Genomic DNA, 112,096 nt, shown 5'->3' with positions numbered 1-112,096 from the left:
GTCGTAGAGCTGGCGCCCCTTGGGCGTCAGCGCCGCGCCGCGCTGTTCGATCTCGCCGAAGCGCGCCGTGTGGCTGCCCTGCGCATCGCTGAAGGCGACCTTTTCCTGCAGGGCCTTGAAGCTGGTCTGGCGCAACAGAATCGGATGACGCCGGGTGGGTGGGCCTTCGACCACGGCTTTTGGGGGAATACCCTTGGCCGGCATGCCGAGTTGGATCGCGTCGATGTCCAGGGTGCGTGGGGTCAGGTGGTTGATATGCGGGCCCTTGAACGCCACCACATCGGCGATCAGCCGGTGCTGGTCGTGCAGTTGCCGGTATTGTTCGGCGGTGACGGTGGCGTCCTGGTGCCAGCGGAAGGTATGCAGTGCTTCCTGGACGAAGGTCTCGGCGTCGCTCGCGTTCAGGCCGCCGTCGCGTTCGCATTGGGCGATCAGCTCGAGCACGCGGGGGGTGAAGATCTGCCGTTTCGCCAGGATATCCTGGGCCAGTTCGCGCAAGTGCGGGTTGTCGATCAGCTCCAGGCGCAGCAGCGAGGTGAACACGCGGAACGGGCTGATGTGCAGCGACTGTTCGTGCACGGCACGGAACGCGGTGGAGTGCACCGGCACGCCGGCCGAGCTCAGGTCGTAGTAGCCCACCGGCGCCATGCCCATCACCGCGAACAGGCGGGCGATGGTGGCCAGTTCCTCGGCGGTGCCCACGCGGATGGCGCCGTGACGTTCCTGGTCGAGGCGTTCGATCTCGCCGGTCCAGCGCAAGGCCTCGGTCATCTTGGGCTGTGCGGCCATGACCTGCTGGTTGATCTCGCTCACCAGCTCGAGCAGGGTGCCGTACAACGGGACCTCCTGCTTGTACATGAGCGACATGGCGGCAGAGAACTGCGCACGGATGCTGTCGGGGCTGACGAAATCATGGGCGGGCATCGCAAGCTTCCTGGGTGAGTGAAGGACACTTACATGAAAACTGGGAATGGAGCTGCCGAACAAGCGAAAAAAAGTGCGGCTTTCATTCCTTTTTTGATCGACCTTGACGACCCTATCGCGGGGCAAGCCCGCTCCCACGAACTGTGTGGGAGCGGGCTTGCCCCGCGATGGCGTCAGTGGTCGCGTCGCTGGATCTGCTCGGCAACCCACTCCACCAACGCCCGCACCTTCGGCACTTCCGCCGCATGCTCGGCATACGCCAGGTAATGCGCGCCATTGCTCTGCATCGCATGGTCCCAGGCCAGCACCAAGCTGCCCTCGGCCAGCTCCCGGGCCACCAGGTACCTGGGCACCAGCGCCACCCCGCACCCCGCCTGCGCCGCGCTCAAGGCCATGTAGAAGGTGTCGAAGCGCGGCCCGTGGTAGCTGTTGTCGGTGTGCAGCCCTTGCTCCAGGAACCACTCGTGCCAGGCTTCTGGTCGCGAGGTGCTCTGCAGCAATACCAGCTCCGCCACCGCGCCCGCGTCAGGCAGCGTGCGGCCTTGCAACAGCTCCGGCGCGCACACCGGCACCACCTCTTCGCCGAACAGCTCGACGCAGGTCGCCCCGGGCCAGGTGCCCTGGCCATAGAAGAACACCACGTCGGCCGACCCCTGCAGCAGGGAGAACGGCTCCATTTCGTTGCGGATATCCAGGTGGATGTTCGGGTGGCGCTTGCCGAAGCCCTTGAGGTGCGGAATCAGCCAGCGCACGCCGAAACTCGGTTGAGTGGCTACCTTCAATACTTCGGTCTGCGAGCCATAGCTCAGGACATAGCGGCTGGACATGTCCACCTGGGTGAGGATCTTGTTCACCTCGGCCAGGTACAGGCTGCCGGCGGGGGTCAGTTGCAGGCGTCGGCGGATGCGCAGGAACAGGTGGTGACGCAGCATCTCCTCGAGCTGCGCCACCTGCTTGCTCACCGCGCTCTGGGTCAGGTGCAGCTCCTCGGCGGCGCGGGTAAAGCTCAGGTGGCGGGCTGCGGCCTCGAAGCACTGCAGGGCGGTCATGGACGGAACCAGGCGTTTGGACATAAGCGGTCTCGGCGGCTGAAATCATTACCTGACGGAATGATATGCGGAATAAAGGTCGTTTGTTGCACCTGTGTAATCGGATTAATACTGACCCACATCATTTTTCACCCCTTCACCCGATGAAAGGAGAAGCACAATGGTTGCTGCATTGCTCGAGCGTCTTGGCGTTGCCGCCGCGGCTCACACCCAGGGCGACTACCCTGTTCACACCCCGATCGACGGCAGCCGCATCGCTTCGGTGAAACTGCTTGGCAAGGCCGATACCGTTGCCCGCATCGACCAGGCGCAAGAGGCCTTCGACGCCTGGCGCAGCGTGCCGGCCCCGCGTCGTGGCGAGCTGGTGCGCCTGTTCGGCGAAGTGCTGCGCGAGCACAAGGCCGACCTCGGCGAGTTGGTCTCCATCGAAGCCGGCAAGATCACCCAGGAAGGCCTGGGCGAAGTGCAGGAAATGATCGACATCTGCGACTTCGCCGTCGGCCTGTCGCGCCAGCTGTACGGCCTGACCATCGCCTCCGAGCGTCCGGGCCACCACATGCGTGAAACCTGGCACCCGCTGGGCGTGGTCGGGGTGATCAGCGCCTTCAACTTCCCGGTGGCGGTATGGGCGTGGAACACCGCGCTGGCGCTGGTGGCCGGTAACGCCGTGGTGTGGAAACCTTCCGAGAAGACCCCGCTGACCGCCCTGGCCTGCCAGGCACTGTTCGACAAGGCCGTGAAAGCCTTCGGCGATGCCCCGGCTGGCCTGGCGCAACTGGTGATCGGTGGCCGCGAGGCCGGCGAAGCCCTGGTCGACGACCCACGCGTGGCGCTGGTCAGCGCCACCGGCAGCACCCGCATGGGCCGTGAAGTCGGCCCGCGTGTCGCCGCGCGCTTTGGCCGCAGCATCCTCGAACTGGGTGGCAACAACGCCATGATCCTGGCCCCGAGCGCCGACCTCGACCTGGCCGTGCGCGGCATCCTGTTCTCCGCCGTCGGCACCGCCGGCCAGCGCTGCACCACCCTGCGCCGTCTTATCGTTCACCGTTCGATCAAGGACGAAGTGGTCGCCCGCGTCAAAGCCGCCTACGGCAAGGTACGCATCGGTGACCCGCGCAAGGACAACCTGGTCGGCCCGCTGATCGACAAGCAGTCGTTCGATGCCATGCAGGGCGCGCTGGCCAAGGCCCGCGACGAGGGTGGCCAGGTGTTCGGTGGCGAGCGCCAGCTGGCCGAGCAGTATCCGAACGCCTACTACGTGTCGCCGGCCATTGCCGAGATGCCGGCCCAGAGCGACGTGGTGCGCCACGAGACCTTCGCGCCGATCCTCTACGTGCTCGCCTACGACGACTTCGAAGAGGCCCTGCGCCTGAACAACGAGGTGCCGCAAGGCCTGTCGTCGTGCATCTTCACCACCGACATCCGCGAGGCCGAGCGCTTCCAGAGCGCCTCGGGCAGCGATTGCGGCATCGCCAACGTCAACATCGGCACCAGCGGCGCGGAGATCGGCGGGGCGTTCGGGGGCGAGAAGGAGACCGGGGGTGGGCGTGAGTCCGGGTCGGATGCGTGGAAGGGCTACATGCGTCGGCAGACCAATACCGTGAACTACTCGCGTGAGTTGCCGCTGGCGCAGGGTATCGTGTTCGACTGATGCAATGATGCTGCATGGCCGGGGGCCATAGCCCCTCGGTTCGCGGGTAAACCCGCTCCCACAGGAGCTCCACTGCCCTTGAGGCCTGTGTGATCCCTGTGGGAGCGGGTTTACCCGCGAATGGGCCGCATGGCGGCCCCAACAAGAACAACAGCTGGAGCCGGGCCATGTCCGAACTGCGTCAAGAATGTCTGTGGGAACACGTCACCCAGCCGACCGTCGCCGCCCAGGCCCTGGCCGGCGAGCACAAGGCCGACGTGTGCGTGATCGGCGGCGGCATCACCGGCCTGTCCGCGGCGATCCACCTGCTGGAGCAGGGCAAGTCGGTGATCCTGCTGGAAGCCTGGAAGATCGGCCACGGCGGCTCCGGGCGCAACGTCGGCCTGGTCAATGCCGGCACCTGGATCCGCCCCGACGACGTCGAAGCCACCCTCGGCCACAAGCAGGGCAGCCGCCTGAACAAGGTGCTCGGCGAGGCCCCGGGCGAAGTGTTCGCCATGATCGAGCGCCTGGGCATCGACTGCCAGGCCCGACACGAAGGCACTCTGCACATGGCGCACAACGCCACCGGCATCGCCGACCTCGAGGCCCGCCACCAGCAATGGACCCGGCGCGGCGCCGACGTCGAGCTGCTGACCGGCGCGCAATGCCAGGAATACTGCGGCACCGACAAGATTTCTGCCGCGCTGCTCGACCGCCGCGCCGGCACCATCAACCCCATGGGTTACACACAGGGCCTGGCCGCTGCCGTGACGCGGCTGGGCGGCAAGCTGTTCCAGCAGTCCTCGGTCGAGGGCCTGGAGCGTGATGGCGATGCCTGGCGGGTGCGGACCGCACGCGGCGCGGTGCGCGCCGACAAGGTGGTGATCTCCACCGGTGCGTACACCGAAGGCGACTGGAGCAACCTGCAGAAGCACTTCTTCCGTGGCTACTACTATCAGGTCGCCTCCAAGCCCCTGCACGGCGGCGCCGCCGACAAGGTCCTGCCCCATGGCCAGGGCTCGTGGGATACCCGCACCGTGCTCAGCAGCATCCGCCGCGACGACCAGGGCCGTCTGCTGCTCGGCAGCCTTGGCCGGGTCGACAACAAGCCGGTGTGGTTCGTGCGCAGTTGGGCCGACCGCATCCAGAGCCACTACTACCCGGAGCTGGGCAAGGTCGAGTGGGAAATGCACTGGACCGGCTGCATCGACTTTACCCCGGATCACCTGATGCGCCTGTTCGAACCGGCGCCGGGGCTGGTGGCGGTGACCGGCTACAACGGGCGCGGCAACACCACCGGCACGGTTATTGGCCGGGCGTTTGCCGAGTTCCTGCTCAAGGATGACCCGGACAGCCTGCCGATTCCGTTCTCGTCGATGAAGCCGGTGAGCGCGCCGTCGCTGCGCACGGCATTCTATGAATCGGGGTTCTCGCTGTATCACGCGGGGCAGTGTCTGCGGGTGGTGTTGTAGGCCCTGGCGCACCTGTAGGAGCGGCCTTGTGTCGCGAAAGGGCTGCGTAGCAGCCCCAGGGTTTCGGCGTTGAAGCAAAGATCGCCGGGGCCGCTTTGCGGCCCTTTCGCGACACAAGGCCGCTCCTACAGGGGGATGGCGGTGCTTGGCTACTTGTGCAACCAGCTCAGGAACCCACCTTTCTTCACCAGCGTCGGCTTCTGCAGCAACAGTGATTCACGCTTCATCCGCCGGAACCGCTGCAGCTTGGTCAGCGCCGACTTCACATCGCCGCTTTCGACCAGGCAACCACGTACTTGCTCCTTGTCGATGCGATAGAGCATGCAGCCGCTCAGGGCGCGGAACTCGACGGGCGAGGCTTCGTCGTCCACCAGCCCCTCGAGCCCCAGCACCTCCCCAGGGCCCATGCGCCCGCCCTCGATCATCCGCTCGCCATCGCGCACCGACGCCAGTATCACGCCCCGGCTGATCAGCAGCACATGCTCCGAACGTTCGCCGATGCCCAGGATGACCTGGTCGGCCAGGTATTCCACCGTGCTCATGCGCTGGCTGAGGGTGTCGCGCTCTTCATTGGTCAACGAACGGAACACCGTCACCTCGTCCAGCAGCTCGCGCTGGCGGCTGCGCACGGGGGCGCCAAGGTCGATGTTCCAGGTCACGCCGCTGGCCTCCAGGTGGCGGTGGGCCAGGTCGAACAGCTGATTGCGCGCCTCGGTCTTGCGCGACATGTCGGCGATGAAACCGCTGGCCTCGTACTCCACCGATTCCAGCGTCGAGGTCTTTACCGTGACCTTGGGCGCCGGCTTGTCCAGCAGCATGCTGGTGCCCTGCAGGGCCTTCTCCAGCGCGTCGAATACCCATTGCGGGCGCACCTTGGCCGGCACCACCACGCTGATCGACACCCCGTGCACCTCGGCCGGGCGGCTGAAATTGAGGATCTTGGCCTTGGCCGCCACCGAGTTGGGGATCACCGCCAGGCTGCTGTTGCCGGTGATCAGCCGGGTGGCTCGCCAGTCGATGTCCACGACCTTGCCCTCGGTGCCGTCGATGGAGATCGAGTCGCCGATCTGATAGGGCCGCGTGGTGTTCAGCACGATGCCCGAGAATACGTCGGCAAGCGTGCTCTGCAAGGCCAGGCCGATGACGATGGCCATCACCCCGGAGGTCGCCAGCAGCCCCTTGACCGGAAGCTGCATCACATAAGCCGCCGCGGCCACCACCGCCGCGAGGAAGATCAGCGCGCCGAGCACATCCTGCAGCAGGCGCCCGCCGTGGCTGCCGCGGGCTACCAGCAGCAGGCCGAACACCACCGTCACCGTGCGCGCGGCGAACAGCCACCAGCCGATCGCCAGTACCGTGGCCATCAGGTTGCGCGGGACATCGTCGGCCCAGGGCGGGGGCTGCAACGGGCTCATGCCCGCCGTCAGCAGCACCGTGCTGAACAGCAGGAAGCACAGCAGCCGCGTGGCGATGCGCCAGGCCCGGTGGTGCAGCGGGATCAGCTGCCAGAGCAGCAGGTCGAGCAGGATCAGCAAGGTGCCGAGCAACAGCGGGTATGACTGGATGAACGCCAGCATGGTGGTCTCGGTGCGGGGGAGGGCTGTGGGTAGTAATAGAGCAGGTTGGGGTGGCGGGCAATGACTGTCTGCGGGTATCGCAATCGCGGGGCAAGCCCGCTCCCACGCAAGCCATGTTGCCGACGTGGGAGCGGGCTTGCCCCGCGATAAGGCCAGAACAGGCAAGGCCAATTTATCGTTCGTAAAATAGAACGCTACAGCCAAATTTCACTATCTACCGCCGCAAAGGTCCAGGTTTTAATCTTCTCCCATCAACGCGAAACACCCACCCCACTGAAGATCGAAACCCAAGGAGCACCGGCAATGAACAACTTCAAATACAACCGCCTGAACAAAGACGACGCCGCCGTACTGCTGGTCGACCACCAGGCCGGACTGCTGTCCCTGGTCCGCGACATCGAGCCGGACCGCTTCAAGAACAACGTCCTGGCCCTGGCCGACCTTGCCAAGTACTTCAACCTGCCGACCATCCTCACCACCAGCTTCGAGCAAGGCCCCAACGGCCCGCTGGTGCCGGAGCTGAAAGAACTGTTCCCGGACGCCCCGTACATCGCCCGCCCCGGCCAGATCAACGCCTGGGACAACGAAGATTTCGTCAAGGCGGTGAAGGCCACCGGCAAGAAGCAGCTGATCATCGCCGGCGTGGTGACCGAAGTGTGCGTGGCGTTCCCGGCGCTGGCGGCCCTTGAAGAGGAGTTCGAGGTGTTCGTGGTGACCGACGCCTCCGGTACTTTCAACGAAATGACCCGCGACGCGGCCCACAACCGCATGAGCCAGGCTGGCGCGCAACTGATGACCTGGTTTGGCGTGGCCTGTGAGCTGCACCGCGACTGGCGCAACGATGTCGAGGGGCTGGCGGCGCTGTTCTCCAACCACATCCCGGACTACCGCAACCTGATCACCAGTTACAACGCCCTGACTGCTGCCAAGTAAGCCGCCTGCCAGGCACCGGTTCGGTGCCTGGCCCACCCATTTTCAGGTGCGTCGCGCTGAGCGCCCGCCCTGTTCCATTGCTAGCCTTAACCGCCTGCCGATCACTCGTCCGAATGGAGAGCACCATGAGCCAGGATCCCACCGACCAGAGCCGCCGCAAGTTCCTCGCCACCGGCACCGTGCTCGGCGCCGCCGGCGCGCTGTGGAGCGCATTGCCGTTCACTGATTCCGCCCATGCCGGCATTTCAGGAGATCCCATGTCCGCCGACCTCATTCTGTTCAACGGCAAGTTGCACACCGTTGACCGCGAGAAGCCCACCGCCAGCGCCGTGGCCATCAAGGACGGCAAGTTCATCGCCGTGGGCAGCGATGCCGAAGCCATGGCCCACAAGGGGACCGCCACGCAGATCATCGATCTCAAGCAGCGCACGGTGATTCCGGGCCTGAACGACTCGCACCTGCACTTGATCCGTGGCGGCCTTAACTACAACCTCGAACTGCGCTGGGAAGGCGTGCCCTCGCTGGCCGACGCCCTGCGCATGCTCAAGGACCAGGCCGAGCGCACGCCGACCCCGCAGTGGGTGCGCGTGGTCGGTGGCTGGAACGAGTTCCAGTTCGCCGAGAAGCGCATGCCCACGCTGGAAGAGATCAACCAGGCCGCGCCGGACACCCCGGTGTTCCTGCTCCACCTCTACGATCGCGCGCTGCTCAACCGCGCCGCGCTCAAGGCGGTGGGCTACACCAAGGACACGCCCAACCCGCCGGGCGGCGAGATCCAGCGCGACAAGTTCGGCAATCCCACCGGCATGCTCATCGCCCGACCCAACGCCACTATTCTCTACGCCACCCTGGCCAAGGGGCCGAAGCTGCCGCTGGAGTACCAGGTCAACTCCACCCGCCAGTTCATGCGCGAGCTCAACCGCCTGGGCCTGACCAGCGCCATCGATGCCGGCGGCGGCTACCAGAACTACCCGGACGACTATCAGGTGATCCAGGAGCTGGCCGACAACGACCAGCTGACCGTGCGCATTGCCTACAACCTGTTCACCCAGAAGCCCAAGGAAGAACTGGCCGACTTCAAGAACTGGACGCAGAAGGTCAAGCCCGGCGACGGCAACGACTTCTTCCGTCACAACGGCGCCGGCGAGATGCTGGTGTTCTCCGCCGCCGACTTCGAGGACTTCCTCGAACCGCGCCCGGACCTGCCGCAGGCCATGGAACAGGAGCTGGAACCGGTGGTGCGTCACCTGGTCGAGCAGCGCTGGCCGTTTCGCCTGCACGCCACCTACGACGAGTCGATCTCGCGCATGCTCGATGTGTTCGAGAAGGTCAACCGTGAAATCCCGTTCAATGGCCTGCCGTGGTTCTTCGATCATTGCGAGACCATCACGCCGAAGAACATCGAGCGGGTGAGGGCGCTGGGCGGTGGCATCGCCATCCAGGACCGCATGGCCTTCCAGGGCGAGTACTTCGTCGACCGCTATGGCGCCAAGGCTGCCGAGAAGACCCCGCCGATCCAGCGCATGCTTGCCGAGGGCGTGCCGGTCGGCGCCGGCACCGACGCTACCCGGGTGTCCAGCTACAACCCGTGGACTTCGCTGTACTGGATGGTCAGCGGCAAGACCGTCGGCGGGCTGGAACTGTATCCGGAGGGTCTGAGCCGCGAGACCGCGCTGCAGCTGTTCACCCATGGCAGCGCCTGGTTCTCCAGCGAGCAGGGCAAGAAGGGGCAGATCAAGGTCGGTCAGCTGGCGGACCTGGCGGCGCTGTCGCTGGACTTCTTCAGCGTCGATGAAGAGGCGATCAAGGGCATCGAGTCGGTGCTGACCATCGTCGACGGCAAGGTGGTGTACGGCGCCGCCGAGTTCGACAAGCTGGGCCCCGCGCAGGTGCCGGTGTTGCCGGAGTGGTCGCCGGTGGCCAAGGTGCCGGGGCACTGGCGCGCCGGGGCGCCGATGGTGGCGGCGCTGCACCAGTGTGTCGGGCCGTGCGGGGTGCATGCCCACAGCCATGAGAAGGCGCGGCATTCCAGTGTGCCGGTGAGTGATTACCAGGGCTTCTGGGGGGCGTTGGGTTGTTCCTGCTTCGCCTTCTGATGGCCTGATCGCGGGGCAAGCCCGCTCCCACCGAGACTACAGGGCTTCGTGGGAGCGGCGATGCGGCGGCCCGACTTGCCCCGCGATGGCGTACTACGCCATGTCGCTGATGGCGAACTCCTCCGCCAGATGATCGATCAACGACCGCACCGACGGCAGCAACCCGCGCCGCGACGGGAAGATCGCATGCACGATACCGCAACGCGGATGCCAGCCTGGCAGCATCTCCACCAACCGCCCCGCCGCCAGGTCCTCGCGCACCGCCACCCTGGGCAGGTGCGCGATCCCCACGCCCGCCACCACGAAATGCCGCAGCGCGAACAGGTCGTCGGTGACCATCCGTGGTTTGTGCGGGATCACCAGGCTGTGGCTCATGTCCTCACCCTGGAACAGCTCCCACTGATATTCACGCTGGGCCCCGCCCCAATGGACGCTGGGTAGCTCGCTGAGCTGCTGCGGATCAAAGCCTTGCGCAAGCTGTTCGAGAAACGACGGGTGGCCGACCAGGCACTGGGTACTGTTGCTCAGCACCTTCATCACCATGTCGGTGTTCTCCAGCGGCGGGAAACGCACCCGCAGTGCCACGTCGAAGCCCTCATGCAACAGATCGACGCGCCGGTTGGTGCTCTCGATGAACAGCTCCACCTGCGGGTACTTGAGCATGTAGCGGGTCAGCATCGGCCCGACCCAGGAGTTGAGCAGGGTGGTCGGGCAGCTGATGCGCACCAGCCCGCGTGGCTCGCTGCGGTTGCGCTCGATGATCTCGGCGGCGCCCTCGGCTTCCACGCGCATGGCCAGACAGCGGTTGTAGTAGGCCTGGCCGATTTCGGTCAGCGAGCAGTGCCGGCTGGTGCGGTGCAGCAGGCGCACGCCGAGGCGCTCCTCCAGGTCGGCGATGCGCCGGCTGAGCTTGGACTTGGGCATGTCCAGCGCCCGCCCGGCCGGGGCGAAGCCACCGTGCTCGACCACCTGGGTGAAGTAGTAGAGGGAGTTGAGGTCTTCCAAGAGCGGTCTCCGCGACGGGGCAGGGGTGGTTCGCAGTCTACCGGGTGGTGGGGCTGAGGTGCAGGGCGATAGAGTTGTAGCGCCTATGAGATCGAGCGCCGCCCGCGCGGCGCATCGCGACGCAAGGCCGCTCCTACATTTGTTGCAACGTGCCGAACCTGTCAGGCCATGGTTGCCCGCCTTGGTGCATGTCTTGAGACAGGTGGAGCGGCAGTGGTGCCCACGCTGAGACCGCGTCGTACCCACAAGGCGGACCCGGTAATGGCACAGGATTGACTGGCCCGAAACAGATGTAGGAGCGGCCTTGTGTCGCGATGCGCCGCGCGGGCGGCGCTCGATCTCATAGGCGCTGCAAGGCCATCGGCAAGCACTTGGCGGCCCTCATGCGATCCGCTTCTCAGGACGACTCAATACCCTCCAGCATTGCCTCCGTCAGGCCTTCGGCCATCTCGATGCCATGCAGGCTGGCCCACAACAGGCTCCTGCCGGCTTCATCCATATGCTCCAGCGCCTTGTAGCCGACGTTGTAGGCACTGCGCAGGTACTCGGCGACATGCACCAGGGCGTCGTGGGCGTTGATATTGGGGTTGACCGCGAACAGCGGTGGGTGGCCGGCGTCGCATTTGCCGAAGGGGTGGTGGCGGGTGTCGGGGAGCGGTGGGTCGGGGACGATTTTTTTCATGGTCAAACTCCGATAGAAATTGACCGGCACCGTCCGTTTCCACGCGAAGGGTGGCGGCTGTACACGGGGTGGAAAACCAGGTTATCGGAGAACCCCGGCAGGCCTTACGGCCTCCCGCGTACAGCTGCCGTTACGACAGATAATCCGATAACCAACCAGCCGGGTTTCCACGCCCGATCGCTGAACCGACAGCGACCCGGTCAGCCTAGAGGGCATGATTTCCCCGGACAATCAGAAGGGTATCGACAGACTTTGTAGGGTATTTCCTTGGATGTAGGTTGCCTAGCGAGAAAAGTCTTCAGGAGTTGTGGGAGCTATCTGGCGATGTTGAATGTGCGCGGTTTTCCGGTGATCTTGAGTAATGGCCACCAGGCGCAAGCCTGTAGGGATATGGCGCCTATCAGACCGAGCGCCGCCCGCGCGGCGCATCGCGACACAAGGCCGCTCCTACATCTGTTTCGGGCCAGTCAATCCTGTGCCATTACCTGGTCCGCCTTGTTGGTACAACTCGGTTTCAATGTGGGCACCACTGGCGCCTCACCTGTCTCAAGACATGCACCAAGGCGGGCAACCATGGCCTGACAGGTTCGGCACGTTGCAACAAATGTAGGAGCGGCCTTGCGTCGCGATGCGCCGCGCGGGCGGCGCTCGATCTCATGGGCGAAATAACCCTCAAGACATGCACGGGAGGCCCTCAATCCTCATCCGACGCAAACAACCGCTCCAGCTCCACCCGCGCTTCCTTGGCCGTCTGCATCACCTTGGCCCGGTCATCGCGCACATGCCCCTGGGCCTCCAGCACCTGCTCGTCATGCTCGGTGAAGCGGGCGATGCGATCCGCCGCCTGGGCCTCCGTCAGCCCCAGCCCGACCAGCGCCCGCCGGCTCATCTCCAGGCTGGAATGGTAAGTCTCGCGAATCGGCTCGGCGCCCACGTCCACCAGCTTGTGCACATGCTGGCGGTTGCGTGCCCGGGCGATGACCTTCAGGTGCGGGTACAGGCGCTTGACCCGCTCCGCGGTGCGGGTCGCGGCCTCGGGGTCGTCGATGGTGATGATCACGTACTCCGCATCGCCGACCTTGGCCGCATGCAACACCTCGGTGCGCGACGGGTCGCCGTAGAACACCGGCACCTGCTCGAACATGCGGGTCATCTCGATGGTGTCCACCGAGGTTTCCAGGGCGACGAAGGGGATCTTCTGCGCCCGCAGGATGCGCGCGACGATCTGGCCCATGCGGCCCATGCCGACGATCACCACCCGTGGCGTGCCGGCGTCGATCTGCTTGTACTGCTCGGGCACTTCCCGGGCCGGTTGCGGGCGCTTGAGGGCGCGGGCGCAGCCGATCATCAGCAGCGGGGTGAGGGCCATCGACAGGGTGATGGTCATCAGCAGCAGGTCGTAGGTCAGGGTGTCGAACAGGCCCTGGTCCTTGCCCAGCTTGAACACCACGAAGGCAAATTCGCCACCGGCCGCCAGCACCATGCCCAGGCGCAGGGCGCTGGCGCTGTTGAGGCCCCCGGCGATGCGGCCGACGCCGATCAGCAGTACCAGTTTCACCGCGATCAACAGCACGGTCATGCCCAGCAGCACCAGCGGCATTTCCAGCAGCAGGCGCAGGTTGGCGCCCATGCCGACGCTGATGAAGAACAGCCCCAGCAGCAGGCCCTTGAACGGTTCGATCTGCGCTTCCAGTTCGTGGCGGTACTCGGAGTCGGCCAGCAGCAGGCCGGCGAGGAAGGCGCCCAGGGCCATGGAAATACCGGCTTCCTCCATCAGCCAGGCAGTGCCAATCACCACCAGCAACGCGGTGGCGGTGGACACCTCCGGCAGGCCGGTGCGGGCGACGGTGCGAAACAGCGGGCGCAGCAGGTAGCGGCCGCCGACGATGACGATGGCGATGCTGGCGAACACCTTCAGGCCATGTTCGAAGCTGTCGCCTTGGCTGGTGTCCGGGCCGCTGGCGGCCAGCAGCGGCACCAGGGCGATCAGCGGGATCGCGGCGATGTCCTGGAACAGCAGGATGGCGAAGGCCAGGCGGCCGTGGGGCGCGTTGAGCTGCTTGCTCTCGGCCAGGCTCTGCAGGCCCAGGGCGGTGGACGACAGCGCCAGGCCCAGGCCGAGCACGATGGCCGCCGGCAGGCTTTGGCTGAAGCCGAACAGGGCGATGGCGCCGAGCGCCGCGCCGGTCAGGACCACCTGCGCGGTGCCGACGCCGAACACCGACTTGCGCATCAGCCACAGGCGCCGGGGCGACAGCTCCAGGCCGATGATGAACAGCAGCAGGACAACGCCCAGCTCGGAGATGTGCGCGACGCTCTCGGTGTCGCGGATCAGTCCCAGGGCCTGCGGGCCGATGGCCACGCCGGCCAGCAGGTAGCCGAGCACGGCGCCCAGTTGCAGGCGCTTGGCCAGGGGCACGGCGACCACGGCGGCGAGGAGGAAGATGACGGCGGTTTGTAGAAGGCTGCCTTCGTGTGGCATTGCTCGGACTCCTTGAACTGCGTGCGGCAGCGATTGATGCAACAGCTTATGCCATCGATGAAAAAGGCGGGCATTTTCGGGTGGGGAAGGAAACAGGACAATCCCGGGGTTACAGGAAGCAGCGTTCTGAAAGTGGGACCTTTGCCGAATCCATCGCGGGGCAAGCCCGCTCCCACGCAGGTCTTAATCCTTGCGTGGGAGCGGGCTTGCCCCGCGATGGTTATCGGCTACTTATTGCAGATGGGTTTTCAAGGCCTGCGCTGCCTGGTCCATGGCACTGCGCACACTGGGCACGGTGCTCAGCACATTGAGCAGGCCGTAGTCATGGATCAGGCCGTTGTAGCGCACGGCGGTCACCGGTACCCCGGCGGCGTCCAGCTTGCGGGCATAGGCTTCGCCTTCGTCGCGCAGCACATCCATCTCGGCGGTCTGCACCAGGGCCGGCGGCAGGCCTTTCAACTGCTCGAGACTGGCGCGCAGCGGCGAGGCATGGATGTCGTCGCGCTGGCGCGGGTCGGTGGTGTAGTTGCTCCAGAACCACTGCATCATGTTGCGGGTCAGGAAGTGGCCTTCGGCGAACTGGTTATACGACGCGTTGTTGAAGTTGGCGTCGGTCACCGGCCACAGCAGGGCCTGGAAGCGCAGCTTCGGCGTGCCGGCCTCCTTGGCCTTGATCGCCACCACCGCAGCCATGTTGCCGCCGACGCTGTTGCCGGCCACCGCCAGGCGGCTGCCATCCACGCCGATCTCCTGGCCGTGCTCGGCGACCCAGCGGGTGGCGGCATAGGCCTGGTTGATCGCGGTGGGGAACCTGGCTTCCGGCGATGGCGTGTAGTCGACGTAGACCGCCGCAGCACCGGAGCCCACCACCAGGTCACGGATCAGGCGTTCGTGGGTGGGGTAGTCGCCCAGCACCCAGCCGCCGCCGTGGAAGAACATGAACACTGGCAGTTCACCCTTGGCGCCTTCGGGCCGCACCACGCGGATCTCCAGCGGCTGGCCGTCGGCCTGGATGGTCCGGCGTTCGACGCGGATCCCCGACAGGTCGACCTTCACCCCGGCCTGGGCCCCGCTCAGTACCGCGCGGGCATCCTTGGGCGAGAGGGTTTCCAGCGGCTTGCCGCCACCAGCGGCCAGGGCCTCGAGGAAGCCCTGGGTGGTGTGCTCGACGCCGGGGCTGCCGGCGGCGAAGGCGCTGTTCACGGCGAGGGCCAGCAGGCCTGCGGTCAGGGTGTGGGACAGTTTCATGTTCTAGCTCCTTTGGCGGGTGAGTCGCGGCTCAGTTCTGGTTGGCGAGGACGGTGGGTTGCACGTAGCTCACGGCGCGCAACTGGCCGCTGCTGTCGCGGTAGGTCAGGGTGGCGGTGCTGGCCTGGCCTTGAGCACTGGCGGGTGCATCGACGCTGACGACCTTGGCGATGTCCAGATCCATGCCGTAGCGGTACGGGGTGGCTTCGCTGGCGAAGCTGGCGGCGCTGGTGCCGAGGGCCAGGGTGGTGACGGTGAGGGCGAAGGCTTTGCGAAGGGTCATGATCGTTCTCCAGGTTCTGTTGAGTGGGATTGGCGACTGCTTGCTGCTTGAGTCGAATATTGCGCGCTAATATTTAGCGTGCAAAATAAATTTCCACTATGACGCTGATCGAGAGTGTCTTGGAGAGAGGTCTTGGCCGCGATGCAGCTGTGTATGAGTTGGTGGCTTAGTTTGGTTCTGTGGCGGCGGGTCTTGCGCGAGCACCCGCGTAGCTGGTGCCAAGCACCGCGGTGCCTGTTTCGCGGGTAAACCCGCTCCCACAGGGACCGCGCCGTGCTTTTGAGGCAGAACCAGGTGCTCTAGGGCGGCATTGCAATGCTTGCGCAATGACTGCGTCAGCCTATCGCCAAGCGTTGCCAGCGGCCCATGCGCTCACGGCTGGCCGTCGAAATGCGGAGCTCCGTGACATCACGAAGCCCGCATGCTCATCTTGTCAGGCTGGTGTAGGGCGCCAGCACAGAGTTACCGCGTGAACTGCAGTAACCCGCTGGCCGCTGAACGGGTCAGCTTGTCGCCATAGGGTTTGTCGCTCTCCTTCCATTTCAGGTTGCCGGCAGCATCAGGCATCCCTCAAGGGCTGACGCGTTCGGCGATGCGTTTGTCGCCGAGGTAGATGTACTCGGTAAGGGTCGCGCCATCGAGCTCGATGAGCTGCTTGCCGTCGCTATCATGCATTTCGTACACCTTGCGTCCGGCCTTGGTCACGCTGCTGCGCTGATTGGCGGCGTCGTACTGGTACTCGACCTTGCTGGCGGCCACGGCGCAATTGATGCACACCAGGTTGGGCACGTCGTCATAGGTGTAGGTGGTGCCTGCGCTGCTGGCGATGTTGCCGTAGGCGTCGTAGGTGAAGCCGCCGGCGCGCTGGCCACTGACCGAGGCCAGGCGGTTCTGGGCGTCATAGGCGTAATTGAGGCTGGTTGCGCCATAGGTCTGCTTGAGCAGGTTGCCGACGCCGTCATAGCTGATGCTGCCTGCCCCCCAGTAGCCCGCGGCACCGGTCAGGCGGTTGATGCCGTCGTAATCGAGCGTGCGGTTGAAGCTACTGTCGAGGGCGTCGTGGATGGTCGTCAGGTTGCCGGTACTGTCGTACGCGTAGGCGCTGCTGCCATAGGTGGCGCCGCCGGCCTTGGCGGTGGTGAAGGTCGCCGGCCACAGCCTTGGCGTCTGGGTGTAGGTGGTCGTGGTGCCGTTGGCATAGGTGATCTGGTTGATCATTCCAGAGGGCCAGTAGCTGACGTTGCTGACGTAGCCAGACACCATCGTCGGGCGGCCGAGGGCATCCGGGGCGTAATTGACCACCCTCGCGGACTGCGGGTAGGTGATGCTGGCGAGCTGGTTGTTGGCGTTGTAGCCGTAGCTGGCGGTGAAGGTCTTGCCGTCGAGGGTCAGGCTCTGCTGGAGCAGGTTACCCGCGGCGTCATAGGCCATGGTTCGATTGCCACCGCTGCTGGTGCTGGCCAGAAGCTTGCCGGTCTTGTCGTAGGTGTTGCTGACGGCGGGGGTCGTCCCAGGGTAGATCACGCTTTTGAGGCGGTTCTGGCCATCATGGCCATAACGGGTAATGCCGGAGGCTCCGACCTGCTTGCTGATCATGTTGCCGGCCGCGTCACGGCCATACACGGTCTGACCGGTTTCCGGGTTGGATGTGCTGGTCAGATAACCGTTGGCGTTGTAGCCGTAGGTGCGGGTGAGGCCCCCCTGCGTGACCGAGGTGACACGGTTTGCCGCATCACGGGTGAGGACGATGTTTGCGCTTGGCTCGGGGGCGCTGATGGCCATCAATTGCGATTGGTTCGGATTGCCGTAACCTCGATAGGTTTCGGTGGTGGTCTTGCCTCGCTCGTCGGTGATGGCGCGAGTCGCCGCGCCATAAGCGATGGTTTTGTAGCTGTTGTCGGCGTTGGTCACGCGGATGACACGACCAAGGGCGTCGTACTGGTAGTGCGTGCCCGTCGTGGCCCCAGGGTCGGAAACGAAGGTGCGACGGCCAAGGCCGTCATAGGCATAACGGGTGGTGATGCCGCCCAGGGTGACGCTGGCGACACGACCGAACGGGTCATACTGGACAACTTCGAGCAAATTGCCGCGCGCGATGGTTTTGCTGGTGGCTGCATAGGTGGTGATTTCAGCGTTGCCCAGCGGGGGTGTCTCTGCGGTTACGCGTCTCAAGCCATCGTAGGTAAAGCGGGTCGTCTTTCCTTCACCGTTGGTCAGGGCAGTGACGTTGCCGCCGTCATCGACGACGCGAGTGAGCGTGACACCTTCGGGCTGAACTTCGGTCTGGGAGATGCCGCGCTTGTAGTTGGAATAGCTATGCACGTGGTTGCCAGGCAGTGTTTTGCTGGCGAGGTTGCCGAGGCCATCGTAGGTGTACGAGGTGGTCACGCCGTCGCGTGTTTCACTGAGCATGCGTCCGGAGGCATCGTAGGACCAGCTCGAGGCCCCCGCTTGGGAGTTTTCGCTTTTGGGCTTGCCGATGATCCATTTGCTTGGATCGTTATGGTAGGTGTAGGTGGTCGTTCGAGTACCGCCGCCTGGCCCTGTTTCGACTTTTACACCCGGTTTTCCATACTCATCGTAGTTTGTATAACGGGTCGTGAATAAGGCGCCATCAGCATTGATGCTCCTGGATTCAATGTCGCCAGCCCAGACTTTCTCATCAAGGAAAAAGCCAAGCTCCATCATGTTCAACGTTTTGTCGAGAAAAACACGCTTCTGGTATGTGTACGTTTCGGAGTAGCGATCGCCGCGTGTGATGGAGACCGGCAGGCCCACTCGCCAGAGGTTGTTCTCGAACCCCGATGGCGCATCTGCAACGTAGCCAAACCCATAGAACTGATAGACCTCTGTTCCTGCTGGGCCTTTGATCGTGGTCGTGTCATAGGCGCCGACGCCACCGCGGGTATACGAGTACTGCCAGACCGACCCGTCGGAGAGTTCTTTCTTGGCTACGTATACGTTGGTTTTTGTATGACTGTTGGTTGAAAAATATTGATGGCCATAGGTGTATGAGGTAACACCGCCTAAAGGGTTTCTGACACTGGATAGTTTTCTGCGGCTGATGGTGTCGGTGTTGAGTGGGTTGATGGGGGTGACGGTATTTCTCTGGTCGGACAAGGCAAATTGGTAAGCGCCGCCGTAATAGGTATAGGACCAGCTGTACTCACCGCCTGGCAGCGTGACTTTTGAAAGCGCGGAACTGGCGCTCGCAGAGTCTGCAGAGTACGCGTAACTCCAGGTGTTGCCCTGCTGGTCGACCATGGACAAAAGCCGGCCGGTCGTGCTGTCGTAGCTCAATTCAAGCGATCTGCCATCGCTCGACTTAATACTTGTCAGCACGCTTGTGGGGAGTTCGAAGTAGGAAGGGCGCTCGCCAGATATTCCTTCAAAAGTGGGATATTTGCTAACGCCAGGTATGGGCCACTTGGGAATCGGTTTTCCAAGGTCTTTATAGGTGAACGTTAACGTGTTCCCGGAGGCATCCGTGGCAGACAAGGCATCCAGGTAGGTGATGGTCTTGACCGGCGGCTCGGTGGGCATACGGTCTGGACCGGTCAGGATCCGGTCCAGGTTGTTGTAGAAGACCCTGCCAATCTTCGAGTTGGAGAATGCGCCGAAACTATAGTGCCTGCCGTCGGGCGAGTACGCGCTGAGGTTGCCACCGGTGCAAGTGGCTTTCCAGTTCCCCTTGGAGTAGGCGGTATAGTTTCCCGCCAGGTAGAGGCGTTCAACATCCCCATTAGGGGTTTCGATGAAAATGGTGTTTTGCGTGCTGTTGGCATTACCTTCCGATGCGCCGCTAGGCACGGCTGCACCGCTGCATAACATATGCAGTCCTACATTATGGTAGTTCGCGCCTCTGTATTGATTGGTGGCAGGCTGCCACAGGATGCTGAAGTTGTTTTCAGAGTAAATGCGTGGGCTGGATGACAGTCGCCAGCCAGGTCCCAATGCGGCCCAGTTGAAGGACTGAAGATAGGTAGTGGTTGAGTTCGTCGAGAGCGAGTTGCTGTCATACGATCGAACGACTTCGATATCCATGCCCGCTGGGCCAGGAATTGAAACATCTACATATTTCAATCGCAACCCACCGGTCCAACGGTCTACATCGTTGGTGTCTAGTTTCGCCAGCGAGAAAAACTTGTCCAGCTTGGGTGCGGCAGCGGCGGCATTCCACTCGGCAGCCATGCCAGGTCCAACCTGGCAGGCTAGCAAAGTAGCAAAAAGCATACGAATGTTACGGCGTTTCATAGTAGATCCTAACTCCATGATCTAGGTCTTGCACGGGCTGATGCTTCATGTGCGCTGTTAGTGGCTATTTGTGACCTGTAACTCTTCTGGCTGAGGCTTCCCGGGATTATGAGCGGGTTTGGCGTGGCGTAGTGTGTAAGGAAGCGTGCTTGCCGGATTTAAAATATTAAATCGGCACCATGCCTAAGATTTATTTCGCATGCGTTCGTAATACAGGTGCCTAATTGGAACATGTGCCAAGTCAATACATCTTATTTGTATTGGTAGTTATTCGATTGTGCTTGCTTGGTGCCCAAGGCAGGTCTTCGGCATATTGGAAATAAGGCAGGGGCTCTCTCAGGCAGGCATGAGAGGAGAGGGGGTATTTGCGGCAAAATTCTTCGCTCCATGAAAACGCTGGATCAGGCTGCTCGCATCATGCGACTCGAAACCAGGGTGGGATCGCATGTTATGTGTAATGATACCTATTTGCAACTTCAGGGAGGGCACCAAACCGCGTGTTGCTGGTGACATCATGTTCAACTGCCAGATCAGCATTTCATGTCTGTGCCTATGACCTTTTGCATGCGGTGGGCATGACAGGCTCGACCTCGATCTCGGCACTCTGAAGCTGTGATTACCGACGCTGGCGCTTCTCGAACGTTGGCAAACAATGCATGCCGGCGAGTCAGGCACTGGGTCGGTACTGCAACGCCTCCGCCAGATGCCGCCTGGCAATGGCATGCGCCCCCTCGAGGTCCGCCAGTGTGCGGGCGACCTTCAGTAGCCGGTGCGCTGCCCGCAGCGACAGCGTCAGGCGTTCGCAGGCCTGCTCCAACCAGGCCTGGTCAACAGGTTCCAGCGGGCAGTGTCGGCGCAACCCCTTGAGGTCGAGAAACGCATTGGCGCAGCCCTGTCGGCGTTGTTGCAGCTGCCGTGCCTCGGCTACCTGCAGGCCAACGCTGGCGCTGGTCTCGCCGCTGGGCTGATGGGTCAGCACGGTACTTTCCCGGGCCACCGTCAGGTGCAGGTCGATGCGGTCGAGCAAGGGGCCGGAGAGCTTGTTGCGGTAGCGCTGGATTTGCTCGCTGCTGCAACGGCAGCGGCCGGTGGGGTCGCCCAGGTAGCCGCAGGGGCAGGGGTTCATCGCCGCCACCAGCTGAAAGCGCGCTGGAAAGCGCACCCGGTCCTTGGCCCTGGCCACCACGATCTCGCCGGACTCCAGCGGCTCGCGCAGCACCTCCAGCACGCGCCGTTCGAATTCGGGCAACTCGTCGAGAAACAAGACGCCATGGTGCGCCAGGGTGATCTCGCCGGGCTGCGGGCGGCTGCCACCGCCCACTAGTGCCGGGCCGGAGGCGGAGTGGTGCGGATGGCGAAATGGCCTCTGTGGCCAGCAGTCGAGCGGGGCATGGCCGCTGACCGAGCGAATCGCCGCCACCTCCAGCGCCTCGCGCTCGTCCAGCGGTGGCAGCAGCCCAGGCAGGCGGCTGGCGAGCAGGGTCTTGCCGGTGCCCGGCGGGCCGGTGAACAGCAGGTTGTGCGCGCCGGCCGCGGCCACCAGCAGGGCGCGCTTGGCCGCGAACTGGCCCTGGACTTCGCTGAGGTCGGGATAAGGGCGTTGCTCCAGCAACAGGCCGTTGGCCGCGTAGGGAGACAACGTCGGCTGCCCGTTGAGGTGGGCCACCAGCTCTTGCAGATGACCCACCGCATACACCACAAGGCCGCTGGCCAGGCAGGCCTCTTCGGCGTTCTCCCGGGGCACTACCAGGGCCCTGCCGGCGTCCCGAGCCGCCAGCGCGGCGGGCAGCACGCCGTTCACCGGGCGCAGCGCGCCGGACAGGGCCAGTTCGCCCAGGCATTCGATATCACCGAGCATGCCCACCGGCACCTGGCCATTGGCGGCGAGGATGCCCAAGGCGATGGCCAGGTCGTAGCGGCCACCGTCCTTGGGCAGGTCGGCGGGGGCGAGGTTCTGGGTGATGCGCCGGGCGGGGTAGTCCAGCCCGGAATTGACGATGGCGCTGCGCACCCGATCCTTGCTCTCCTTGACCGTGGCCTCCGGCAGGCCGACCAGGGTGAGGGTGGGCAGGCCGTTGGCCAGGTGGGTTTCGACGCTCACGGCGGGCGCCTGCACGCCGACCTGGGCGCGGCTGTGGACAAGGGCGAGGGACATGGAACACTCCGTGCTGACTGGCAAAGGCCGCGTCCTGCGGCCCGGCAAAGCTTAGTGGCGTGCGCCGGGCTGAGGCCGGAAAGAATGCATCGGGGTTTTTCGCAAGGCGCGGTCACGGCGCGGGCTGCTTGCTGTCGGCGGGGCTGCCGAGCATCATGCCTCGAAAATGTCGTGCCACCGCCAGCCGATCCCGGCGCTGGCACGCGTGCCAATAAAAGCCTGGATAGAGAAACGATGATCGACAAAACGGATGAGCAGATCCTTCAGATCCTGAAGCATAACGCCCGCACCAGCCTGGCCGAGATCGCTCGCCGGGTACACAAGTCGCGGACTGCCGTCGAATCGCGTATCAACCGGCTGCTGGAGAGCGGCAAGATCCTCAAGTTCACCATCGAACTGGCGCAGGACGTGCGATCCAGCAACCAGACGGCGTTTCTCCTGCTGACCTTCAGGGACAAGAAGTGCCATGAGGTCTTCCCCTTGCTGAAAGTGATGCCGGGCGTGGTGCGCGGCTACTCGATCTTCGGCGAGCTCGACATGATCCTGGAAGTGAACTACGTACGGTTCGAGGAACTGATGCAGCTGAAGGAGCGCATCACGGCGCTGGAGGCTGTCGCCGAGATCGTCGTCAACCCGGTTCTGAAGGTGTGGCAATAATGACTAACGGATAGTGAAAATTACTATCGACACCTGCGTTTTTGCACTTACTTGCTATTTGGACGCGTTGTTAGAATTGCCCAACTCTTGGTTCTTTGTTCTCAATGGACGGGTTGGGTAATGATAGGGACAATCAAAAATCAGCAGCATGATAGTGTCGGTAATCATCTGTTTCAGGCACTGAGTTTTTATGGCGGTTCTTCGCACTTCTCTTCCGCCACTCGCTTTTATAGTCATTCACCGTTCTTTCGCCCCAGTCGCCCGCAGGACATCAGCGAGTCGCTGTTGAATGATTCGGCGTCGGTCAATGACCTGGCGAGTAACAACTATCTGCTGGCGCAGCGCTTGTTGTTGAATATCTATGAGCAAGACCTGGTATTCCTGCCCCAGGCGCCGAACAAACTGGACCTGCAGGAGTTCAAGAGCTTCTACGATCCGGAGCTGGCGGCCTGCGGCAAGCTCATTCGCCCGGCACTGGAGCATTTCGTCTTCGATTGGCTGGAAAAGGAAGTCGACATCAGCGGCCCTTGGTGCCTGGACGCATTCCTGACCCACACCCAGCAGGTGCTCGACGACATCGCCAAGGGTGAATCCAGCCTGCACCGGGAACTGACCGGCAGCCGGAATCCGCAGCAGGCGGCCAGGTACTTCCTGGTGCAGTGCGCCGGGGACTTCCTGAGCGAGGCCTCGGCCATGGCGCGCAATGTATTGGGTAACTTCGGCAGCCACACCAGTGAACTGTTCAAGATACTCATCGATGAATATGGCTATGGCGTCGACGAGAAGAAACACAGTTCCATTTTCGAAGAAATGTTGAAGCAGGCCGGGTTGTCACACCATATTCATCACTATTGGCAGTTCTATAGCGCTTCTTCGCTCGCGCTGATCAATTACTTCCATTATGTGTCCGCCAACCATGGCTCGCTGTTCCGCTATATTGGCGCCATGTATTTCACCGAGGCGACACTGGCCTTCACCACGCGCCATCAGTCACGCGCGATCAAGGACGTATTCGCTGGCAGCGTGCCGACGCTTTATTTCGACGAGCACAATCATATCGATGTGCACCATGGCCGCATGGCGCTGCACAAGTTGATCATTCCGCTGGTGAAGCAATATGGCGACGCCATCATTCCCGACCTGCTGCGTGGCTTCGAGGAGTTCCGGCTGCTGCAGGACAAGGCGGATGCGGAAATGTACAGCCATATTCACTGGCATGACCGTCTGGCCGAATGCCAGGCCCAGGCCGCGGCGTTGCGCCCGCTGCGCACGCCCGACATGTTCTTCAAGGAGCTGCGTGGCGAGCTGTCGGTCACCCACGTCCACCCTGTCGACGAACTGTTCTGGGTCGAAGAGGGGCAGCTGGAGTTCGTCGCCGGTCCTGAACAGAAGATCGTGCTCAATGCCGGCGAAGGCATCGTGATCCCCAAGGGCATGCTGCATGGCACCTTGGTGCTCAGTGACAGCTGCGATTATTCGGTGACGGCCCTGGGAGCGCAGGCATGAAGGTTTTCCACAGCCCAGACGCGGCGATCAACCGGGTGCAGGTGGGCGAGACCCTGTACTTCCGCAACAGCGGGCCGAAAGGCGCGCAGTTCCTGCCCGCGACCTGCCCGCACCGGGGCGGCCCCCTGCACCTGGGCAAGGCCTCCGGCGATGGCCAGGACATCGTCTGCCCGTGGCATGACATCCCCTACAAGACTTGTCGGCTGGAGCGCAAGGCACTGGTCAGCGTGAGGGTCGGCAATCAGTTGTCGTTCATCGTGCCCCACGCCGTGCCAGTCGAAACCTGGCAAGTGCTGTGAGCCACCAAGGAGCAGGCCAATGAAGACCAAGACATCCCTCACGACCTTCTACGCGACGGTCACTTTGTTCACCGCCCTCGACATGGCCATGGTCATCGCCATGGTCTGGTACGGGCTGAAAGTTACCGGGTCGGCGGTGCTGCTGGGGACCACGCTGTGCGTGGCGACTCTGGTGCCCTATATCGTCGAGCGTGTCATGGCCCGTTTCGGGCGCGTGACCCTGAGCATGCGGCGGCTGGTACTCACCCGTCTGATCATCTTCGCCGCGGTGGGGCTGCTGAGCCTGACCTCGGTGATCCAGGTCCCGGTGGGCTTCCTGCTGATAGCCTTCCTGGTCGGCATGACCGACTACTTCACCATCAGCACCCTGGAAGCCAGCAACACCAAGCTGGTCCTGGCCGGAAAGCTGAGCAGCGACGCGTCGTCGCGGCTGATGCAGACGTCGATCCAGATCGGCGCGTTCGGCGGCGCCTTGCTAGGGGGCGTGGTGGTCGATGCCTTCAGCCTGACGGTCGTTCTGCAGGGCATCTCCCTGGTGGCCATCGGTTCGCTGGCGTTGGCTTTCGTGCTCGACGAGCATCAGCAGCCAGAGGAGGGCGACAGCGTGTCGGTCGAGTCGCGCCCTGCGCGCCAGGCGATACCCGGCAAGATCGTCATGCTCATCGTTGCGCTGGGCATGATCGGCTTCCATATCGGTGCCTTCAACAGCCTGGTGCCGATCGTGTTCCAGCAGCTCAACAGCTGGAGCGCCGCGCAGTTCGGCATCGCCAGCGGGCTCGCCGGGCTCGGCGCCTTCAGCGCCGCCGTGCTGACCCGGGTGCGTCTACCGTATCTGCTGTGCCTGGCGTTCATCGTCGCGGCCGACGCGTTGATCGTGTTCGCGCAGAGCACGGTGCTGATCGGCATCGCCACCTTTGGTCTGGGCTTCTCCATCAACTATCTGCGTATCGCGTTGCGCAAACACCTGATCGAGGCGGCCGCGGACAGTGCCACGGCGGACACCTTCGCGTCGCAGAGTGCGTTCGTCTACCTGATGCTCAGTGGCTCCGCGCCGATGTTGCTGACGTTGCTGGCCTCGGCCAGCGTGTTCGGCCTCGACGCGGCCCGCCCGCTGATGATTTGCGCCGCGTTGCTCCTGGGCCTGGCAGCGCTGGGTTGGCAGCTGGCGTCTTCTCGTTCACCTTCTGTGGCAACGGAGTAAAAAGTCATGGAAAAATTCGTGATCCTGGTGGATCCGTTGTCGACCGGGCGTCTTTATGCGCCCGTGTTCAAGGCCCGAGGCTTCAAGTGCATCGCAGTGATTTCCTCCCGGGAGCTGCCGGCGCATTTCATCAACGACCTGCAGAGCGACGACTTCGAAGAGACCTTCTATTGGGACGAGGCACTGTTGCCGACGTTCAGGGACTTGCCGGTCAGCGCGGTGGTCGCCGGTTGTGAGACAGCGGTCTACCTGGCGGACCACATCGCCGAGCAGCTTGGCGTGCGCGGTAACCGCGAGTCCAGCAGTGCGCGTCGTCGGCAAAAGTTCGTCATGCAGGCCGCCTTGAAGGACAGCAACCTGGCGCACATCGAGTCGCGGCTGGTCACTTCGGTCGACGCAATCAACGAATGCCTGCACGGGCTGGACGAGCATCGCGACTATGTGGTCAAGCCGATCAACTCGGCGGCCACCGATGGCGTGGTGTTCGCCCAGGGCCGCACCGGTGTGCAGCAGGCCCTGCTGGTGGCCGGCTGGGACCAGATCAACGACCTTGGCGAGGTCAACCAGGGCTTCATCGTCCAGCCTTTCGTCGCCGGCCCCGAGTATGTCGTGGACATGGTGGCGTTCGGCTCCAGCTACGTGATCGCCTCGGTCTGCAAGTACAAGAAGATCGCGCGCAATGGCGGGCAGTTCGTCTACGAGAGCCTGGATATCCTCGACCCCGCGTTGCCTGAGCTGCAGCCTTTGATCGACTACGCACGCCAGGCGGCAGCGGCGTTGGACATCGTGGTCGGACCGATCCACATGGAGATCATCTGGGCGGACGAGGGTCCGGTCATGATCGAGGCCGGGGCGCGCCTGCATGGTGGTGTCGCGCCTTCGCTGTTCACCAGTACCTACCATCCGGCCCTGGTCGATCTCGCGGTGCAAAGCTATCTGTGTGATGACGTACATGCACGGACCGACAAGGTCAGCCTGGTGGCGCACGGGCAAGTCGGATTTTTCTATGCCGATAGCCGACGCCCATTCTCGCTGCCTGGGGCTGCCGCGCTCGACGAGGCCAAGGCGGTCGCGGGCTACAAAGGCCACAAGTACTTCGTCGAGCCAGGGCAGGCCACGGCTCCGACGATCGATTTCGCCACCTGCCCAGGCCTGTTCTGGCTCAGCCATGCCCAGGCCGAAGGGGTGACGGCGGGGGCCGAGCGCCTGCGTGCCTTGCTGTGGAACGAACAGGAAACCGACCAGTGAGCGATGCCAGACTACGTGTTCGCCCATGCGCCGCGGCGGTGGGTGTCAGCAATCCCTGTGCGGCGGTCATCTCGAATATCCGGGTGACACAGGAGCCGACCTATCTTGCGGTGCTGCAGGAAAACCTCAACGCCATTGCCGAGCGGATGGGCACATTGGAGGACGATCCGGTGTTCACCGGGTTCGCCAGTCAGCTGGCGCGCCTGGGCTACCCAGGAACGATGAGCGCCAACGAGCGGCTGCTGAAGAATTTCGTCGCGCGTGGGGTCAAGTCGATCAACACGTTCGTCGATGCCTATAACGCGGTGGCCATTCGGCACGGTATCAGCATCGGAGCGCACCGCTTCGATGAGGACCTGGACATCGAAGTCTTTCGTGCCCGGGAACCGGTGCGCATCCACCCGATGTTTGCCCGCAAGGCTCATGACGTGCCGCCCGGCGACCTGCTCTATGCGGTGCAGGGGCAGCCCTTGGCAGTGCTGGGCAGTCTGGACGCCGACTCCCATGGGCACCGCATCACCGCGGATGTGGAGCGGGTGGTGGTGGTGATCCTGGGGCATGAGGACACCTCGGCGGCGTTCAACCGTGCGCGCATCGCCGAGGTGATCGAGTTGTTGGGCCAGAGCATGCCGAAGATGCAGGCGCATTTTCTGGAGACGGTGCTCGAGACGTAGCGCCAGGACCAACGCATCCACGGCGGGGCGCATCAGCGCCCCGCTTCGCTTCAATCGAATACGCCGCGCAAGGTCAGCACGAAGTTGCGCGGCTCACCGTAGTAGTTGCCGTACTCGGACGTACCGACGCTGGCGTAGTACTTGCGGTCGAACAGGTTGTTGCCGTTCAGGGCCAGGGTCCAGTGGTCGTCGACCTTGTACTCGAGCATGGCGTCGTAGACCGCGTAGCCGCTCTGGCTGAAGTCGAACGGGGCTTCGCCCACGGTGTTCCAGTTGGCGTCGAAGCGGTAGGCCTTGCCTTCCACGTAGCTGGCGCTCTGGGCGGTGACCCCGGCGCCGACGCGCCACGCCGACCAGTCGCCCGGCAGGGTGTAGACCGACCAGAGTTTGAACAGGTGCTTGGGTGTGACGGTGCTGTACAGCGTCTCCTCGCTCTGGTCGTCCATCAGGTTGAGGGTATAGCCGGCGATCACATCCCAGCCCGGGAGGATTTCGCCGGTGGCCTCCAGGTCGATACCCTTGCTGACCACCTTGCCCTGGCCGATGAAGCAGCAGGAGGCGCTGTAGCTGAACGGTGTGTCGGGATAGGCGGGGTCCTTGATCGCCTGGTGTTCACGCTTGGTGTAGAACAGCGCGGCGCTGAGGTTCAGCGCGCCGTCGAACAGCTCGCCCTTGATCCCGGTCTCGTAGGTCTTGCCGGTCATCGGGTCGAGGGAGGTGCCGGACTTTTCCGGGCCTTTGAGCTTCTGCGCCTGGGGCTTGTAGATCTCGGCGTAGCTGACGTAGGTCGACCACTGGTCGTCGAGCGCGTAGATCAGGCCACCGAATGGCACCAGGGTGGTCGGCTCGCTGTGCGAGACCTGGTCCTGGCGGGCCCAGTCCCCGGAGCCGTCGCGGTTGCGCGTGGCGTAGGCCTGCTCGAAGGTATAGCGCTGGGCGCGGGCGCCGATCACCAGCTTGAGCGGGTCGGCCAACTGCAGGCGCAGGGTGGAGTACAGGCCATACTGCTTGCGTTTGTTGGGGTAGTAGTCGCGGTAGAAGGCATGGTTGGTGGCCTCGGTCGGCAACGGTGTCGACTGCGGGTCCCACAGGTCGATCATGCCGCCCAGGCCGACCTTGCCCTGGGCCGCCCGCCAGCGGCTGGTGACCTCCTGGTAGTCGCCACCCACCAGCAGTTCGTGCTGGCGGCCGAGGGCGTCGAAGGTGCCGGAGAGGTTGACGTCGAACACCGACTGCTTGCTCCAGCTGGAGACATAGCTGCCCCACCAGTAGGGGCCGGTGTTGCTGTTCTCGTCAACGGAGCCGTAGGGGATCACGCCTTCGGTGGAGCCTTCGTTGTACGAATAGGTGTAGGAGGTGTTGAGCTTCCAGTCATCGGAGAAGCGATGGTCGAGCTTGGCGAACAGCTCGCGGGTGTAGCTGTCGTTCCAGGCGCTGTTGGTGGTGTACCAGGTATGCCGCGGCAGTTTCAGGTCGCCGCCGGTGCTGTAGCGCGGCAGGCCGTCGCCCACGCCGTTTTCATGGACCTTGTCGTAGCTGCCGCCGAAAGTGAGCATGGTGGCGTCGCTGACGTCGGCCTCGAGCACGCCATAGAAGAACGGCCGTTCGGTGCTGCGGTTGTCGAAGAAGTACTGGCGGTCCTGGTAGGCGGCCACCATCCGTCCGCGCAGCTTGCCGTCGAAGGCCAGGGGACCTGTGACATCCACTTCGCTGCGGTAGTTGTCCCAGGAACCCGCCGAGGCTTCGAGCTTGAGCTGGTAGTGATCGAGTGGGCGCTTGCGCACCAGGTTGACGATGCCGCCGGGGTTGCCGGTGCCACCGAGCAGGCCGCTGGCGCCGCGCAGCACTTCGACATGGTCGTAGGCGGCCAGGTCGTACTTGCGCTGGCTGTAGAAGGTGCCCAGGCCGTTGCCGATGTCCATCGGTGCCGTGCCGTCGATCTGCAGGTTGTCGATCGCAAAGCCGCGGGAGATGAATTCCTGGGTGTTGAAATTGACGTTGCGCAGGGTGATGCCGGGGGTGAACTTCATCGCGTCGTCGAGGCTGACCATGCGCCGGTCCTCGATCAGCTGGCGGCTGACCACCGATACCGACTGCGGGGTGTCCTTAAGGCTTGTCGGGGTCTTCGAACCCACGCTGACCAGCCCGGTGGTGTAGGAGCGCGTGCCCTCGGTGGCCTGGCCCATGCCCTGCCCCTGAACCTGCGTGCTGCCGAGTTCCAGGGCGCCGCCGCTGTCGGCGGCGGGCTGCAGCGCCCAGTTGCCGTCGGCGGCCTGCACGGCCTTGAGCCCGGTGCCTTCAAGCATCAGGTACAACGCCATGTCGGTGGGCAACTGGCCGCGCACCGGCCTGGCCTGCCTGCCCTGCACCAGCTGCGGGTCGTACGGCAGGCTGATGCCGGCCTGCTCGGCGAAGCGGTTGAGGGCTTCGGCCAGCGGCGCGGCGGGCAGGTCGTAACGGCGCAGCGGCTGTTCGGCCAGCACGGGGTGGGTCAGGCCGATGCCGGCGCCAAGCAGCAGGGCCTGGGCGAGCAAGGTGGGGCGGTAGCGGGACAGCAGATCCATCGGAAGCTCCTGGGAATTGGCAGGTGTTTTTCCTGTTTGTCGAAGGAGCGGTGAAAACCCGTAAACGAGAATCGATTTTCTTTACGCCGGGAGGATGCGCACCCACAACGCGGTGCGCCATTGCAGGCGCACCGGCCAGGTGTGGGCCAGGCTGCGCAGGGCATTGTCGGTGTCGTCGAGCTGGAACACCCCGGAAACGCGCAGGCCGGCCACCGCCGGGTCGCAGCCGACCCAGCCTTCGCGCTGGCGGGCCAGGGTCTCGGCCAGTTCGGCCAGGGGCATGTCGTTGGCGATCAGCAGGCCACGGGTCCAGGCCGAGCCCTGGGCCTGGGGAGTGGCCAAGGGCTGCGCGCCATGGCGATCGATGCGGTACTGCTCGCCGGCCTTGGCCAGTTGCTGGGCTCGCCCGGGCACCTGGATCGCGACCTGGCCCTGGTCGATGGCCAGGCGCGTGTTGCCGCGCGCCTGGCAGACATCGAATGCCGCGTCGAACGTCCACAGGCTGGCCTCGGCGCTGGTCACGCACAGGGGGCGTTGCCGGGTGTCGCCCTGCGCGCGGACATAGACCTGCCCTTCAAGCAGTTCGACCCGGCGTTCGGTCGCGCTGAAGCGCACGTTGACCGCGCTGCGGCTGTTGAGCTGCAGCTCGCTGCCATCGGCCAGCTGGACATGGCGGCGCTCTCCGGTGCGGGTGCTGTGGTCGGCCAGGCTCAGGCGCCAGGGTGAGTGTTGCAGTGCCGTGCCGCTCAGGCCCAGTCCCAGCAGGCCGAGGGTGAGCAGCTTGAGGGCGTGCCGGCGATCCGCCCGCTCGGGCGCCGTCAACGCACGCAGGGCAACGCCCCCGGGCAGCTCGCGGGCCTGGCTGAAGCAGGCCTGGGCTTCCTGCAGGGCCTGCCAGGTGGCTTCGTGGCGCGGGTCGCGCTGGCGCCAGGCCAGGCAGGCGGCACACAGCGCCGGCGCATGCTGCGCCGACTCGAGCCTGACCAGCCAGCCGATAGCCTGGTCGAGCACCTCGTCGCTCATGGTTCCAGCCTTGCCAGGTAGCAGTGGCGGATGGCCTTGACCATGTACTTCTCGACACTGCTCAGGCTGATCCCCAGGTGATGGGCGATTTCCTGGTAGCTCATGCCTTCCAGGCGCGACAGCAGGAAGGCCATGCGCACCTTCGCCGGCAGGCCATCGAGCATGGCGTCGATCTGCATCAGCGTTTGCAGCAAGATAAGCTGGCGCTCGGCCGAGGGCGCCTCGGGTTCCGGCAGGTTGGCCAGGGCCTGCAGGTAGGCGGTCTCCAGCTTGTGCCGGCGCTGGCGGTCGATCATCAATCCTTTGGCCACGCTGCTGAGCCAGGCTCGCGGCTGGCGCAACGTCGGGATCAGCTCCGGCCGGCCAAGCAGTTGCATGAAGGTGTCGTGGGCCAGGTCGGCGGCGTTGTCGGCATGTTGCAGGCGTCGCCGCAGCCAGCCCAGCAGCCAGGCGTGGTGGTCCTGATACAGCGCATCCATGGCCGGGCGTGGTGGCGGAAGTGAGGGTGAGGGCACGACGAGCCTCTCCTGCAAAAGGAATGAGAGAGATGCAGATGGGAATCGATCTCAATCCTACGGGGTTTGCGGTCGTGCGCTCAAGAGGGAGTCAGTCCTTTGTGGGAACCGGGCCTGTCCTGCGAAGCGGCATGCATCGACATGGCCGGCATTCGCGGGGCAAGCCCGCTCCCACGCACAGTCCTGGTCCCAGCGCGAAAGCATGCCGATGGTCAGGTCAATGTGACCGTGGCTGCCTGCCGCAGATCACCGGAATCCCCGATCCCCGCGCCCGCGCCAGCAGCTCCTCGGTATCGTCACCGCCCGGCAGCGCCAACACCAGGTCGGGCCGGCTGTCGCGCAGCATGAAGACGTTGCGCAGGCGTTCGGCCAGCTTGCCGTGCAGCTGCCAGTTGGGCGGGTAGCGCACGATGTCGGCGCCTTGTTCGCGGGCCCAGCCTTCGATCTCGCCGCCCAGGTGCTGGCTGCCGCCGTGGATCAGCACCCGGATCGGTTGCTGGCGCTGGAGGGCGTCCAGCGCCTGGCGGCAGCGTTGGCTGTCGGTGTAGTTGCGCCCCGCGCAGATCAGTACACGCATGGCCATCCCTCAGAACCACTGGCCGAAGCGGCGGATGTACAGGGTCTTCATGCCCTGGGCCACCAGGCAGTAGCCCAGCAGGGTGGCGACCAGCCACGGGAAGTATTCCCACGGCAGCGGCACCAGCCCGACCATCGCCCCCAGCGGCGAGAACGGGATGTAGATGCCCAGGCACATCACCAGGCCGGTGGCCAGGATCACCGGCAGCGCCGCGGTGCTCTGGAAGAACGGCACCTTGCGGGTGCGCAGCATGTGTACCACCAGCGTTTGCGAGAGCAGCCCCTCGATGAACCAGCCGGACTGGAACAGCGCCTGCATTTCCACGCTGTTGGCGGCGAACACGTACCACATCAGGGCGAAGGTGGTGATGTCGAAGATCGACGAGGTCGGACCGATCCACAGCATGAAACGGCCGATGTTGCGGGCATCCCATTTGCGCGGCTCGCGCAGGAACTCCTTGTCCATGCGATCCCACGGCAGCGACAGCTGGGAGAAGTCGTACATCAGGTTCTGCAGCAACAGGTGGATCGCCAGCATCGGCATGAACGGGATGAACGCGCTGGCCACCAGCACCGAGAATACGTTGCCGAAGTTGGAGCTGGCGGTCATGCACAGGTACTTCATGATGTTGCCGAAGGTTTCGCGGCCCTTGAGCACGCCTTCCTCCAGCACCATCAGGCTCTTTTCCAGGAGGATGATGTCGGCCGACTCCTTGGCGATGTCGGTGCCGCTGTCCACCGAGATGCCCACGTCGGCATCGCGCAGGGCCGGGGCGTCGTTGATGCCATCGCCAAGGAAGCCCACGGTGTGGCCGTTGGCCTGTAGCGCCTTGAGTACCCGCGACTTCTGCAGCGGGGCGAGCTTGGCGAACACCGTGCGTTCTTCGACCAGTGCCTTGAGCTGGGTGTCGTCCAGGCGTTCGATGTCCTGGCCGAGCAGTGGCTGGCCGGGTTCCAGCCCCACTTCGCGGCAGACCTTGCAGGTGACCACCGGATTGTCGCCGGTCAGTACCTTGACCTTCACCCCCATCTCGCGCAAGGCGGCGATGGCCGGGCCGGCGGTTTCCTTGGGCGGGTCGAGGAAGGTCAGGAAGCCACGGATCACCAATTCGCGCTCGTCCTCGGTGCGGTACTGAGCCTTGCCGTCGGCGGCGGGAATATCGCGGGTGCCGACCAGCAGCACGCGGAAACCATCCTGGTTGTAGGCGCTGGCGGTGGCCATCAGTTGCTGACGACGCCCGGCGTCCAGGACGACCCGCTGGCCGTGCTCTTCCACATGGGTGGCGATGGCCAGCATTTCCTCGACGGCGCCCTTGCTCACCAGCAGGTGCTCGCCCAGGGCGTCCTTGACGATCACCGACAGGCGCCGGCGAATGAAGTCGAAGGGCAGTTCGTCGACCTTGGCGTAGGCATAGGGTGGCTGGAAGCCTTGGTCTTCGCCGGCAAAGCGCAGCACGGCCTGGTCCATCAGGTTCTTCACGCCGCTCTGGTGGTGGCTGTTCAGCCAGGCCAGTTCCAGCAGGCGCGGGTCCTTGTGGCCGCTGGGGTCGACGTGGTGCTCGAGGATGATGCGGTCCTGGGTCAGGGTGCCGGTCTTGTCGGTGCACAGCACGTCCATCGAGCCGAAGTTCTGGATGGCATTCAGACGCTTGACCACCACCTTGCGCCGGGCCATGGCCATGGCGCCCTTGGCCAGGTTGGCACTGACGATCATCGGCAGCATTTCCGGGGTCAGGCCCACGGCCACGGCCAGGGCGAACAGGAAGGCGTCGCTCCAGTCACCCTTGACCACGCCGTTGAGCATGAACACCACCGGTACCATCACCAGCATGAAGCGGATCAGCAGGCGGCTGACGCTGTTCACGCCACGGTCGAAGGCGGTCTGGCTGCGCGAGCCGACGATGGCCTTGGCCAGCGAACCGAAGTAGGTGCGCTTGCCGGTGGCCACCACCACGGCGCGGGCGCGGCCGCTGACCACGTTGGTGCCCATGAAGCCGATGTTGGGCAGGTCGAGCAGGTTGCTTTCGCCGCTGGCGTGGTCGGCGGCGGATTTCTGCGCGACGTGGCCGAGGGTGTCGTACTTCTCTACCGGCAGTGCTTCACCGGTCAGCACGGCCTGACTGATGAACAGGTCGCGGGACTCGATCAGGCGGATATCGGCGGGGATCATGTCGCCAGCGGCCAGCTGCACGATATCTCCGGCCACCAGTTCGTTCATCGGCACTTCGCGCAGGCGTGGCGGTTGGTCGTGGCGTTCGCGGCGCAGCACGGTGGCGGTGGTGCGGACCATGGCCTTGAGCGCGTCGGCGGCCTTGCCCGAGCGGTATTCCTGCCAGAAGCGCAGCAGGCCGCTGACGCTGACCATGGTCATGATGATGATGACCTTGGTCAGGTCGGCCTCCTCCATGTCGCCTGCGCGCAGCGGCAGCCAGTAGTCGGTGACGAAGCTGATACCGGCGAGAGTGAGCAGTACGTAGATGAAGGGGTTGTGCAGCGCCTTGAACAGTTGCAGCAGGGCCGGTTGCGGCTTGTCGTGGGCGACTTCGTTGGCGCCGTCGCGCTGCAGGCGCTTGGCGGCCTCGTGCTCGGTCAGGCCCAGTTCGCTGGCATCGAGGTTGGCGAAGGTGACGGTGAGGCTGTTGCGCGCTTCGCGGGCGGCGCGCATGGAGAGGCGGGTATTTTCGCCGGCTTTTTGCTGGGTGTTGCGCTCTTTTACGGTCATTTGGCTGTGCTCCTGCCGCAGGAGGCGGCACGACACACAGTCGACTCACGGTGGGGGCGGTGAGTGAAAGTGTCTCGTGTCGCAATCTTTTAAACAGTGAAAAACGTGATTTTTCCGACGTTTACGTGTTCGCTGGCGAATGCCGGAAATAAGATCGGCAGCGAACTTTCTACTGGCTGATTCCATGGTCGGTTAATCCCTTTGTTAAATGGCGGGCAATAGCATTCCAACGAACTTTAATTATTTAAAGTTCGGAAATTTCTGACGAATTAAATGGCGTCAGTTCAGCGAACGGACAGCATCGCGCGCGTCACTGCAGGCAGCAACGGGCGCGCTATCGACTGGGCGGTTCCAGGGACGAGGACAGGCCCCAGCCGAGTACAGGACGGTGCGGGGCCTGGTGCGCACAGGCGCGCAGGCGAGGGATGGCGATATCGAGGTTCATGAGCTTGCCTCCGACCGGGCGGGCACCCGGGGCGGCAAGCTACGGCGGAGCAGCAGGCTCTGGCGCGGCTTGCCCGACCTAGGGGCGGGCCCGGAGTTCCGGTTCAAGTGCCTGACGCCCGAGGGCGGCCAGACAGCGACTAGATACTGTGTCCATTGAATTCTTCGTGAGTTGAAATAAAGGCCCGCTTTTCGGGGCGGGTGAACTTTATGCAAAGCATAGTGGGGAAGTCAACCGGGGAGGTGTAACTTAAATAAGTTTAATCTGGCGCAAGGTGAATTAATCTGGGGCAATCGTGGGGCTTGCACATACGTTATTGATTTAGCGGGGACCTGTGGGAGCGGCTTTAGCCGCGAACACCGGCGCAGCCGGTGCCATCCACCGCGTCGCTTGCTTCGCGGCTGAAGCCGCTCCCACAGGGTGTGCGCGCTCCTGCCCGGTCAAGGCAGAAGCGGGCATTCGATCAGGCCTTGGCGCCGAGGATGATGTGCGAAGCCTTGATCAGCGCGGTGGCTTTCACGCCCGGCTTGAGGCCAAGTTCCTGCACCGCTTCGCGGGTGACGATGGCATACACCTCGGTACCACCGGAGAGCTTCAGCACCACCTCGGCGTTCACCGCGCCGTCACCGACGCGTACCACTTCGCCTTCCAGGCTGTTGCGCGCGGACAGCTTGTAGCCGGCTGCGTCGGTCATCAGCACTACCCACGGCGCCTTGACCAGCGCGACAGCCTGCTTGCCGACATTGATGTTGAGGCTGTGCAGGCTGGCCATGGTCACCACCGCGACCAGTTTCTCGCCACCGCCCAGGGTCAGCTCGACTTCGGCATTCACCGCGCCCGACTGAACGTTGCTGACCTTGCCTTCGAAGACATTGCGTGCACTGACTTTCATGGGGAAACGCTCCGTGTATGAATCATCGCGCCCGAGGGATTCAGGCGCGTACATAAACCCAGGCGGTCAGCCCCGAGGCGAGGCTGACGGCGATACGCTTGTAGTCCGACACTTCGTAGCGGTCGGCGGCGGCCAGCTCTTGTTCGCTGATCTGGAAGACCATGCCGGCAACGCTGTCCTCGGCCCGCTCGCTGGGGGAGACGATGGGGTGGTGGCTCTTGCCGCTGGTGGCCAGCACTTCAGGGTCGGTGATCTGCACCCAGTCCTGGCGATAGCCCGGCATGCGGTCGGCCTGGCCGGTCAGTTCACGGCCGAAGTTGGCCAGTTGCACGGCCTTGTCCTGCAAGGTGCCGTAGGAGAACAGCAGTACCGGGTAATCGCTGGACGGTTGCATGGCTTATTCCTGCGTGGGCGGGGCGATCCGTGCTTCCAGCTCGGCGAACTGCTTTTCCAGCGCTTCGAGGCGAGCACGGGTGCGGGCCAACACTACCATCTGGCTGTCGAACTCCTCGCGGCTGACCAGGTCGAGCTTGCTGAACGCACCTTGCATCAGCACCTTGAACTGGCTTTCCAGTTCGGCGCGGGGCGCGGCGGTGTCGCCGCTGAACAGGCGCGAGGCCTGGTCGCTCAGGGCATCGAGGAAGGCTTTGGGCGCGAGCATGTCTGGTATCCGCTGATCACTGAAAGGGCAGCAGTGTAGCACGGGGCTCCGGGCCACTTGCGCTGCACGCTTTTCGCGCAGGGCGGCCAAAGGTCGCGCACCGATTTTGTGCGCTTTTTCCCTGCTGGCGATTGGCCAATCCCTACCGATTCGCGCAACTACCTGTTTTCCCGTGACTTGCGCCAACTGGCAAGGTTTCTGCAAAGACCTGAGCGAGCCATGCACTGATGCAGTCCCTTGTGACCAGGCAGTGCGCAGGCGGAGCCGGAGGATTCACAGCCGGATCGTGCGTCGGCGGGGAGGATGGAGCCGACGACGCGTTACAAAGCCAGGCGCTGCGCTTAGACTTGAGACGGGTTTGTTTTCCTGGGGCAAGTCCACCAAATCGGGAGAGAGTTTCATGAAGCTAGTCACTGCCATCATCAAGCCGTTCAAGCTGGACGACGTGCGCGAGTCGTTGTCGGAAATCGGCGTGCAGGGCATCACCGTGACCGAAGTCAAAGGCTTCGGTCGGCAGAAGGGTCACACCGAGCTGTACCGCGGCGCTGAATACGTGGTCGATTTCCTGCCCAAGGTGAAGATCGATGTCGCCATCGACGACAAGGACCTCGATCGGGTGATCGAAGCCATCACCAAGGCGGCCAACACCGGCAAGATCGGCGACGGCAAGATCTTCGTGGTCAATCTGGAGCAGGCGATCCGCATCCGTACCGGCGAAACCGATACCGACGCGATCTAAGCGCTACAAAAAAGCCTCACCAAACCCAACGCCCCAGGAGAAAACAACATGACTCTGCGCAAGATCGCAGGGCTAGGAGCCCTATTGTCCCTCGTAATGCCAGGGCTGGCCCTGGCCGAGGAAGCTGCCGCCCCCGTGCTGAACTCCGGTGACACCGCCTGGATGCTCACCTCGACGGCGCTGGTCCTGTTCATGACCATTCCGGGCCTGGCCCTGTTCTACGGCGGCATGGTCCGTTCCAAGAACGTGCTCTCGGTGATGATGCAGTGCTTCGCCATCACTGGCCTGATCAGCATCCTGTGGGTCATCTACGGCTACAGCCTGGCCTTCGACACCACGGGCATGGAAAAGGGCGTGCTCAACTTCAGTTCCTTCGTCGGTGGCTTCTCCAAGGCCTTCCTCAGCGGCGTCACGCCGTCGGGCCTGACCTCGGCCACCGCGCTGTTCCCCGAGGCGGTGTTCATCACCTTCCAGATGACCTTCGCCATCATCACCCCGGCGCTGATCGTCGGTGCTTTCGCCGAACGCATGAAGTTCTCGGCGATGCTGATCTTCATGGGCGTGTGGTTCACCCTGGTCTATGCGCCGATCGCGCACATGGTCTGGAGTGGTGACGGCGCGCTGATGTGGGACTGGGGCGTGCTGGACTTCGCCGGCGGCACCGTGGTGCACATCAACGCCGGTATCGCCGGCCTGGTCTGCTGCCTGGTGCTGGGCAAGCGCAAGGGCTACCCGACCACGCCGATGGCCCCGCACAACCTGGGCTACACCCTGATGGGCGCGGCCATGCTGTGGATCGGCTGGTTCGGCTTCAACGCCGGCTCCGCCGCCGCGGCCAACGGTACCGCCGGCATGGCCATGCTGGTGACCCAGATCGCCACCGCCGCCGCCGCCCTGGGCTGGATGTTCGCCGAGTGGATCTTCCACGGTAAGCCAAGCGCGCTGGGTATCGCCTCGGGCGTGGTCGCGGGCCTGGTGGCCATCACCCCGGCAGCCGGCACCGTCGGCCCGATGGGCGCCCTGGTGATCGGCCTGGTGTCGGGTGTGGTCTGCTACTTCTGCGCCACCAGTCTCAAGCGCAAGCTGGGCTATGACGACTCCCTCGATGCCTTCGGCGTGCATGGCATCGGCGGCATCGTCGGCGCCCTGCTCACCGGCGTGTTCGCAGCGCCGGCCCTGGGCGGCTTCGGCGCGGTGACCGACATCGCCGCGCAGTTCTGGATCCAGGCCAAGGGCGTGATCTTCACCGTGGTCTATACCGCCATCGTCACCTACGTGATCCTCAAGGTGCTGGACCTGGTGATGGGCCTGCGGGTCAGTGACGAAGAAGAGTCGGTCGGCCTCGACCTGGCTCAGCACAACGAGCGCGGCTACAACCTGTAATCGCGACGCTGGAAAACTTGCCCGGTTCGCCGGGCATTTTTTTGCCTGTAGTTTGCCGTTTTGCAGCGGGCAAACGGTTTCTCTGTCCTGTTCGCGACCTGGGTCGAAAACTTACAAGTCATTGGGCGTTTCTGGTGCTTTGCTTTTTCTCCGAGCGCGCTAGAATGCGCGCCGAAGGGTGTGAGGCGAGGACGCCGCGCACTTGCGCCAGCCTTTGCTAGGCTTGCCAATAGCCTGTGGCCAGCAAGGGCTCAAAAATTTTGTCAGGCCTTGCCAGGAGCAGGGCCTGCAGGGTGCCGGGCCCCCCATGAGGGGGTGGACACCCAGGGCAGTGGCCAATCCACGGCCAGTTGAATTTTCACTGGTGGCTGCCGGTCTACGGCTGCACCGGTCTATAACTAACCTGCTTTTCGCAAGTCATGAGGTAGAACATGAGCGACGACGATCTGGAAAATGACGACCTCGAAGTAGGCGACGAAGACGAGGGTGATGAAGGCCTCGAAGCAGCGGCTGACGACGGCGCGGAAGACTCCGGCGACGACGACAGCAGCCCGGCACCCGCTGCCAAGGGCAAATCCAAGGCGGCAGTCTCGGTAGACGAGATGCCGAGCATGGAAGCCAAGCAGAAAGAGCGCGATGCGCTGGCCAAGGCGATGGAAGAGTTCCTGTCGCGCGGTGGCAAGGTGCAGGAAGTGGAGGCCAACGTGGTCGCCGATCCGCCCAAGAAGCCGGACAACAAGTACGGCAGCCGCCCTATCTGAGTGGCTGAACGCAAAAAAGCCCGCCGTCGCTGCGGGCTTTTTTGTGGGCGTCGACTGTTAGTCAGACCAACGTGGGAGCGGGCTTGCCCCGCGATGGCGGTTTGGCGCTGATACCGCCATCGCGGGGCAAGCCCGCTCCCACGAAAAACCTATTTGGCTGCAGAGTGCAAAGCCCGGTCAGCGCCAGCGCGCGAGCACGTCGGGCAACTGCGACAGCCGCTGGATCTCCGCATCCGGCGCCCGCTCGCCACTCCAGGGCTTGTGCTGCGGGTTGAACCACACCGCGCGCAGCCCGGCGCGCTGGGCCCCGGCGATGTCGTCGCCCGGGTGGTCGCCGATATGCACCGCTGCCCCGGCATCCGCTTCACCACGCTTCAGCGCTTCGAGGAACGGTGCCGGATCCGGTTTGCCGATGCCCAGGTCTTCGGCGCACAGCGCGAACTTGAAGTAGTCCGCCAGCCCCAGGCGGCGCACGTCGGCATTGCCGTTGGTGACCACGCCCAGGATGTAGTGGTGGCGCAGGATCTCCAGCACCGGCTGCACCTCGGGGAATACCTCCACCTGGTGCCGCGCATGCAGGAACACTTCGAAGCCTTCGTTGGCCAGCTCCTGGGCGTGCTTCTCGCTGTAGCCGACCTCTTCCAGGGCATGGAACAGCACCCGACGGCGCAGGGCGCTGATGCGGTGCTTGAGCCCCGGCTCGGCCTGTACCAGGCGTTCGCGGATGGCGAACAGGTGCTCGACCGGCACCCCGCCGAGAATCGGCGCGTTGGCTTCGAGCCAGTCGCGCAGGACGACTTCGGCGCTGGCGATGACCGGCGCGGTGTCCCACAGGGTGTCGTCCAGATCGAAAGTGATCAGCTTGATGCTCATGAGTCCGTGCCCTTGCTGCGTTTGGCCCGAGGGTGGGCGCTGTCGTACACCGCGGCCAGGTGCTGGAAGTCCAGGTGGGTATAGATCTGCGTGGTGCTGATGTCGGCGTGGCCGAGCATCTCCTGCACCGCGCGCAGGTCCTGGGACGACTCCAGCAGATGGCTGGCGAAGGAATGGCGAAGCATGTGTGGGTGCAGGTGCTGGCCGAGCTCGCGCTCGCCGGCGGCCTTGACTCGCAGTTGGATCGCTCGGGGGCCGAGGCGGTTGCCCTGGCGTGAGACGAACACCGCGCCGTCCCGTGGCCCGGCGATGCCACGCAGGCGCAGCCACTGCTGCAGCGCTTCGCGGGCCTTGCGTCCGACCGGCAGTACACGGCTCTTGCCGCCCTTGCCAAGCACTTGGACCAGCCCGGCGGCCAGGTCCAGGTGGTCGAGATCCAGGCCGGTCAGTTCCGACAGGCGCAGGCCCGAGGAGTAGAACAGCTCGAGAATGGCCTGGTCGCGGCGGGCGATGAAGTCGTCATCCACGCCGCCATCGAGCAGCTGCAGGGCACGGTCGGTATCGAGGGCCTTGGGCAGGCGCCGTTCGCCCTTGGGCGGCGACAGGCCGTCCGCCGGATCGTGCTGGCACTGGCCTTCGCGGTTGAGATAGCGGTACAGGCCGCGCACCGCCGAGAGCAGGCGTGCCAGGCTGCGTGAGGATTGGCCGTGGTGATGCTGGCGCGCCACCAGCTGGCGCAACTGTTGAACCTGCAACGCCTGCCAGCCGGCGATGCCTTGGGCGTTGCAGAATTCGATGACTTTATCGAGGTCGCGACGGTAGGCCAGCAGGGTGTGCTCGGACACCTGGCGCTCGTTGCGCAGGTGCGCGCAATAAGCCTCCAGCTGGCGTTCCATCAGCGCACCGAGCGCAACGTCTGGGTGAAGCGCGGCACCACGCGGCCAAGCACCTCGGCGATGTAGCTGAGGAACAGGGTGCCGACACTGCTCTTGTAGTGCTGTGGGTCGCGGCTGCCGATCGCCAGCACGCCGTGCAGGCCCTGGTACTCGAGGGCGGCCACGGCGCTGGAGCCGACTTCCTTGTGCTGCGCATCGCCGAACAGGAAGGCCAGTTCATGTTCGCGCAGGCTGCCGCTGATGGTCTTGCCGCCGCTGATCAGGCCGCCGATGGCTTGCTGCGCCTCGGCGCCCGACACCCAGCGCCCGACCGGCGCGGCATTTTCACCGAACAGGATCAGGCTGACGAAGGGCACCTGGAATTCCTGGCGCAGGCTGTCCTCGACCGCCATCACCACTTCTTCCAGGGTGCCGGCGTCGAGCAGGTCGAGGATCAGGCGCCGGGTCTTGTCGAACAGCCGGTCGTTGTCGCGGGCCACGTCCATCAGTTGCGACAGGCGGTGGCGCATCTCGATGTTGCGGTCACGCAGCAGCTTGAGCTGGCGCTCCACCAGCGACACGCTGTCGCCGCGCTGGTGGGGAATGCGCTGCTCGATCAGCAGCTCGTCGTGCTCGGCGAAGAAGGTCGGGTGGGCGCGCAGGTAGGCGATCACGGTTTCGACGTCGAGTTCGGGTGCAACGTTAGGCTGATCGGTCATGGCGGATACTCGCTTAGAAACGAACTTGTCCTTCAAAGACTCGGACGGCGGGGCCGGTCATCAGCACCGGCTGGCCTTGGCCGCTCCACTCGATGCTCAGACGCCCGCCTGGCAGGTCGATGGTCACCGGCGAGTCCATCCAGCCCTGACTGATCGCCGCCACGGCGGCGGCGCAGGCACCGGTGCCGCACGCCTGGGTTTCGCCGGCGCCGCGCTCCCACACGCGCAGGTTGGCGCGGTGGCGGTCGACGACCTGGATGAACCCGGCATTGACCCGCTGCGGGAAGCGCGGGTGATGTTCGATCTTCGGACCCAGCTCGTGGACCGGCGCGCTGCGAACGTCATCGACACGCAACACCGCGTGCGGGTTGCCCATGGACACTGCGGCGATCTGGTGCGCGCGGCCGTCGACTTCCAGCGTGTAGCTGCTCGCCTGCTCGTCGGCGACGAACGGGATCTCGCCCGGGGCGAAGCGTGGCGGGCCCATGTCGACGCAGATCTGGCCGTCGTTGCGCACGTCGAGCTCGATGATGCCGCCTTTGGTCTCGACGCGGATGCGCTTCTTGGCGGTCAGGCGCTTGTCCAGCACGAAACGGGCGAAGCAGCGTGCGCCATTGCCGCACTGTTCGACCTCGGAACCGTCGGCGTTGAAGATCCGGTAGCGGAAGTCCACCTCCGGATTGTTCGGCGCCTCGACGATCAGCAACTGGTCGAAGCCGATGCCAGTGTTGCGGTCGCCCCATTGCTTGGCGTGCTTGGGCTGGATGTGTGCGTGCTGGCTGACCAGGTCGAGGACCATGAAGTCATTGCCCAGCCCGTGCATCTTGGTGAAACGCAGCAGCATGGGCTTACTCCGGCAGCAGGCTTTCGCCAGCGAAAAGTTCGGCGATGGTCTCGCGGCGGCGCACTTCGAAGGCTTGATCGCCGTCGACCAGCACTTCGGCGCAACGGCCACGGGTGTTGTAGTTCGAGCTCATGACGAAACCATAGGCGCCCGCGGACTGCACGGCCAGCAGGTCGCCCTCGGCCAGGTCCAGTACGCGGTCCTTGCCCAGGAAGTCGCCGGTCTCGCAGATTGGCCCGACCAGGTCATAGACGCGGCCTGTGCCCGCGCGTGGCTTGACCGCGCTGATCCCCATCCAGGCCTGGTACAGCGCCGGGCGGATCAGGTCGTTCATTGCCGCGTCGATGATGGCGAAGTCCTTGTGTTCGGTGTGCTTGAGGTATTCCACGCGGGTCAGCAGCACGCCGCCGTTGGCGACGATATAGCGGCCCGGCTCGAACACCAGGGCCAGGTCGCGGCTGCCAATGCGTTCGCGAATGGCCTTGATGTAGTCGGCCAGCACGGGCGGCTGCTCGTCGCGATAGCGCACGCCGACACCGCCGCCGAGATCGAGATGACGCAGGTGGATACCGCACTCGGCCAGGCGATCGACCAGCACCAGCAGGCGGTCGAGGGCATCGAGGAAGGGCTCGACGGTGGTCAGCTGCGAGCCGATGTGGCAATCGACACCGATCACGTCCAGGTTCGGCAGCTGCGCGGCGCGCACGTAGATGGCCTCGGCGTCGGCAATGGCGATGCCGAACTTGTTCTCTTTGAGACCGGTGGAAATGTACGGATGGGTGCCGGCGTCGACGTCCGGGTTCACTCGCAGCGACACCGGGGCCGTCTTGCCCATTTCGGCGGCAACGACCTGGAGGCGCTCGAGCTCGTCGGTGGACTCGACGTTGAAGCAGTGCACGCCGACTTCCAGGGCGCGGCGCATGTCTTCACGGGTCTTGCCAACCCCGGAGAACACCACGCGATCGGCGCGGCCACCGGCGGCCAGGACGCGCTCCAGCTCACCGCCGGAGACGATGTCGAAGCCCGCGCCGAGACGCGCCAGAAGGTTCAGCACGCCCAGGTTGGAGTTGGCCTTGACCGCGAAGCAGACCAGGTGCTCGACCCCTTGCAGCGCGTCGGTGTAACTGCGGTACTGGGCCTCGATGTGAGCGCGCGAGTACACGTAGGTGGGCGTGCCGAAACGTTCGGCGATCGCCGTCAGGGCCACCCCTTCCGCGAACAGCTCGCCGTCGCGGTAGTTGAATGCGTCCATGGGATTTCCTTACTGCGCGGGCGACTCTTCTAGCTGCTCTTGCGGCTGCTCCAGCACCGGTTGCGGCTGGACAGGCTTGGCATGCTGGTGCGATTTGCGCGGACCTTTACCGTCCTTGCCGTCTTCGGGCAGGTACAGGGGGCCTTTCTGACCGCAGGCCGAAACGAGGCAGGCAACCGCGACCAGCGCCGCGAGCGAGGAAATCAGGCGTTTCATGGGTGAAATCCTTGGAAATATGCAGTATTGCGGCCGAGTATACCCAGCGGCTACCTGATTGCCTATGCAAGGGGCGCCCCCGCTCGGCGGGGCTGGGCGACCGAAGGGCATGCGGCTTTTTCTTACAGCTATTAGCTTGTAGCTTGAGGCGTTCGCCCTTATCGTGCCCGCCTTGCCTGTAACGCAGTCATTTTTCGAGGTCCCTGCAATGAGTTTGAGCGAAGCGCGTTTCCACGATCTGGTCGACGCGACCCAACAGGCCCTGGAAGACCTGTTCGACGAAAGCGGCCTGGATCTGGACATGGAGAATTCCGCCGGTGTGCTGACCGTCAAGTTCGACAACGGCAGCCAGCTGATCTTCAGCCGCCAGGAGCCGCTGCGCCAGCTGTGGCTGGCCGACCGTTCCGGTGGTTTCCACTTCGACTACGACGAAGAGAGCGGCAAGTGGGTGTGCGAGAAGAGCGAAGAGCTGCTGGGCGAGATGCTCGAGCGCATCGTCTGGGAGCGGGCCGGCGAGAAGCTGGACTTCGACGAGATCTGAGATGAGCGACCTGCCCCGGCCACCCAAGCCGCTCTACAGCAACGTGAGCCCGGCGGTGCCGTCACCTTGTATCAGCATATGTCGGCTGGATGAGCACAAGGTCTGCACCGGCTGCCACCGGCATGTCGAGCATATCCGCGAATGGCGCTCGGCCGATGACGAGCGGCGCCGGCAGATCTGCCGCGAGGCGCTGGCCCTGAAAACGCGGGCATCGGCATAGGCACAACGAAGGTGTGGGCTTGAGTATTTGCCTCGCTGTGGTAGTGTCAGGGTCTGCGTCGATGACGCCACAGCATTTCACAAACCCCGCCCTTGGGCGGGGTTTTGCTTTATCTGCCTGTTGAAAATTGCCTGTTCAAAGGAGTCTGACTGGATCATGAGCACCAAGCCTTCCCTCATCCTCACCCGCTTGGACGTGCAGCGTCTCGAGCGCCTGCTCGACGACCTCGATGAAAGCACCCCGGGTGTGCTCGCCCTGCAGGATGAGCTGGACCGTGCCGAGCAGGTGGTCGGGCATGAAGAGGTGCCGGCCGGCGTGGTGACCATGAATTCACGGGTGCACTGCCGCGAGAGTGCCAGCGGCAAGGACTACCACCTGACCCTGGTGTATCCGAAGGATGCTGGCCCGGAAGGCAATGTCTCGATCCTTGCGCCGATCGGCTGCGCGCTGCTGGGCCTGTCGGTAGGCGACCAGATCGACTGGCCGGCACCGGGCGGCAAGACCCTCAAGCTCGAATTGCTGGCGGTCGAGTACCAGCCGGAGGCGGCAGGGGATTTCGATCTCTGATGCTGCGTGGGTTCCCTGTAGGAGCGGCCTTGTGTCGCGACAGGGCTGCGCAGCAGCCCCGGCAGTTTTACATGATGCGAAGATCCTGGGGCCGCTTCGCAGCCCTTTCGCGACACAAGGCCGCTCCTACAGGGGCCTATGAACGCCGAGAAAATCAGGGCTCCAGCCGCGCCTGCAACTGCTCCAGCCCGTCGTTGAGCGCCTGCTCCAGCTCACGCTTGTAGCGCAGGTACAGGCTGGTGGAGCCCTGCTCGTCCTCCAGCAGCTCGGACAGGTCGAGGTCAGTGATGTAGCAGCGGTAATTGCCGCTGCTGCGGCGCTGGCGGAGGATCTGCCGGGCGACCGCAGCATACAGCTGGTCGCCATGCTCCAGTTCGGAGAACTCCTGCTGGTCGCAATAGAGCGTGACGTGCACCCCTTCGCCCGCGCCGGCCTGGAGGATCGCCTGGACCTCGTAGTACGCCTGGGCGTGGCTGTCCTGTGGTGTCGGACGAGGCTCCAGGCTGCGTGCCTTGCCCGGCCCGGAGGGCAGCAACTGGTAGTAGAGGATGTCCAGCGACGCCTGCTGCAGGCTGTCCAGGGGCAGCTGCGCGTCGCGGCGCATCACCATCGATTGCAGGAAGCGCTGCAGTGGCAGCAGCAGGTGGCGTTCGTCCTGCAGGGGGAGGCGCTGCCGCCAGAGCGCGTTGTGCTCGTCCAGCACGTATAGCTCGGCCCAGCCGTCGAGCAGGCGGTAGAACACCTGGATGCAGCGAGGTTGGCCCTGGGCTAGCAGCAGTGGCAGGTCATGATCCAGCAGGGCCTGGGCATCCAGGTGCAGTGGGCTGTAGCGGCTGCGTTCTTCGCCGAGCGCATCGAGCAGCGCGTTGTGGTCGTCGAGGCTGGCCAGGGTGACCAGTCCTGGCTGCAGGTCGAAGATGTGCGTGTACTGGGCCACCTGCAGCAGGTAGCGCTGATTCGGGCTCTGGTCGAGCAGGCGTTGCGTGGTGTCGAAGATTTCCTCGACCCGCTGGCCGATGGCCTGGGCGCGATTGTGGCAGAAGCAGCGCACCCGGACCCGCGGTCGCTGGCTGCGCTGGCCGAGGGCGTTGAGGTGATCACGCAGGCAGCGCACCAGTGCATGCTCGCCGTCGTAGCGCTGCACCAGCACTTCATTCCAGCTGTTGAGGGTGATCTGGTCGAGGGTCAGCACCAGGTTTTCGCGCACGCCGGCGTAGCTCAGCGAGTCGGTGCGCTCGGTGGTCATCAGGATGTTCAGGTCGCGATGCTGGCGCAGCGGATCTACGCCGACATTGACCAGCAGCAGGATCTCGTCGGCGACGCTTGGCTGTAGCAGGCGCACCTCGCCGACCGTTTCCAGCGGTAGCGCAATGCTCTGCTGCAGGCTGCCGAGCAGGTTGAACAGCTCGAACTCGCTCAGGTCGCTGGCGCCCGGATGCAGGGCCAGGCGCGTGCTGCTGTCGATCACGCCATTGCGGTGCGCCCAGGCAAGCAGCTCGAGCAGCTCCCGGCAACGTTTGAGCGGGCTGAAATGCTCCCACTCGTGGACCCCCAGGTTGCCGTTGTACAGGCCCCAGTGGTACGTGCCTGGCTCCTTGCGATTGGGCGATTGCACCAGGGTGAGGGTGTCTTCGGCCAGGTCCGGGGCAATGCCTGGGTTGATCACCTCGACTTTGCCGGCGCGGCGTTCGAAGGCGGCATACAGGCGCCGACCAAGCACGTTGAGGTCGCGCTGGTCGGCGCGGCTGTTGGCGTTCTGCAGGCGGGCGAATTGGGTGAGGAAGCGGTAGCTGTGGTTCAGCTCGGCCACCAGCTCGCGGCGCTCGACCGCCACCTGGCGCACCTTCCACTGGCTGCGACTGTCGAGCAGGGCCAGCTGGCGCTCGTCCCAGCCCCACTCCTCGGTCAGGCGTGCGAGCAGCTGGCGTTGCCAGCCGCCACTGCGGGCGCGGCCCGGATCGCCGAGCTTCTTGTTCACCTTGAGGTACAGGCTGCGCCGCACCAGCTCCAGGCGCGCCGGCTCGCCGCGCTGCAGCAGGTAGCGTTCGATGCGGCGATAGACCATCACGTAGGGATCGAGCTCGTCCAGGTCCAGCTGGTTGGCGAACACGGCCTGCTTGTAGTCCAGGCTCAGGCAGCGCACGTCCGGGTGCTCGCTGGCGTAGGCCTCGGTGAGCAGCAGCTTGAGCAATGACTTGTAGGGCGAGTCGATGCCCTTGAACAACTGCCACAGCCCGGCCCCGACGAACTCGCTTGGCGGGATGTGCGCCAGGTGGCCGAGGTCGAGGTCGTCCTGGGGGCGGATGAAACGCTTGGAGAGCAGCGTCTGGGTGTAGTCGCGATAGTTGTGTTCCTGATAGACCGGCACCAGCCACCACAGCGGTGTGCGTCCGGCCAGCCAGATGGCGGTGCGGTAGAACTCGTCGAGCAATAGATAATGCTGGGTGGTGCCGCAGTCGTCGGAACTGAGCTGGCTGTCGCGCTCGCCCTGGACGAAGCCCTGGGGCTCGATCAGGAAGAAATGCGCCTCGGCGCCCTGGCTCGCGGCCCATGCCTCGAGCAGTTGGCATTTGCGCCGCAGCTCGGCCAGCGCTTGCTCGTCCAGCTCGGGTGCGTGGCAGACCCACAGGTCCATATCGCTCTGTTCGGCCTGGGCCAGGGTGCCGAGGCTGCCCATCAGGAACAGGCCGTGGATTGGCTGCGGCGGATTGCCGTGGCGCGCCTTGTAGGTGAAGGAGCGGGTCAGGCGCTGGGCTTCGGCCAGCAGGTCGCTGTCGGGTTCGAAGCCGGATACGCCGGCGGGGGTGGTGCCCGAGACATAGCCCGGCAGCAGCGGGTGATTGACGTGGAAGAACAGTGGCAACAGGGTGAGGACCTGCTGCTGGCGCGTGGACAGCCCTTCCATCGCTCGTGCCAGGCGGCCCTGGTTGATCTTCAAAAAGCGCGCGCGCAGCTTGGACAGCTCCTTGCGGTCGATGCCTTGGTCGATATCGGGGCGGATTTCATGGGGGTGGTTCATTGCGCACTCAGGCAGGCCGGGAGGAGCATTGGCGAGTTTAGCCTGAGTGGGGCGGTCGGATAAGAGGCTGGTGGCTTTTTGACGTCAGATTTATAGCGCGCGTCTGCGGCAGATGGCGAGGCAAGCCCGCTCCCACGGGGTGTGAGAGCGGGCTCGGCGAATCAGGCTGGCTGCGGGGTCTTGAGGATGGTCAGGAGCAGCTGGACGCTTCCGGCGGCATCGTTGCCCAGGCTGGTGAGGTAGCCACCATCAGGCTGGTCGGTGAGCTCTTTGTCGTACAGGCGCTGGGCGGCGGCAATCAGGGCGGGGGAGGCGCTGCTGCCAACCTTGATGCCTTCCTGATGACTGTCCAGGTTGAACAGGGCAAGCACTTCCAGTTCGGCGATCAGTTCCGGGGTGAAGGACATGGGCTACTCCTGACTTCGAGACAAGGATGGAAGTCAGGAGTGTAGTCAGGTTTATTCGATGTCGCCTTGATCCGCCTCAGGTGGCAGCTCCGGCAGGGCGCGCAGGGCGGTTTCATACCATTCGGTGTCGAACGGGCGGTCTTCGTCGAGCATGGCGTCGATCTCGATGGCCAGCACATGGGCCATGAGGTTGAGGATGTCCTCGCGCTCGTAGCCGACCAGGGTCAGCTTGTTGAAGGTGGCCTTGGCCGCTGGCGGCTCGCCGCTTTCGATCTGGTTCTCGATGGCCTGGGTCAGTGTCGCCTCGGCGAAGTCTTCGTCGTCATTGTCGATGTCGGTGGGCTCGCTCATGGCGTTACTCCTGTGGTGGGAGGCACAGTGTGCCACGCCTGTGCTGGCAATGCCCGGTCATCGATGCCGGGCATGGAACTGGCCAAGGGTGGGGAAGGGGGCTATAAAAGCCGGGCCATCCCCACACGGCCTTGGAGGCTGTCTCAATGCTCAAGCTTCATGGATTCGCGGTCAGCAACTACTACAACATGGTCAAGCTGGCCTTGCTGGAGAAAGGCGTGCCCTTCGAAGAGGTGCCGTTCTTTGGCGGCCCAGCCCCCGAGGCCCTGGCCAAAAGCCCGCGCGGCAAGGTGCCGGTGCTGCAGACCGAGCACGGTTTCATCAGCGAGACCGGGGTCATCCTCGACTACATCGAGCAGACCCAGCCGGGCAAGGCGCTGCTGCCGGCCGATGCCTTCGGGCAGGCCAAGGTGCGCGAGCTGCTGCGGGAAATCGAGCTGTATATCGAGTTGCCGGCGCGTACCTGCTACGCCGAGGCGTTCTTCGGCGCGGCGGTGGAACCGCTGATCAAGGAGCGGGCGCGGGCGGATCTGCTGGCGGGCTTCGCCACCCTCAAGCGTAACGGGCGGTTCCAGCCTTACGTGGCCGGTGAGCAACTGACCATCGCCGACCTGATGTTCTGCTTCTCGGTCGACCTGGCGTGCGCGGTGGGCAAGAAGGTGCTGAACATCGACTTCCTGGCGGACTTCCCGGAAGCGCGGGCGCTGTTGCAGCTGCTGGGCGAGAACCCGCACATGGCGCGGATCGTGGCGGACAAGGATGCGGCGATGCCGGCGTTCCTCGAAATGATCAAGAACAAGCGCTGAAGGTCTGAAAAGGGGGGCTGCCTTGCAGCCCATTCGCGGGCAAGCCCGCTCCCACAGGGATTTGCACATTCCCTGTGGGAGCGGGCTTGCCCGCGAACGAGGGCGCAGCCCTCGCGATACAGCTTAACGCGAAGCCAGCAGGGCCTTGCCGCGAACCACTGCCGCGCGCACCTGGGCCGGCGCGGTGCCGCCGATGTGGTTGCGGGCATTCACCGAACCTTCCAGGGTCAGCACGGCGAACACATCCTGCTCGATCTGGTCGCTGAACTGGCGCAGCTCGTCCAGGCTCATCTCCGCCAGGTCCTTGCCGGTATCGACGCCGTACTTCACCGCATGGCCGACGATCTCGTGGCAGTCACGGAACGGCAGGCCACGGCGCACCAGGTAGTCGGCAAGATCCGTGGCAGTGGAGAAGCCGCGCAGCGCCGCCTCGCGCATGATCGCGTGCTTGGGCTTGATCGCCGGGATCATGTCGGCGAAGGCACGCAGCGAGTCGCGCAGGGTGTCGGCGGCGTCGAACAGCGGCTCCTTGTCTTCCTGGTTGTCCTTGTTGTAGGCCAGCGGCTGGCCTTTCATCAGGGTCAGCAGGCCGGTCAGGGCGCCGAACACACGGCCGCTCTTGCCGCGCACCAGCTCGGGTACGTCAGGGTTCTTCTTCTGCGGCATGATCGAGCTGCCGGTGCAGAAGCGATCGGGCAGGTCGATGAACTGGAACTGCGCGCTGGTCCACAGCACCAACTCTTCGGAGAAGCGCGACAGATGCATCATGGCAATGCTGGCGGCGGCGCAGAACTCGATGGCGAAGTCACGGTCCGAAACGCCGTCCAGCGAGTTGCCGGCCACGGCTTCGAAGCCCAGCAGCTTGCAGGTCAGTTCGCGGTCGATCGGGTAGGTGGTGCCAGCCAGCGCGGCGCTGCCCAGGGGCATGCGGTTGGCGCGCTTGCGGCAGTCCACCAGGCGCTCGTAGTCGCGGCTGAGCATTTCGAACCAGGCCAGCAGGTGGTGGCCGAAGGTGACCGGCTGGGCGGTCTGCAGGTGGGTGAAGCCGGGCATGATGGTCTCGGCTTCGCGCTCGGCCTGCTCCAGCAGGCCTTTCTGCAGGCGGGTGATCTCGCCCAGGATCACGTCGATCTCATCGCGCAGCCACAGACGAATGTCGGTGGCCACCTGGTCGTTGCGGCTGCGGCCGGTGTGCAGCTTCTTGCCGGTGATGCCGATGCGGTCGGTCAGGCGCGCCTCGATGTTCATGTGCACGTCTTCCAGATCGACGCGCCAGTCGAAGGTACCGGCCTCGATTTCGCCCTGGATGGTCTTCAGGCCATCGACGATCGCGTCACGCTCGGCCTCGCTGAGCACGCCGACCTGCGCCAGCATGGTGGCGTGGGCGATCGAACCCATGATGTCGTGGCGGTACAGGCGCTTGTCGAAGTCGACCGAGGCGGTGAAACGGGCGACGAAGGCGTCGACGGGTTCACTGAAGCGGCCGCCCCAGGACTGATTGGTCTTGTCGGTGCTCATGGATTCACTCGTTGAAGGCGTGAACGGAAAAAGTGGCGCCGATCATAGCAGGGTTGCGCCCAGCGCCGCAGGGCGCTGGTCGTGAGAATCGTCCGATAGCGAAGGGGTGCGGCATATTCATCGATTGAACGGCAGTGTTCCACGGACCGTCTACAGTTGGACAAAGGGCTGGCGGTGAATCTGCCAGGCCAGTGAATCTTTGGCCTTCGCACCGGTCTGTAGCGTGACCGCGTTTCGGTCGTCCCACATTTGTCTACGCTATACCCGTGCGAGACTCACTCAGGAATCCAGCGCAATTATGAATGTCCTGATCGTTGATGATGAACCCCAGGCCCGCGAGCGACTGAGCCGGCTGCTCGGCGAGCTGGAGGGCTACACCGTGTTGGAGCCCAGCGCCACCAACGGCGAGGAGGCCCTGGCCCTGATCGAAAGTCTGAAACCCGACGTGGTGCTGCTGGATATCGGCATGCCGGGCCTCGATGGCCTGCAGGTCGCCGCCCGGCTGTGCGAGCGCGAGTCGCCGCCGGCGGTGGTGTTCTGCACCGGCGATGACGAATACGGTTCGGAGGCGTTCAGGGACAGCACCCTGAGCCATGTCGTGAAGCCCATCCAGGGCCAGGCCCTGCGCGATGCCCTGCGCCGCGCGGAAAAACCCAGCCGCGTGCAACTGGCGGCGCTGACCCGTCCGGCCTCTGACCCCGGCGGCGGCCCACGCAGCCATATCAGTGCGCGCACGCGCAAGGGCATCGAGCTGATCCCCATCCCGCAAGTCATCTATTTCATCGCGGACCACAAATACGTCACCCTGCGCCATGAGGCCGGTGAAGTGCTGCTCGACGAACCGCTCAAGGCCCTGGAGGACGAGTTTGGCGAGCGCTTCGTGCGCATTCATCGCAACGCGCTGGTTGCTCGTGAGCGCATCGAACGGCTGCAGCGCACGCCGCTGGGGCATTTCCAGCTTTACCTGAAGGGCCTGGAGGGCGATGCCCTGACCGTCAGCCGCCGGCATGTGGCCGGGGTACGCAAGATGATGCAGAGCCTGCACTGAGGGTGTCCGCACAAAACTGTGATTCTGCTCGGCCCTTGTAGGAGCGGCCTTGTGTCGCGATAGGGCCGCAAAGCGGCCCCAGGGTTTCAGCGACGATGCTTGAATTGCTGGGGCCGCTGTGCGGCCCTATCGCGACACAAGGCCGCTCCTACACCAGGCCGTGCCTGAGCTATTGATCCGTATCTGCAAGCGATACTGACGATGCTGTTATCATCGGCGGTATTTCTCTGGATCGGGGCGTTTCATGTCCACTCGCGAAATCCGCATTGCCACCCGTAAAAGTGCCTTGGCCCTGTGGCAGGCCGAATACGTCAAAGCCCGCCTGGAACAGGCCCATCCCGGCATCCGGGTGAGTCTGGTGCCGATGGTCAGCCGTGGCGACAAGTTGCTCGATGCGCCGCTGGCGAAGATCGGCGGCAAGGGCCTGTTCGTCAAGGAGCTGGAAACCGCCCTGCTCGACGACGAGGCCGACATCGCCGTGCATTCGATGAAGGACGTGCCCATGGACTTCCCCGACGGCCTGGGCCTCTACTGCATCTGCGAGCGGGAAGACCCGCGCGACGCCTTCGTTTCCAACACCTTCGCCAGCCTCGAGGCCTTGCCGGCCGGCAGCATCGTCGGCACCTCCAGCCTGCGCCGCCAGGCCCAGTTGCTGGCCCGGCGCCCCGATCTCGAAATTCGCTTCCTGCGCGGCAACGTCAACACCCGCCTGGCCAAGCTCGATGCCGGTGAGTACGACGCCATCATTCTTGCCGCCGCCGGCCTGATCCGCCTCGGTTTCGAAGACCGCATCACCTCGAGCATCAGCGTCGAGGACAGCCTGCCGGCCGGTGGCCAGGGCGCGGTGGGCATCGAGTGCCGTAGCGCCGACAGCGAGATCCACGCCTTGCTGGCGCCACTGCACCATGTCGACACCGCCGACCGGGTGGTGGCCGAGCGGGCGCTGAACAAGCACCTCAACGGCGGCTGCCAGGTGCCGATCGCCTGCTACGCGGTGCTCGAAGGCGAGCAGCTGTGGCTGCGCGGCCTGGTTGGCCAGCCCTCCGGCGGTACCTTGCTGGTGGCCGAGGCCCGGGCGCCGCGTACCGATGCCGAGCGCCTGGGCGTGCGGGTCGCCGAAGACCTGCTCGGGCAGGGCGCCGAGGCGATCCTCAAGGAAGTCTATGGCGAGGCCGGCCACCCGTGAGCCCCTGGCGCCTGCTGCTGACGCGCCCTGAACAGGACTGCGCGGCGCTGGCGCAGACGCTGGCCGCTGCCGGCATCGCCAGCGCTAGCCTGCCGTTGCTGACTATCGAGGCGATCGCGCCGGACCCGGCGCAGTTGAAGCGCCTGCGCTCGATTGGCGAGGCCCAGGCGATCATCGTGGTGAGCAAGTCTGCGGCTCGCCTGCTGCTCGAGCAGCTCGCCCAGGCAGGCGTGACGCCGCCGCGCGAAGGCTGGTTCAGCGTGGGCGAGGCGACGGCGCGAATCCTCCAGGAGCAAGGGTTGCAGGTGAGCTTCCCGGCGACCGGCGACGACAGCGAAGCCCTGCTCGAACTGCCGGCCCTGGGGGCGTCGCTCGCTGTGCCAGCACCCCGGGTGCTCATCGTTCGAGGCCTCGGAGGTCGCGAACTGCTGGCCGAGCGTCTTGCCGAGCAAGGTGCTAGTGTCGATTATCTGGAACTGTATCGCCGCTGCCTGCCGGATTATCCGGCCAATGCCCTCGTCCAGCGCATTGCGGGGGAACGCCTCAATGGCCTGGTGGTCAGCAGTGGGCAGGGGCTTGAACACTTGCACCGCCTGGCGGGCGCGGACTGGCCGAGGCTTTGCCGCTTGCCGCTGTTCGTGCCCAGCCCTCGGGTGGCCGAGCAGGCCCGTGCGCTCGGGGCGAAAGAAATTGTGGATTGTCGTGGCGCCAGCGCCGCGGCCTTGCTGGCAGCCGTGCAGCGAACCGCTGCGCCTGCCCCTTAAGGCGCTAAGCTAGAGAGCGATGCGCCACCATGCAAAGGATGGATACGTGAGCGAAACTGTCTTGTCCAACACCGAACAGCCCTCGGCGCCTGAGGCGCCGCAATCCAACGCCGCCAACCCCGCCCGACGCTCCGGCAATGGCTTGGCGCTGCTGGCCCTGCTGCTGGGCGCCGCCGGCGTCGCGGTCGGCGGCTGGGGCGTCTGGCAAGTACGTCAACTGCAAGGCAGCGAGCAAGGCCAGGGCGAGCACCTGCAAGCCCTCAACCAGCGCGCCGACGCGTTGCAGCAGCGCGAGCAGCAACTCAGCGCGCAACTGGCCAGCCTGCCGGCGGCCAGCGAACTGGAGGACCGTCGCCGGCTGGTGGCGCAGTTGCAGGGTGATCAGCAGCGTCTGAGCCAGCGCCTGGAAACCGTGCTCGGTGAAAGCCGCAAGGAGTGGCGCCTGGCCGAGGCCGAGCACCTGCTGCGCCTGGCGACCCTGCGCTTGTCGGCCTTGCAGGACATCGCCAGCGCCAAGGCGCTGGTCGAGGGAGCCGACGAGATCCTGCGCGAGCAGAGCGACCCCGGCGCCTTCGCCGCCCGCGAACAGCTGACCCGCAGCCTGGCGACGCTCAACAGCACCCAGCAGCCGGACCGTACCGGACTGTTCCTCAAACTGGCCGCCCAGCGTGAGCTGGTCCAGCAGCTCAGCGCCCAGTCGCCGGAGTTCGACAGCAAGGCCGACGCCATGGGCGCGCTGACCGCCGACGGCGACGGCGCCAGCCGCTGGTCGCAGTGGTGGGCCGAGATATCCAAGTACTTCCAGGTCGAGTTCAATGCCGATGACAACGTGCGCCCGCTGCTTTCCGGGCAGTCGCTCAACCAGCTGCGCCTGGCCTTGAGCCTGACCATCGAGCAGGCCCAGTGGGCGGCGCTCAATGGCGACGCCAAGGTCTATGCCCAGGCGCTGGACGACGCGCGCAGCGTGCTGCTGGCCAACTTCAACCCGGACAACCCACAGAGCAAGGCGATGCTCGACAGCCTCAACCAGCTGGCCGAGCAACCGGTGTCGGTGGTCACTCCCGACCTGAGCGAGAGCCTGGCCGCGGTGCAGGCCTATATCCAGCGTCGTGACCTGCCGGCTGCCGCCGAGGGGAGCAAGCCATGAAGCGCGTCTACCTGCTGGCGGTGCTGGCGATCGTGATCGCCGCGGCGCTGGGCATCGCCATCGCCAAGCACAGCGGCTACGTGCTGATCGCCTATGGCGGTTTCCGCTATCAGTCCGGGCTGTGGGCGGCGCTGGGGGCGTTGGCGGGAATCATCCTGCTGCTGCTTTTGCTGCGCTACCTGGTCGGCCTGGTGCTGACCTCCTCCGGGGTGGTCAATCCGTGGTCGCGGCGCAATCGCAGCCGGCGAACACGCATCGCTGTCGAGCAGGGCCAACTGGATCTCGCCGAAGGCCGCTGGGCCAGCGCCCAGCGTCATCTGCAGCGCGCAGCCGAGGCCGATCGCCAGCCATTGCTGTACTACCTTGGCGCCGCCCGCGCGGCCAACGAGCTGGGCCGCGTCGAAGAGCGCGACAACCTGCTCGAACGTGCCCTGGAGCGCCAGCCCCAGGCCGAGCTCGCGATCGCCCTCACGCATGCCCAGTTGCAAATGGACCGTGGCGAGAGCGAGGGCGCGCTGGAAGCGCTGCAGGCCATGCAAGAGCGCCACCCGCACAATGCACAGGTGCTGCGTTTGCTGCAGCGCCTGCACCTGGAGCATGGCGACTGGCCGGCGCTGATCCGTCTGCTGCCCGACCTGCGCAAGTACAAGGTGCTGCCGCCAGCCGAGCTGGCCGATCTGGAGCAGCGGGCCTGGGGGCAGAACCTCGGGCTGGCGGCGAGTCGTGGCGACGATGCGCAGACGGCGCGCCAGGGGCTCGAACGCGCCTGGCAGCAGTTGACCGCGGCCCAGCGCCAGGAGCCGCAACTGGTGTCGGCCTATGCCGAGCAACTGCGTCAGAGCGGCGCCCAGGGTGAAGCCGAACAGGTGCTGCGCGCGGCGCTCAAGCGCGGCTACGAAAGCCATCTGGCGCGCCTCTACGGCCTGGTGCGCGGCGACGATCCGGCGCGGCAGCTGCAAACCGCCGAGGGCTGGCTCAAGGATCACCCAGAGGACCCGAGCCTGCTGCTCACCCTCGGCCGACTGAGCTTGCAGAACCGCCTCTGGGGCAAGGCGCGCGACTACCTGGAAAGCAGCCTGCGTCTGGAGCGCAATCCGGAGGCCTGTGCCGAGCTGGCGCGCCTGTTGGCCGGGTTGGGTGAGACCGAGCGCAGCAACCAGCTGTTTCAGGAGGGTCTGGGGCTGTTGGATGAGCGCCTGCTGGCGTTGCCGCTGCCTGAGGGTGTCAGGGCCTGAGAGGGCATTGGGGCCGCCAGGCGGCCCCTGTCGTCAGCGCTGAAATCAGTCTTGCGGAATTTTCCTGCCTGCATGTCAGACTATTCCCGCTTTCAGTGAAATTGATTCGCTCCCCAATTAGCGACTTGTCCGCTCTGTAGCGCCTTGATACAAAGCGCTCCTTTCCTCTACCGTTTCAATCCACTTCCCCTCTCGCGGACATCCAATACTCATGTCGCTGGCCTGCTTGCGCAGCTTTTTCTTTCCCGCTTTCCTGGCATCGCTGGCGGTGCTGGCGGCCTCGTTTCGCCTCGAGTCGGTCGTCGGCCTGGTGCCTTGCGCACTATGTTTCAGCCAGCGCCTGATGCTGGGGCTCTACGCACTGGTGTGCCTGGCCTGCGCCATGCACGCTCCCGCTTCGCGAGGCCAGCGTGGCTATGCCTGGTCGGCGCTGTGCGTGGCGGCGGGCGGCGCGCTGCTGGCGGGGCGGCATGTCTGGTTGCAAGGCGATCCGCTGGCCGTCGATGGCTGCCAGCTGCCGTTGGGCTCGCTCATGCAACGTCCGCTGGGCGAGATGCTGCACCTGTTCCTGTTGGGCAGCCCCGACTGCGTGTCCATCAGCTGGAGTTTTCTCGACCTGACCTTGCCCGAGTGGAGCCTGTTGGCCTTCCTGCTGTTGGCGGCGCTGCCCCTGTCCTGGCTGGTGGCGTATCGTTTCCGCTACCACGCGGCAGTTTGATCCAGGGCAATGTGCCCGGTATTGCGCGACCAGCGGTGGGCAGGGCGGGGATTAAACGCTTGTATGAACTTTGTCTGCTGCGTACCTTGATGGGCAGGTCGCGCGGGAATAATCTCCCAGCACGCTTATCGAAAACACAACTGCTCGATGCCGTCTGCTGATGTCACTTTTGTGCCACGGTGTTGTGTCGCGAAGTGCAGCGGCATCTATCCAGAAGGGATGAGATCGCCATGCTCGATAGTTGCCAGAACGCCCAGGAACGCTGGGGCGGTGTTCACAAGCTGATCGATCGTTGGCTGGAGGAGCGCCAGGAGCTGGTGCACGCCTTCCGCGCCTTGCGCGATGCCAAGCCGGCCTTTGCCGACAAGGACAAGAACCGCGACTTCTGCGCGCTCCTGGTCGACTATGTCTCGGCCTGGCACTTCGAGGTCAGCGAGCAGTTGGTCAGCGAAGCCAAGGCCTTTGGCGACACCAAGGCTCTGGAACTGGCTACGCAGATCAATCCACGCATCGATGACAGCACCCAGATCGCGCTGGCCTTCAATGATCATTGCGAGAAGGGCGAGTGCACCGACCCTGAGCGTTTCGCCGATAAACTGGCCAAGCTAGGCGGCCTGCTGCGCGAACGCTTCGAGTTGGAGGACTGCCTCATCGAAGTGCTGCACACCGCGCACAAGGAAGAGGACGCGGTACAGGCCTGACTCAGTCGGCCACCGCCAGCAGTTCGATCTCGAATACCAACGGGGTGTAGGGCGCGATCAGGTCGCCCGCACCTTCCGCGCCATAGGCCTGTGCAGAAGGGATTACCAGCCGCCATTTCGATCCGGCCTTCATCTTCGGCAGGGCCACCTGCCAGCCCTCGATCACCGAGTCCAGCTTGAACCACTGTGGTTGCAGGTTCTGGTCGAACACCGTGCCATCCGGCAGCCTTCCCACGTAACGTACCTGCACGCTGCCAGTGGCCTTTGGTTGGGCGCCGTTGCCGCTGGCCAGCTCGCTGTAGAGGATGCCTTCGGGCAACGCGCGCACGCCGGCCTTGGCCCGCTCGCCGGCCATGAAGCGTTTTTCGCTGTTCAGCAATTTATCGACTTCGGCCTGCTCGGCGGCGGCATTGGCCTGTTGGTCATGTTGCTGGAGGATGGCCTGCATGCGTGATTTGTCGATCCGTGGCGGCTGGCCCTGGTAGGCCTGGCGCAGGCCCTCGACCAGCGCGTCCATTTGCAGGCCGGGTACTTCCGCGCGCAGCCGTTCACCCAGGCTGGAGCCGATGCTGTACGCAAGGTCATTGTCGTTGACGGGACTGGTTTCGGCGCTGGCCATTGGCAGATTGGCCGCCAGGCACAGGCCGAAAATCAGGTAACGGGGCATGGTCGACTCCTGCTGCAATGAGCGCGAAGTATGCCAGCCTTGTCGACGAATAATGCGTAAATATCAGCAACACATTAATCGGCAACTACACTTGTTTTCTGCTGCAAGACAACAACTTTGCCCAGGCATGCAACGCGGCGCTATCGAGACGGTCAACATGCCCTAGCGGCGGTAGCAGCAGAAGCATAGTATGAGCCGCACTCTCGTCAGCCAGGAGGTAAACCATGTCGGCCAAAAAGAAGCCAGTAAGTACGCCGTTGCACCTGCTCCAGCAACTTTCGGGCAGCCTGCTCGAACATTTGGAAGATGCCTGCTCCCAAGCGCTGGCGGATGCCGAGAAACTGCTGGCCAAGTTGGAAAAACAACGTGGCAAGGCGCAGGAAAAACTGCATAACGCGCGCTTGAAGTTGCAAGATGCCGCCAAAGCCGGCAAGGCCAAGGCACAAGGCAAGGCGCAAAAAGCCGCCGGTGAACTTGAACACCTGCTCGACGCTTTGAAAGATCGCCAGGCCCAGACCCGTACTTATATCCAGCAACTCAAGCGCGATGCCCAGGAGAGCCTGAAGCTGGCGCAAGGTGTCGGCAAGGTCCGCGAGGCCGCGGGCAAGGCACTGGATGCGCGTACCGTTGCACCGAAAGCGGCTGCCAAGCCTGCCGCGAAGCCAGCTGCCGCCAAGGCCCCGGCCAGGACCGCCGCCGCGAAACCAGCCGCCAAGTCTGCCGCGAAGCCGGCTGCGGCCAAGGCACCGGCCAGGACCGCCGCCGCGAAACCAGCCGCCAAGCCTGCCGCAAAACCGGCTGCGGCCAAGGCACCGGCCAGGACTGCCGCCGCGAAACCAGCCGCCAAGCCTGCCGCGAAACCGGCTGCGACCAAGGCCCCGGCCAGGACCGCCGCCGCGAAGCCCGCCGCCAAGCCTGCCGCGAAACCGGCTGCTGCCAAGGCCCCGGCCAAGACTGCCGCCGCGAAGCCCGCCGCCAAGCCTGCCGCGAAACCGGCTGCTGCCAAGGCCCCGGCCAAGGCTGCCGCTGCGAAACCAGCCGCCAAACCTGCCGCGAAGCCGGTTGCTGCCAAGGCCCCGGCCAAGCCCGCCGCCGCGAAGCCAGCCGCCAAGCCTGCCGCGAAACCGGCTGCCGCCAAGGCCCCGGCCAAGCCTGCCGCTGCGAAGCCAGCCGCCAAACCTGCCACGGTCAGCAAGCCCGTCGACAGCAAGCCAGCCACGCCGTCCGCCAGCACATCGGCGCCAGTGGCCAGCACCCCGGCCGCACCTGCCAGCACCCCGGCTCAGTCGCCGTCCTCGGCCTCCTGAAGCCTCTGTGCCGCGACGCGCAGCTGTTGCAGCGCGTCGTGGCTCCAGGCCTGGTCCGGCGCGAGCCGGGCCAGCCAATCCGCTCCAGTGTTCTCTCCGGCTGGCCAGCCTTCGGCCAGGTGCTGCAGGCGTTCCAGCAAGGCGCGCTCACTCTGCAGCTCCAACGCCTTCACCTGCTCACGCAACGCATCCAGCCGCGGATCCGTCGAGGCCTGCTCGCGCCACTGCCGGCGTAGCATACGCAAGGGGGTGACCACCTCTTGCTGCCATGGCCCGGCCAGTGCCTGCAAGGCCAGCACGCGCTGTGCGTCAGGCGCCACGCCACGCGCCTGCAGCCAAGTGCCGCACAGCAGCAGGCAAACGTCGCCACCCAACGCCTGGAGCGTCAGGCAGGCCGCTTCTACCCCCGGCCGCGCGTAGAGGGCCAGGGCATGTTTCCACAGGTCGGTGTGCATGGTTTCACTCACGCCAGTGATCGGCGAAGCTGGTAGACTCCGCGACCATCATGATCAGACTATCGAACCTCACTTTACAGCGTGGTCCGCAGCGCCTGCTAGAAGGCGCCGAGATGACCCTGCACGCCGGCCACAAAGCCGGCCTGATCGGTGCCAACGGCGCCGGCAAATCCAGCCTGTTCGCACTGCTGCGCGGTGAGCTGTCGCCCGACGCCGGCGACTGCCAGCTGCCCGGCGACTGGCGCATCGCCCACATGCGCCAGGAGGTCGATACCCTCGACCGCGTTGCCGTGGACTATGTGCTCGATGGCGACGCCCGCCTGCGCAAGGTCCAGGCCGAGCTCGCCGCCGCCGAGCAGGCCCACGATGGCACCGCCCTGGCGCGCCTGCACAGTGAGCTGGACAGCGCCGACGGCTACACCGCCGATGCCCGCGCGCGCAAGCTGCTGGCCGGTCTGGGCTTTACCAACGAGCAGATGGACCGGCGTGTCGGCGATTTCTCCGGTGGCTGGCGGATGCGCCTGAACCTGGCCCAGGCGCTGATGTGCCCATCGGACCTGCTGCTGCTCGACGAGCCCACCAACCACCTGGATCTCGACGCCATCCTCTGGCTGGAAGAGTGGCTCAAGGGCTACCCGGGCACGCTGCTGCTGATCTCCCATGACCGCGACTTCCTCGATGCCGTGGTCGACCATGTGCTGCACGTCGAGCAGCGCAAGCTGAACCTCTACAAGGGTGGCTACAGCGCCTTCGAGCGCACCCGCGCCGAACGCCTGGCGCAACAGCAGCAGGCCTACGAGAAGCAGCAGGCGCAGCGCGCGCACATGGAAAAATACATCGCCCGCTTCAAGGCCCAGGCCACCAAGGCCCGCCAGGCGCAGAGCCGGATCAAGGCCCTGGAGCGCATGGAGGAGCTGTCGGCGGCCCACGTCGATTCGCCGTTCGACTTCGTCTTCCGCGAGTCGGAGAAGATCTCCAGCCCGCTGCTCGACCTGTCCGAAGGTCGTCTGGGCTATGGCGACAAGGCGGTGCTGGAAAAGGTCAAGCTGCAGCTGGCGCCTGGCGCGCGCATCGGCCTGCTCGGTCCCAACGGCGCGGGCAAGTCGACCCTGATCAAGAACCTCGCCGGCGAGCTGCAACCGCTGTCCGGGCGCCTGGTGCGCGGCGAGAACCTCGCCGTCGGCTACTTCGCCCAGCACCAGCTCGACTCGCTGGACGACAAGGCCAGCCCGTTGCTGCACCTGCAGCGCATCGCCCCGGGTGAGCGCGAGCAGACCCTGCGCGACTTTCTCGGCGGTTTCGACTTCCATGGCAACCGTGTCGACGAGCCGGTGGTGAATTTCTCCGGTGGCGAAAAGGCCCGCCTGGCCCTGGCGCTGATCGCCTGGGAGCGGCCCAACCTGCTGCTGCTCGACGAGCCGACCAACCACCTCGACCTGGAGATGCGCCTGGCGCTGACCATGGCCCTGCAGGAGTTCGCCGGCGCCGTGGTGGTGGTCTCCCACGACCGTCACCTGCTCAAGAGCACCACCAACGACTTCCTGCTGGTGGCCGATGGCAAGGTCGACACCTTCGACGGCGACCTGGACGACTACAGCCGCTGGCTGGTCGAGTTCCGTCAGCGCAACGCGCCTGCGAGCAGCGCGCCCGTCAACCCGGACAAGACCGACAAGAAGGCCCAGCGCCAGGCTGCCGCCGCCCTGCGCCAGCAGTTGGCGCCGCACAAGAAGGCGGCCGACAAGCTGGAGGCCGAGCTCAACCAGGTGCATAAGGAACTGGCCGAGGTCGAGACCGCACTGGGCGATAGCAGCCTGTACGAGGCGTCGCGCAAGGATGAACTGCGCGACTTGCTGGCCCGCCAGACCAAGCTCAAGCAACGCGAAGGCGAGCTTGAGGAAGCCTGGATGGAAGCCCTGGAAACGCTGGAAAGCATGCAGGCCGAGCTCGAGGCGCTGTCCTGATGGAGGAGTTGCGCTCGCTGCTGCCGGGGCAGTGGATGGACACGTTCTGGCTGGGGCTGCAGATCCTGCTGATCCTGATCGCCGCGTTCATCCTGCAGCGCATGGTTGCCCGCGGGCTGCGCAGCCTGGGCGAGCGCTACCCGTTGCCGCACGAGCTGATGGTGCCGGTGCGTGGCGCCCTGCGCTGGCTGATCATGGGCAGCGCGCTGCTGTTCGTGCTGGAGCGCATGGGGGTGTCCGCCACTGTGCTGTGGACGGCGCTGTCGGGCTTCGTCGCGGTGGCGGCGGTGGCGTTCTTCGCCATCTGGAGCGTGCTGTCCAACTTGTTGTGCGCGGTATTGATCTTCACGGTCGGGCCGTTTCGCATCGGCGATGTGGTCGAGCTGGTCGACACCCTCGACAAACCGGGAGTGAAGGGCCGCGTCATCGCCATCAACCTGCTGTACACCACGCTGATGGAAACGCCGGAGGCGGGCGGGGCGCTGGTGCAGGTGCCGAACAGCCAGTTCTTCCAGAAGGCGGTGCGGCGTTGGCGGGGGACCGAGGTGGTGGCCGTGGCGAAGGATTCTGTCGTCGAGGCTGACTGAGGCATCGTTGATACCTGTTCGGCCGCCTTCGCGGGTAATGCGTATACCCTGTGGGAGCGGGTTTACCCGCGAAGAGGCCCGCAGAGACACTGCAAAAACCACTGGTTATTTTTTCGCCAACACCTTAGCTTAACGTTTTGCAACAAACGTTCGAGCGAGGTGTGCGATGTCGATGGAAACGTGGTTGGCCTTCTTTGCCGCGTGCTGGGTGATCAGCCTGTCGCCGGGTGCCGGGGCCATTGCCTCGATGTCCAGCGGCTTGCAGTACGGTTTCTGGCGCGGTTACTGGAACGCCCTGGGCCTGCAGCTGGGCCTGATCGTGCAGATCGCCATCATCGCCGCCGGTGTCGGCGCCATTCTCGCCGCGTCGGCCACCGCCTTCCAGCTCATCAAGTGGTTTGGCGTCGCCTACCTGGTCTACCTCGCCTACAAGCAATGGCGCGCCCTGCCGATGGACATGAGCGACGAGTCCGGCGTGCGGCCGATCGGCAAGCCGCTGAGCCTGGTGTTCCGTGGTTTTCTGGTCAACGTCAGCAACCCCAAGGCGCTGGTGTTCATGCTGGCGGTGCTGCCGCAGTTCATCAACCCGCACGAGGCGTTGCTGCCGCAGTATGTGGCGATCACCGTGACCATGATCAGCGTCGACATGCTGGTGATGGCGGGCTACACCGGGCTGGCCTCGCGAGTGCTGCGACTGCTGCGCACGCCGAAGCAGCAGAAGCGCCTGAACCGCACCTTTGCCGGGCTGTTCATCGGCGCGGCGACCTTCCTGGCGACCCTGCGCCGGGCGCCGATCTGATTGATTGTGCAGGCCCATTCGCGGGCTTGCCCGCGAATGCCGCGCCGCTATTTCTGTTTGTCCACCAGCCCCTTGAGCAGATCCAGCGGCAGCGGAAACACGATGGTCGAGCTCTTGTCCCCGGCGATCGTGCCCAGCGTCTGCATGTAGCGCAGCTGCATCGCTCCGGGCTCCTTGCCCAGCATCTGCGCGGCCTGCATCAGTTTCTCCGACGCCTGCAGCTCGCCCTCGGCATGGATTACCTTGGCCCGCCGTTCCCGTTCGGCCTCGGCCTGGCGGGCGATGGCACGGACCATCGATTCGTTGAGGTCGACGTGCTTGATCTCGACGTTGGCCACCTTGATGCCCCAGGCGTCGGTCTGCGCGTCGAGCACCTCGCGGATGTCCGAATTCAGTTGCTCGCGCTCGGCCAGCAGTTCGTCCAGCTCGTGCTTGCCGAGCACGGCGCGCAGGGTGGTCTGGGCCAGCTGGCTGGTGGCCGCGAGAAAGTCCTCGACCTGGATGATCGCCTTCTGCGGATCGAGCACGCGAAAGTACAGCACGGCGTTGACCTTGACCGAGACGTTGTCGCGGGTGATCACATCCTGGGGCGGCACGTCGAGCACCACGGTGCGCAGGTCGACGCGGACCATCTGCTGGATCCCCGGGATCAGGATGATCAACCCCGGCCCCTTGACTTGCCAGAAGCGCCCCAGTTGGAACACCACCCCGCGCTCGTATTCGCGCAGGATGCGCAGCGCCGACAGCAGCAACACCGCCAGCAGCACCAGCACGGTGCCGAAACCGAATTGCACGAACATGTTCACTCTCCTTGCGCCGTGGGCGCGGTGGCGCTGACCTCCAGGGTTACGCCGTTGCGCGCGGTCACCCGCACGTGCTGGCCGGGTTGCAGCGGCGTCGCGCAACGCGCCTGCCATTCTTCGCCCTGGGCCTGGACCGAGCCGCAGAACGGGTTGTCCGCGCGCACCAGGGTCACCGTGGCCAGGCTGCCGACCAGCCCGGCGTCACCGCTGACCACCGCACGCCTGCGCGCTTTTATCGCCATGCCCAGCACGCCACCGAGCAGCAGCGCGGAAACCATCGCGAGGCTGACGATCAGTGCCAGGGGGATGCCGAAGCCGGGGGCGTCGGTGTCCATCAGGATCACCGCGCCGACCACGAAGGCGACTACGCCGCCCAAGCCGACCACGCCGAAGCTGGGCAGGAACGCCTCGGCGATCATGAACGCCAGGCCGAGCAGGATCAGCGCCATTCCGGCATGGTTCACCGGCAGCAGTTGCAGGGCGTATAGCGCCAGCAGCAGGCAAATGCCGCCGATCACCCCGCCGACACCGGAGCCTGGGTTCATGAATTCGAAGAGCAGGCCATACACGCCGATCATGATCAGGATCAGCGCCACGCTGGGGTTGGTGATCACCGCCAGCAGTCGCGTGCGCCAGTCCGGCAGGTGCTCGCTCACGCTGGCGCCGACGGTTCGCAGCTGCACGGTCTGGCCAGCGACGACCAGCGATCTGCCATCGAGCTGGCGCAGCAGGTCTGGCAGGTCGTTGGCGAGCAGGTCGACCACCTTCAGGCGCACTGCCTCGCTGGCCGGCAGGCTGACCGCCTCGCGCACGGCCTTTTCCGCCCAGTCGGCGTTACGCCCGCGCAGCTCGGCGAGGCCGCGGATGTAGGCGGCGGCATCATTGATCTGTTTGCGCGCGAGGGTGTCTTCTTCGTTGTTGGCGGGTGCTTTGTCGCCTTGGCCAGGGGCGCCGATCTGCACGGGGGTGGCGGCGCCCAGGTTGGTTCCGGGCGCCATGGCCGCGACATGGCTGGCATACAGGATATAGGTGCCAGCGCTCGCCGCTCGCGCACCGCCTGGGGCGACGTAGGTGACCACCGGTATCGGGCTGGCGAGGATGGCCTTGATGATCTGACGCATGGCGCTGTCCAGCCCGCCAGGGGTGTCGAGGCGGATCACCACCAGTTGCGCGTCCTGCGCCTGGGCCTGTTCCAGGCCGCGCAGCAGATAGTCGGCGCTGGCCGGGCCGATCGCGTCGTCGATACTCAGCAACCAGACACTGGCGCCTGGCGCGGCATGGCCGGCCGGGGCGAGCCCCAGCAACAGTGACAACAGCAGTACGCGCCAGCCGTGAGCGATCACCTGTCGTCACCTCGTGCGGACCAGTCCCTGAAGTTTAGTCGTGCCTGACCGCCCACGGCCTAAACTTGAGGATGGGGGCAGAACCGGAGGTGCATCATGCGTATGGCCAAGACCCTTCAGCAGCGCCTGGACCAGGCCAACTGCGACTACGACATCATTCCCCATCCCCACTCGGCCACCAGCCTGGAGTCGGCGCGCACGGCCGGCGTGCCCGCCGAGCGGGTCGCCAAGTCGGTGATGCTCGATGACCGCCATGGCAACTACATCATGGCCGTGCTGCCGGCCAACCGGCACCTGGACATGAGCGAGGTGCGCATGACCGGCGCCTGGCAGCTGACCCGTGAAAGCAACCTGCCCAGCTTGTTCGGCGATTGCGAACGCGGCGCCATCCCGGCCCTGGGCGACGCCTACAACATCCCCATGCTGCTCGACCGCAGTCTTACCCGCCAGGGCGATGTCTATCTCGAGGCAGGTGATCACGATCACCTTATCCACATGAGCATGGAGCAATACTTGAAACTGGTGCCGCACGCCGAAGTGCGCGAACTGAGCTGATGCTCGCAACCCACACCGGGCTGGCGTCGTGGACGATCGGCCCGGCCATAGGAGTGAATCATGGAAGCGCCGATCCACAAGTTTTCCGAACTGTTCAAGCAGCTGGGCCTGCCGGACGATGCGCTGGGCATCGACCAGTTCATCACCAGCCATTCGCCGCTCAAGGGTGATGTGAAGCTGGTGGATGCGCCGTTCTGGAACGAGTCCCAGCGTTCGTTCCTCAAGGACAGCATCAACGAGGATGCCGATTGGGCGGAGCTGTTCGATCAACTCAACGAAGCGCTGCGCCGTCCTCGCCAATAAAGCGCCGAGTGGCACCTGATGGGTGATCGGGCCGTTGCTATGCTCAGGGAAAACAAGAGGGGATGGCGCAATGAAAGATCCCTACGCACCTGGCTTCTGGTGCACCGTGACGATCCTGGGCACCCTGACCGCCGGCTACTTCTACGGTATCCGGCACACCCACACGATGAACCACGCCGTGCAGTTTCTCTATGCCGCCGCCGCCGTGACCGCGGCGGTGGCGTTGTGCGGCCTGGCGTGGGTCGCCTGGCAGCAGCTGCACCTGAACAAGCGTGAAGTGGCCCAAGGCCGAACGTTGCTGACCATCTGGAACACCAAGGTTGCCCTGCGCCGGGTCGAGACCGTGTTCGACCGTTACTTCTGGGGCAGCTACTGGCATTCCGGACGTACCTTCGAAGAGGTGATGGGCGAGCTCAAGGGCACGCCGCTGGAGCAGAGCCTCGACGCTCTCAAGCGCCAGTGCCGGGAGCTCGATCGGGAGGTTCACGATCATCACCACCATTGGCTGGCCAATGCCCGGGACCTTTCCAGCGTGGCCACGGCCATGGCCCGTGAGCGCTATCAGCTGGACCTGTGCGATGCGCCGGTGCGTGAGGGTGGCAACACCGCCGTGCTCAACCGGGATCTGGAAGTGCTGGTGTACACCTGGTCGGCGCGCCTGCGCAGCTTCGACCATCAGCTGGACGAGCTGGAGCGCGCCTATCACTGAGCAGGTTCATTCACCGCGGATGTACTGCTCCAGTTGCAGGATCAGGTTGGCCTGTTCGGCGATGGTTTCCTTGACCAGGTCGCCGATCGACAGCAGCCCCAGCAGTTTGCCCTCGTGCACCACCGGCAGGTGGCGCAGGTGGCGGTTGGTCATCAGGTTCATGCAGTACTCGAGGTTCTGCTTGGGTTCGACGGTAACCACCGGAGAGCTCATGATGTCGCGTACCGGCGTGGCCGCCGAGGAACGGCCCTTGAGCACCAGCTTGCGGGCGTAGTCGCGTTCGCTGACGATCCCCACTACCTGGTCGTTCTCCACCACCGGCAGTGCACCGACGTTCTTCTCCGCCAGCAGCCTCAAGGCATCCAACACCGAGTCGTCAGGGCTGATGGTGTAGACGGTGTGGTGCTGGGACTTGGCTTTGAGGATTTGTTCGACGTTCTTCATACGGGCCTCTGTGGGTGGAAACGCGACGTGTCGGAGTAAATAAAGCATCCGGCACGGCGCTCTGCACGGCAATGCAGGAAACGGCATCGAGGTGATTGAAAAACGTCATCAGGAAACGGGGTTGCCGTTCGTCAGGGAACTGAGTTCGCAGGTAGTCCGCGCACCCTGTGGGAGCGGGTTCACCCGCGAATACCGGCGTAGCCGGTGCCACGCACGGCGTCGCTTGCTTCGCGGCTAAAGCCGCTCCCACAGGAATCGAACAAGCGTCAACCCTTGGGGCTTGTTGTGGCGAAAGGGCCGCAACGCGGCCCCGGGTGAGTCATCAGAGCTTCGGCATCTGCCCGATCCGCGCGACCATCTCGCTGACGATCTGCAGGTCGAGCATGAACTGCCCCACGGTCTTGAACTCGTTGTCGTTGTGCCCGCTGTACTTCACGTCCGGCATGGCCAGGCCGAACTGCACGCCGTTGGGCAAGTCGTGCACCGAGGTGGCGCCAGCGGAGGTGCCGTACTCGTGCTTCATGCCCAGGTTCTCGCTGGCCACGGCCAGCAGGGCCTTGACCCATTCGCCTTCGGGGTTGCGGTACATCGGCTCGTCGAGGGTGTAGGCGAAGGCCACCGATGTGTGGCTGGTGCGCGCCCAGTCACCGAGCTTGTCGGAGATCTCGGTCTTGAGGGTCTCGAGCGACTTGCCCCTGGGAATACGCAGGTTCACCGCCAGCTTCAGCGCCTTGTCATCCAGGCCGACGAAGGTCAGCGAGGCGGTCAGCGGCCCCATGAAGTCATCCTTGAAGCCCACGCCAAGCTTGTTGCCCAGGTAGTCCAGGCCCCAGTTGTGCGCGGCATAGCGGGCGGCGTCGGTGATGTGGTTGTGCTTGAGCGGCACTTGCTTCTGCACGCCATCGAGGAAATCGAGCATGCGCGCCACCGGGTTGACCCCGGACTCGGGCTCGGAGGAGTGCGCCGACACGCCGGTCACGGTCAGCAGTACCTGTTTGCCGTCGGCCTTGGCGTCGATCTTGAAGTCACCGCCGTGTTGCTTGACGTATTCGCCGCCGGTTTTCTCCAGGGCCTTGGCCAGCTCCTGCGGTTGGTCACTGATCAGGGTCGCCACCGAATTGCCAGGGATCTGGTTGGTGGCCAGGCCACCGGTCAGATTCACCACCTCGGCGCCTTTGCCGGTGCCTGCGCGCTTGGTGAAGGTGGCCATGATGGTGCCGTAGCCTTTCTCGGCGATCACCACCGGGTAGCCGCCGTCCAGTGCGAGGTTGTAGTCGGGCGTGGCGTTGCGCTCGAAATAGTAGGGGATGGCATCGCCGGTGGTCTCTTCGGTGGTATCCACCAGCAGCTTGAACTGGCGCGCCAGCGGCAGCTTCTCATCCTTGGCCACCTTCAGCGCGTAGAGCGCGACTACGATGCCGTTCTTGTCGTCCTCGGTGCCGCGGCCGTACATGCGATCGCCCACCAAGGTGACCTTGAACGGATCGAGCTTGGTGCCGTCCTCGAGTTTCCAGTTTTCCGGAGTCACCGGCACCACGTCGGCGTGGGCGTGGATGCCGATCACTTCCTTGCCTTCGCCAAGCGTGATCTCGTAGACGCGGTTGTCGATGTTGCGGAACGTCAGGCCAAAGCCCTCGGCCAGGGCCTTGATCTTGTCGGCGAACTTGAGGAATTCCGGGTTCTCGTGTTGTGGCACGCCCTCTTTGCGGTAGGTCGGGATCTCCACCAGCTGGCGCAGGGTTTCGGTGGCGGCCTTGCCGTACTTGATACGGGTGTACAGGCCCAGCAGGCGGTGGATCTCGTCCTGCTGTTCGGCGGCGAGCGGCTTGCCGGCCAGGTACAGCTTGAGGGTGGCGTCCAGCTTGTCGGCCTTGGCCAGGTCGCTGCCGGCCAGCTTGCCGAGGAACTGCCTGAAGTTGGCCGGGTCGCTGCCGTCGTAGGCCTTGATGATGGCGGCGGACTGCTGCTGGGACAGGTTGGCCTGGGCCGGCACGGTGAACAGGGCCAGGCTGGTCAGCATCACGGAGGCGGCGCAGAGCTTGGTAAATGGCATGGGGGTGCGCATTCCTTTGCAGGTGTTGGTGGGGTCCGTTTACGCAAACGGAAGATGCCCCACGCTAACACCAATGCCCACCCGTGCGGGAGAGGTGGCATTGTGACGTCATGCACAAATGAAAAAGCCCCAGGCATGGCCTGGGGCTTTTTGAAGATGGCGCACTCGGCGGGATTCGAACCCACGACCCCTGCCTTCGGAGGGCAGTACTCTATCCAGCTGAGCTACGAGTGCAACGGGCCGCATCATACCCATGTGCGTCGGCGGCGTCCATGGCCTTGATCTGCGGATGTTTTTCCAGAGGGGCGCGGTGTTGCTCCAAGCCGATTCCGGGAGTGGCGATTTCTGCTTAAATGCCGGCCCAGGTGTGTGGCAGTGGCAATGGAGAGAGACGTCGATGAAAGGCTGGGCAAGGAAGGTGGCCGCAGGTGTGCTCTGGCTCATCAGTGGCGCGGCGTTGGCGGGGAACCCGGGACAAGCGCCTGTGGACAAGCTGGCATTGAGCATTTTGCAGGACCTGGAGGTGAACTCCTTCGAGAACTCGCTACGGCCAGCACACTACCCACCAGGCACGACACTGGGGCAGACGCCTTATCGTGTGTACGAAAAGGTCGCCGCGAGCACGGGGGCCTATCTTGCCCGGGATGCACAAGGCAGTTGGCTTTACAGTGTCAGGGTGCTGGAGGCGGGTGAGGACCGCGCCACCATCTGCTTCGTGGATCAGAACCCTCAGGGCGGTTATCTGGCGGCTTCGCGGCTGCAGGTCAGGCGTAACCTGGCCGGGCACTACGTCGTCGTGCGCAGCTTGCCCGCCGCGCCAGCCTGCGTGGTATCCAGGGGCTGAGGCCTGGCGCGGCGGGTTTCTTCTATCCATATGAATTATCGGTATTTCTCATCATCGGGCAGGGCTCGCTATCTTCTCGTCACAACTTGTTATAACAAGTCATCCGACAGCGAAGACGATCATGGCCGAACTGCTCCCCTTGTCCCCCGTACCGCTCTACACCCAGCTCAAGGAACTGCTGCGCGAGCGCATCCTCGATGGCAGCTATCCACCGCACAGCCGCATGCCCTCGGAGAACGAGCTGGGCAAGGCCTTCGATGTCAGTCGCATTACCGTGCGCCAGGCGTTGGGCGATCTGCAGAAAGAAGGGCTGATCTTCAAGATCCACGGCAAGGGCACCTTCGTCGCCAAGCCCAAGGCGTTCCAGAACGTCAGCACCCTGCAGGGGCTGGGCGAGTCGATGACGCAGATGGGCTACGAGGTGCTCAACCGCCTGCGCAGTTTCCGCCATGTGCCGGCCAGCGCCCAGGTAGCGGCGCGCCTGCAGGTCGAGGAGGGCAGCGAGGTCACCGAGATCCGCCGAGTGCGCCTGATCAACCGCGAACCGGTGTCGCTGGAGATTACCTGGCTGGCGAAGGACGTTGGTGTGCGCCTGGAGCATGCCGACCTGGTCACCCGCGACATCTTCGAGCTGCTGGAGAACGACTGCGGCATCGCCCTCGGTCACGCCGACCTGGCCATCGACGCGGTGCTCGCCGATAGCGACCTGACCCAGGCGCTGGGCGTGGAGGAAGGCTCGCCGATCATGCGCATCGAGCGCCTGACCCATACCGTCGATGGCACGCCACTGGACTTCGAACACCTCTACTACCGTGGCGATGCCTTCCAGTACCGCCTGCGCATCGACCGTCAGAAGGGGGGCAAGGCATGAGTGTCGAGACCCAGGACTACGACATCGTGGTGATCGGTGGCGGCACCGCCGGCCCCATGGCCGCGATCAAGGCCAAGGAGCAGGACAAGACCCTGCGCGTATTGCTGCTGGACAAGGCCAACGTCAAGCGCAGCGGCGCCATCAGCATGGGCATGGACGGGCTGAACAACGCCATCGTCCCTGGCCATGCCACCGCCGAGCAGTACACCCGGGAAATCACCGTCGCCAACGATGGCATCGTCAACCAGGCCACGGTGCATGCCTACGCCACCAAGAGTTTCGCGACCCTCGAGCAGCTTGACCGCTGGGGCGTGAAGTTCGAGAAGGACGAGACCGGCGACTACGCGGTGAAAAAGGTCCACCACATGGGCGCCTACGTGCTGCCCATGCCCGAGGGGCACGACATCAAGAAGGTGCTCTATCGCCAGCTCAAGCGCGCCCGGGTCGAGATCAGCAACCGCATGGTCTGCACCCGCGTGCTGCTTGATGGCGATGGCGCGGCGGCGGGCGTGCTGGGCTTCGATTGCCGCACGGGCGAGTTCCGGGTGATTCGCGCCAAGGCGGTGATCCTCGCCTGTGGCGCCGCGGGGCGGCTGGGGTTGCCGTCCTCGGGCTACCTGATGGGCACCTACGAAAACCCGACCAACGCCGGCGACGGCTATGCCATGGCCTACCATGCCGGCGCCGAGCTGGCCAACCTCGAGTGCTTCCAGATCAACCCGCTGATCAAGGACTACAACGGTCCGGCCTGTGCCTACGTCACCGGTCCGCTGGGTGGCTACACCGCCAACAGCAAGGGCGAGCGCTTCATCGAGTGCGACTACTGGAGCGGCCAGATGATGTGGGAGTTCCACCAGGAGCTCGCAGGCGGCAACGGCCCGGTGTTCCTCAAGCTCGACCACCTGGCCGAGGAGACCATCCAGAACATCGAGCAGATCCTGCACGGCAACGAACGTCCCAGCCGTGGCCAGTTCCACGCCGGGCGCGGCACCGACTACCGCCAGCACATGGTCGAAATGCACATCTCCGAGATCGGCTTCTGCTCCGGGCACTCGGCGTCGGGGGTGTGGGTCAACGAAAAGGCCGAGACCAGCGTGCAAGGTTTGTACGCCGCGGGCGACATGGCCGCGGTGCCGCACAACTACATGCTCGGCGCCTTCACCTATGGCTGGTTTGCCGGCGTCAACGCCGCGCGATACGTGGCCGGGCGTGAGCTCGCCGAGGTCGATGCCGGCCAGGTCGAGCGTGAGCGCGAACGGGTATTCGCGCCGTTGCACAGGGAGCATGGCCTGCCGCCGGCCCAGGTCGAGTACAAGCTGCGGCGCATGGTCAACGACTACCTGCAGCCGCCGAAGGTGACGAAGAAGATGGAGATCGGCCTGGCGCGGTTCGCCGAGATCGAGCGCGACCTCGGGCAGATGAAGGCCAGCAACCCCCACGAGCTGATGCGGGCGATGGAGGTTACGGTGATTCGCGACTGCGCCGAGATGGCGGCGCGGGCATCGCTGTTCCGCGAGGAGAGCCGCTGGGGGCTGTATCACCATCGGGTCGATTTTCCCGAGCGCAACGACGCCGAGTGGTTCTGCCATTGCCATCTGAAGAAAGGCGAGAACGGTGTGATGACCAGTTTCAAGAAGCCGGTGGAGCCGTACCTGGTTGCCCTGGATGCCGAAGAGCAGACCGCGTACCAGCGCCTGCGGGTCAAGACCGCGTGATTTTCCACAACCTGAGGCAGCCTGCTCCCACAGGGGATTGTGCCCGCCTCGGCCAAATAGATCGAAGGCGCCCATGAAGGCTCCGAGGACCCCGTGAAATGGCCTACCAACCCCAGGAAATCTTCTTTCGCAGCAGTGCCCCGGTCACCATCGACGAAGACAAGTGCATCGCCGAGAAAGGCTGCACCGTCTGCGTCGAGGTCTGCCCCATGGACCTGCTGGCCATCAACCCGGCCACGCAAAAGGCCTACATGGCCTTCGACGAATGCTGGTACTGCATGCCCTGCGAGAAGGACTGCCCCACTGGCGCGGTGAAGGTAGATATCCCTTACCTGCTGCGTTGAAACGCTCCTCACTCGATTGCGCCGTGGAAGCTTGCCATGACTGAACGAATCACCGACAACCCCGACATCCTCATCCTGCTGCCCCGTCTGGCCGATAGCGATGCCAGCGTACGCCGTATCACCCTGATCGACTTGGCCGACCTGGAAGATCCGGATGCCTTGCCCTGGCTGGCCGCTGCCCTGCGCCGTGACCCTGTGGCCGAAGTGCGCGCCGAGGCGGCGCGCCTGCTGGAGGCCTGGGAAGCGCCGGAGGTGGTGCAAGGCCTGTGCGCGGCGTTGGCCGATCCCGCCGAAGCCGTGCGCGTGGCTGCCGCGCAGAGCCTGAGCGAGCTGAAGACCGCGCAGGCGGGCCGGTTGATCCTGCCCTGGGTCGATCATGCCGATGCCTTCGTCCGCGCCAGTGCCTTGCGGGCCTTGCGCGAACTGCGCCTGGAGGACGCCGCCGGGCCGGCGCTGCGGGCGCTGGCGGACGCCGATGCCAGCGTGCGCCGGGAGGCGGTGGGCATTCTTGGCTGGCTCAAGCATGAACCGGCTCTGCCGGCATTGGCCCGGCTCGCGGCGAGCGAGACGGACACCGAGGTTCGACGTGCCGCCATTGGCGCCCTCGGCCTGGCCAGCGATACCACGGTGCTGCCCGCGCTGATCGGCGCACTGGCGGACGAAGCCTGGCAGGTGCGCGAGGAAGCGGCGAGCACGCTGGGCAAGGTGGGTCACGACGAGGCCGGCCAGGCGTTGATCGCGGCGTTGAGCGACGGCTATTGGCAGGTGCGGTTGCGCGCCGCCCGCGCGTTGGGCCGTCTGCGTCATGCTGGCGCGCTCGATGGACTGGCGGGCCTGCTTGGCCATGGCATCGCCAACCTGCGCAAGGAAGCCGCGCTGGCGCTCGGGGAGCTGGGCCAGGCCAGGGCGCTGCCGGCGCTGCATGCAGCCGAGGCCGACAGTGATCCAGAGGTACGCAAGGCTGTGCGCATCGCCCTGGCGCAGTTGCAGGGGGCGGCGTGATGGAGATGCCCCTGGCGCTGCGCAACCGACGCGCCCAGGGCGAGCTGCTGGTGCAGTGGGCGAAGGCGCGGCAGGTCATCAGCCACGCTCGGTTGCGTGGCGCCTGCCCGTGCTCGCAGTGCCGGGCGGCGCGCTTGCAGGGCGCTGTTTCACTGGTGCGTGACGATGTACGGGTGGCGCGGATCGAGATGCAGGGGTATGGGCTGCAGTTGCTGTTCAGCGATGGGCATGAGCGCGGGATCTATCCTTGGGATTACCTGCGGGCGCTGGGTTGACGCCATCGCGGGCTTGCCCCGCGATGGTCTAGAACGCAATCAACTCCGGTCGCAATCCTTCCACCCGTTGTGCCACCGGCTTCAGGTACCCGCCATCGCCGGTGATCTGGTGCAAGACCTTCTCGCGCAATCCATGCAACGCCACGCCGGTACGCTGGCGCGGGTGCGGCAGGTCGACCTGCACCACGGCCTTGATCCGCCCTGGCCTTGGCTCCAGCACCACCACCCGGTCGGCCAGGTAGGTCGCTTCCTCGGCGTCGTGGGTGACCAGCAGGATGGTGATCCCCGAGCGCTCGCGTATCGCCAGCAGCTCATCCTGCAGTTGCTGGCGGGTCAGGGCGTCGAGGGCACCGAACGGCTCGTCCAGCAGCAGGATCCTGGGGCTGGCGACCAGGCCCCGGGCGATCGCCACACGCTGCGCCATGCCCCCGGAAAGCTGGTGCGGGTAGGCCGACTCGAAGCCGACCAGCCCGACCAGTTGCACGTGCTGATGTATGCGTCGGGCGCGCTCGCCCTGGGTCAGGCGGTCGTTGACCAAGCCCAGGCCGATGTTCTGCGCCACCGTCAGCCAGGGAAACAGGCGAGGCTCCTGGAACACGATGCCGCGCTCGCCGCCGATGCCCCCGACCGCCTGGCCGTCGACCCGGATGATGCCGCTGTAGTCGGTATCCAGGCCGACCAGCAGGCGCAGCAGGGTGGACTTGCCGCAGCCGGAGGCGCCGACGATGGCGATGAACTCGCCTTCGTCGATCGACAGGTCGAACTGGCGGATCGCCTCGAATGGCTGGCCATCCACGCTGAAGGTCTTGCCGACCTGCTCGAAGCTGACCAGGGCGGGCGTGGCATCGGCTTGGTTGGCCGCGTGCAGGGCCGGGGTGATGAATGCGTTCATGCGGATCTCCAGCGCGTGGCGCGCGATTCGAGGCGTTGGCCAAGATGGCCGAGCAGGGCGCCGACCAGGCCGATCAGGACCATGGCGGCCATCACCTGGTCCATGCGGAACAATTGCTGGGCGCCGATCATCAGGCTGGCGATACCGCCGTCCGAAGGCATGAAGTATTCGGCGCCGATGGTGCCGAGCCAGGCATAGATCAGCGACAAGCGCAGGCCGGCGAAAATCGCCGGGGCGGCGCCGGGCAGCACCAGCAGGCGCAAGCGATGGGGCAGATCCAGACGCAGCGCCTGCGCCGCTTCGCCCAACTGCGGCGACAGGCTGGCGATGCCGCGCTGGGTGGCGATCAGCAGCGGGAAGAACGCCGCCAACGCGACGAACACCAGCTTGGCGCCCTCGCCCAGGCCGAACCAGGCGGTGAGCAAGGGCACCCAGGCGAACAGCGCCACCTGGCGCAACGCCGCCAGGCTCGGGCCGAGCAGGCGCTCGGCGTTGGCCGACAAGCCCAGCAGCAGGCCCAGGGCGAAGCCCGCGCCACCGCCGAGCAGCAGCCCGGCGAGGGTGCGTTGCAGGCTCAGGCGCAGGGCTTCGGGCAGTGAGCCGTCGAGCACCCCGGCATACAGGCTGCGCAGAACGTCCAGCGGTGAAGTGAGGATATTGGCGTCGACCCAGCCGAAGCGGTTGGCTGCCTGCCACAGCACCAGCAGGGCCACGGGTAGCAGCAGGCTTTGCCAGCCGCGCGGGACGGTGGCGCGAACCTGTTCGCCGGTGGGTGGCTGCGGCCAGTGCAGCAGGCTGCGTTCAAGGCGTGAGAAACCACGGTCCATCAGCGCGCCGACCAGGCCGATCACGAGGATGCAGAGGAACACCAGGTCGAGCATGAACAGCTGTCGTCCCCAGACCATCAGGTAGCCGATGCCCTCGCTGGAGGCCAGCAACTCCACCGCCAGCAGCGAGGTCCAGCCGGTGGCCAGTGCCAGCCGCGTCCCGGCGAGAAATGCCGGCAGCGCCGCGGGCAGCAGCAGGCGCAGGAACAGCAGGCGCGCAGGCAGGCGCAGGACGGCGGCGGCTTCGCGCAGCTTGGGCTGGGCATCGCGCACGCCAACCAGGGTATGCAGCGTGACCGGAACCACCACCGCCTTGACCAGCACCACCAGCTTGAGCAGTTCGCCGATGCCGAAGAACAGCATGAACAGCGGAATCCAGGCCAGCGTCGGGATCTGCGCCAGGGCGATGAAGGTCGGCAGCACCAGGGTCTGCGCCCGCCGCGATCCGCCCAGCCAGGTGCCCAGCAGCAGGCCGCTGGCGATCCCCGCCAGCAGCCCCCAGAGCAGGCGTTGCAGACTTATCCACAGATGACCCCAGAGCTCGCCGGAGCCGAACTCCAGCGCGCTCTGCCAGACCAGGGCCGGGGCCGGCAGGATCTGCTCGCTCATCCAGTGCTCACGGCTGGCGACGATCCACAAGGCCGTCACCGCCAACGGCACGACCCACGGCAGGTAGGAGCGGCCTTGCGCCGCGAAAGGGCCGCGCAGCGGCCCCCACAGGCGGCGCAGACTTGCGCTCAAGACTTCGCTCATCGAGGCATCTCCCAAACCGTTCCTTGTTTATTCATTTATGGAATTAAAAAATCACATAAATAGTATTCAAGGGATAAGAACATGCGCCCGATGCCTGCGAAAGCCCCGCCCCGTTGCGTTTTCCTCATATTTTCCATGCATGTCCTGCAAGCCGCTCGCAGGCCCGCATTCCACTTGGTTTATGTCATTTGGTTACTAAAAAATGAAGTTTTGATCTTTGTAGGTTCTAACCGGACCTGCCTAGCTTCTGGCCCATAGCGCCGGCCATCGCCGGTGGTAGCCTGCCAAGGAGCCTTGCCATGAGAACCCCCTTCCGCCATTTGCTCAGCCCATTGCTCGCCGCCCTGTTGAGCGCCTTGCCCATGGCGGCCCATGCCGTCCAGCCCGATGTGATCCGCATTGCCGTGCCGGACCTCAGCGCCGGCAGCAAGCCCAGCGCCGGCGGCGTGGTGGATGTGCTGCGCGACCAACAGCTGCTGGAGAACGAGTTCGCCAAGGACGGCATCCGCATCGACTGGCGTTTCTTCAAGGGTGCCGGTCCCGTCGTCAACGAAGCGCTGGCCAACGGCCAGGCGGACTTCGCCTACCTGGGTGACCTGGCCGCCATCATCGGCAAGGCCAACGGCCTCGACACCCGCGTGCTGTCGGCTGGCGTGCGTGGGGTGAAGAGCTACCTCGGCGTGGTGCCGGGCTCGGGCATCCATAGCCTGCAGGACCTCAAGGGCAAGCGCGTGGCGGTGTTCCGTGGTACCGCCAACCAGCTGTCGTTCGCCAGCGCCCTGGCCAGCCAGGGGCTGTCCGAGCGAGAACTGAAAGTCATCAACCTCGATTTCAACGCCGCCAACGCAGCGCTGGCGGCCAAGCAGATCGACGCTACCTGGGGCCTGTCCAACCTGCTGTCGCTGCGCGAGCGCGGGCTGGTCGAACTACCGGTCAACTCGCGCGACCTCAAGGGTGCCGGCAGCACCCAGGCGGTGCTGCTGGGCACCGGCGAATTCATCCGCCAGCACCCCGACCTGGTGCAGCGCGTGGTCAACGCCCAGGAGCGGGCGGTGAAATGGCTGCGCGACGAACGCAACCGCGAAGCCTATGTGGAGCTGGTGGCGAGCACGGCCAATTGGCCGAAGTCGATCCTGCGCGACGACCTGGCCCAGGAGAACCTCGCCGACTACTTCGACCCACGCCTGGATGCCGGCTTCGTCGCCCTGCTGCAACAAGGCGTGGACCTCGCCGCCAGGGAGCGCCTGATCCGGCGTGGCTTCCAGGTGGCCGACTGGATCGAACCCCGTTTCATCGAGACCGCCCAGCGCCAGGACCAGGCCGTCCAGGCCGCCCGCTGACCCGACAACAACCCCGAGGAGCACGAGCATGAGCAACGCCGCACTGGCCACCGCGCCGCAAACCGTCGAACTCGACATCCATCCCGTTGCCGGGCGCATCGGCGCCGAGATTCGCGGCATCGAGCTGTCCGCCGATCTTGCCCCGGCCACTGTCGAGGCCATCCAGGCCGCGCTGGTGCGGCACAAGGTGATCTTCTTCCGTGGGCAGACGCACCTGGACGATGTCGGCCAGGAGGCGTTCGCCCAACTGCTCGGCGAACCGATCGCCCACCCCACGGTGCCGGTGGTCGACGGCACCCACTATCTGCTCCAGCTCGATGGCGCCGAAGGCCAGCGGGCCAACTCATGGCACACCGACGTGACCTTCGTCGATGCCTACCCCAAGGCCTCGATCCTGCGCAGCGTGGTGGCCCCGGCCTCGGGCGGCGACACGGTGTGGGCCAACACCGCCGCGGCCTACCAGGAGCTGCCCGTGCCGCTGCGCGAACTGGCCGACAAGCTGTGGGCGGTGCACAGCAACGAATACGACTATGCCAGCGTGAAGCCGGATGTCGATCCGGCCAAGCTGGAGCGTTACCGCAAGGTGTTCACTTCGACGGTGTACGAGACCGAGCACCCGGTGGTGCGCGTGCATCCGCTCAGCGGCGAGCGGGCGTTGCAGCTGGGGCACTTCGTCAAGCGCATCAAGGGCTATTCGCTGGCCGACTCGCAGCACTTGTTCGCGCTGCTGCAAGGGCATGTCACGCGGCTGGAGAACACCGTGCGCTGGCGCTGGCAGGCGGGGGACGTGGCGATCTGGGACAACCGCGCGACCCAGCATTACGCGGTGGATGACTACGGTACCCAGCCGCGCATCGTGCGCCGCGTGACCCTGGCCGGCGAGGTGCCGGTGGGCGTCGATGGGCAGTTGAGCCGGACCACGCGTAAAGGCTGAGATCGTTGGGGCCGCTTTGCGGCCCTTTCGCGACACAAGGCCGCTCCTACAGGAGATCTTGTTCCCCTGGAGCGGCCTTGTGTCGCGAAAGGGCTGCGCAGCAGCCCCTATCCGCTACAACTCGGTATCACAGGCCACCAACTGCCTCACCAACCCTTGCGCCAGCGCCGACAACCCATACCCCACCCGGCTCACCACCCCATAGCGGGTGTAGAACGCCTCTTCCTGCTCCGGCGCCAGGTCCACCAGTTTCAGCGCGACCAGCGCCCGATCTCCTTCATAAGGCCGCAAGTTCGCGCTGCAAGCGATGCCGATGGTGTCCGAGTGCAGCACGACATTGAGCAGCGCATAGCCATGCTCGCACTCCACGCTGGGCAGAAAGTCCTGTCGCCCGCTCAGGTCGCTGAGGATCTTGCGGATGTTCGGCGGGCGAAACGTGGTGGCCAGCGGGTAGTCGAACAGGTCCCGCGCCCTTACCTCGGCCAGCTCGGTCAATGGATGCCCCCGGCGGCAACAGAAGTGCCAGCGCTGTGGCCTGAGCTTGTGCACCTGGTAGTCCGGATCGGCCTCGAACTGGCGCGTGTCGGCGACGAAGAACTCGATCTCCTCGGCAATCAGCCGGCGATTGAGCGCCTGCCAGTTGTCCACCTGGAAGCAGGTGCGCGCTGCCGGGTATTCGGCGACGAAACGCGCCACCGCCCGGGGTACCAGCCCACCGGCTGGCGCAGGCCCGGAACCGAAGCGCACCACGCCGGTGGTGGCGCCGTTGAACTGGTTGATCTCGTTGACCAGGTTGTGCGCCCCATGCACCAGCCGCCGCGAATGCTCCAGCACCAGCAGCCCCTGCCGGGTCGGTGCCAGCTCCTTGCTGGCGCGGTCGACCAGGCGACAGCCGACGTTGTGCTCCAGCGTCTGGATGCTGCGGCTGAAGGCCGATTGCGAAAGGTTCACCGCCGCTGCCGCGCCGACGAAACTGCGGTGTTCGACAAGGGCGATGAAGTGGCGGAGCTGGCGCAGGTCGATATGCATTTTCTACATGGAAACTTTCGGTGGAATGCAATTGCTGGGAAGGGTTGGGAACCTTATAAAGGGAGTCACTTATTCCACAAAATATGAATTACAAATATTTATATACATTAAAAGAATATAAGCCCGCCTGACCGCGATTCGGTTCCGTCAACGGAAATGCTCGCCTGGGCCCATGCCTCAAGGAGCATCCGCATGTCCCGACTTTCCCGTTGGCCGGCGCGCGCGTCGTCGTTCGCCCTGCAACCCCTGGCGGCCGGGGTCCTGCTGGCCGCCGCCGGCAGCAGCTTCGCCGAGCAAGCACCTTCCGCGCCGGTCGCCGAGCCGCAAGCCAAGCTCGGTACCGTCACCGTCAATGCACGGCGCCGTGAGGAGACCGCCCAGAGCGTGCCCACGCCGATCAGCGTGCTTGGCAGCGAAACCCTGGAAACCCAGCGCATCTATCGGGTGCAGGACCTGCAGCAACTGGTGCCGAGCACCAACGTGTCCTATGTGCATGCCCGTCAGTCGAGCATTTCCATTCGCGGGCTGGGCAACAATCCGGCCAGCGACGGCCTGGAAGGCAGCGTCGGTGTGTATCTGGACAACGTCTACCTGGGCCGCCCGGGCATGGCGGTGTTCGACCTGCTCGACGTCGAGCAGCTGGAGGTGCTGCGTGGCCCGCAAGGCACGCTGTTCGGCAAGAACACCACCGCCGGGGTGCTCAACATCACCACGCGCAAGCCGACCTTCCATCAGGAGGGCAGCGTGCAGTCGTCGCTGGGCGAGGATGGTTACTGGCAGACCCAGGGCAGCTTTTCCGGGCCGCTCACCGACACCCTCGCCGGGCGCATCAGCGCCTACCACACCGAGGACGACGGCTATGTGAAGAACGTCTACAACGGGCATGACCTCAATGGCGGCAAGCGCCAGGGCTTTCGCACCCAGTTGCTGTTCAAGCCCAGCGAAACGTTCAACCTGCGCTGGATCGGCGAGTACAACGAAGAAAGCTCGGATAACGGCATCCTCAGCCTCTACAGCACCGGCCCGACCATCAATGGCGTGAACCGCTACGAGAGCCTGGCGGCGCAGGCCGGCGCCACCCTGGTATCGGGCAAGGATCGCAAGGTCAATTTCGACGCCGACCAGATGGTCAAGGTGTTCCAGGGCGGCACCTCGGTGGAGGCCAACTGGACCCTGCCCAACGACTTCACCCTGACCTCGATCAGCGCGTATCGCTGGTGGGACTTCACCCCGCGCAACGACGACGGCCTCAACGTGGCGGCCGCCTACAACGCCGGTGTTTCGGTGCGTGACAAGCAGTACTCGCAGGAAATCCGCCTGGCCTCGCCCAGCGGCGGCTTCTTCGACTACGTGCTCGGCGCCTACTACTTCAAGCAGGATCTGGACAACAAGTCCTTCACTTACTACGGGCCTCAGGCCGACATCTGGAACCTGACGCCCTCCGGCGCGCTGGCCAACGTCACCACCCTCGGCAACGGCCATATCGATACCGACAGCTATGCGCTGTTCGCCCAGGGCACCTGGCACCTGACCGAGCGCCTGGACTTCACCGCCGGGGTACGCGGCACCTACGAAGAGAAAAGCGCCTGGGTGACCCGCGATGCGCCCGCCGGAGGCGCCGCGGTGACGGGCGCGGCGGCGACCGCGCGGCAGGGCCGGGTAGGGGCCTACGATTCGGGCGACCTGAACCAGTACAGCTTCGCCCCGTCCGGGCTGCTCAGCCTGAGCTACCGCTTCAGCGACGACGTGCTGGGCTACGCCAGCCTGTCTCACGGCGAGAAGTCCGGAGGCGTCAACCTCACCGTCGGCGCCGCGCCGCGCCTGGGAACAGATTCGCTGCTGGTAGGCACCGAGCGCGCCAACAACGCCGAGCTCGGGATCAAGAGCACCCTGCTGGATAGCCGCCTGCAGCTCAACACCAACCTGTTCTGGACCCAGGTGCATGGCTACCAGGCCAACGTCTACGACCAGGTCAACCGTGTGCAGTACCTGGCCAACGCAGGCAGCGTGCGTTCGCGGGGCCTGGAGTTCGAGGCCACGGCCCTGCCGATCCGTGGCCTGACCCTGAACTTCAACGGCTCGTGGAACGACGTACGCTACACCGACTACAAGGACGCGCCGTGCCCGCCCGAGGTGAGCCTGGCCAACGCGGCGGCCACCTGCGATCTCACCGGTCATCAGGTGGTTGGCGCCTCCAAGTACATCGCCAACCTCAACGGCCAGTACAAGTGGCAGCTCAGCGATCGCATCGAGCCATACGTCACCGCCAGCTACGCCTTCCGCTCGAAGGCCGTCGGCACCATCGATGACTCCGAGTACGGCCAGATCCCCAGTTACGCCATCGTCAACCTGTCCACCGGCGTGCGCCTGGATCAGGGCGACGGCGTGCTCGACCTGTCGCTGTGGCTGAAGAACGCCGGCGACAAGACCTATTTCACCAGCCTGTGGAACTCCGCCAACGGTGGCTATGCCGGTGTGCTGGGGACTCCGCGCACCCTGGGCGCCACCGCCCGTTACGACTTCTGAGCACAAGGAGCTTTGCCATGAATGCCAAGACCCAACCGCACGACCTGCCCGAGGGCGCCTGCCTCACCGCCAAGGTGCCCGACCGCGACCAGTCCCTGCTCGGCGACGTAGTGGTCAATCCGTATCGGCTGGCGCCGCTGACCGCGATCATCCGCGACGGGGGCCGTGTCCTGAGCGGCGCCCATGTGCGCGTGCTGGGTCGCGGCGAGCGCGGCGTGGACATCGCCTACGATGTGTCCGACCGCTCGCTGTGGACCTACGGCGGGATTCCGGTGTTCGGCCTGTATCCGGACCACGTCAATCAGGTGGAGGTGAGCTACAAGCTCGATGGCGAGCGCATCCGCGAACGCTACGAGATCTATGCCCCGGCGGTGCGCCTGCCGGTGGTGGCGAAGCAGACCGCCGCGCTGCCCGAGGTGGAGCCGGTCAAGGTCGCGCCGGGCTTCGAAAAGCGCTTGTACCTGTTCAACCACCTGCTGGCCGAAATCCCCGGGGGGCGCGCCTTCAAGTGGAACGGCCTGGGCGGGGCCGCCGAATGGGATTCGGTGGGCAACAACTGGATCGCCGACAGCAATGGCGATGTGCGCTGGTACCTGGATATCGAGCAGATTCACGATTCCAACCGTCGCGATGGCCTGGGCGGCACCATGGGCTTCCACCAGACCCGCGACGGCAAGCTGATCTGGGGCCAGGGCCAGACCTACTCGAAGTTCGACCTGCTGGGGCGCAAGGTGTGGCAGCGCGGCCTGCCGGACAAGTTCGCCGACTTCTCCCACGAGATTCGCGAGACGGCGAATGGCACTTACCTGCTGCGGGTCGGCACCAGCGACTACCGCCGCCCGGATGGCAAGCGCGTGCGCTCGATCCGCGACCACATCATCGAGGTCGACGAGGCTGGCGACGTCCTGGACTTCTGGGACCTCAACCAGATTCTCGACCCTTATCGCAGCGAGCTGCTGGAAACCCTGGGCAAGGCGGCGATCCAGCTGCCGGACGGCGTGCAGAAGCAGGACGACCGGTTGGCCAACGAGCTGGCCGAGGGCGACCTGCCGTTCGGCGACACGCCGGGGGTGGGCACCGGGCGCAACTGGGCCCACGTCAATGCCATCGACTACGACGCCGATGACGACAGCATCATCGTTTCAGCGCGGCATCAAGGTGTGGTGAAGATCGGTCGCGACAAGCAGGTGAAGTGGATTCTCGCCGCGCCTCAAGGCTGGCCGGCGCGGTTGCAGGACAAGGTGCTCGAGCCCGTGGGCGAGGGCTTCGAATGGTCCTGGACCCAGCACACTGCCTGGCTCACCGGGCGCGGCACGCTGACCGTGTTCGACAACGGCTGGGGCCGCGATTTTGGCCCGACCAGGCTGGCCGGCAACTACAGCCGGGCGGTGGAGTACAGGATCGACGAGGCCAAGGGCACGGTCGAGCAAGTGTGGCAGTACGGCAAGGAGCGCGGGGATGAGTGGTACAGCCCGATCACCTCGGTGGTGGCGTACCGGGCCGATACCGATACCCAGTTCATCTATTCGGCTTCGGTGAATTTCCTCACGCCCGAGAAGCTGACGACCACTGTGCTCAATGAAGTGCGTCGCGGCACCCAGGAGGTGGCGGTGGAGCTGAAAGTGCACAGTCGCCAGCCGGGCAGCGTGGGTTACCGGGCGCTGGTGATCGACCTCGACAAGGCGTTCTGACCCCTTCCTTCTGACCGATGGTCTAACCTCTTACGGCCCAATCGCGGGGCAAGCCCGCTCCCACAGGAACCCTGCGCTCCTTGTGGGAGCGGGCTTGCCCCGCGATTGGGCCGTTTGTCAGGGGGGTGTTCAACCATTCGTTCTTTTTTTCGAACAGCCTATTGTCCAACACCCCAACCCCCGCTTAGCATTCCGTTTGAGATTTCAAACGCTCGGCACCCAGGCGTCGAACACCCTGGTGCACGAATTCCTGATGGCCGCCCCCTTTTGGGGGCGCCTTTTCAACAATCAATAATTCGCAGTAAAGGGAAGCCGACATGCAGCTCAAAGACGCTCAGTTGTTCCGCCAGCAGGCCTTCATCAACGGTGAATGGCTGGATGCGGACAGCGGTCAGACCATCAAGGTGACCAACCCGGCCACAGGTGAAGTGATCGGTACCGTGCCGAAGATGGGCGCCGCCGAGACCCGCCGCGCCATCGAGGCCGCCGACAAGGCCCTGCCGGCCTGGCGCGCACTGACCGCCAAGGAGCGTGCCGGCAAGCTGCGTCGCTGGTTCGAGCTGATGATCGAGCACCAGGACGACCTGGCCCGCCTGATGACCACCGAGCAGGGCAAGCCACTGGCCGAAGCCAAGGGCGAGATCGCCTACGCCGCCTCGTTCATCGAGTGGTTCGCCGAGGAAGCCAAGCGCGTCTACGGCGATGTCATCCCTGGCCACCAGCCGGACAAGCGCCTGATCGTCATCAAGCAACCGATCGGCGTCACCGCCGCCATCACCCCATGGAACTTCCCGGCCGCGATGATCACCCGCAAAGCCGGCCCGGCCCTGGCCGCCGGTTGCACCATGGTGCTCAAGCCCGCGTCGCAGACCCCGTACTCGGCCCTGGCCCTGGTCGAGCTGGCCACCCGTGCCGGCATCCCGGCGGGCGTGCTGAGCGTGATCACCGGCAGCGCCGGCGAAGTCGGCAGCGAACTGACCGGCAACGCCCTGGTACGCAAGCTGTCTTTCACCGGCTCGACCGAGATCGGTCGCCAGCTGATGGAAGAATGCGCCAAGGACATCAAGAAGGTGTCCCTGGAGCTGGGCGGCAACGCGCCGTTCATCGTGTTCGACGACGCCGACCTGGACAAGGCCGTCGAGGGCGCGATCATCTCCAAGTACCGCAACAACGGCCAGACCTGCGTCTGCGCCAACCGTATCTACGTGCAGGACGGCGTCTACGACGCGTTCGCCGAGAAGCTCAAGGCCGCTGTGGCCAAGCTCAAGATCGGTAACGGCCTGGAAGAAGGCACCACCACCGGCCCGCTGATCGACGGCAAGGCTGTCGCCAAGGTCCAGGAGCACATCGAGGACGCGGTCGCCAAGGGCGCCAAGGTGCTCTCCGGCGGCAAGATCATCGAAGGCAACTTCTTCGAGCCGACCATCCTGGTCGACGTGCCGAAAACCGCCGCCGTCGCCAAGGAAGAGACCTTCGGCCCGCTGGCGCCGCTGTTCCGCTTCAAGGACGAGGCTGAAGTCATCGCCATGTCCAACGACACCGAGTTCGGCCTGGCCTCGTACTTCTACGCCCGCGACATGAGCCGCGTGTTCCGCGTCGCCGAGGCCCTGGAGTACGGCATGGTGGGTATCAACACCGGCCTGATCTCCAACGAAGTGGCGCCGTTCGGCGGCATCAAGGCCTCGGGCCTGGGCCGCGAAGGCTCCAAGTACGGCATCGAGGACTACCTCGAAATCAAATACCTGTGCATCAGCGTCTGATCGCCAGGTAAACGCTTTTACCTCTGCCAGCGGGGCGCGAGAGCGACGTCTCGCTGGCCTTTTTGACATAGCGGTACCTGGTGGCCAGGGCATGTGTGGCAGTCGATCAACGAATACTGTGCACGCCTGCATCCAGCCACCCCCGAATAAAAGCGCCGCAGAACCGGCGCAATTGAGGGCACTATGAGCAAGACCAACGAATCCCTGATGCAACGCCGTGTAGCCGCCGTCCCACGTGGCGTCGGCCAGATCCACCCGATCTTCGTCGACACCGCGAAGAACTCGACCGTGATCGACGTTGAAGGCCGCGAACTGATCGACTTCGCTGGCGGCATCGCCGTACTGAACACCGGCCACCTGCACCCGAAAGTGGTCGCCGCCGTGCAAGAGCAGCTGACCAAGGTCAGCCACACCTGCTTCCAGGTGCTGGCTTACGAGCCTTACGTCGAGCTGTGCGAGAAGATCAACAAGCTGGTACCAGGCAACTTCGACAAGAAGACCCTGCTGGTCACCACCGGCTCCGAAGCCGTTGAAAACGCCGTGAAGATCGCCCGTGCCGCTACTGGCCGTGCCGGCGTGATCGCCTTCACCGGTGGCTACCACGGCCGCACCATGATGACCCTGGGCCTGACCGGCAAGGTCGTGCCGTACTCCGCCGGCATGGGCCTGATGCCAGGCGGCATCTTCCGCGCCCTGTTCCCGAGCGAACTGCACGGCATCAGCGTCGACGACGCCATCGCCTCGGTCGAGCGCATCTTCAAGAACGACGCCGAGCCGCGTGACATCGCCGCGATCATCCTCGAGCCGGTGCAAGGCGAAGGCGGCTTCCTGCCAGCGCCGAAGGAGCTGATGAAGCGCCTGCGCGCCCTGTGCGACCAGCACGGCATCCTGCTGATCGCCGACGAAGTGCAGACCGGCGCTGGCCGTACCGGTACCTTCTTCGCCATGGAGCAGATGGGCGTCGCGCCTGACCTGACCACCTTCGCCAAGTCCATCGCCGGCGGCTTCCCGCTGGCCGGTGTATGCGGCAAGGCCGAGTACATGGACGCCATCGCCCCGGGCGGCCTGGGCGGCACCTATGCCGGCTCGCCGATCGCCTGCGCCGCGGCCCTGGCCGTGATCGAAGTGTTCGAGGAAGAGAAACTGCTGGATCGCAGCAAGGCTGTCGGCGAGCGCCTGACCGCCGGCCTGCGTGAAATCCAGAAGAAGCACCCGATCATCGGCGACGTCCGTGGTCTGGGCTCGATGATCGCTGTGGAAGTCTTCGAGAAAGGCACCCACACCCCGAACGCCGCCGCCGTGGCCCAGGTTGTGGCCAAGGCGCGCGACAAGGGCCTGATCCTGCTGTCCTGCGGCACCTACGGCAACGTCCTGCGGATCCTGGTACCGCTGACCGCCGAAGACGCCCTGCTGGACAAGGGCCTGGCCATCATCGAAGAGTGCTTCGCTGAACTCGCCTGATGTGACGCGTTACAGAAAAACCCGCTTCGGCGGGTTTTTTTTGTGCCGTTTGTAGGGCTCAGGCGCTAAGGTTGTACGAGGATTCCGTGGAAGCTGCGAAGGATCGCGCGTCATATCTGGAGACTCGCCCATGAGCACTGCCAACCCCGTACCCCCTTGCGTACTGATCGCCGAAGGCGACCCCTGGGTGCGTGACATGCTCAGCGAAATGTTGCTCAGCGTGCGTTGCGATGCCCGCCTGCAAGTCTGCGCCGATGGTTCCCAGGCGCTGAGCGCGCTGGCGAGCAAGCCCGACCTGATCATCGCCGCGCGTGAACTGGCGGGCCTCGATGGCCTTGACCTGCTGCGCAAGGTGCGCGCCAAGGGCGACCGGCCCGGGCTGCCGTTCATTCTCATGAGCGACCGCACCGACAGCGCCAGCGTACGCGAGGCCGTGCCGTTGCAACCCACCGCGTACCTGAGCAAGCCGCTCGACCTGGACAACCTGCGCAAGCGCCTGGAAAACCTGCTGCTGGAAGTGGGTGAGCAGATCGCCTGCCCGGTGCCGCCGCTGCAACCCGGCGTGCGGTTGCCGGCCTACCTCGAGCAGCGGCGCGCCACGGCCGACGGCGGTCCGCTGTTCGCTGACGTGCAGGTGGCGGTCAAGCGTGCCCTCGAGCCCCATGGCCTCAACCTCAAGGTGCTCGAGGAAGAGGTGCGCAACGATCCGCAGATCACCGGCGTGCTCATCGCCGCGGCCAACAGTGCCGCCCTGCACCGCGAGGCGCCGGTGCAGACCTTGCTCCAGGCGCTGAACAAACTGGGCAGCACCCAGAGCATGAACCTCATCCTCGGCCTGACGCTCAAGCGCAGTGCCCGCCTGGGCGATCCGCTGCTGGCGCGGCATGCCGAGCATTACTGGAACCTGTCGTTGCACACTGCCGAATATGGCCGGACCTTGGCGCGCCTGCTCGAGGTCGACGAAGGGCTCTGCTATTGCGCAGGGCTGCTGCACTGCCTGGGCGATCTGGCCGTGCTGCGTACCCTGCAGGAGTGGCGCCTGGCCGGTGGCGAGCTGGACGAGGACCAGGTGCAGCTGTCGCTCAACGAGTTCGGCGCGCCATTCGGCTCGGCGCTGCGCACCCGCTGGCGCCTGCCGCTGAACCTGCGCGAGCTGATCGCCGCGGTGTACCAGCTCGGTGGCGGCGTCTACTCCCGCGAGATCCTGGCCATGAACCTGGCTGGCCAGCTGGCCAACCTGCGGCCCAGCGAGAGCCTGGAGAAAATCGCCGGCAGCAAGACCGCGCGGTTGCTCAAGCTTGGGCTGCCGGAGCTGTCGCGGCTGCGCAAGGTGGACCCCGAGGCGGTCGCGCGGGAGGAGGCCGAGCGTCAGGCGGCGGAAGCCGCCGAGCGCGAGCAGGAGGTGGCTCCGATCGCTACGCCGGCTGCTGATGCCGAACCGGCAGAGGACGAACAGCGTCCGACCTGATCGCCGAACGGGCTTGGGATCGCTCCTACAGGTATTGCGGACGACTGTTCGTATCCATGGAAACCCTTCAGGCGTAGTTTTCCAGCCACTCCACCAACGGAATGGCAGGGAAAATGAGCACGTCCAGACACCGTGGCCTGCGCTACCAGGTCTATCGATCTCAAGCGCGAAAGCTCGCCCATGCAGTGCTGTGCATCGATCAATGTGTATCCAGGCATGGGCTTGACGCCGACACGGTGTGTTTCGAGCCCATAGACCACAGGGCTTTCGACGCCTTTCAGCTATGGGGCGAGCAGACTCACCATTTCCCTTGGGAAGAGGTGCCGCGCTGGATGGGCCGCGATCGTAAAGGTTTCGACCTGTCGCTGTGGTCCGCGCGCGAGCTGTGTGGGCTCTGCTATGCCAGTCCCCGACAAAGCAGGCGGTGTATCAAGATTATCCTGCTGGAGGGCAAGCCAGGCCCGGCGAACCCATTGAGAGGGCTGGTGGCGTCGCTGTCACTGCAGGCGGTCGCGGCGTATGCACGGATGCTCAAGTACTCGCGAATAGAGGTTCAGCAACCAGACCCAGGTGCCGAGCCCTTGTACCAGTCGCTTGGCTTCGTCCGCGATAGGGCAGGAAGCCTCGTGATTCCAGTTGCGGCAATGAGCCCGCAAAGTACTCTCCACCTATCAGAGGTGCCCATGAGCTATTCGAAAGATTCCAGAAGAGCTGCCTTGATCAAGCGCTACACGGCCCAGGCTATCGCGCTGGCGGGTGAAATCACCGACCAGCAACGGCACTTTCTTGAAGTCGGTTTCAAGGAAGGTCGGGAAAAAGAGCCTGAAGGGATCCTGGCTGGACCACGTAGCGGCCCGATCGACTACGAGTGGTGCGCGGCAGGCTCGAAGTGAATCGGGCTGCTTGCTTGCGACAGTGCGGTCAGCCTTTCACGATCTGGTTCTTGCCCTGGCGCTTGGCGCGGTACATGGCCGCGTCCGCCCTGGCGAACAGGCTATCCAGCGTTTCATCCTCGTCCTGCAAGCCAGTGAGTCCCTGGCTCACGGTGACTCCGTAAGTGTGCTCGCCATGACTGAAGCTCAACCGCTGGATCTCCCGCTGCAAGCGCTCGGCGATCTGCTCTGCCACCTGTGCGGTGCAACCTGGGAACACCGCGGCGAACTCTTCGCCACCGATGCGCCCGAACTGGTCGCCACGTCGTAGCACGGCCTTGCCGCTGTCGGCGATGCGTTGCAGCACCTGGTCGCCTTCCTGATGGCCGTAGGTATCGTTGATGTGCTTGAAGTCGTCGATGTCCAGCAGCAGGAAAGCCATCGGCGTGCCGTCCTCGCGGGCGGTGTCGAAGGCCTGCTGGGCGCACTCGAAGAAGTGCCGGCGGTTGCTGCTTTGCGTGAGCACATCGGTGGTGGCCAGGCGTTGCAGTTCGCCTTCGAGCTGCTTCTTTTCGGTGATGTCCTCGGCGATGCCGACGATGATCACGCGCTGGTCGCCCTCGCGCTGCTGGTTGATGTAGCACTTGTCGCTGAGCCAGCGCACCTCGCCGGCAGCGTTGAGGATGCGGTACTCGCGGTCCTCGACGGTACCTTTGACCAGCACCTGGGCAAGGCTGCGCTCGGCGTACTCCAGGTCGTCGGGGTAGATGGCGTCGCGCCATTCGTTGTAGTCGGCCAGCACCAGGCTGGCCGGGCGACCGAAGATGCGCTCGTAGGCGGGGCTGACATAGAGCACCTGGCGGGTCTCCCAGTCGAAGGCCCAGAGCACGGCATTGACGCTGTCGAGCAGCGAACTGTACAGCTGCTCGCGTTCGCTCAGGCGTGCTACCTCGCCTTGGGCGTGGAGCAGGGCAAGCAGTGTCTGGGCGGCTTCGGGGCGGGGTGTGCCGGTGGGCGTAGGGGGGAGGTCTTTGGCCATGAGCACGGAACGGTTCTCGACGTTGGGCGGGCGGCCACGGCGCGGCCCGCCACGCGGGCGATGTGCCGAGTTTGAGTCAGGAACGCAGGGGTAAGTTCCGGTCGGCGATGCCCCGTTGCGGGGCATGCCGATCAACGGTGGTCAGGCGTTGGCAGGGCGCAGCGAGTAAGTCTTGAGTTGCGCCGCGAAGTCGCGCAGCGACTGGATGCCGCTGGCCTCGGCCTCATGCACCCATTCCTTCATGGCGGCGAGCATGTCGTGGCCATTGGCGCTGGTTCTGGCCCAGATCTGCTGCAAGGCCAGTCGCCTTTCGTAGATGGTCTTGAGTGCCTGGCTGTGGGCCAGCATCGACTCGATGCGCAGGTGATGACGATCCTGCAGCAGGCTGGTCTCGCGTGACAGCAGGCGCTTGGCGCGGCGGAAGCGGTGGCGCACCGAGGCGTCGACCTTGTCCAGCTCCTGCTTCACCAGCGGCGCGATCACCAGCTTGCGGTACTGGGCCATGATCTGGAAGCGGTTGTTGAGGATGGCCATGGCGGTGTCCATGTCCAGCGACGCCTTGCCTTCGACCCGGTGGGCGATGGGCGCCACGCGCTGCACCTTGGCCAGGCGCAACAGGCTCAGCAGGCGGATCCACATCCAGCCCATGTCGAACTCCCAGCGGCGTACCGAGAGCTTCGCCGAGTTGGGGTAGGTGTGATGATTGTTGTGCAGCTCCTCGCCGCCGATGATGATGCCCCAGGGCACCAGGTTGGTGGCGGCGTCGCGGCATTCGAAGTTGCGGTAGCCCACCGCGTGGCCCAGGCCGTTGACCACGCCGGCGGCCCAGAACGGAATCCACACCATCTGCACCGCCCAGATGGTGATGCCGATGGTGCCGAACAGCAGCAGGTCGATGACTGCCATCAGGGCGATGCCGCCCAGCTTGAAGCGCGAGTAGAGGTTGCGTTCGATCCAGTCATCCGGGCAGTTCTTGCCATAGATGCGCAGTGTTTCCTCGTTGCGCGCCTCTTCGCGGTACAGCTCCGCGCCCTTGCGCAGCACGGTGCCCAGGCCCTTGTGCAGCGGACTGTGCGGATCGTCGGGGGTCTCGCACTTGGCGTGGTGCTTGCGGTGGACGGCGGTCCACTCGCGGGTGTTCTGCGCCGTGGTCAGCCACAGCCAGAAACGGAAGAAATGCTTGAGGCCCGCGTTCAGCTCCAGGGCGCGGTGGGCCGAGTAGCGGTGCAGGTAGATGGTGACGCTGATGATGGTGACATGGGTCATCAGCAGGGTGACCGCGACCAGTTGCCAGGCCGACAAGTCGAGCAAACCGTAGTACCACATAACGGGAAAGACCCTCGAAAACACAGGGGGAACAGCGCACGCATTATCCCTTGGCGGGGAAATAAAACCAGTCGCCCTTTTTGATAGGAAGTCACGGCATGTTTCAGCCCTTATAATGCCCCCTCATTTTTCATGGGCTCATCCACCCGACATGTCTGTTTCCGTTCGCGACGCCTTGCGCATGGCGGGGCTCTACCTGGTGCTTTCGTTGCTTTGGCTGGCGCTGTCCGAGCTGGTGCTGCACGGCATGTCCGATGACCCGCTGGCGCTGAGCGTGGGCCGGCAGATCAACGTGGTGATCTGGGTGCTGGTCAGCACGTTGCTGATCTTCGTGTCCCGTGCCCGTCTGCTCAACTTCATCGGCATCGGCGCGCGTCTGCGCAGCGAGGATCGCGAACGCCTGCGCATGGCCGCGGCGGTGTTCGACAGCACCCTGGAGGGTGTGCTGGTGACCGACCGCAATGGCCTGATCGTGCATGTGAACCGGGCATTCATGCGCATCACCGGCTACCAGCAGGAGGAGGTCATCGGCCAGCGCCCGAGCAAGTTCAAGTCGGGCCGCCATGGCGCGCCGTTCTACCAGCAGATCTATGCCGCGCTCGCGCAGAAGGGCGAGTGGAGCGGCGAGATCTGGAACCGTCGCAAGAGCGGAGAAATCTATCCGCAATGGCAGACCATCTGCGCCATTCGTGACGACAGCGGCGAGCTTAGCCACTACGTGGCGGTATTCAGCGATATCAGCGCGATCAAGCACACCGAAGACGAACTGGCCTACCTCGCCCATCACGACCCGCTGACCGGTCTGCCCAACCGTCTGCTGTTCAACGATCGGGTCGAGCAGGCGCTGGCTTCGGCGCAGGCCAACAAGCGTGGCTGCGCCCTGTTGCTGCTCGACCTCGACCATTTCCAGAGCATCAACGATGGCCTGGGCCACACCATCGGCGACCAGCTGCTCAAGTTGGTCGGCGAGCGCTTGCGCCAGCTGCTGGGCAGTGGCGTGACCCTGGCCCGCCTGGGAGGGGACGAGTTTGGCGTGCTGGCGGAGAACTGCCAGCAGGTCGGCCAGGCCGGCAAGCTGGCGCAGAGCATCATCGAGCACCTGAGAGAGCCGTTCTGTTTCGAGGGTAACCGCCTGTTCACCAGCGCCAGCATCGGTATCAGCCTGTTCCCCAGCGATGCCCTGATTGCCGAGCAGCTGTTGCGCAACGCCGATTCGGCGCTGTTCAAGGCCAAGAGCAGCGGTCGCGCCTGTTACGCGCTGTACACCGAGGAGCTGACCGCCCACGCCCAGCACCGGGTCGAGACCGCCGGCGAGCTGCGCCGGGCCCTGGAGCAGCAGGAGTTGCGGGTGTTCTTCCAGCCGGTCCACGACCTGTGCAGCGCGAGGATGATCGGCGTCGAGGCGCTGGTGCGCTGGCAGCATCCCCTGCGCGGCCTGGTCTCGCCGGCGGAGTTCATCCCGATTGCCGAGCGTACAGGCCTGATCGCCGAGATCGATGCTTGGGTTCTGGGGCAGGCCTGTCGGCAGATGGTGAAATGGCAGGCCGACGGTCGACGCCTGGCGTTCGTGGCGGTGAACATCTCCAGTCGGTTGTTCAGCCAGCGCGACCTTTACCGCCAGGTCGCCGACATCCTGCTCGACACCGGCCTGGACCCGGCCTTGCTGGAGCTGGAAGTCACCGAGAGTGCGGTGATGGAGGATCCGGAGGTGGCGCTGGAGCAACTGCACTGCCTGCGTGAGCTCGGGCTGAACCTGGCCATCGACGATTTCGGCACGGGATACTCGTCGCTGTTGCGGCTCAAGCGGCTGCCGGTGCAGAAGCTGAAGATCGACCAGGGCTTCGTCGCCGGGCTGCCCCATGACGAGGATGACATCGCCATCGTCCGGGTGATCATCGCCCTGGCGCGCAGCATGGGCATGCAGGTGCACGCCGAGGGCATCGAACAGGCCGAACAGGCGCGGTTCCTGCTGGAGCAGCAATGCCAGTTGGGGCAAGGCTACTGGTTCGGGCGACCGGTGCCGGCGACGGAGCTGCACTGGGGCTGACATCGCATCGCGGGTAATCCGCGCACCTTGTGGGCGCGGGCTTGCCCGCGAAGCTTTCAACGCTTGTTCAAGCCCTTGGCCAGGCGGTCTCCGCCCAGCTGGATCACCGCCACCAATGCCACCAGCATCACGATCACGGTCAGCATGATCTGGCTGTCGAAGCGCTGGTACCCATATCGATAGGCGATATCTCCCAATCCGCCTGCACCGATCGCCCCAGCCATGGCCGACGAGTTGATCAGCGTCACCAGGGTGATGGTGAAGCCGCCGACGATCCCCGGCAGCGCCTCGGGCAGCAGCACATGCCAGACGATGTGCCAGCGCCGGCAGCCCATGGCCTGGGCCGCTTCGATCAGCCCATGATCAACCTCGCGCAGGCTCACCTCGGCAATCCGCGCGAAAAACGGTGTCGCCGCGATCGTCAGGGGCACAACCGCCGCCCACACACCATAGGTGGTGCCGACCACCAGGCGGGTGAAGGGGATCAGCGCGACCATCAGGATCAGGAACGGGATCGAGCGGAATAGATTGACGACGGCACCCAGCACCCGATTCAGCGCTGGCGCCTCGAAGATCCCGCCCTTGTCGCTGGTGACCAGCAGCACCGCCATCGGCACGCCGACGATCAGCGCGACCAGCGATGACACACCGACCATCAGCAAGGTGTCGAGCAAGCCTTGCAGCAAACGCTCAATCCACATGGCCCAGCACCTCTACGTCCGTGGCCCAGCGACGGGCTTGCTCCAGCAGTTGACGAGTGTCCAGCGGCGAGCCGCGCACGGACAGAATGAGTTGCCCCAGGGCATGTTCACCGATGGTCTCGATGCCGCCCTGCAGTAGGCGCACCCGCCCACCCAGGTCGGCGAACAAGGCGCTGAGTTCCGGCTCGCCGACCAGGCCGAGCTTGAGTACCACAGCCGCGTCACGGCTGGCAGGGCTGGCGCGCAGGCCGGCTTGCAAGGCTTCGGGGAGTCGCGCTTGCAAGGGGGCCAGCAGGGTGCGGGTGACCTCATGGCGCGGCGCGCCGAACACCTGCCAGACCTCGCCCTGTTCGACCACCTCGCCACGTTCGAGCACGACCACGCGGTGGCAGATATCGCGGATCACCGCCATTTCATGGGTGATCAGTACCACGGTCAGGCCCAGGCGCCGGTTGATGTCGCGCAGCAGTTCGAGGATCGCGGCGGTGGTTTCCGGGTCCAGCGCCGAGGTGGCTTCGTCGCACAGCAGTATCTCGGGGTCGTGTACCAATGCCCGGGCGATGCCGACCCGCTGCTTCTGCCCACCCGACAGTTGTGCCGGGTAGACGTGGTGCTTTTCCGCCAGGCCGACCAGTTCCAGCAGCTCGCGCACCTTGCGTTGGCGCTCGGCCTTGGCCACGCCGGCCACCTTCAGCGGCAGCTCGACGTTCTGCCACACGGTCTTGGCCGACATCAGGTTGAAGTGCTGGAAGATCATGCCGATGCGCCGGCGCAGGGCCACCAGGCGGTCCTCGTCGAACGGCGCGATATCCACCTGATCGATCAGCACCCGGCCCTGGCTGGGTTGCTCCAGGCGGTTGATGGTGCGCAGCAGCGACGACTTGCCGGCGCCGCTGCGGCCGATGATGCCGAAGATCTCGCCCCGGCGGATGTTCAGGTCGATGCCTTGCAGTGCCGGCTGGCCCTGGCCCGGATAGGTCTTGCCCAGGCCGATGAAGCGGATGTGCGCCTGGTTCACCTCAGGACGCAGGGCCGTTTCCTCGGCCTTGAACGGTTCGGCGGGGGGGACGGGCGCCCTGAGGGCGCTGGCCTGGGCCATGTCAGCCTTCCCAGCCGGCCTGGTAGAGCTTGCCATGGGCCTTGTCCAGGGCGGCGCGCACGACCGGCGAGTGTTGGTAGATATCGACGAACTTGGCCAGGCGCGGGTCGTTTTTCTCCTGCGGGCGGATGACGAACTGGATCACGTATTCCTTGTTCTCCAAGCCATCGAACAGCAATGCCGAGGTGGCGTCGAAGCTGTTGGCCAGGCGGATATAGGCCGGATAGCCCTGGACCAGGTCGGCGTCGTCATAGGCACGTACCAGTTGCACCGCTTCGACCTGGAGGATCTTGATCTTCTTCGGGTTGGCGACGATGTCGTCCTCGGTGGCCTTGTAGCCCACGCCCGGCTTGAGGCTGATCAGCCCGGCCTTGGCCAGCAGTTGCAGGCCGCGACCGCTGTTGATCGGGTCGTTGGCGATGGCCACGCTGGCGCCTTCGGGCAGCTCGGCGAAGTTTTTGTAGCGCTTCGAGTACAGGCCGACGTTGTTGATGATACCCGGCGCGTACGGCACCAGGTCGAAGCCGGCGGCGGCCTTGGCGTTTTCCAGGAACGGAATGTGCTGGAAGTAGTTCACGTCGATGTCGCCGCTGTTGAGGCTGACATTGGGCGCGATCCAGTCGCTGAACTCGATCAGCTTCACTTCCAGGCCCTGTTTATGTGCCTCCTCCACTGCCGCTTCCAGCGGGATGGCGAAGGCGGCGGTGGTGCCGATCTTCAGCGGCTCGGCAGCAAGGCTGCTGGTGGCCAGGCCGAGGCCCAGGGCGATGGCCGCGACGGGCCGGAACAGTTTTTCAAGCATGGTGCAGGGCTCCAGTCAGGGCAGGGTTGTGGCGATAGGCCGCGCCGGGATGGTCGGCGGGCAGGCGGGCATCGGCGCTGGCGAACAGTTTCTGGCGCAGGCTGCCTTCGGCGTAGGCGGTCTTGTAGCGACCACGGCGTTGCAGGGCAGGGATCACCAGCTCGATGAAGTCTTCGAAGCTTTCCGGGGTGACGGTGCGGGTCAGGTTGAAACCGTCCAGACCGGTTTCGTCGATCCAGGCGATCAGTTGCTCGGCCACCTGCTCGGGGTCGCCGACCACGGTCACGTAGCGACCGCCCAGGGCGTGCTGTTCGAGCAGGCGCCGTCGGGTCCAGGCGCTTTCCTGCAGCTGGCGGGTGGCGGACTGGATGGCATTGCCCTTGGCGAAGCCGATGGGCTCGTCCAGCTCGTAGCGCGAGAAGTCGATGCCGGTGGAACTGGCGAAGTGCGCGACCCCGGCCTCGGCGCTGGCGTAGCGCAGGTATTCGGCATGCTTGGCCTGGGCCTGGGCCTCGGTCGGCGCGACGATCACGGTGATGCCCATGAACACCCTGACGGCCTGTGGATCACGCCCGGCCGTCTTGGCCGCGGCGCGTACCTTGTCGACCTGGACGCGGGTGCCAGCCTTGGTCTGGCCGCCGATGAACACGCATTCGGCGTGGTTGCCGGCGAAGGCCAGCCCGCGCGCCGAAGTGCCGGCCTGGAACAGCACCGGCGTGCGCTGGGGCGAGGGCTCGCACAGGTGATAGCCCTCGACCTTGTAGAACTCGCCATGGTGCTCGACCTTGCGCACCTTGCCTGGATTGGCATAGACGCGCCGCTCGCGGTCGGCGATCACCGCGTCGTCGTCCCAGCTGCCTTCGAGCAGCTTGTACAGCACCTGCAGGTATTCATCGGCCTGGTCGTAGCGCCGGTCGTGCTCGGGTTGCTGCGCCAGGCCCATGGCCCGCGCGGCGCTGTCGAGGTAGCCGGTGACGATGTTCCAGCCGACCCGGCCGTTGCTCAGGTGGTCGAGGGTGGAAAGACGCCGGGCGAACAGGTAGGGCGCCTCGTAGGTGAGGTTGGCGGTGAGGCCGAAGCCCAGGTGCCGGGTCACCGCGGCCATGGCCGAGACCAGCAGCAGCGGGTCGTTGACCGGCAGCTGGATGGCCTCTTTCAGCGGCACGTCCACCGACTGGCCATAGACGTCGTAGGTGCCGACGATGTCGGCGATGAACAGTCCGTCGAACAGCCCGCGTTCCAGCAGGCGAGCGAGGTCGGTCCAGTAGGCCAGGGTCTTGTACTGGGTCGAGGTGTCCCGTGGGTGGGTCCACAGGCCGTGGTTGATGTGCCCGATGCAGTTCATGTTGAAGGCGTTGAGCAGAATCTCGCGGGCCATCAGATGGTCCCCCGGCGTGGTGGTTTCTCGTCGTTGAGGTAGTAGTTGCCGATGGCGTGGTACTTCCAGCGCACCGGGTCGTGCAGGGTATGCACGCGGGCGTTGCGCCAGTGGCGGTCGAGGTTGTGCTCGGCCAGGGTGGCCTGGCTGCCGGCCAGTTCGAACAGCGTGGTGCCGGCGGCCAGGGAAATCTCGGTGCTGATCGCCCGGGCCTCGGCCACGGCGATCGAGGCGGCGGCGAGGGTTTCGGCGTTGCTGTCGGCCTGGGCGATATCGAGGATTTCCCCGGCGCGCTCGAGCAGCGCCTCGGCGGCGTGCAGGCGGATCGCCAGGTGGCCGAAGCTCTTCAGCGTGAGCGGGTCGTCGCTGGCCTTGTCGACGCCGGAGTCGATCCACGGGCGGCTGCGGGTGCGCACGAAATGCAAGGCGTCCTCGAAGGCGGCGCGGGCGATGCCGGTGTCGATGGCGGCGTGAAGGATCTGTGCCAGCGGGCCGACCGTGGTCGGGCGCTCGAAGGCGCTCTGGAACGGCACCACGTCCTCGGCACGGACCGCCACGTGGTTGAACACCACCGAGCCGCTGCCGGTGGTGCGCTGGCCAAAGCCGCTCCAGTCGTCGATCACTTCGATACCCTGGCTGTCGGCGGGCACGAAGGCCAGGTGCGACACGCCTTGTTCGTCGATCACCAGGGTCGGGATACGCTGGGCGTAGATCGCGCCGGTGCAGTAGAACTTGCGCCCATCGATACGGAAATGATCGCCGTCGCGGGTCAGGCGGGTGGTGCGTTCGTGGGCATTCTTGGTACCGAGTTCGGCCAGCGCGTTGCCAAAGCGCTTGCCAGCCAGGACCTCGGCATACAGGCGTTGCTGCTGCTCGGGCGTGCCGTTTACCCGCAGCACTTCCAGGGCGTAGAAGTGGTTCTGTGGAATCTGCCCGATCGAGGCGTCGGCCTGGGCGATACGGGCAACGACCTTGGCCAGGGTCGCGCTGGACACGCCGGCACCGCCGTGAGCCTTGGGCACGCTGATGCCCCACAGGCCGGTCTGCACGAAATGCTCGAGCTCGGCGTGGGGCAGGCGGCGTTCGCGGTCGCGCGTGGCGCTGTCGTGGCGCAGTGATTGGGCGATTTCTTCGGCGACGGCCAGGGCCTGGGCGTCGCTGGTGATGAGGGATGCAGTCATTGTGCTCTCCAGGCCCCATCGCGGGGCCAGCCCGCTCCCACGAGCGTGCGTGGGAGCGGGCTGGCCCCGCGATGGGTCGATAATCAGATCCAGGAATGGCGGGCGGGCAGGGTGCCGTTGAGGTAGTAGGCGCCGACGGCGTGATACTTCCAGCGCACCGGGTCATGCAGGGTGTGGACCCGGGCGTTGCGCCAGTGCCGGTCGAGGTTGAACTCGGCCAGGCTGGCGCGGCTGCCGGCCAGCTCGAACAGTTTCTCGCTCGCTTGCAGCGCGATTTCGGTGGTGAGCACCTTGGCCTCGGCCACGGCGATCGAGGCGCGCGCGGCGGCGGCATCGTCGATGGGCGCCGCGTTGACTTCGTCGAGCACTTTGGCGGCTTTGCGCAGCAATGCCTCGGCGGCATGCAGATCAAGCTTCAGGCGACCAATGTCGGCGATCACATAGGGGTCGTCGCTGTTGCGCTCGACCTTGGCTTCGATCCACGGCCGTGACTTCTCCCGGACGAAGCTGATCGCGTCGTCGATGGCCGCTTCGGCGATACCGGCATCGATGGCCGCCTGGATCAACTGCGAGGCGGCGCCCTGAATGCTGGGCAGCTCGCGATGACGCCAGTTGTCCAGGACCAGGTCGGCCTCCACCGGCACCTGGTCAAGCAGCACGGTGCCGCTGGCGGTGGTGCGTTGGCCGAAGCCGGACCAGTCGTCGACGATGCGCAGCCCCGGGCTGCCCCGGCGCACGAACGCCAAGCGCTGGCGGCCTTCGTCGTCCAGGGCCTTGACCGCCACCCAATGGGCGAACAGGGCGCCGGTGGAGTAGAACTTCTCTCCGCTGATGCGATAGCCGTCGCCATCACGGCTGATGCGTGCCTTGAGCGTCAGGGTGTCCTTGGTGCCGCGCTCGGGGCCGGCGTTGCCGATGCGCCAGCCGTCGAGCACGGCGCGGAAGATCGCTTCCTGCTGCGCCTGACTGGCGGTCAGGCGGACCAGCTGCAGGATGCCGAACTGGTTCTGCGGGATCTGCCCCAGCGCGGGGTCGGCGGCGCTGATCAGGCGGAACACTTCGGCGATGGTCGCAAAGCTCACCTCGGGGCCGCCGAAGGCCCTGGGCACGCTGATGCTGCCCAGGCCGCTGCGGGTGAACTGCTCGATCTCGGCCCAGGGCAGCTTGCGCTGCTGGTCACGCCTGGCCGCCTGCTGGCGGGCCACCTCGGCCAGTTCACGGGCGGCCTGCAGGGCCTCTTCGTCGTTGCGCAGCACCTTGGCTGGCAGCAGCAGCGGCGAGCTGTCGACATCGCTGTGGAATTGGGTAGTTGGCTGGCTGGACATCAGTACCGCTCCTTGGCTGCACTCAATGCCCTGGCGTTGGCCACTGGGGTGATTGTGATCCTGACCATTCCTTACCTCACAAAGTTGAAGACGTCGCCTCGATGGCGACCGACGTTTGCTGGTCCGGTGGTCCGGTCGATATACCCTATTCGTTTAGAAAAAGTTTATGAACTACCGTTTAGGAATATGGATAGAAGTGTTGCTGGGGCTATGGAAGCAACGGTCTTGCTCAGGTTCCTCGATCTTGCGCGATCCCTGTGAGAGAGTGCCTGAAATAGCTGGGCATCCTGTGGGAGCGGCTTTAGCCGCGAACACGGGCGAAGCCCGTGCCATGCATCGCGTTGTCTGCCTCGCGGCGGTTCAGCGCCCCGATAAACCCGCTCCCACAGGACGGTGATCTTCTACCGAACAGCCACCACCAGCTTGCCCACGGCCTGGCGTTGCGCCAGGCGCTCGATCGCCGCGCCACCCTCGGCCAGCGCAAAGGTCTGCGACACCAAAGGTTTCAACTTGCCTTCGGCATGCCAGGCAAACAGCTGCCGGAAGTTGGCCGCATTGTCCTGCGGCTGGCGCTGGGCGAAGGCGCCCCAGAACACCCCGAGCACCGCCGCGCCTTTGAGCAGGGCCAGGTTCACCGGCAGTTGCGGGATCGTGCCGCTGGCAAAGCCCACCACCAGCAACCGCCCGTTCCACGCCAGCCCGCGCACGGCCTGATCGAACAACGCGCCACCGACCGGATCGTAGATCACGTCGACGCCCTGGCCCCCAGTGAGGCGCTTGATCTCCTCCTTGAGGCTGGCCTGGCTGTAGTCGATCAGCTCGTCGGCCCCTGCGGCCTTGGCGATCGCCAGCTTCTCGGCGCTGCTGGCCGCCGCGATCACCCTGGCGCCCAGGGCCTTGCCGATTTCCACCGCCGCCAGCCCCACGCCGCCCGAGGCGCCGAGCACCAGCAAGGTCTCGCCGGCCTTGAGCTGGCCGCGTTGGGTGAGTGCGTGCATCGAGGTGCCGTACGTCATGCCGAAGGCCGCGGCCGTGCTGAAGTCCATGCCCGCCGGAATCGGCAGGACGTTGTAGAACGGCACCGCCACCTGCTCGGCGAAAGCCCCCCAGCCGGTCAGGGCCATGACCCGATCGCCGACCTTGAACGCCCCGGCCTTTTCGCCGACCGCGGCGACCACGCCCGCAGCCTCGCCGCCCGGCGAAAACGGCAGGGGTGGCTGGAACTGGTACTTGCCCTCGATGATCAGGGTGTCGGGGAAGTTGACCCCTGCGGCATGCACCTCGAGCAGGATCTCGTTCTTCTTCGGCGTGGGCGCGGCGACCTCCTCCAGGACCAGGTCCCGTGCCGGGCCCAGGGCTTTGCACAACAAGGCTTTCATCAGGGCTATTCCTTTGCGAGTGGTGGCCGATAAGTGTAGGAGGGCCGCCCCGAGGGTCAACGAGCATGGCCGGCCCTGATGAGTCGGCATAAGCCCGGGCTTGGGTTTGCCCGGCGCGCTGGGTAAGCTGGCGCCCACCGTATTGAGGAGTGAGTTCGTGAAAGCGTGGATCCTGATGGCGCTGGCCCTGATGCTGCCGGTGGCGGCGATGGCCGAGGAAAAGGAAGGCGAGCCCAAGGTCGCCTACATCACCCTCTCGCCGCCCTTCGTCGGCAACTATGCCCTCGATGGCGGGCCCAGGCTGCGCGTGTACAAGGCCGACGTCGCCCTGCGGGTGACCGGCGATGCCGCCGCCACGGCGGTCAAGCACCATGAACCGTTGATCCGCAACCAGCTGGTGGCGCTGTTCACCCAGCAAGGCGTGGACAACATGAGCAACGTCGAGGCCAAGGAACGGCTGCGCCAGGACGCCTTGAAACAGGTGCAGCAGGTGATGGAGGCCGAAGAGGGCAAGCCGATCGTCGAGGACCTGCTGTTCAACAACCTGATCGTGCAGTAACGCCCCGCGCGCTCAGGCGCCCTTTGCCAGGGCGAGAATGGCGGTCCATTGTTCGGCGGTGACCGGCATTACCGACAAGCGGCTGCCCTTCTGCACCAGCGGCAGTGCCTCCAGCGTCGCCTGTTGCTTGAGCAGGCCCAGGCCAAGCACTTGGCCGAAGGTCCGCACATGCTCGACATCCACCGCGCTCCACGGGTTTTTCTCGGGGCTGGCCTTGGCGTCGTGATAGTGGCTGGCCGGGTCCAGCGCGGTTGGGTCCGGGTAGGCGGCGGCGCTGATCCGGGCAATGCCGGCGATGCCCGGCTGCGGGCAGCTGGAGTGGTAGAAGAAGAATTCGTCCCCTGCGTTCATGCTTCGCAGGAAATTGCGTGCCTGGTAGTTGCGCACCCCATCCCAGCGGGCGCTGCCCAGGCGTGCCAGGGCTTCGATGGAGAGCTCGTCGGGCTCGGATTTCATCAGCCAGTAGGCCATGGATGCTGCTCCTGAAAGAGTTTGAAATAAATCCTTGCATGAAACCGACAGTCGGTTGGCGCCAAGGTTTGCGTGCGGCCTCACGTTGTCGGAAAATGCGCCGCTTTAAAGCTAGACGCTCCGGCCGCCACCCAGAAAGCCGCCGAGCATGGACAGTTTGCCTAGGGGGGCAATCTTCGATGAAACAACGTAAACCGGACCTGCTCTGGATCCTCGCCTTCATCTTCGGCCTGGGCGTGGTCACCACCGGTTACGCCCAGGGTTTCTGGGAGCGCAAGCTGGACGCCGCCTACCAGCAGGCGCCGGCCGCCCAGGTACAACAGCCGCACCGCTGATCCCCTTTGCCGCGCCGGCTCATTTCGGCGCCAGGTACCAATCGCGGTCAGAGACCGTGCCTTGCAACGGTACATCCCAGCTTGACCGGTCGAGGCGCTCGACCTTCTGGCATTCGTGGGCCAGCCCCAGCAGCAGTGGTTTCTTCCACGCCTTGCGCCGGGCCAGATAGGCCAGGCTGCGGTCGTAGAAGCCGCCCCCCATGCCTAGACGACCTCCCTCTTCATCGAATCCGACCAGCGGCAGCAGGATCAGGTCCAGCGCCCAGATTGGCCGTTGGCGCTTGCGCGCGATCAGCGGTTCCGGAATGCGGAAGCGGTTGGGCCGCAGTTGCTCGCCTTGCTCGAAGCGCTGGAACACCATGCGCGTGCGTGGCCAGGCATGCAGCACCGGCAGGTAGACGCGCTTGCCGCGCTTGTGCGCTTCGCGCAGCAGCAGGCGCGGGTCGATTTCGCCGTCATTGGGCAGGTACAGGGCGACATGCCGGGCGCGGCGGAACAGTGGATCCTGTGCCAGTTGCCGATAAAGCCCTTCGGCGGCCTGGCGTTGCTGTGCGGCTGTGAGCGCGCGGCGGGCGTTGCGCAGGAGGCGACGAAGCTGGGGACGGGTGAGCGGCGCGGTGTCGGTCATGGCACGGGCGATCCCAGGAAAACGAAAAGCCCGCCGTATGAGGCGGGCCGTTCTGAAAGCAGGCTCCCCGACAAGACCGCTATCGGTGTAGCCCTTGAACCCGAAAGTTCAAGGTGGAGATTGCAGGGGGCGTTAAGGCTTTCCGTCGGGCGGACATGCACACCGGCCCCAGCGTGCAACCCCCGTGGTTGTGCGTATCGGCTCAGGGACATAACCGACTGGCGCATCCCCCAGGGAGTGGCGCCAGTATACCAATCTCAGTCCTTTTTGCTAACCGGATCGTCGGACAGCGCCTGGTCGACCCGGTCCAGCAGGTCACGCACCTGTTCGCGGGTGGCGCCCGCGCCGGTGGCTTGCGGCTGGTCCTGGCGATGCAGCAGTTCGTGGGTGATGTTCAGCGCGGCCATCACGGCAATGCGATCGGCGCCGATCACCTTGCCGCTGCTGCGGATCTCGCGCATCTTGCCGTCCAGGTAGCGGGCGGCGCCGACCAGGTTGTTGCGCTCCTCGGGCGGGCAGATGATCGAGTATTCCTTGTCGAGGATCTGGACGGTGACGCTATTGCTTGAACTCATGAGTCTTGCTCCAGGGCCTTGAGACGCAGGATCATCGATTCGATCTTGCGCTTGGCGATCTCGTTCTTTTCGATGAGGTGGGCGCGCTCCTCGCGCCAGGACTTTTCCTGAGCTACTAAGAGTGCGTTTTGCCGTTTTAGTTGCTCGACCCGTTCGATCAGCAACTCGAACCGGCTCATCAGCGCTTGCAGGTCGTTCTCTTGCATGGGTTGCACTCGATTCCTTGACTCACCTGGCGATCATGCCTGCCCCAGGGGCGAGACGGCCAGTGCCGATGGTCTTGGCGCGTCTGCCGGTGCTAGGATACAAGGCCTCCATTCTAGTCATTGCGCCGTCTGGCGCCTAGCAGCCCATGCCCAATACTCAATCGCCCTACATCGCCTTCGCCATGTTGCTCTCGAGCAATGGCCACCCTGTCACTCCCGCCGAGCTCCATGGCCTGCTGATCGGCCGCAGCTGCGCCGGCGCCGGCTTCGACGCCGACGCCTGGCTGGCCGACGCGGCCCAGCTGCTCGAGACCGAGCCCGGCGACACCGTGCGCAACGCCCTGGTCGGCCTGCAGGAAATGGTCAAGGCCGAGTTGACCGGTGAAGACGTCGCCATCGTCCTGCTGCTGCCTTCCGATGACGCCGCACTGGCCGACCGCGCCGCCGCGCTCGGCCAGTGGTGCCAGGGCTTCATCACCGGGTTCGGCCTGAACGCCGGTGGCAAGGAACTGTCCACCGATGCCAAGGAAGTGCTCCAGGACCTGGTGGCCATCTCGCAGGTCCAGGAAGCGCTGGAAGAGTCCGAGGACGGCGAAAGCGACTACATGGAGGTCATGGAGTACCTGCGTGTCGCCCCGCTGCTGCTGTACACGGAGCTGGCCAAGCCCGAAGCACCCGCGCCAAAGCCATCGCTGCACTGATCTGAACGGGGTCGTTTGCCCATGAGCCACATACCCAAGGCGGAGTACGCCCGTCGGCGCAAGGCGCTGATGGAGCAGATGGTCCCCAACAGCATCGCCATCCTGCCGGCGGCCGCGGTGGCCATCCGCAACCGCGACGTCGAGCATGTCTATCGCCAGGACAGCGATTTCCAGTACCTCAGCGGCTTCCCCGAGCCCGAGGCGGTGATTGCCCTGATCCCGGGACGCGAACATGGCGAGTACGTGTTGTTCTGCCGCGAGCGCAATCCCGAGCGCGAGCAGTGGGAAGGGCTGCGCGCCGGCCAGGAAGGCGCGATTCGCGACTTCGGCGCCGACGATGCCTTCCCCATCGGCGACATCGACGAGATCCTGCCGGGCCTGATCGAGGGCCGCGAGCGGGTCTACAGCGCCATGGGCAGCAACGCCGAGTTCGACCGTCGGCTGATGGACTGGATCAACGTGATCCGCTCCAAGGCCCGCCTCGGCGCGCAGCCGCCGAACGAGTTCGTTGCCCTGGATCACCTGCTGCACGACATGCGCCTGTATAAATCGGCGGCGGAAGTGAAGGTGATGCGCGAAGCCGCGGCGATTTCCGCCCGCGCCCATGTGCGGGCCATGCAGGTCTGTCGCGCCGGGCTGCATGAGTACAGCCTGGAAGCCGAGTTGGACTACGAGTTCCGCAAGGGCGGGGCGAAGATGCCGGCCTACGGCTCGATCGTCGCTGCCGGGCGCAATGGCTGCATCCTGCACTACCAGCAGAACGACGCGTCGCTCAAGGACGGCGACCTGGTGCTGATCGACGCTGGCTGCGAGATCGATTGCTATGCCAGCGACATCACCCGCACCTTCCCGGTGAGCGGGGTGTTCTCGGCGGAGCAGAAGGCCATCTACGAGCTGGTGCTCGCGGCCCAGGAAGCGGCGTTCAAGGAGATCGCCCCGGGCAAGCACTGGAACCACGCCCACGAGGCGACCGTGCGCGTGATCACCGAGGGCCTGGTGGCGCTCGGGCTGCTCAAGGGCGAAGTACAGGCGCTGATCGACAGCGAGGCCTATCGCGCCTTCTACATGCACCGCGCCGGGCACTGGCTGGGCATGGATGTGCACGATGTGGGCGAATACAAGGTCGGCGGCGAGTGGCGTGTGCTCGAACCGGGCATGGCGCTGACCGTCGAGCCGGGCATCTACATTGCCGCCGACAACCAGAGCGTCGCCAAGAAGTGGCGCGGTATCGGCGTAAGGATCGAGGACGACGTGGTGGTCACCCGCAAAGGCTGTGAAATTCTCACTTCAGGCGTTCCCAGGACCGTCGCCGAGATCGAGGCGCTGATGCGCGACGCCCGCAAGGATGCCGCATGAACCGTGTGAACCTGGCGATCATCGGCGGCGGCCTGGTCGGTGCCAGTCTGGCGCTGGCCCTGCAGGCCGGGGCCAAGGCCCGTGGCTGGAAGATCCTGCTGATCGAGCCGTTCGCTCCGGGCGACAGCTTCCAGCCCAGCTATGACGCGCGTTCCTCGGCGCTGTCCTATGGCACTCGGCAGATCTACGAGCAACTGGGGCTGTGGCAGACCATCAGCCGCCGCGCCGAGCCGATCCGGCAGATCCAGGTGTCCGACCGTGGCCGCTTCGGTGCCACACGCCTGGATGCCCTGGAAGAGGGCGTGCCGGCGCTCGGCTACGTGGTGGAGAACGCCTGGCTCGGCCAATGCCTGTGGCAGGCCATCGACAGCGAGGTGGTCAGCTGGCGCTGCCCGGCCGAGGTGAAGGGGCTGCAGGCGATCGCCGGCGGCTACTGCCTGCAACTGGACGATGACACCTCGCTCGAATGCGACCTTGCGGTGCTGGCCGACGGCGGCCGCTCGGGCCTGCGCGAGCAACTGGGCATCCATGTGCGTAGCACGCCCTACGACCAGAGCGCGCTGATCGCCAATATCACTCCCGGCGAAGCTCACGCCGGCCAGGCCTTCGAACGCTTCACCGAACAAGGCCCGATGGCCCTGCTGCCGTTGCCGGACAACCGCTGCGCGCTGGTCTGGACCCGTCAGGGCATGGACGCCAGGCGCCTGGCCGAGCTCGACGAGCGCAGCTTCCTGCGCGAGCTGCAGGATGCCTTTGGCTATCGCCTCGGCGCGTTGCGCCAGGTTGGCGCGCGCCATCTCTATCCACTGGCGCTGGTCGAGGCCGAGGAGCAGGTGCGCCCGCACCTGGTGGTGCTTGGCAATGCCGCCCATAGTCTGCACCCGATCGCTGGCCAGGGTTTCAATCTGTCGCTGCGCGATGTGCAGTCGCTGGCCGACGCGCTGCTGGCCGGGCCGCAGCAGCCGGGCGACCTGGCCACGCTGCAGGGTTACCAGCAGCGCCAGCGTCTCGACCAGGCGCTGACCATCGGCTTTTCCGATCAGGTCACCCGCCTGTTCGGCAGCAACCAGCCGCTGCTGACGGCCGGACGCAATATCGGCCTGCTCGGCCTGGATCTGCTACCGCCGGCCCGAAGCTGGTTCGCCCGTCAGGCCATGGGCCTGGGTACCCGGCCAGACCCGCGAGGGCAGGCATGAGCGACGCACGCAGGCTGGCCCGGCGCGCGCGCATGCTGCGCTGGCTGCTCAACCTCTACCCGCCCTACCTGGGCGCGGGCATCCGTATCCAGGAAATCAGCCCGGACATGCGCAGCGCCAAGGTGCGCATGAAGCTGACGCGGTGGAATCGCAACTACGTCGGCACCCAGTTCGGCGGCAGCCTGTATTCGATGGTCGATCCCTTCTACATGCTGCTGCTGATCGAGCGGCTGGGGCGCGACTACATCGTCTGGGACAAGGCCGCCAGCATCGATTTCATTTCTCCGGGCAAGGGCCCGGTGCATGCCGAGTTCCACGTCGATGACGCGCTGCTGGACGAGATTCGCCAGCAGACCGCCAACGGCAAGAAATACCTGCCGCGGCTGCAGGTGGAGATCCGCGATGATGCCGGCGAGCTGGTGGCGCGGGTCGACAAGACCCTATATGTGCGGCTCAAGCCGCAAGCGAGGCAGGCGTAAGGCATGGAAATGCGCGCAGATCTGTTGATTGTCGGTGCCGGTATGGTCGGCAGCGCCCTGGCCCTGGCCTTGCGCCACAGTGGCCTGGAAGTACTTGTGCTCGATGGCGGCCCGCTGTCGGTCAAACCCTTCGATGGCCAGGCGCCGTTCGAGCCGCGGGTCAGCGCCCTGTCGGCGGCCAGCCAGCGCATCCTCGAGCGCCTGGGCGCCTGGGACGGCATCGCCCGGCGTCGCGTGTCGCGCTATACCGACATGCGCGTGTGGGATGGCAGCGGTACCGGTGAGATCCACTTCTCGGCGGCCAGCGTGCATGCTCAGGTGCTGGGTCATATCGTCGAGAACCGAGTGGTTCAGGATGGCCTGCTGGAGCGCTTGCATGACAGCGACGTCGGCCTGTTGGCCAACGCCCGGCTGGAGCAGCTGCGCCGCTCCGGGGACGAGTGGCTGCTGACCCTGGCCGATGGCCGCAAACTGCGCGCGCCGTTGGTGATCGCCGCCGACGGCGCCAACTCGGCGGTGCGCCGGCTGGCCGGTTGCGAGACCCGCGAATGGGATTACCTGCACCACGCCATCGTCACCAGCGTGCGCTGCGGCGAGGCGCACCGGGCCACGGCCTGGCAGCGCTTCACCGACGAAGGCCCGCTGGCGTTCCTGCCGTTGTCGCGGGACGGGCGCCAGGACTGGTGCTCGATCGTCTGGTCGACCACGCCGGAGCAGGCCGAGCAGGCCATGGCGATGGACGACGCGGCGTTCTGCCAGGCCCTGGAGCGCGCGTTCGAGGGGCGCCTGGGCGAGGTGCTGGAGGCTGACCCACGGGTCTGCGTGCCGCTGCGCCAGCGGCATGCCAAGCGCTATGTGCAGGAAGGGCTGGCGCTGATCGGCGACGCGGCGCATACCATCCACCCGTTGGCGGGGCAGGGGGTCAACCTGGGCTTTCTCGACGCCGCGGTGCTGGCCGAGGAGTTGGTACGCGCCTGCGAGCGTGGCGAGCGCCTGGCCGATGTGAAGGTGCTGAGCCGCTTCGAGCGGCGCAGGATGCCGCACAACCTGGCGTTGATGGCGGCGATGGAGGGCTTCGAGCGGTTGTTCCAGGCCAATCCGTTGCCACTGCGCTGGTTGCGCAACAGTGGGCTGAAGATGGTGGAGCAGATGCCGGAGGCCAAGGCGGTGTTCGTGCGCCAGGCATTGGGGTTGTCCGGGGATCTGCCGGAGCTGGCCAGGGCCTGATGGCCTCATCGCGGGGCAAGCCCGCTCCCACGCCGAGCCTATGCTTGCAACATCCGGTAACGGCTCGGCGGATGAGTCGTAAAATGGGAACCACTACCATTTGCACCTCTCATATCAGCGAGGAGTGCCCCCGATGTTGCCCCGCAAACCCCTACTGGCCGCCCTGGCCCTCACCCTGTTCGGCGGCACCGCCCAGGCGGCGGACGAAGTGGTGGTGTATTCCTCGCGCATCGACGAGCTGATCAAGCCGGTGTTCGACGCCTATACCGCCAAGACCGGCACCAAGATCAAGTTCATCACCGACAAGGAAGCCCCGCTGATGCAGCGCATCAAGGCCGAGGGCGAGAACGGCGTGGCCGACCTGCTGCTCACCGTCGATGCCGGCAACCTCTGGCAGGCTGAGCAGATGGGCATCCTGCAGCCGATCAAGTCGCCGATCATCGACCAGAACATTCCGCCGCAATATCGCGCCTCGTCCCACGACTGGACCGGCCTGAGCCTGCGTGCGCGGACCATCGTCTACTCCACCGAGCGGGTCAAGCCGGGCGAGCTGACCACCTACGAGGCCCTGGCCGATAAAAACTGGGAAGGCCGTCTGTGCCTGCGCACGGCGAAGAAGGTCTACAACCAGTCGCTGACCGCCACCTTGATCGAGAACCACGGCGAGGCCGAAACCGAGAAGCTGATCAAGGGCTGGGTCAACAACCTGTCCACCGACGTGTTCTCCGACGACACCGCGGTGATCCAGGCCATCGCTGCCGGCCAGTGCGACGTGGGCATCGTCAATACCTACTATTACGGTCGCCTGCACAAGGAAAAACCCGACCTGC

The 112,096-nt window shown here is 65.1% G+C and carries 104 protein-coding genes, 1 tRNA gene and 1 other RNA gene (2 of these 106 running past the window's edge); 54 read left to right on the top strand and 52 right to left on the bottom strand.

Annotation, left to right across the window (positions count from 1 at the left end; translation table 11 throughout):
• Positions 1–924: the 5' portion of a 2-oxoadipate dioxygenase/decarboxylase HglS gene (gene hglS, locus ACYUME_RS25905; protein WP_460417581.1), read on the bottom strand. It extends 462 nt beyond the left edge of the window; the window shows 924 of its 1,386 coding nt (coding positions 1–924); the start codon lies at positions 922–924; the stop codon falls past the left edge of the window.
• A gap of 173 nt (positions 925–1,097) precedes the next feature.
• Positions 1,098–1,997 (bottom strand): LysR family transcriptional regulator, encoded by a 900-nt coding sequence (locus ACYUME_RS25900; protein ID WP_460417579.1) that lies wholly within the window; start codon positions 1,995–1,997, stop codon positions 1,098–1,100.
• Between the two features lie 136 nt (positions 1,998–2,133).
• Here ACYUME_RS25900 and amaB point away from each other — a divergent pair, with 136 nt between their 5' ends.
• Both amaB and amaA read left to right on the top strand, forming a co-directional pair.
• Positions 2,134–3,624, top strand: a complete 1,491-nt coding sequence (gene amaB, locus ACYUME_RS25895) for an L-piperidine-6-carboxylate dehydrogenase (protein WP_460417578.1) — start codon at positions 2,134–2,136, stop codon at positions 3,622–3,624.
• 167 nt (positions 3,625–3,791) lie between these two features.
• Entirely contained in the window at positions 3,792–5,078 is a 1,287-nt protein-coding gene (amaA, locus tag ACYUME_RS25890; RefSeq protein ID WP_460417576.1) for an L-pipecolate oxidase, read from the top strand.
• A gap of 149 nt (positions 5,079–5,227) precedes the next feature.
• Here amaA and ACYUME_RS25885 read toward each other — a convergent pair whose 3' ends face one another.
• Positions 5,228–6,655: a mechanosensitive ion channel domain-containing protein gene (locus ACYUME_RS25885; protein WP_460417574.1), complete on the bottom strand. Its 1,428-nt coding sequence runs from the start codon at positions 6,653–6,655 to the stop codon at positions 5,228–5,230.
• 303 nt (positions 6,656–6,958) lie between these two features.
• Here ACYUME_RS25885 and ycaC point away from each other — a divergent pair, with 303 nt between their 5' ends.
• Positions 6,959–7,588 (top strand): isochorismate family cysteine hydrolase YcaC, encoded by a 630-nt coding sequence (gene ycaC, locus ACYUME_RS25880; protein ID WP_460417573.1) that lies wholly within the window; start codon positions 6,959–6,961, stop codon positions 7,586–7,588.
• 257 nt (positions 7,589–7,845) lie between these two features.
• The gene (locus ACYUME_RS25875; protein WP_460419454.1) at positions 7,846–9,684 is read left to right on the top strand and encodes an amidohydrolase; all 1,839 of its coding nucleotides are present in this window, start codon (positions 7,846–7,848) and stop codon (positions 9,682–9,684) included.
• A 93-nt stretch (positions 9,685–9,777) separates the two neighbouring features.
• On the opposite strand, the gene ACYUME_RS25870 is transcribed toward ACYUME_RS25875, so the two are convergent.
• The 7 genes from ACYUME_RS25870 to ACYUME_RS25840 all read right to left on the bottom strand — a co-directional run bounded on the left by ACYUME_RS25870 (position 9,778) and on the right by ACYUME_RS25840 (position 21,793).
• The gene (locus tag ACYUME_RS25870; RefSeq protein WP_460417571.1) at positions 9,778–10,689 is read right to left on the bottom strand and encodes a LysR substrate-binding domain-containing protein; all 912 of its coding nucleotides are present in this window, start codon (positions 10,687–10,689) and stop codon (positions 9,778–9,780) included.
• A 397-nt stretch (positions 10,690–11,086) separates the two neighbouring features.
• The gene (locus ACYUME_RS25865) at positions 11,087–11,371 is read right to left on the bottom strand and encodes a DUF6124 family protein (RefSeq protein ID WP_460417570.1); all 285 of its coding nucleotides are present in this window, start codon (positions 11,369–11,371) and stop codon (positions 11,087–11,089) included.
• A gap of 694 nt (positions 11,372–12,065) precedes the next feature.
• Entirely contained in the window at positions 12,066–13,853 is a 1,788-nt protein-coding gene (locus ACYUME_RS25860) for a monovalent cation:proton antiporter-2 (CPA2) family protein (protein ID WP_279885417.1), read from the bottom strand.
• Between the two features lie 231 nt (positions 13,854–14,084).
• Positions 14,085–15,101 carry an alpha/beta hydrolase gene (locus tag ACYUME_RS25855; protein WP_460417567.1) on the bottom strand — a complete coding sequence of 339 codons (1,017 nt, stop codon included), beginning with the start codon at positions 15,099–15,101 and terminating at the stop codon, positions 14,085–14,087.
• 31 nt (positions 15,102–15,132) lie between these two features.
• Entirely contained in the window at positions 15,133–15,384 is a 252-nt protein-coding gene (locus ACYUME_RS25850; RefSeq protein WP_279885421.1) for a DUF2790 domain-containing protein, read from the bottom strand.
• Between the two features lie 570 nt (positions 15,385–15,954).
• On the bottom strand, positions 15,955–19,638 hold the full coding sequence (locus ACYUME_RS25845; RefSeq protein ID WP_460417566.1) for a hypothetical protein: 3,684 nt from the start codon (positions 19,636–19,638) through the stop codon (positions 15,955–15,957).
• A 667-nt stretch (positions 19,639–20,305) separates the two neighbouring features.
• The gene (locus ACYUME_RS25840) at positions 20,306–21,793 is read right to left on the bottom strand and encodes a YifB family Mg chelatase-like AAA ATPase (RefSeq protein ID WP_279885426.1); all 1,488 of its coding nucleotides are present in this window, start codon (positions 21,791–21,793) and stop codon (positions 20,306–20,308) included.
• A gap of 234 nt (positions 21,794–22,027) precedes the next feature.
• Here ACYUME_RS25840 and ACYUME_RS25835 point away from each other — a divergent pair, with 234 nt between their 5' ends.
• The 6 genes from ACYUME_RS25835 to ACYUME_RS25810 all read left to right on the top strand — a co-directional run bounded on the left by ACYUME_RS25835 (position 22,028) and on the right by ACYUME_RS25810 (position 27,378).
• Positions 22,028–22,450 (top strand): Lrp/AsnC family transcriptional regulator, encoded by a 423-nt coding sequence (locus tag ACYUME_RS25835; protein WP_279885429.1) that lies wholly within the window; start codon positions 22,028–22,030, stop codon positions 22,448–22,450.
• A 285-nt stretch (positions 22,451–22,735) separates the two neighbouring features.
• Entirely contained in the window at positions 22,736–23,956 is a 1,221-nt protein-coding gene (locus tag ACYUME_RS25830) for an iron-containing redox enzyme family protein (RefSeq protein WP_460417564.1), read from the top strand.
• On the top strand, positions 23,953–24,255 hold the full coding sequence (locus tag ACYUME_RS25825; RefSeq protein ID WP_279885433.1) for a Rieske 2Fe-2S domain-containing protein: 303 nt from the start codon (positions 23,953–23,955) through the stop codon (positions 24,253–24,255). Before ACYUME_RS25830 ends, ACYUME_RS25825 begins: the two co-directional genes overlap by 4 nt.
• Before the next feature lie 19 nt (positions 24,256–24,274).
• Positions 24,275–25,456, top strand: coding sequence for an MFS transporter (locus ACYUME_RS25820; RefSeq protein ID WP_460417563.1), 1,182 nt, complete (start codon positions 24,275–24,277; stop codon positions 25,454–25,456).
• 6 nt (positions 25,457–25,462) lie between these two features.
• Positions 25,463–26,704 carry an ATP-grasp domain-containing protein gene (locus ACYUME_RS25815; RefSeq protein ID WP_460417562.1) on the top strand — a complete coding sequence of 414 codons (1,242 nt, stop codon included), beginning with the start codon at positions 25,463–25,465 and terminating at the stop codon, positions 26,702–26,704.
• The gene (locus ACYUME_RS25810) at positions 26,701–27,378 is read left to right on the top strand and encodes a phenylalanine--tRNA ligase beta subunit-related protein (protein WP_460417560.1); all 678 of its coding nucleotides are present in this window, start codon (positions 26,701–26,703) and stop codon (positions 27,376–27,378) included. The genes ACYUME_RS25815 and ACYUME_RS25810 overlap by 4 nt, the downstream gene beginning before the upstream one ends.
• Positions 27,379–27,428: 50 nt before the next feature.
• Here ACYUME_RS25810 and ACYUME_RS25805 read toward each other — a convergent pair whose 3' ends face one another.
• The 8 genes from ACYUME_RS25805 to ACYUME_RS25770 form a co-directional block, all read right to left on the bottom strand.
• Positions 27,429–29,942, bottom strand: a complete 2,514-nt coding sequence (locus tag ACYUME_RS25805) for a TonB-dependent siderophore receptor (protein WP_460417558.1) — start codon at positions 29,940–29,942, stop codon at positions 27,429–27,431.
• Positions 29,943–30,023: 81 nt separating this feature from the next.
• On the bottom strand, positions 30,024–30,965 hold the full coding sequence (locus tag ACYUME_RS25800) for a FecR domain-containing protein (RefSeq protein WP_460417556.1): 942 nt from the start codon (positions 30,963–30,965) through the stop codon (positions 30,024–30,026).
• A complete protein-coding gene (locus ACYUME_RS25795; protein WP_279885489.1) occupies positions 30,962–31,444 on the bottom strand; it encodes a sigma-70 family RNA polymerase sigma factor in 483 nt (160 codons plus the stop codon). Before ACYUME_RS25795 ends, ACYUME_RS25800 begins: the two co-directional genes overlap by 4 nt.
• 253 nt (positions 31,445–31,697) lie before the next feature.
• Positions 31,698–32,057, bottom strand: coding sequence for a DUF2493 domain-containing protein (locus tag ACYUME_RS25790; protein ID WP_460417554.1), 360 nt, complete (start codon positions 32,055–32,057; stop codon positions 31,698–31,700).
• A gap of 9 nt (positions 32,058–32,066) precedes the next feature.
• Positions 32,067–34,778 (bottom strand): magnesium-translocating P-type ATPase, encoded by a 2,712-nt coding sequence (gene mgtA / locus ACYUME_RS25785; RefSeq protein ID WP_460417552.1) that lies wholly within the window; start codon positions 34,776–34,778, stop codon positions 32,067–32,069.
• A gap of 908 nt (positions 34,779–35,686) precedes the next feature.
• The gene (locus ACYUME_RS25780; protein ID WP_460417550.1) at positions 35,687–36,115 is read right to left on the bottom strand and encodes a TOBE domain-containing protein; all 429 of its coding nucleotides are present in this window, start codon (positions 36,113–36,115) and stop codon (positions 35,687–35,689) included.
• A gap of 40 nt (positions 36,116–36,155) precedes the next feature.
• Positions 36,156–36,509, bottom strand: a complete 354-nt coding sequence (locus ACYUME_RS25775; protein WP_460417548.1) for a gamma-glutamylcyclotransferase family protein — start codon at positions 36,507–36,509, stop codon at positions 36,156–36,158.
• Positions 36,510–36,512: 3 nt separating this feature from the next.
• Positions 36,513–36,776 carry an accessory factor UbiK family protein gene (locus tag ACYUME_RS25770; protein WP_279885463.1) on the bottom strand — a complete coding sequence of 88 codons (264 nt, stop codon included), beginning with the start codon at positions 36,774–36,776 and terminating at the stop codon, positions 36,513–36,515.
• Between the two features lie 400 nt (positions 36,777–37,176).
• Between ACYUME_RS25770 and glnK the strand changes: the two genes are divergently transcribed.
• The 3 genes from glnK (at position 37,177) to sutA (ending at position 39,659) form a co-directional block, all read left to right on the top strand.
• Positions 37,177–37,515 (top strand): P-II family nitrogen regulator, encoded by a 339-nt coding sequence (glnK, locus tag ACYUME_RS25765; protein ID WP_002555808.1) that lies wholly within the window; start codon positions 37,177–37,179, stop codon positions 37,513–37,515.
• Between the two features lie 48 nt (positions 37,516–37,563).
• Entirely contained in the window at positions 37,564–38,898 is a 1,335-nt protein-coding gene (locus ACYUME_RS25760) for an ammonium transporter (protein WP_279885466.1), read from the top strand.
• A gap of 431 nt (positions 38,899–39,329) precedes the next feature.
• A complete protein-coding gene (gene sutA / locus ACYUME_RS25755; RefSeq protein WP_134688994.1) occupies positions 39,330–39,659 on the top strand; it encodes a transcriptional regulator SutA in 330 nt (109 codons plus the stop codon).
• A 177-nt stretch (positions 39,660–39,836) separates the two neighbouring features.
• On the opposite strand, the gene ACYUME_RS25750 is transcribed toward sutA, so the two are convergent.
• The 6 genes from ACYUME_RS25750 to lptM are packed head-to-tail and all read right to left on the bottom strand — an operon-like array spanning position 39,837 to position 44,438.
• Complete coding sequence (locus ACYUME_RS25750; protein ID WP_279885471.1) at positions 39,837–40,532, bottom strand: HAD family hydrolase; 696 nt, start codon at positions 40,530–40,532, stop codon at positions 39,837–39,839.
• A complete protein-coding gene (xerC, locus tag ACYUME_RS25745) occupies positions 40,529–41,428 on the bottom strand; it encodes a tyrosine recombinase XerC (RefSeq protein WP_279885473.1) in 900 nt (299 codons plus the stop codon). Before xerC ends, ACYUME_RS25750 begins: the two co-directional genes overlap by 4 nt.
• Positions 41,428–42,126 carry a DUF484 family protein gene (locus ACYUME_RS25740; protein ID WP_279885476.1) on the bottom strand — a complete coding sequence of 233 codons (699 nt, stop codon included), beginning with the start codon at positions 42,124–42,126 and terminating at the stop codon, positions 41,428–41,430. The genes xerC and ACYUME_RS25740 overlap by 1 nt, the downstream gene beginning before the upstream one ends.
• Positions 42,127–42,139: 13 nt before the next feature.
• On the bottom strand, positions 42,140–42,970 hold the full coding sequence (gene dapF / locus ACYUME_RS25735) for a diaminopimelate epimerase (RefSeq protein WP_460417544.1): 831 nt from the start codon (positions 42,968–42,970) through the stop codon (positions 42,140–42,142).
• A 4-nt stretch (positions 42,971–42,974) separates the two neighbouring features.
• Positions 42,975–44,222, bottom strand: a complete 1,248-nt coding sequence (lysA, locus tag ACYUME_RS25730) for a diaminopimelate decarboxylase (protein ID WP_460417542.1) — start codon at positions 44,220–44,222, stop codon at positions 42,975–42,977.
• A 9-nt stretch (positions 44,223–44,231) separates the two neighbouring features.
• Positions 44,232–44,438 carry an LPS translocon maturation chaperone LptM gene (lptM, locus tag ACYUME_RS25725; protein WP_460417540.1) on the bottom strand — a complete coding sequence of 69 codons (207 nt, stop codon included), beginning with the start codon at positions 44,436–44,438 and terminating at the stop codon, positions 44,232–44,234.
• A gap of 208 nt (positions 44,439–44,646) precedes the next feature.
• On the opposite strand from lptM, the gene cyaY reads away from it, so the two are divergent.
• From cyaY to rnk, 3 genes are all read left to right on the top strand, one after another.
• Positions 44,647–44,979 carry an iron donor protein CyaY gene (cyaY, locus tag ACYUME_RS25720; protein WP_054902389.1) on the top strand — a complete coding sequence of 111 codons (333 nt, stop codon included), beginning with the start codon at positions 44,647–44,649 and terminating at the stop codon, positions 44,977–44,979.
• A 1-nt stretch (position 44,980) separates the two neighbouring features.
• Positions 44,981–45,199: a DUF1289 domain-containing protein gene (locus ACYUME_RS25715; RefSeq protein ID WP_050703272.1), complete on the top strand. Its 219-nt coding sequence runs from the start codon at positions 44,981–44,983 to the stop codon at positions 45,197–45,199.
• A 156-nt stretch (positions 45,200–45,355) separates the two neighbouring features.
• Positions 45,356–45,766, top strand: a complete 411-nt coding sequence (gene rnk / locus ACYUME_RS25710) for a nucleoside diphosphate kinase regulator (RefSeq protein WP_028688614.1) — start codon at positions 45,356–45,358, stop codon at positions 45,764–45,766.
• 154 nt (positions 45,767–45,920) lie between these two features.
• Here rnk and ACYUME_RS25705 read toward each other — a convergent pair whose 3' ends face one another.
• The 3 genes from ACYUME_RS25705 to ACYUME_RS25695 all read right to left on the bottom strand — a co-directional run bounded on the left by ACYUME_RS25705 (position 45,921) and on the right by ACYUME_RS25695 (position 49,543).
• Positions 45,921–48,785: a class I adenylate cyclase gene (locus tag ACYUME_RS25705; RefSeq protein ID WP_460417538.1), complete on the bottom strand. Its 2,865-nt coding sequence runs from the start codon at positions 48,783–48,785 to the stop codon at positions 45,921–45,923.
• A gap of 161 nt (positions 48,786–48,946) precedes the next feature.
• Complete coding sequence (locus ACYUME_RS25700) at positions 48,947–49,192, bottom strand: TIGR02647 family protein (protein ID WP_460417536.1); 246 nt, start codon at positions 49,190–49,192, stop codon at positions 48,947–48,949.
• 51 nt (positions 49,193–49,243) lie between these two features.
• Positions 49,244–49,543: a hypothetical protein gene (locus ACYUME_RS25695; RefSeq protein ID WP_460417534.1), complete on the bottom strand. Its 300-nt coding sequence runs from the start codon at positions 49,541–49,543 to the stop codon at positions 49,244–49,246.
• 146 nt (positions 49,544–49,689) lie between these two features.
• Here ACYUME_RS25695 and ACYUME_RS25690 point away from each other — a divergent pair, with 146 nt between their 5' ends.
• Positions 49,690–50,349 carry a glutathione S-transferase gene (locus tag ACYUME_RS25690; RefSeq protein WP_279885405.1) on the top strand — a complete coding sequence of 220 codons (660 nt, stop codon included), beginning with the start codon at positions 49,690–49,692 and terminating at the stop codon, positions 50,347–50,349.
• Between the two features lie 123 nt (positions 50,350–50,472).
• On the opposite strand, the gene argH is transcribed toward ACYUME_RS25690, so the two are convergent.
• Positions 50,473–51,867 (bottom strand): argininosuccinate lyase, encoded by a 1,395-nt coding sequence (argH, locus tag ACYUME_RS25685; protein WP_279885403.1) that lies wholly within the window; start codon positions 51,865–51,867, stop codon positions 50,473–50,475.
• Between the two features lie 298 nt (positions 51,868–52,165).
• On the opposite strand from argH, the gene ACYUME_RS25680 reads away from it, so the two are divergent.
• The 7 genes from ACYUME_RS25680 to rsd all read left to right on the top strand — a co-directional run bounded on the left by ACYUME_RS25680 (position 52,166) and on the right by rsd (position 58,666).
• Positions 52,166–52,915 carry a LytR/AlgR family response regulator transcription factor gene (locus tag ACYUME_RS25680; RefSeq protein WP_460417532.1) on the top strand — a complete coding sequence of 250 codons (750 nt, stop codon included), beginning with the start codon at positions 52,166–52,168 and terminating at the stop codon, positions 52,913–52,915.
• 244 nt (positions 52,916–53,159) lie between these two features.
• Positions 53,160–54,101, top strand: coding sequence for a hydroxymethylbilane synthase (gene hemC, locus ACYUME_RS25675; RefSeq protein ID WP_279885399.1), 942 nt, complete (start codon positions 53,160–53,162; stop codon positions 54,099–54,101).
• Positions 54,098–54,865, top strand: a complete 768-nt coding sequence (locus tag ACYUME_RS25670) for a uroporphyrinogen-III synthase (protein ID WP_460417530.1) — start codon at positions 54,098–54,100, stop codon at positions 54,863–54,865. The genes hemC and ACYUME_RS25670 overlap by 4 nt, the downstream gene beginning before the upstream one ends.
• A 46-nt stretch (positions 54,866–54,911) precedes the next feature.
• The gene (locus ACYUME_RS25665) at positions 54,912–56,012 is read left to right on the top strand and encodes a uroporphyrinogen-III C-methyltransferase (RefSeq protein ID WP_279885395.1); all 1,101 of its coding nucleotides are present in this window, start codon (positions 54,912–54,914) and stop codon (positions 56,010–56,012) included.
• Complete coding sequence (locus ACYUME_RS25660; protein WP_279885393.1) at positions 56,009–57,247, top strand: heme biosynthesis HemY N-terminal domain-containing protein; 1,239 nt, start codon at positions 56,009–56,011, stop codon at positions 57,245–57,247. The genes ACYUME_RS25665 and ACYUME_RS25660 overlap by 4 nt, the downstream gene beginning before the upstream one ends.
• Before the next feature lie 211 nt (positions 57,248–57,458).
• Positions 57,459–57,965: a disulfide bond formation protein B gene (locus ACYUME_RS25655; protein ID WP_460417528.1), complete on the top strand. Its 507-nt coding sequence runs from the start codon at positions 57,459–57,461 to the stop codon at positions 57,963–57,965.
• A gap of 230 nt (positions 57,966–58,195) precedes the next feature.
• Positions 58,196–58,666, top strand: a complete 471-nt coding sequence (gene rsd, locus ACYUME_RS25650) for a sigma D regulator (RefSeq protein ID WP_460417526.1) — start codon at positions 58,196–58,198, stop codon at positions 58,664–58,666.
• Position 58,667: 1 nt separating this feature from the next.
• Here rsd and ACYUME_RS25645 read toward each other — a convergent pair whose 3' ends face one another.
• On the bottom strand, positions 58,668–59,333 hold the full coding sequence (locus ACYUME_RS25645; protein ID WP_460417525.1) for an FKBP-type peptidyl-prolyl cis-trans isomerase: 666 nt from the start codon (positions 59,331–59,333) through the stop codon (positions 58,668–58,670).
• A 224-nt stretch (positions 59,334–59,557) separates the two neighbouring features.
• On the opposite strand from ACYUME_RS25645, the gene ACYUME_RS25640 reads away from it, so the two are divergent.
• Positions 59,558–60,640 (top strand): AlgP family protein, encoded by a 1,083-nt coding sequence (locus ACYUME_RS25640; RefSeq protein ID WP_460417524.1) that lies wholly within the window; start codon positions 59,558–59,560, stop codon positions 60,638–60,640.
• On the opposite strand, the gene ACYUME_RS25635 is transcribed toward ACYUME_RS25640, so the two are convergent.
• Positions 60,616–61,095, bottom strand: a complete 480-nt coding sequence (locus ACYUME_RS25635; RefSeq protein WP_460417523.1) for a TIGR02444 family protein — start codon at positions 61,093–61,095, stop codon at positions 60,616–60,618. The genes ACYUME_RS25640 and ACYUME_RS25635 overlap by 25 nt on opposite strands.
• A 50-nt stretch (positions 61,096–61,145) precedes the next feature.
• On the opposite strand from ACYUME_RS25635, the gene ACYUME_RS25630 reads away from it, so the two are divergent.
• From ACYUME_RS25630 to ACYUME_RS25620, 3 genes are all read left to right on the top strand, one after another.
• Positions 61,146–63,056: an ATP-binding cassette domain-containing protein gene (locus ACYUME_RS25630; RefSeq protein WP_460417521.1), complete on the top strand. Its 1,911-nt coding sequence runs from the start codon at positions 61,146–61,148 to the stop codon at positions 63,054–63,056.
• Positions 63,056–63,643 (top strand): mechanosensitive ion channel family protein, encoded by a 588-nt coding sequence (locus ACYUME_RS25625; RefSeq protein WP_279885381.1) that lies wholly within the window; start codon positions 63,056–63,058, stop codon positions 63,641–63,643. The genes ACYUME_RS25630 and ACYUME_RS25625 overlap by 1 nt, the downstream gene beginning before the upstream one ends.
• 166 nt (positions 63,644–63,809) lie before the next feature.
• Complete coding sequence (locus ACYUME_RS25620) at positions 63,810–64,442, top strand: LysE family transporter (RefSeq protein ID WP_460417519.1); 633 nt, start codon at positions 63,810–63,812, stop codon at positions 64,440–64,442.
• 47 nt (positions 64,443–64,489) lie between these two features.
• Here ACYUME_RS25620 and ACYUME_RS25615 read toward each other — a convergent pair whose 3' ends face one another.
• Together ACYUME_RS25615 and ACYUME_RS25610 are read right to left on the bottom strand one after the other, a co-directional pair.
• Positions 64,490–65,242, bottom strand: coding sequence for a slipin family protein (locus ACYUME_RS25615; protein ID WP_279885376.1), 753 nt, complete (start codon positions 65,240–65,242; stop codon positions 64,490–64,492).
• A gap of 2 nt (positions 65,243–65,244) precedes the next feature.
• Positions 65,245–66,588, bottom strand: coding sequence for an NfeD family protein (locus ACYUME_RS25610; RefSeq protein ID WP_460417517.1), 1,344 nt, complete (start codon positions 66,586–66,588; stop codon positions 65,245–65,247).
• Positions 66,589–66,684: 96 nt separating this feature from the next.
• Here ACYUME_RS25610 and ACYUME_RS25605 point away from each other — a divergent pair, with 96 nt between their 5' ends.
• The 3 genes from ACYUME_RS25605 to ACYUME_RS25595 all read left to right on the top strand — a co-directional run bounded on the left by ACYUME_RS25605 (position 66,685) and on the right by ACYUME_RS25595 (position 68,155).
• On the top strand, positions 66,685–67,143 hold the full coding sequence (locus ACYUME_RS25605; RefSeq protein ID WP_460417516.1) for an aminoacyl-tRNA deacylase: 459 nt from the start codon (positions 66,685–66,687) through the stop codon (positions 67,141–67,143).
• Positions 67,144–67,203: 60 nt separating this feature from the next.
• Positions 67,204–67,446: a DUF2789 domain-containing protein gene (locus ACYUME_RS25600; protein WP_279885369.1), complete on the top strand. Its 243-nt coding sequence runs from the start codon at positions 67,204–67,206 to the stop codon at positions 67,444–67,446.
• A 70-nt stretch (positions 67,447–67,516) separates the two neighbouring features.
• The gene (locus ACYUME_RS25595) at positions 67,517–68,155 is read left to right on the top strand and encodes an NADH:ubiquinone oxidoreductase subunit N (RefSeq protein ID WP_279885368.1); all 639 of its coding nucleotides are present in this window, start codon (positions 67,517–67,519) and stop codon (positions 68,153–68,155) included.
• A gap of 6 nt (positions 68,156–68,161) precedes the next feature.
• Here the strand turns inward: ACYUME_RS25595 and ACYUME_RS25590 are convergent, their stop codons facing one another.
• The 3 genes from ACYUME_RS25590 to ACYUME_RS25580 form a co-directional block, all read right to left on the bottom strand.
• Complete coding sequence (locus ACYUME_RS25590) at positions 68,162–68,599, bottom strand: CBS domain-containing protein (protein WP_279885366.1); 438 nt, start codon at positions 68,597–68,599, stop codon at positions 68,162–68,164.
• A 322-nt stretch (positions 68,600–68,921) separates the two neighbouring features.
• Positions 68,922–70,652: a dipeptidase gene (locus ACYUME_RS25585; RefSeq protein ID WP_460417514.1), complete on the bottom strand. Its 1,731-nt coding sequence runs from the start codon at positions 70,650–70,652 to the stop codon at positions 68,922–68,924.
• Between the two features lie 157 nt (positions 70,653–70,809).
• Positions 70,810–70,886, bottom strand: a tRNA-Arg gene (locus ACYUME_RS25580).
• A 163-nt stretch (positions 70,887–71,049) separates the two neighbouring features.
• Here ACYUME_RS25580 and ACYUME_RS25575 point away from each other — a divergent pair.
• From ACYUME_RS25575 to ACYUME_RS25550, 6 genes are all read left to right on the top strand, one after another.
• Positions 71,050–71,496: a hypothetical protein gene (locus tag ACYUME_RS25575; protein WP_460417513.1), complete on the top strand. Its 447-nt coding sequence runs from the start codon at positions 71,050–71,052 to the stop codon at positions 71,494–71,496.
• 121 nt (positions 71,497–71,617) lie between these two features.
• Positions 71,618–72,367, top strand: a complete 750-nt coding sequence (locus ACYUME_RS25570; RefSeq protein WP_279885359.1) for a GntR family transcriptional regulator — start codon at positions 71,618–71,620, stop codon at positions 72,365–72,367.
• The gene (locus ACYUME_RS25565; protein WP_460417511.1) at positions 72,364–74,082 is read left to right on the top strand and encodes a fumarate reductase/succinate dehydrogenase flavoprotein subunit; all 1,719 of its coding nucleotides are present in this window, start codon (positions 72,364–72,366) and stop codon (positions 74,080–74,082) included. Before ACYUME_RS25570 ends, ACYUME_RS25565 begins: the two co-directional genes overlap by 4 nt.
• Positions 74,083–74,180: 98 nt before the next feature.
• A complete protein-coding gene (locus tag ACYUME_RS25560) occupies positions 74,181–74,426 on the top strand; it encodes a 4Fe-4S dicluster domain-containing protein (RefSeq protein WP_008096634.1) in 246 nt (81 codons plus the stop codon).
• Between the two features lie 36 nt (positions 74,427–74,462).
• On the top strand, positions 74,463–75,428 hold the full coding sequence (locus tag ACYUME_RS25555) for a HEAT repeat domain-containing protein (protein WP_460417509.1): 966 nt from the start codon (positions 74,463–74,465) through the stop codon (positions 75,426–75,428).
• Positions 75,428–75,703, top strand: coding sequence for a DUF971 domain-containing protein (locus ACYUME_RS25550; RefSeq protein ID WP_279885352.1), 276 nt, complete (start codon positions 75,428–75,430; stop codon positions 75,701–75,703). Before ACYUME_RS25555 ends, ACYUME_RS25550 begins: the two co-directional genes overlap by 1 nt.
• A 28-nt stretch (positions 75,704–75,731) precedes the next feature.
• Here the strand turns inward: ACYUME_RS25550 and ACYUME_RS25545 are convergent, their stop codons facing one another.
• Positions 75,732–76,595: an ABC transporter ATP-binding protein gene (locus ACYUME_RS25545; protein WP_279911451.1), complete on the bottom strand. Its 864-nt coding sequence runs from the start codon at positions 76,593–76,595 to the stop codon at positions 75,732–75,734.
• On the bottom strand, positions 76,592–78,175 hold the full coding sequence (locus tag ACYUME_RS25540) for an ABC transporter permease (RefSeq protein WP_460417507.1): 1,584 nt from the start codon (positions 78,173–78,175) through the stop codon (positions 76,592–76,594). Before ACYUME_RS25540 ends, ACYUME_RS25545 begins: the two co-directional genes overlap by 4 nt.
• 299 nt (positions 78,176–78,474) lie before the next feature.
• Here ACYUME_RS25540 and ACYUME_RS25535 point away from each other — a divergent pair, with 299 nt between their 5' ends.
• Together ACYUME_RS25535 and ACYUME_RS25530 are read left to right on the top strand one after the other, a co-directional pair.
• The gene (locus tag ACYUME_RS25535) at positions 78,475–79,515 is read left to right on the top strand and encodes an ABC transporter substrate-binding protein (RefSeq protein ID WP_460417506.1); all 1,041 of its coding nucleotides are present in this window, start codon (positions 78,475–78,477) and stop codon (positions 79,513–79,515) included.
• A gap of 28 nt (positions 79,516–79,543) precedes the next feature.
• Positions 79,544–80,449: a TauD/TfdA dioxygenase family protein gene (locus ACYUME_RS25530; RefSeq protein ID WP_279885343.1), complete on the top strand. Its 906-nt coding sequence runs from the start codon at positions 79,544–79,546 to the stop codon at positions 80,447–80,449.
• Positions 80,450–80,563: 114 nt separating this feature from the next.
• On the opposite strand, the gene ACYUME_RS25525 is transcribed toward ACYUME_RS25530, so the two are convergent.
• Positions 80,564–81,478: a LysR family transcriptional regulator gene (locus ACYUME_RS25525; RefSeq protein ID WP_279883132.1), complete on the bottom strand. Its 915-nt coding sequence runs from the start codon at positions 81,476–81,478 to the stop codon at positions 80,564–80,566.
• 192 nt (positions 81,479–81,670) lie between these two features.
• Here ACYUME_RS25525 and ACYUME_RS25520 point away from each other — a divergent pair, with 192 nt between their 5' ends.
• The 6 genes from ACYUME_RS25520 to ACYUME_RS25495 all read left to right on the top strand — a co-directional run bounded on the left by ACYUME_RS25520 (position 81,671) and on the right by ACYUME_RS25495 (position 91,277).
• The gene (locus ACYUME_RS25520; protein WP_460417503.1) at positions 81,671–84,004 is read left to right on the top strand and encodes a TonB-dependent receptor; all 2,334 of its coding nucleotides are present in this window, start codon (positions 81,671–81,673) and stop codon (positions 84,002–84,004) included.
• Positions 84,005–84,021: 17 nt separating this feature from the next.
• On the top strand, positions 84,022–85,695 hold the full coding sequence (locus tag ACYUME_RS25515; protein WP_460417501.1) for an aryl-sulfate sulfotransferase: 1,674 nt from the start codon (positions 84,022–84,024) through the stop codon (positions 85,693–85,695).
• A gap of 317 nt (positions 85,696–86,012) precedes the next feature.
• Entirely contained in the window at positions 86,013–87,455 is a 1,443-nt protein-coding gene (gene gabD, locus ACYUME_RS25510; RefSeq protein WP_279883138.1) for an NADP-dependent succinate-semialdehyde dehydrogenase, read from the top strand.
• A 183-nt stretch (positions 87,456–87,638) separates the two neighbouring features.
• A complete protein-coding gene (gene gabT / locus ACYUME_RS25505; RefSeq protein ID WP_050703304.1) occupies positions 87,639–88,916 on the top strand; it encodes a 4-aminobutyrate--2-oxoglutarate transaminase in 1,278 nt (425 codons plus the stop codon).
• A 130-nt stretch (positions 88,917–89,046) separates the two neighbouring features.
• Positions 89,047–90,384 carry a response regulator gene (locus ACYUME_RS25500; protein WP_279883142.1) on the top strand — a complete coding sequence of 446 codons (1,338 nt, stop codon included), beginning with the start codon at positions 89,047–89,049 and terminating at the stop codon, positions 90,382–90,384.
• A gap of 113 nt (positions 90,385–90,497) precedes the next feature.
• Complete coding sequence (locus ACYUME_RS25495; protein ID WP_279883144.1) at positions 90,498–91,277, top strand: hypothetical protein; 780 nt, start codon at positions 90,498–90,500, stop codon at positions 91,275–91,277.
• A gap of 28 nt (positions 91,278–91,305) precedes the next feature.
• Here ACYUME_RS25495 and ACYUME_RS25490 read toward each other — a convergent pair whose 3' ends face one another.
• A complete protein-coding gene (locus ACYUME_RS25490; protein ID WP_279883146.1) occupies positions 91,306–92,295 on the bottom strand; it encodes a GGDEF domain-containing protein in 990 nt (329 codons plus the stop codon).
• A gap of 141 nt (positions 92,296–92,436) precedes the next feature.
• Entirely contained in the window at positions 92,437–93,621 is a 1,185-nt protein-coding gene (gene desA, locus ACYUME_RS25485) for a delta-9 fatty acid desaturase DesA (protein ID WP_460417499.1), read from the bottom strand.
• 151 nt (positions 93,622–93,772) lie between these two features.
• Here desA and dibA point away from each other — a divergent pair, with 151 nt between their 5' ends.
• A complete protein-coding gene (dibA, locus tag ACYUME_RS25480) occupies positions 93,773–95,668 on the top strand; it encodes a phosphodiesterase DibA (protein ID WP_460417497.1) in 1,896 nt (631 codons plus the stop codon).
• Between the two features lie 56 nt (positions 95,669–95,724).
• Here dibA and ACYUME_RS25475 read toward each other — a convergent pair whose 3' ends face one another.
• The 7 genes from ACYUME_RS25475 to ACYUME_RS25445 form a co-directional block, all read right to left on the bottom strand.
• Positions 95,725–96,369 (bottom strand): methionine ABC transporter permease, encoded by a 645-nt coding sequence (locus ACYUME_RS25475; protein WP_279883151.1) that lies wholly within the window; start codon positions 96,367–96,369, stop codon positions 95,725–95,727.
• Positions 96,359–97,468 carry a methionine ABC transporter ATP-binding protein gene (locus ACYUME_RS25470; RefSeq protein WP_279883153.1) on the bottom strand — a complete coding sequence of 370 codons (1,110 nt, stop codon included), beginning with the start codon at positions 97,466–97,468 and terminating at the stop codon, positions 96,359–96,361. The genes ACYUME_RS25475 and ACYUME_RS25470 overlap by 11 nt, the downstream gene beginning before the upstream one ends.
• A gap of 1 nt (position 97,469) precedes the next feature.
• Positions 97,470–98,270, bottom strand: a complete 801-nt coding sequence (locus tag ACYUME_RS25465) for a MetQ/NlpA family ABC transporter substrate-binding protein (RefSeq protein WP_460417495.1) — start codon at positions 98,268–98,270, stop codon at positions 97,470–97,472.
• Positions 98,263–99,648: an LLM class flavin-dependent oxidoreductase gene (locus ACYUME_RS25460; protein WP_460417493.1), complete on the bottom strand. Its 1,386-nt coding sequence runs from the start codon at positions 99,646–99,648 to the stop codon at positions 98,263–98,265. The genes ACYUME_RS25465 and ACYUME_RS25460 overlap by 8 nt, the downstream gene beginning before the upstream one ends.
• A complete protein-coding gene (locus ACYUME_RS25455; protein WP_279883159.1) occupies positions 99,648–100,829 on the bottom strand; it encodes an SfnB family sulfur acquisition oxidoreductase in 1,182 nt (393 codons plus the stop codon). Before ACYUME_RS25455 ends, ACYUME_RS25460 begins: the two co-directional genes overlap by 1 nt.
• Positions 100,830–100,912: 83 nt before the next feature.
• A complete protein-coding gene (locus tag ACYUME_RS25450; protein WP_279883161.1) occupies positions 100,913–102,154 on the bottom strand; it encodes an SfnB family sulfur acquisition oxidoreductase in 1,242 nt (413 codons plus the stop codon).
• 401 nt (positions 102,155–102,555) lie between these two features.
• Complete coding sequence (locus ACYUME_RS25445) at positions 102,556–103,533, bottom strand: NADPH:quinone oxidoreductase family protein (protein ID WP_279883163.1); 978 nt, start codon at positions 103,531–103,533, stop codon at positions 102,556–102,558.
• Positions 103,534–103,690: 157 nt separating this feature from the next.
• Here ACYUME_RS25445 and ACYUME_RS25440 point away from each other — a divergent pair, with 157 nt between their 5' ends.
• The gene (locus ACYUME_RS25440) at positions 103,691–104,092 is read left to right on the top strand and encodes a flagellar basal body-associated protein FliL (protein ID WP_460417491.1); all 402 of its coding nucleotides are present in this window, start codon (positions 103,691–103,693) and stop codon (positions 104,090–104,092) included.
• Positions 104,093–104,104: 12 nt separating this feature from the next.
• Here ACYUME_RS25440 and ACYUME_RS25435 read toward each other — a convergent pair whose 3' ends face one another.
• Entirely contained in the window at positions 104,105–104,563 is a 459-nt protein-coding gene (locus ACYUME_RS25435; RefSeq protein ID WP_460417490.1) for an EVE domain-containing protein, read from the bottom strand.
• 179 nt (positions 104,564–104,742) lie between these two features.
• Here ACYUME_RS25435 and ACYUME_RS25430 point away from each other — a divergent pair, with 179 nt between their 5' ends.
• The gene (locus ACYUME_RS25430; RefSeq protein ID WP_279883169.1) at positions 104,743–104,898 is read left to right on the top strand and encodes a hypothetical protein; all 156 of its coding nucleotides are present in this window, start codon (positions 104,743–104,745) and stop codon (positions 104,896–104,898) included.
• A gap of 19 nt (positions 104,899–104,917) precedes the next feature.
• On the opposite strand, the gene ACYUME_RS25425 is transcribed toward ACYUME_RS25430, so the two are convergent.
• The 4 genes from ACYUME_RS25425 to ACYUME_RS25410 all read right to left on the bottom strand — a co-directional run bounded on the left by ACYUME_RS25425 (position 104,918) and on the right by ACYUME_RS25410 (position 106,307).
• Positions 104,918–105,526, bottom strand: coding sequence for a 5-formyltetrahydrofolate cyclo-ligase (locus tag ACYUME_RS25425; RefSeq protein WP_460417489.1), 609 nt, complete (start codon positions 105,524–105,526; stop codon positions 104,918–104,920).
• Positions 105,527–105,586: 60 nt separating this feature from the next.
• Positions 105,587–105,766: non-coding RNA, 6S RNA (ssrS, locus tag ACYUME_RS25420), on the bottom strand.
• Between the two features lie 17 nt (positions 105,767–105,783).
• The gene (locus tag ACYUME_RS25415) at positions 105,784–106,101 is read right to left on the bottom strand and encodes a cell division protein ZapA (protein ID WP_279883173.1); all 318 of its coding nucleotides are present in this window, start codon (positions 106,099–106,101) and stop codon (positions 105,784–105,786) included.
• Entirely contained in the window at positions 106,098–106,307 is a 210-nt protein-coding gene (locus tag ACYUME_RS25410; protein WP_217841242.1) for a TIGR02449 family protein, read from the bottom strand. Before ACYUME_RS25410 ends, ACYUME_RS25415 begins: the two co-directional genes overlap by 4 nt.
• A 146-nt stretch (positions 106,308–106,453) precedes the next feature.
• Between ACYUME_RS25410 and ACYUME_RS25405 the strand changes: the two genes are divergently transcribed.
• The 6 genes from ACYUME_RS25405 to ACYUME_RS25380 all read left to right on the top strand — a co-directional run.
• Positions 106,454–107,008: a YecA/YgfB family protein gene (locus ACYUME_RS25405; RefSeq protein ID WP_279883175.1), complete on the top strand. Its 555-nt coding sequence runs from the start codon at positions 106,454–106,456 to the stop codon at positions 107,006–107,008.
• 21 nt (positions 107,009–107,029) lie between these two features.
• Positions 107,030–108,364 carry a Xaa-Pro aminopeptidase gene (gene pepP / locus ACYUME_RS25400; RefSeq protein ID WP_279883177.1) on the top strand — a complete coding sequence of 445 codons (1,335 nt, stop codon included), beginning with the start codon at positions 107,030–107,032 and terminating at the stop codon, positions 108,362–108,364.
• Positions 108,361–109,560 (top strand): 2-octaprenyl-6-methoxyphenyl hydroxylase, encoded by a 1,200-nt coding sequence (gene ubiH / locus ACYUME_RS25395; protein WP_279883179.1) that lies wholly within the window; start codon positions 108,361–108,363, stop codon positions 109,558–109,560. The genes pepP and ubiH overlap by 4 nt, the downstream gene beginning before the upstream one ends.
• Complete coding sequence (locus tag ACYUME_RS25390) at positions 109,557–110,039, top strand: DUF4442 domain-containing protein (protein ID WP_279883180.1); 483 nt, start codon at positions 109,557–109,559, stop codon at positions 110,037–110,039. The genes ubiH and ACYUME_RS25390 overlap by 4 nt, the downstream gene beginning before the upstream one ends.
• Positions 110,040–110,048: 9 nt before the next feature.
• Entirely contained in the window at positions 110,049–111,266 is a 1,218-nt protein-coding gene (locus tag ACYUME_RS25385) for a 2-octaprenyl-3-methyl-6-methoxy-1,4-benzoquinol hydroxylase (protein ID WP_460419453.1), read from the top strand.
• Between the two features lie 133 nt (positions 111,267–111,399).
• On the top strand, positions 111,400–112,096 hold the 5' portion of the coding sequence (locus tag ACYUME_RS25380) for an extracellular solute-binding protein (RefSeq protein WP_460417487.1). 305 nt of this gene lie beyond the right edge of the window; 697 of the gene's 1,002 nt are visible here — the first part of the coding sequence; its start codon is at positions 111,400–111,402; its stop codon lies beyond the right edge, outside the window.

Source organism: Pseudomonas sp. microsymbiont 2 (assembly GCF_054788395.1).
Note: the sequence above shows the minus strand (reverse complement) of the source record. Positions and strands in the feature narration are given on the sequence as shown.

Bases quoted from the DNA above. Each gene is read 5' to 3' on its own strand.
- ACYUME_RS25530 (WP_279885343.1), top strand. From the start codon at position 79,544: ATGAGCAACGCCGCACTGGCCACCGCGCCGCAAACCGTCGAACTCGAC.
- ACYUME_RS25465 (WP_460417495.1), bottom strand. From the start codon at position 98,270: ATGCTTGAAAAACTGTTCCGGCCCGTCGCGGCCATCGCCCTGGGCCTC.
- ACYUME_RS25630 (WP_460417521.1), top strand. From the start codon at position 61,146: ATGATCAGACTATCGAACCTCACTTTACAGCGTGGTCCGCAGCGCCTG.
- amaA (WP_460417576.1), top strand. From the start codon at position 3,792: ATGTCCGAACTGCGTCAAGAATGTCTGTGGGAACACGTCACCCAGCCG.
- ACYUME_RS25645 (WP_460417525.1), bottom strand. From the start codon at position 59,333: ATGCCCCGTTACCTGATTTTCGGCCTGTGCCTGGCGGCCAATCTGCCA.
- ACYUME_RS25405 (WP_279883175.1), top strand. From the start codon at position 106,454: ATGCCCAATACTCAATCGCCCTACATCGCCTTCGCCATGTTGCTCTCG.
- ACYUME_RS25855 (WP_460417567.1), bottom strand. From the start codon at position 15,101: ATGAAACTGTCCCACACCCTGACCGCAGGCCTGCTGGCCCTCGCCGTG.
- ACYUME_RS25690 (WP_279885405.1), top strand. From the start codon at position 49,690: ATGCTCAAGCTTCATGGATTCGCGGTCAGCAACTACTACAACATGGTC.
- ACYUME_RS25625 (WP_279885381.1), top strand. From the start codon at position 63,056: ATGGAGGAGTTGCGCTCGCTGCTGCCGGGGCAGTGGATGGACACGTTC.
- ACYUME_RS25795 (WP_279885489.1), bottom strand. From the start codon at position 31,444: ATGGATGCGCTGTATCAGGACCACCACGCCTGGCTGCTGGGCTGGCTG.
- pepP (WP_279883177.1), top strand. From the start codon at position 107,030: ATGAGCCACATACCCAAGGCGGAGTACGCCCGTCGGCGCAAGGCGCTG.
- ACYUME_RS25835 (WP_279885429.1), top strand. From the start codon at position 22,028: ATGATCGACAAAACGGATGAGCAGATCCTTCAGATCCTGAAGCATAAC.
- ACYUME_RS25885 (WP_460417574.1), bottom strand. From the start codon at position 6,655: ATGCTGGCGTTCATCCAGTCATACCCGCTGTTGCTCGGCACCTTGCTG.
- ACYUME_RS25560 (WP_008096634.1), top strand. From the start codon at position 74,181: ATGGCCTACCAACCCCAGGAAATCTTCTTTCGCAGCAGTGCCCCGGTC.
- ACYUME_RS25565 (WP_460417511.1), top strand. From the start codon at position 72,364: ATGAGTGTCGAGACCCAGGACTACGACATCGTGGTGATCGGTGGCGGC.
- ACYUME_RS25750 (WP_279885471.1), bottom strand. From the start codon at position 40,532: ATGAGCATCAAGCTGATCACTTTCGATCTGGACGACACCCTGTGGGAC.
- mgtA (WP_460417552.1), bottom strand. From the start codon at position 34,778: ATGACCGTAAAAGAGCGCAACACCCAGCAAAAAGCCGGCGAAAATACC.
- glnK (WP_002555808.1), top strand. From the start codon at position 37,177: ATGAAGCTAGTCACTGCCATCATCAAGCCGTTCAAGCTGGACGACGTG.
- ACYUME_RS25435 (WP_460417490.1), bottom strand. From the start codon at position 104,563: ATGGCCTACTGGCTGATGAAATCCGAGCCCGACGAGCTCTCCATCGAA.
- ACYUME_RS25500 (WP_279883142.1), top strand. From the start codon at position 89,047: ATGAGCACTGCCAACCCCGTACCCCCTTGCGTACTGATCGCCGAAGGC.
- ACYUME_RS25845 (WP_460417566.1), bottom strand. From the start codon at position 19,638: ATGAAACGCCGTAACATTCGTATGCTTTTTGCTACTTTGCTAGCCTGC.
- ACYUME_RS25615 (WP_279885376.1), bottom strand. From the start codon at position 65,242: ATGTTCGTGCAATTCGGTTTCGGCACCGTGCTGGTGCTGCTGGCGGTG.
- ACYUME_RS25770 (WP_279885463.1), bottom strand. From the start codon at position 36,776: ATGCTCGCGCCCAAAGCCTTCCTCGATGCCCTGAGCGACCAGGCCTCG.
- ACYUME_RS25865 (WP_460417570.1), bottom strand. From the start codon at position 11,371: ATGAAAAAAATCGTCCCCGACCCACCGCTCCCCGACACCCGCCACCAC.
- ACYUME_RS25775 (WP_460417548.1), bottom strand. From the start codon at position 36,509: ATGCAACCGTCCAGCGATTACCCGGTACTGCTGTTCTCCTACGGCACC.
- ACYUME_RS25850 (WP_279885421.1), bottom strand. From the start codon at position 15,384: ATGACCCTTCGCAAAGCCTTCGCCCTCACCGTCACCACCCTGGCCCTC.
- dapF (WP_460417544.1), bottom strand. From the start codon at position 42,970: ATGCTGCTGCGTTTCACCAAGATGCACGGGCTGGGCAATGACTTCATG.
- ACYUME_RS25430 (WP_279883169.1), top strand. From the start codon at position 104,743: ATGAAACAACGTAAACCGGACCTGCTCTGGATCCTCGCCTTCATCTTC.
- rsd (WP_460417526.1), top strand. From the start codon at position 58,196: ATGCTCGATAGTTGCCAGAACGCCCAGGAACGCTGGGGCGGTGTTCAC.
- ACYUME_RS25705 (WP_460417538.1), bottom strand. From the start codon at position 48,785: ATGAACCACCCCCATGAAATCCGCCCCGATATCGACCAAGGCATCGAC.
- ACYUME_RS25390 (WP_279883180.1), top strand. From the start codon at position 109,557: ATGAGCGACGCACGCAGGCTGGCCCGGCGCGCGCGCATGCTGCGCTGG.
- ACYUME_RS25900 (WP_460417579.1), bottom strand. From the start codon at position 1,997: ATGTCCAAACGCCTGGTTCCGTCCATGACCGCCCTGCAGTGCTTCGAG.
- lptM (WP_460417540.1), bottom strand. From the start codon at position 44,438: ATGAAACGCCTGATTTCCTCGCTCGCGGCGCTGGTCGCGGTTGCCTGC.
- ACYUME_RS25425 (WP_460417489.1), bottom strand. From the start codon at position 105,526: ATGACCGACACCGCGCCGCTCACCCGTCCCCAGCTTCGTCGCCTCCTG.
- ACYUME_RS25590 (WP_279885366.1), bottom strand. From the start codon at position 68,599: ATGAAGAACGTCGAACAAATCCTCAAAGCCAAGTCCCAGCACCACACC.
- ACYUME_RS25490 (WP_279883146.1), bottom strand. From the start codon at position 92,295: ATGGCCAAAGACCTCCCCCCTACGCCCACCGGCACACCCCGCCCCGAA.
- ACYUME_RS25410 (WP_217841242.1), bottom strand. From the start codon at position 106,307: ATGCAAGAGAACGACCTGCAAGCGCTGATGAGCCGGTTCGAGTTGCTG.
- ACYUME_RS25760 (WP_279885466.1), top strand. From the start codon at position 37,564: ATGACTCTGCGCAAGATCGCAGGGCTAGGAGCCCTATTGTCCCTCGTA.
- ACYUME_RS25545 (WP_279911451.1), bottom strand. From the start codon at position 76,595: ATGAACGCATTCATCACCCCGGCCCTGCACGCGGCCAACCAAGCCGAT.
- ACYUME_RS25820 (WP_460417563.1), top strand. From the start codon at position 24,275: ATGAAGACCAAGACATCCCTCACGACCTTCTACGCGACGGTCACTTTG.
- ubiH (WP_279883179.1), top strand. From the start codon at position 108,361: ATGAACCGTGTGAACCTGGCGATCATCGGCGGCGGCCTGGTCGGTGCC.
- sutA (WP_134688994.1), top strand. From the start codon at position 39,330: ATGAGCGACGACGATCTGGAAAATGACGACCTCGAAGTAGGCGACGAA.
- lysA (WP_460417542.1), bottom strand. From the start codon at position 44,222: ATGGACGCATTCAACTACCGCGACGGCGAGCTGTTCGCGGAAGGGGTG.
- ACYUME_RS25575 (WP_460417513.1), top strand. From the start codon at position 71,050: ATGAAAGGCTGGGCAAGGAAGGTGGCCGCAGGTGTGCTCTGGCTCATC.
- amaB (WP_460417578.1), top strand. From the start codon at position 2,134: ATGGTTGCTGCATTGCTCGAGCGTCTTGGCGTTGCCGCCGCGGCTCAC.
- ACYUME_RS25475 (WP_279883151.1), bottom strand. From the start codon at position 96,369: ATGTGGATTGAGCGTTTGCTGCAAGGCTTGCTCGACACCTTGCTGATG.
- cyaY (WP_054902389.1), top strand. From the start codon at position 44,647: ATGAGTTTGAGCGAAGCGCGTTTCCACGATCTGGTCGACGCGACCCAA.
- ACYUME_RS25535 (WP_460417506.1), top strand. From the start codon at position 78,475: ATGAGAACCCCCTTCCGCCATTTGCTCAGCCCATTGCTCGCCGCCCTG.
- ACYUME_RS25815 (WP_460417562.1), top strand. From the start codon at position 25,463: ATGGAAAAATTCGTGATCCTGGTGGATCCGTTGTCGACCGGGCGTCTT.
- ACYUME_RS25455 (WP_279883159.1), bottom strand. From the start codon at position 100,829: ATGACTGCATCCCTCATCACCAGCGACGCCCAGGCCCTGGCCGTCGCC.
- ACYUME_RS25585 (WP_460417514.1), bottom strand. From the start codon at position 70,652: ATGCCATTTACCAAGCTCTGCGCCGCCTCCGTGATGCTGACCAGCCTG.
- ACYUME_RS25660 (WP_279885393.1), top strand. From the start codon at position 56,009: ATGAAGCGCGTCTACCTGCTGGCGGTGCTGGCGATCGTGATCGCCGCG.
- argH (WP_279885403.1), bottom strand. From the start codon at position 51,867: ATGAGCACCGACAAGACCAATCAGTCCTGGGGCGGCCGCTTCAGTGAA.
- ACYUME_RS25540 (WP_460417507.1), bottom strand. From the start codon at position 78,175: ATGAGCGAAGTCTTGAGCGCAAGTCTGCGCCGCCTGTGGGGGCCGCTG.
- ACYUME_RS25700 (WP_460417536.1), bottom strand. From the start codon at position 49,192: ATGTCCTTCACCCCGGAACTGATCGCCGAACTGGAAGTGCTTGCCCTG.
- ACYUME_RS25800 (WP_460417556.1), bottom strand. From the start codon at position 30,965: ATGAGCGACGAGGTGCTCGACCAGGCTATCGGCTGGCTGGTCAGGCTC.
- rnk (WP_028688614.1), top strand. From the start codon at position 45,356: ATGAGCACCAAGCCTTCCCTCATCCTCACCCGCTTGGACGTGCAGCGT.
- ACYUME_RS25635 (WP_460417523.1), bottom strand. From the start codon at position 61,095: ATGCACACCGACCTGTGGAAACATGCCCTGGCCCTCTACGCGCGGCCG.
- ACYUME_RS25595 (WP_279885368.1), top strand. From the start codon at position 67,517: ATGAAAGATCCCTACGCACCTGGCTTCTGGTGCACCGTGACGATCCTG.
- ACYUME_RS25460 (WP_460417493.1), bottom strand. From the start codon at position 99,648: ATGGCCCGCGAGATTCTGCTCAACGCCTTCAACATGAACTGCATCGGG.
- ACYUME_RS25805 (WP_460417558.1), bottom strand. From the start codon at position 29,942: ATGGATCTGCTGTCCCGCTACCGCCCCACCTTGCTCGCCCAGGCCCTG.
- ACYUME_RS25620 (WP_460417519.1), top strand. From the start codon at position 63,810: ATGTCGATGGAAACGTGGTTGGCCTTCTTTGCCGCGTGCTGGGTGATC.
- ACYUME_RS25520 (WP_460417503.1), top strand. From the start codon at position 81,671: ATGTCCCGACTTTCCCGTTGGCCGGCGCGCGCGTCGTCGTTCGCCCTG.
- gabT (WP_050703304.1), top strand. From the start codon at position 87,639: ATGAGCAAGACCAACGAATCCCTGATGCAACGCCGTGTAGCCGCCGTC.
- ACYUME_RS25415 (WP_279883173.1), bottom strand. From the start codon at position 106,101: ATGAGTTCAAGCAATAGCGTCACCGTCCAGATCCTCGACAAGGAATAC.
- ACYUME_RS25550 (WP_279885352.1), top strand. From the start codon at position 75,428: ATGGAGATGCCCCTGGCGCTGCGCAACCGACGCGCCCAGGGCGAGCTG.
- ACYUME_RS25715 (WP_050703272.1), top strand. From the start codon at position 44,981: ATGAGCGACCTGCCCCGGCCACCCAAGCCGCTCTACAGCAACGTGAGC.
- xerC (WP_279885473.1), bottom strand. From the start codon at position 41,428: ATGGAACGCCAGCTGGAGGCTTATTGCGCGCACCTGCGCAACGAGCGC.
- ACYUME_RS25495 (WP_279883144.1), top strand. From the start codon at position 90,498: ATGAGCACGTCCAGACACCGTGGCCTGCGCTACCAGGTCTATCGATCT.
- ACYUME_RS25600 (WP_279885369.1), top strand. From the start codon at position 67,204: ATGGAAGCGCCGATCCACAAGTTTTCCGAACTGTTCAAGCAGCTGGGC.
- ACYUME_RS25740 (WP_279885476.1), bottom strand. From the start codon at position 42,126: ATGACCGATCAGCCTAACGTTGCACCCGAACTCGACGTCGAAACCGTG.
- ACYUME_RS25695 (WP_460417534.1), bottom strand. From the start codon at position 49,543: ATGAGCGAGCCCACCGACATCGACAATGACGACGAAGACTTCGCCGAG.
- ACYUME_RS25570 (WP_279885359.1), top strand. From the start codon at position 71,618: ATGGCCGAACTGCTCCCCTTGTCCCCCGTACCGCTCTACACCCAGCTC.
- dibA (WP_460417497.1), top strand. From the start codon at position 93,773: ATGTCTGTTTCCGTTCGCGACGCCTTGCGCATGGCGGGGCTCTACCTG.
- ACYUME_RS25790 (WP_460417554.1), bottom strand. From the start codon at position 32,057: ATGCGTGTACTGATCTGCGCGGGGCGCAACTACACCGACAGCCAACGC.
- ACYUME_RS25445 (WP_279883163.1), bottom strand. From the start codon at position 103,533: ATGAAAGCCTTGTTGTGCAAAGCCCTGGGCCCGGCACGGGACCTGGTC.
- gabD (WP_279883138.1), top strand. From the start codon at position 86,013: ATGCAGCTCAAAGACGCTCAGTTGTTCCGCCAGCAGGCCTTCATCAAC.
- ACYUME_RS25605 (WP_460417516.1), top strand. From the start codon at position 66,685: ATGCGTATGGCCAAGACCCTTCAGCAGCGCCTGGACCAGGCCAACTGC.
- ACYUME_RS25860 (WP_279885417.1), bottom strand. From the start codon at position 13,853: ATGCCACACGAAGGCAGCCTTCTACAAACCGCCGTCATCTTCCTCCTC.
- desA (WP_460417499.1), bottom strand. From the start codon at position 93,621: ATGTGGTACTACGGTTTGCTCGACTTGTCGGCCTGGCAACTGGTCGCG.
- ycaC (WP_460417573.1), top strand. From the start codon at position 6,959: ATGAACAACTTCAAATACAACCGCCTGAACAAAGACGACGCCGCCGTA.
- ACYUME_RS25555 (WP_460417509.1), top strand. From the start codon at position 74,463: ATGACTGAACGAATCACCGACAACCCCGACATCCTCATCCTGCTGCCC.
- ACYUME_RS25450 (WP_279883161.1), bottom strand. From the start codon at position 102,154: ATGTCCAGCCAGCCAACTACCCAATTCCACAGCGATGTCGACAGCTCG.
- ACYUME_RS25515 (WP_460417501.1), top strand. From the start codon at position 84,022: ATGAATGCCAAGACCCAACCGCACGACCTGCCCGAGGGCGCCTGCCTC.
- hemC (WP_279885399.1), top strand. From the start codon at position 53,160: ATGTCCACTCGCGAAATCCGCATTGCCACCCGTAAAAGTGCCTTGGCC.
- ACYUME_RS25840 (WP_279885426.1), bottom strand. From the start codon at position 21,793: ATGTCCCTCGCCCTTGTCCACAGCCGCGCCCAGGTCGGCGTGCAGGCG.
- ACYUME_RS25680 (WP_460417532.1), top strand. From the start codon at position 52,166: ATGAATGTCCTGATCGTTGATGATGAACCCCAGGCCCGCGAGCGACTG.
- ACYUME_RS25825 (WP_279885433.1), top strand. From the start codon at position 23,953: ATGAAGGTTTTCCACAGCCCAGACGCGGCGATCAACCGGGTGCAGGTG.
- ACYUME_RS25780 (WP_460417550.1), bottom strand. From the start codon at position 36,115: ATGAAAGTCAGTGCACGCAATGTCTTCGAAGGCAAGGTCAGCAACGTT.
- ACYUME_RS25385 (WP_460419453.1), top strand. From the start codon at position 110,049: ATGCGCGCAGATCTGTTGATTGTCGGTGCCGGTATGGTCGGCAGCGCC.
- ACYUME_RS25655 (WP_460417528.1), top strand. From the start codon at position 57,459: ATGTCGCTGGCCTGCTTGCGCAGCTTTTTCTTTCCCGCTTTCCTGGCA.
- ACYUME_RS25875 (WP_460419454.1), top strand. From the start codon at position 7,846: ATGTCCGCCGACCTCATTCTGTTCAACGGCAAGTTGCACACCGTTGAC.
- ACYUME_RS25525 (WP_279883132.1), bottom strand. From the start codon at position 81,478: ATGCATATCGACCTGCGCCAGCTCCGCCACTTCATCGCCCTTGTCGAA.
- ACYUME_RS25470 (WP_279883153.1), bottom strand. From the start codon at position 97,468: ATGGCCCAGGCCAGCGCCCTCAGGGCGCCCGTCCCCCCCGCCGAACCG.
- ACYUME_RS25640 (WP_460417524.1), top strand. From the start codon at position 59,558: ATGTCGGCCAAAAAGAAGCCAGTAAGTACGCCGTTGCACCTGCTCCAG.